A 111,144-nucleotide genomic window follows, 5' to 3' on the forward strand; every position below is an offset into this window, starting at 1 on the left:
TGTTTACTCGACTCATTCCGCAAATAACGAGCATAATGCAAACTAATTCATCCGACCTACTTATTACGCTATTATTAACAGTAGCAGGTCTGAGATATTAAGCTGCTACTACAGCATGATAACAATAGCGAAAGAGGGAATACCCCGTTTGCTAATTAGCATTTCTTTGAAAGTGAGAGCAGCATCTTGTAAAGTGAATTCCTATCCGTACTTTTCCACGGCTCATAAAGGCCATTGGTGCATTTTATTAGGAGTGAAGTTCAGAACCCACTTTAAAAAACGGGGCGTTACCGAAAAGCCTTACGAGTAAGAACTGCTACCCCAGAATGTCAAATGGATTACTTTTTAGAAGTTTTAAAAAAATACGCTGTGTTCAGCGGCCGCGCTCGCAGAAAAGAATACTGGATGTTTGTATTGTTTAACTTCCTTTTTTCCATTGTAGCAGGAATAGCCGATTACGTATTAACGGGCACTGGTAGTGGTGTCATATCTGGTCTGTACGCTCTTGCTGTCATAATTCCAGGCTTGGCTGTTGGAATTAGAAGACTTCATGATATAGGCAAAAGCGGCTGGTTCACTCTTATCATTTTTGTGCCGTTAGTTGGTGCCATCTGGCTCTTGGTATTAGCCTGCACCGAGGAAAATGCAGGTGATAATGAGTACGGACCGGACCCTAAAGCGCAATTTGCTTATTAGGTATTGTAGCGGCAGAAACGCATAAAAAGAGGCTGAATCCCCAGGAGCTTCAGCCGCTTTCAGTTTCAGAAGCTACTTCGCAACCCGAAACACCTTGTCGCTCTGGTAGCGGTAGCGCCCGGCGGGCAACTTGGTTAAGGTGCAGTCCCCGATTTTTGTATTGCCAATTTTCCTGACCGGACCGAGCACAAGCTCGCGGCCTCGCACTTTGAAACTGCGCTTACAGCCAGTGAACTGTTCGCCCGGCGCAATTTTGTAGCCATGCATCATCGCATAGCCTCCGAATGCTTCGTCTTCGGCGGCTAACAAGGCTCGAAATATCAGCATTGGGCTTGAGGAAACGTCGATTACGCTCACGTGGTCCCAGGCAGTGCCGCCACCCGAACCATACGATGCTGGGTGAAAACGCAGCACAAGTTCCGCGGCACCAAGCCCGTCCAAGTTGACTGTATCCAACTCGGTTCCGCCCGATTCCATGCCCCAGGTTATTTCCTCGTAGGGCAAGGCCAGGTCTATTTCCATCCAAGTGGAGTCGTGGGCGGCAACCTGGTAAAACAAGCGAGGTAGCTCGAGCCCATCTACCAGGCAAAATTGGCCAAAATGAGTGGTCGAATAAAAGTCTTTCCGCTTGTTCCAGTCGGCGTTGAGACTATCCCATTCGGCCCTACTCAACGGCCAGGTTGCCAACGTATCGGGACCGGTGCGGTCCGTTACCGCCAGCACCGATAGACTGGTTTTTTCGGGCAGCGCATTGGGTGCTGCTAGCTTCACTGGTGCAGCAGGAATAGCTTTTGTCGCCGGGCTATCGGCTGGCCGACTAGCCTTAGTTGCGGCCACGACTTCCTCTGTTGTGCGAGGTTTGTTGCGTTCGCAAGCCCACAGCGAAAGCAATACGGCCGCTCCCACAAGGAAGCGGCCGTATCGGGCAGTGTCAGGAAGCCACATGTTGCTTCTTAGCCATTACATGTGAATGGCGCGGTTCTCCGTAGCGGCCAAACAAGCTTCTTTCATGGCCTCGGCGTAGGTGGGGTGCGAGTGGCTCATGCGGGCCACGTCCTCGGCGGAGGCGCGGAACTCCATGGCCGTCACGGCTTCGGCGATGAGGTCGGCGATGCGCGGGCCAATCATGTGGACGCCCAGGATTTCGTCGGTGGTTTTGTCGGCCAGCACCTTCACGAAGCCGTCGGTGTCGCCGCTGGCGCGGGCCCGGCCGCTGGCTTTGAAGGGGAAGGAGCCCACTTTGTAGGCCTTGCCCTGCTCCTTAAGCTGCTCCTCGGTGTAGCCCACGCCGGCCACTTCGGGCCAGGTGTACACCACGCCGGGGATGAGCAGGTAGTTAATGTGCGGCTTCTGGCCCACGATGGTTTCGGCCACGAACACGCCTTCTTCCTCGGCCTTGTGAGCCAGCATGGCGCCCCGAATGACGTCGCCGATGGCGTAGATACCGGGCACGTTGGTTTGCATGTGCTCGTCGACCTTGATGCGGCCACGCTCCTCCATTTCCACGCCGGCGGCTTCCAGGTTGAGGCCGGCAGTGTAGGGTACGCGGCCCACGGCCACCAAGCAGTAGTCGCCTTCAAACTTCACCTCCTCGCCCTTGGCGTTGGTGGCGGTTACGGTCACGGTGTCGCCCTCGCGGGTGGCGCCGGTCACTTTGTGGCTCATGAAAAACTCGATGCCGATTTTGCCCAGCACGCGCTTCAGCTCCTTGCCCAGGCCGCGGTCCATAGTTGGGATGATGCTGTCCATGAACTCCACCACCGAGACTTTCGCGCCGAGGCGGGCGTAGATGGAGGCCATTTCGAGGCCAATTACGCCGCCGCCAATCACGACCATGTGCCGGGGCACTTCGCGGATGTTCAGGGCCTCGGTGCTGGTAATGATGCGCTCCTTGTCCTGGGCGATGAACGGCAGCACGGTGGGCTTGGAGCCAGTGGCGATGATGACGTTCTTGGTTTCAATCTGCTGGGCCTCGCCGCCCTCGGTGGGCGCGATGCTGAGGTGGGTTTTATCAACAAAAGAGCCCACGCCGGTGAGGACGTCGATTTTGTTTTTCTTCATCAGGTAGGCAATGCCGTCCACGTTGGCCTTCACCACGCCGGCCTTGCGGTCAATCATGCGGTTCATGTCCACCGTCAGGTTGTCGAGGCCGATGCCGTGGTCGGCAAACACCGAATGGGCGTTGTGGTAGTGCTCGGAAGAGTCGAGCAGGGCCTTGCTGGGAATGCAGCCTACGTTGAGACAGGTGCCGCCCAGGGTGGGGTATTTCTCGATGAGGGCAGTTTTAAGGCCCAGCTGAGCGCAGCGGATGGCCGCTACATAGCCGCCGGGGCCGGAGCCGATGACGGTAACGTCGTATTGATTCATGAGGAAGTATTCGATGATTGTACGCTCGTGCGAAGGTACGGCACAGCAGTGCGAGTGAGGCAGTTTTGAGAAGGCCTGGAGCAGTGGGTCCACTGGAATATAGGCGCTCCGTTCCAACTAATCGTTCGACTCATTTGGCTGCCGCCAGGGCTTGCAGGCGTTGCCGGGCGTTTGTGTTGCCCGGGTTCAGCTCCAGGGACCGGCGGTAGTGTTGGATGGCCGCGGGCGTGTCGTGGTTGTTTTCTTCGGCTTCGCCTAGGCTATCGAACAGGTTGGCGCTGCTGGGGTAGAGAGTGGTTCCCAGCTGGAAAATGGCCAAGGCGGCGGGCAAGTTATGCGCACTCATGAGTTGGTAGCCCCAGATATTAATCGTGCCCTCCGACAGCGAAAAGGAGGTATCCTGCTGCTGGATTTGGCGGTACACTTCCAGCGCATGGCCAAATCCGCGGGCGGCCAGGGCGACGGCAAAACCGGCATGGGTAGGCAGTGGCCCCGTCTGGGCGGGGGTGTGCTGCATACGGGCGGTGTGTAGAGGCACGCCGTTCTGTGCGGGCGGCCGCTCCAGGAAGGCCACCCCGGCCGCATCGCCTTTCAGGTACGCATTCAGAAACTCCAGCGTGTAGCGGCAGGTCCAGTGATACGCCGCTTCCACCTCGGCCCGCGAATACTCCACAAAATGCTCGGACGGAGCCACGCGCAGCAAGGCTGAGGAAAAATCGAAGTGCTCCATCGGATTCATCACCACCTGATATACATTGCTGTACTTCAGGGCATTCAATAAGCTGAAAGACGTTTCGATGCCTTCCCGGCTCAGCTCGCTCACCGTCTGCGCACGTTTCTGAATGTATAGCCAGGGCAGGGCTACCCGCGCTGGGTCAATCTGCCGGGTAAACTCCGGTTCCCGCGTGCCGTCGAAGCTAACCAGGGCCGTAATGCGCGAGTCCTGAGCCGCCGTGAAAACATTGACCATGCCGCCCCAGCTCCAGCCCACTGCCGCCACGTGGGCCAGGTCGGCCTGGGGCAGAGACTGGGCATAGGCGAGCAGAAACTGTAAGTCGCGCACCTGCGTGTCGATGCCTTCCCGGTCAGTGTTCATCAACGGCGTGCGCGTGCCCAGGCTGCGGCTTGCCAGCACCACGTAGCCGTGGCCGGCCAGGTACTCGCCTATGTCGGCCAGTTCGTGCGCCGTGCCGCCCCGCCCGGGAGCATAGATGACCACCGGGAATTTGCCGCTGCTGGCCGCGGCGTCGCGCACGGCCCACATGCGCTGCTCGAACACGGCCTGCGCCTGCTTCGCGCCGAGCGCGGCACCGGCCCGGCGGAGCTTAGCCGCCACAAACCCATCAATTTCGGCCGTGGAGCGCTCGAATACTTCGTCGGTTGCCTCGGTGCGTAGGTAGTCGGCGTAGCGCACGGGGGTGCCGGCCTTCGGGGCCGGGTACCACACGAGGGTTTGCAGGGGCCGGGCCCGCTCACCCACTGCAGGCAGCCCGCTTACCAGGTCAATTTTTTCCTTGTAGGTGCGGGAGTAGTCGTACTGCTTCACCACCCGAAAGCCGACGCCGTGAGGCCCGGGCTTGAGGCCGGCAAAGCCCGGGCCCGCGTATGCGGCCCCGGCGAAAATGCATAGGATGAAAAGTGCTGTTAAACGAAGCATTAAACAGGCAATAAGGAAAAGAAGGAAGCGCAGTGCGGCCTTCGCCCTGCAGCAGCAAATCTCACCCCTAATCCATCAATACTCCAATATAGTAGTTAAATGTGTCCACTTCCAGTGTTTCCCTGGTGGCCCCGGCCAGCTCCGGAATGGGCGCAAACCGTGCGGTGGGCGTGATGAACCGGTACTCGCCGCCCTTAAGCCGCACGCGCACAGGCATGTCGAACTTCTCCACTTCCGAAACCCAGCGGGCCAGGGTTTTGCCGTCCTCGAAACGGATTTCCAGGGTGGGAATGCTGGCGTGGCGCAGGTACTGGGCGAATACCTTGGTGAAGTCGCGGCCGCTTTCGCGGTTGATGTAGTCGATAACCTGCTGGCCGGTTACGGTTTGGTGGTAGAACGTGGAGGATAGGCCGCGCAGCACCTGGTGCCACTTGGCATCGTCGTTGAGGATGGTGCGCAGCATGTTGAGCATAGCGCTGCCCTTGTCGTACATATCGCCGGAGCCTTCCTTGTTCACGCCATAAGGCCCGATGATGGGCTCGTCGTTCGATATGTTGCGGCGCTGGCCGTGGATGTACTCCTGGCCGGCCGGCTTACCAAACTGAGTTTCCACAAACAAGGCTTCGGAGTAGGTGGTGAAACTTTCGTGCACCCACATGTCGGCAATATCCTTGGTGGTGATGTTGTTGCCAAACCACTCGTGCCCGCTTTCGTGGATGATAATGAAGTCCCACTTCGCACCCCAGCCGGTGTTGCTGCGGTCGCGGCCGAGGTAGCCGTTCTGGTATTTGTTGCCGTAGGCCACGGCGCTCTGGTGCTCCATGCCGAGGTGCGGAGCATCCACCAGCTTGTAGCCATCCTCGTAAAATGGGTACGGGCCAAACCAGCTTTCCATGCTTTTGAGCATAGGTTTCACGTTGGCCGCAAACTGGGTTTTGGCCTTGGCTACGTTCTCGGGCAGCACCCAATAATCGAGCGTGAGCGGGCCTTTTTCGCCGGCGTAGGAATCGGAGAAATGCCGGTAGTCGCCCACGTTCAGGGCCACGTCGTAGTTATTGATGGGGTTGCGCACGGCCCAGTCGAAGCGGGTGTAGCCGTCCTTGAGCTTGGTGGTTTTGCGCAGGCGGCCGTTGGAAACATCCTTCAGGCCGTTGGGCACCGAGATGCTGATGAGCATGCTGTCGACCTCATCGGCCTGCTGGTCTTTGGTGGGCCACCAGATGCTGGCGCCGGTGCCTTGGCAGGCCGTGGCAACCCAGGGCTTGCCGGCCGCATCCTGGGTGAAAACCACCCCGCCATCCCAGGGCGCCTTCTTGGCCACGATGGGGTTGCCGGAATACTGCACCGTGAACTCGTCGCGGCTGCCTTTGATAATGGTTTTGGGGAAGGTGACGAATACCGCGTTGGCCTCGCGGGTAAAAGGCACGTCCTGGCCTTTGTAGCGCACCTTCTCCACTTGCAGGTTGGCAAACAGGTCGAATTGCAGGCGCGTAAAATCCTGCGTTGCCGTAAAGCGGAAGAGGTTAGAGCCGCTGATGAAGCGCTTGGCCGGGTCCAGCCGCACGTCGAGGTGGTAGTAGTTGAGGTCGTAGCAGGTGCGCAGCGGGGTGGTGAGGCTGCCGCGGAGCGAGTCGGCGCGGGAGTAGGCGGCGGGTTTGGGCTGGAGCAGTTGGGCAGCGGCGGGGCGGGCAGTACCGGCCAGCAGGGCCAGCAGTAGCGCAGGGGTCAGGAGTTTCACAGGCGCAAAGATGGGTGCGCCGGGCATTGGCTGCGTTGGCGGGTGGCAAAACGACAACCGGCCGAAGCAAATGCCCCGGCCGGTCGCTCTGTATTAGTGCCTGCTGTAGAGACGCATATTTGCGTCTCGTTGTTGAACGAAGCCGGTTGTGCACGCAGCATCTACTCACCCATCGTCGTTCACCGACGAGACGCAAGTATGCGTCTCTACGCCCCTACCAACAGCTGCTCTTCGTGCTGGCTCAGGTCGAGGCCCTGCAATTCCTCTTCCTCCGAAACGCGCAGTGGAGTGATGAGGTCGGTGATTTTCAGGAGCGCAAAGGAGGCCACGAACACGAAGGCCGACACCACCACCAGCGACAGCAGGTGCTTCAGAAACAGCTCGGTGCCGCCGTAGGCCAGGCCATCGGTGGCGGCCGAGTTCACGGCCTTGCTGGCGAAGATGCCCGTCATAATCAGGCCCACCATGCCGCCGATGCCGTGGCACGGGAACACGTCGAGCGTGTCGTCGAGGCGCGATTTGGAGCGTAGGTGCGCGAAGAAGTTGCTGGTGATGCCGGCAATCACACCAATGAAGATGCTCACCGGCACCGTGACGTAGCCCGAAGCGGGCGTGACGGCCACCAGGCCCACCACCGCGCCAATGCAGAAGCCCAGCGCCGAGAGCTTCTTGCCCCGCGCCACATCAAACAGCACCCAGGCAATACCAGCGGCCGAAGCAGCCACGTTGGTGGTAGCAAAGGCGCTCACGGCAAGCGCATTGGCGGCCGTGGCCGAGCCGGCGTTGAAACCGAACCAGCCAAACCACAGCAACCCCGTGCCCAGCAGCACAAACGGAATGTTGGCCGGCGGCATCACTTCGGCGGTGCCGTGGGCTTTGCGCGGCTTCAGGTACAGGGCCGAAGCCAGCGCGGCCCAGCCGGCCGACATGTGCACGACGGTGCCGCCTGCAAAATCCAGCACGCCCAGCTTGAACAGGAAGCCCTCGGGGTGCCACACCCAGTGCGCCAGCGGCGCATACACCACCAGGCTGAACAGCACGATGAACAGGATGTACGACTTGAAGTTGATGCGCTCGGCGATGGAGCCCGTGATGAGGGCCGGCGTGATGATGGCAAACTTCATCTGAAAAAACGCAAACAGCATCAGCGGGATGGTGGGCGCCAGCGACCAGGGCTTGCCATCGAGCACGTTGCGGAAGAGGAAGAACGTGCGCGGGTCGCCGATGAAGCCGCCAATGGAGTCGCCAAATGCCAGCGAGAAACCCACTACTACCCACAGCAGGCTGATAATCCCCATGGCTACGAAGCTTTGCAGCATGGTCGAAATCACGTTTTTCGAGTTCACCATGCCGCCGTAGAAGAAGGCCAGGCCAGGCGTCATCAAGAGCACCAGAGCGGTGGCGCACAGCATCCAGGCGGTATCGCCGGAGTTGATGCCTTCGGTGACGATGGTGGCGGGCAGCGCCGGGCGCATGGCGGCCAGCAGGCCCAGCACCAGCAGCAGGATGAGGGGAATGTAGTTGGGTTTTTGCATAGCTTTTCAGAAGTTTAGAATGTGAATGAGTTAGGTGTTTTTTGCGGGGATGCGCTACCAATCGGCGGAGCGCGAAACCGGCTGCGAAGGCGGCAGAGGCACGGCCAGCATGGCCGTTTTCAGTTCCTCCGCCAGCGAGGCCACAGTTAGCCGAGTGTCGCGGCGGTGGGCTTCCCAGAGCTTCTGCCAGCCGGGGGCGGCGGTGTCTTCCAGGGGCTTGGTTTTGCCGGTGGGCTGCGGGCGGGCGCTGCGGTCGTCCTGGTAGTAGGCAAAGCTGAAGTCGGTGAACTGCGCGCGGTAGCGGCCATTTTTCACCTCCACCAGCAAGCGGTAGCGCACCTTGCCGTGCAGGCGCTTGGTCACGTAGCCGTGGTCGTACACGCCGAAAGCGTGGGCCGCCACCAGCCGGCCGGCAGCCGAGTCGGCTTCGGCCACTTCGTAGCCGCGCCGTTGCAGCCAGGCCCGGGCGTGGCTGTAGAGTAGCCCGGCCCGGAGCGAATCGGCCCGCACTACTTCGGCAAAGCCCACCCGACCCTGCTCGTCGAGCGGCAGCGCCTGCGCACCTGCCACGGAGGCAACCAGCAGCAGGCCAGCAAGCAGGAATAGCGCGAATGATGACATGGATTTGGGAGGAATGAAGGGGCGTAGGGTGAGGGGCTTGCCCCCGCCCATCATCAAAAGATTCAGGGGCAAGTCGTGCAACGGCGGGCGGGGGCAAGCCCCGCACCCTACCATTGACGCCTCTCGGCGATTCTTAATACTTATAGATGAAGGCCATGCCCAGCGTAGTTTGGTTTTTCACGCCCTGGCCCAGGGCATTCTCGTAGTAATGGCTGGAGGCAGCATCCACGCGCAGTTCGGGTTTCAGCAGCAGTTTGCCGGCGCCCAGGGTTATGGGGGCCGTCAGGGTGACGGACTGGTTGCGGGTTTGCAGGTAGCGAACTGCGTGCTGGTCTTCGAAGTACTCGTAGCGCAGGCCCAGCCCCACCACGTCGCAAAAAGCATAGTTGGTGTAGAGGGCCACGCCGCCCCAGTCGGGCGTGGTGCTGCCATATTTTTCTGAGCAGAACTCCGATTCGGCGCTCGACTCGGTGTTGAAGCTGTAGCGCCCGTAGGCGGCATTTAGGCCCAGGTAGAACTTGGGCGTAACCTGATAGTTGGTGGTCAGGTCGTAGAGCTGGCGAGTGTAGTTGCCGCAGCCATTGGGCAGCGTGCCACTGCTCACCAGCGAGTTCAGGTACGTATCGTCGCCCGAGCCGCCAATCCAGTTCAGGTACACCGTCCAGGTGGGCAGGGGCTTGCAGCTGAACTGGCCGATGAGCGACTTCTGCTTGTTGTCGTCGGTGAGGTTGTCCCAGTTGTTCACCACGCCCAGCATCAGCGACGTGCGGTCATTAAAGGCGTAGGCCGTTTTAAGGCCGATGTGGTAAAAAGGGCCGTTGTTGAACAGGTTCGACAGCGAGTAGTGGTAGTTCAGCGGCGCATCAATTACCTCGTAGCCGATGTGCGTGCCGAATTGCCCCACCGTGAAGCTGAGCTTGGGCGTGGCCCGGTACGTGAAATACACCTGCTTGATGGCGGCCGACGTGCCGTACAGCGCTGCCCCGTAGGGCGACTGCGGCCGGTAGGAATTGAACGCGCCGGCGGTGTTGCCAAAATTGCCCATCTCGGCATTGGGCCCGAAAGTGAGGTCGACCATCATATCGGTTTTGCGACTGGCGTAGCCCAGCTTCACCTGCACCAGGCCCAGGGCAAACTGGTCGGTGAGGCGGTCGAAAGCGCGGCCGGCCAGTTGGTCGACACCCAGCAGATTGCCCGACTTGGGCCGGTTGAGCGCCGTGAGGTAGTACGAGTCGAGGTAGCCCGAAATGGAAAGCTTCCCGGTATCGGTCGAATCAGTCTGGGCAAAGGCCAACGACACGGAGGACGTAAGCAGCAGCGAGAGTAGCGTTGTTTTCATGAGAACAGAAAAAAGTGAACGAAACAGCCCCGTTTTAGAGGAAAAATCTCCAAAGCATTTTACTACACAATCATTGCCTCTATTTTTAAGGCCAAAAATGAAATATTACCTAACTTAAGATTACATACCCATTAGTTTTAGAGGCCATTTTTTAATAATTATTCTATTTTATACCGTTACCCCCGTAAAAATAACAGCTATTATTTCGTTTTTGTTATTTCTCAAATCTAGTATCTCACAATACAAAGTCAGCTGTTTTCCTATGTTATCTTTATGTTACCTCGCCAAATCATCTAGCTGATATTGAGCGCGCAAACGTTGGCATAAACCTATTCGAAGCAGCTACGAAGTCGGACCAAAAAGCTTCTCCAGGCGGCGCGCACACGGTTTGCCTTGGGTAAGGCTGCGAAACAGCCCCCCAGTCAGCACAGGCAGGCGAAGGGCGGGCAGCATCTTTGTAATTCCGCAGGGTTCAACCAAGCCTTTTGCTGCTGAGAGCATCTCAGGCTCTGACAGCACCCGCGGCAACTTCTGTTTTAGACTTTCTTCTTCTCATGCCCGATTCTCATTCGGCCGCGCCTTCGCGGGGCGCCTTGCTTACCGCTTTCTTGCTCGTTTACCTCATCTGGGGCTCTACCTACCTGGTGATGAAGTTTGCCGTGGCCAGCATGCCGCCGCTGCTTATGGCTGGCACGCGCTACGGCCTGGCGGGGGGCCTGCTCTATGGGTTCATGCGTTGGCGCGGCGAACCCGCCCCTACCCTGCGCGGCTGGGGCTACGGAGCTTTTATTGGGGTGTGTTTGCTGGGCTTTGGCAATGGCGGCACCACGCTCGGCGTGATGTACCTGCCCAGCAGCATCACGGCGCTGCTGGTGGCTACGGTGCCCATGTTTCTGGCCGTGTTGGGGTGGCTGAGTGGCATTTCGGCTAGGCCTACGAAGTGGGTGGCGCTGGGCTTAACAGCTGGCATGGTGGGCATGTACCTGCTGGCGGCGCACCCGGCGGCAACGCCCGTGAAAGTGCCCGGCCACCAGAACCTGGGCATTTTCGTGGTGCTGCTGGCTTCGCTGGTGTGGTCCATCGGCTCGCTCTATGCCAAAAACCACCAACCGGCCGTGTCGCCCTTCACCTCGGGCGGCATGCAGATGCTGTGCGGCGGCGCGGCCATGCTGGTCGTGGGCCTGGTACGTGGCGAGGCCGACGGGTTCACGCTGGCGCAGGTAACCACCAAGTCGTGGCTGGCCTATGCGTACCTGGTCACGTTCGGGTCCATCGTGGCGTTCTCGGCCTACATCTGGCTGCTGCGGGTGGTGCAACCCGCGCTGGCCGGCACCTATGCCTTCGTGAACCCGGTGGTGGCCGTGTTATTGGGCTGGGGGTTTGCGGGCGAAGTGCTGAATCCGCAAATGCTGGGCGGGGCGGCCCTTATTGTGCTAGCGGTGGGCCTGGTGGTACTGGGCGGTAAAAAAATTGCACCAAAATAATAGTGCAACCGTTTGCTCTGACGTTGCGTATGGGCGTACCTTAGGTTCCCACTCCCACCAGCTCGCTATGTCAGACACCCCTACTCCACTGCCCGATATTGAGTCTGTGCGCGATGTGCAGGCTTTGGTAGATGCTTTCTACCACAAAGCCAACCACGACGAGCTGCTGGCTCCGGCCTTCCGGGCGGCGGCGCACGTGTACTGGCCCCGCCACCTCACCAGTTTCTACGAGTTCTGGTCGTTGGAGCTGCTGTCGGTCCGCCCCAACTCCACGCCCCGGCCGGTGCCTACGCACCTGGCGCTGCCGCGCACCACCTCGCACCACAACCGTTGGCTGCAACTCTTCGATGCGGCCGTAGAAGAGCGGTTTGCCGGCCGGTGCGCCGGCCGCGCCAAGTCGGTAGCCCGCCAGGTAGCCGCCGCCCTGGTCGAAGGCATGCCGCACTACCACCCGCTGCCGGTCGACTAACCGCCTGCACCACCTAACCCAGCAAGCCCCCAGGCCGCCCATTGAATACGGGCGCCCTGGGGGCTTGCTGTTACCGGTTGTTTTGGATGAGCGGCTACCGGCCCGGCTGAGCCCGCAACAACGCCGTGCCGCTGCTTAGCACCAGGGCATCTTCGCCCACTCCCACCGCCGCCACGGGCCAATTGGCCTGCTTACTGATGCCCACGCGCAGCGCGTAGCTGATGAACGTTGCTACCACGGCTCCTAGCCCGCCCACTACGGCACCGGTAGCACTGCTGCCAGCCCGCGACTTGTAAACGGCGGCGCCCACCAGCGCGCCCGACAGCAGCCGGCCCAGTAGTACCGGCGGCGCAATCCGGTCGGGGGTGCCGGGCAATTTATCCATCACCATTTCGCCGGCGGCAGCTAGCTTGAAGCCAGTTGCCACCAGGGGCTTTTGCAGCGCCCGCAACGGCGAGTTGAGCAACAGCCACGAAGGATTGCGCGAGAGGTAGTGGCTCAAATAGGCCGGAGCACTCATGCTGCGCATGCCGGCCAGGGTAGCAAAGCCGATGGCAGGCCAGAATTTGGCCGGACGGTTCTGGGGGCGGGGTTTCGATTTCAGTTTTTTCATGGAATACGGAAGAAAAAATAGTTAACGCAACCACGGAAACAGGGTTGACAAGTAACCCCTCGCTGGCGGCCCACGCCTACCTTTATAATGGCGCTGGCCCATTGTCGGGCGGTGCGCTCTCCCCTGCCAATGGCTGCTACCTCCGCGCCTTCCCAACCCAACCCATCGGCCCGCCGCGGCCTCCTCGACACTGGCCTTCGCCTCTTCGAAACCCAGGGATTTTCCACCGTTAGCCTTGCTGATATCGCTACCGCCGCCGGCCAGCCGCTGGCCGCAGTGTACCGCCACTTCGGCGCCAAAAGCGACTTCGTATTGGGCCTTTACCAGCGCATTCACGACGAGTTGGAGGCCCGTGTTTCCGACCTGCCCGTTGGCCCCTTAGCTCTCCGCTTTCAGGCCCTGGTATTGTGGAAGCTGGAGCTGCTGGCCCCGCACCAGCGCACGCTGCGCTCTCAAATGGCGGCGCTACTCGATGCCAACACGCCCACCGGCGTGCTCAGCCCCGAAACCGAAAGCATCCGGCTGCGCGGGCTGGCGCTGTTTGAAGTGGTCGTGCGCGGCGCTACCGATGGGCCAGCCAACACGCTGGCCATCGAGCTAGCGCACAGCCTGTATGCCGCGCACTGGGGCGTGCTGGGCCTGCGCCTCATCGACCGCTCCCCCGACGGCCAGGCCACCCGCGACCTGCTCGAAATGCTGAGCGCCGGCTTAGCGCTGGCCGCCCCGCAGCTCGATACCCTGCTGGGCCCGTTGCTGCTGGGGCAGGTGGGCGCGGCAGTCGGGCAGTTCATGCAGCTGAGCCCCGAAGTAGAATTCGACGTGGCCCGGCGCATTGCCAAGCTGGTACTGCTGCACCGCAAAACCCTGGGCCACGACTGCCGCGCCGCGCCCTGCGAGCAATGCCTGGCGCTGCACCTGCCCAAGCTCCACTACTTCATCAGCCAAGGCCTGCCGGTGCATTTCATTCTGCCGGCGTTTCCGGCCAAGTCGCCCAACCTGCACAAGGTGCTGGGCACGCTGCCCGATTTGGGCGAGGAAATTGCGCTGAATTTCCTGCAAAGCCTGTGCGACGACATCCGGCTGGTGTACGCGCCCGGTGCCCGCATCAGCATTTGTGCCGACGGCCGCGTGTTTGCCGATTTGGTGCAGGTGAGCGATGCCGACGTGTCGGCTTACAACGACGCGCTGAAGCAGCAACTGACAAAGCTGGGCACCCGCGATTTGGATATCGTTAACCTCGAAGACCTGCTCGCAACCGAGTCGTTCGACGCAGCCCGAGCCTGGATTACGGCCGAGTTTGCCGAGCCCCTGGCCGAGCTGCAGGCCCGCGTGCGCGACACCGACCACCACCGCGCCATGTTCAACGGCATCCACCGCTTCGTATCGGAAGACGGCATGGCGCTGGAACCCGAAAAAAGCAAGAGCCGCGTGAAGGAGGAAAGCAAGGCCGTAGCCTACGAAGTCATCCGCCGCAGCAATGCCTGGACGCGCCTGCTGGCCCGCGAGTTTCCGCACGCCCTGCGCCTGAGCATCCACCCCCAGCACCCGCACTCCGACAAAATTGGCCTGCGCATGACCCGCGCCGTCGACGACTGGCTCACGCCCTGGCACGGCGTGGTGCTGCTGCGCGACAACGACTACCTGCTGATGAAGCGCCAGCAAGCGGAGGAGTTGGGTGCTGAATTGGTGGAGGTTGATGGCCGGCCCAGCCATTTCGTGCTGGGGCCGAATTCTTAACCAATTAGGCGGGATTATTAACCGCTAAACACGACATGACCCTACAAATTTGCCCCATCTGCCAAGAGAAGGAGTTCATTTGGTACATGTCGGAGGATGAAGCGGGCCAAGAAACCACGATGTGGCGTTGCATGGCTTGCAACTACGGGGCACAGGAAGACGAACAGTTGGAAAGGCCATGCCAACACTGTAAGGATGGCATGGAATCGCAGCTAACCGACTTGCATCGTGTGTACTGGTGGTGCTACCGCTGCCACCGAACGACTAATATCTAGTTAATCAATCCCAACTAAAAAATCTACTTTCCTCTATGCCCGCCAACTACACCCTCGAACCCCAAACCCCGTTCGGCCTCATTGTGCGGGCCGGCAAGCCGGGCCACACCATTGCCGGTTTCGGGCGCGAGCAGATTGAAGACTGGGTTCGCGAACACCGCATCCTGATTTTCCGGGGCTTTGACTTGTTCGACAAGAATGCCTTTGCCCTGTACGCGCAGCAGCTGGGCGAGCCACTGCAGTGGCCGTTCGGAGCCATCAACGAGCTGAAAGTGAAGGCCGACGCCAAGAACTACCTCTATACCCCCAGCGCGGTGCCGCTGCACTGGGACGGCGCCTTCATCGGCAAAATTCCCTACCTGATTTTCTTCCAGTGCGTGCAGGCACCCCGCGCCGAGGACCGCGGCGGCACCACCTTCGCCGATACCGGCCGCGCCCTAGCCCGCGCCACCCCCGAGCAGCGCGCCCGCTGGCAGAAAACCACCCTGCGCTACCGCACCGAGAAAATCGTGCACTACGGCGGCACCCTCACCCAGCGCCTCACCCAACCGCACCCCGTTACGGGCGAGGCCACGCTACGCTTCGCCGAGCCCGTGCACGACCTCAACCCCGTGAGCGTGGAGGTGCTGGATGCCACCGAAACCGAGCAGGCCGACCTTATTCAGGAGCTGCAAACGGCGCTGTACGCCCCCGAAGTGTTCTACATTCACACCTGGCAGGACCATGACATTGTGCTGGCAGATAACCACGTGCTGCTGCACGGCCGCGATGCTTTCCTCAACCCCAACGAGCGCCACATTCAGCGCATCAACCTGCTGGCGCGGCCGGCGCAGCCGGGCCTGGCCCAGTTCCTAAAAAACAGCAAGACGCTACGCCGCACCGAGTTTCTGCTGGCTGAGATTCCGATTTTCGCCATTCCCATTCTGCTGAGCGCGGAGGACCTGCGCTTTCTGAAAACACCCGAGCTGTACGTGGGCCTGGCCGGCATCTACCTGCTGTTCAACTTCGGCGATATGGTGAATGCCTACGCCGACCGCAAGGTGGATGCCGTGTACAAGAGCCATTTATCGAACGCCATTTTCGAACTCGGCGATATGGGCGTGCGCTGGCAGATGCGGGCTTCGGTGGCCGGTACCGTGCTCATCAGCGCGTGGCTGCAGCGGCGTACGGGGCGCTGGCAGTTTGTGCCGCTTACGGTTATTGGGTGGGCGCTGGGGTTCCAGTATTCGTGGGGGCCCATTCATTTTAAGTCGCGCGGGCTGTGGCAGCTGCCAGCACTCTGGGCAGTGCTTTTCTTCGGACCGATGGCCTACACGGGCAGCCTCGTCACGCACTTCCCGCGCCGGCCGGTGCTCACGCTAGCCGCTGCCTACGGCCTGCTCCAGATGGCCGTGCTGCTGCTCAACAACGCCGAAGACTACACCGAGGACCAAGCGGCCGGCATCCGCACAATGGTAGTGGCCATGGGCCTGCACCGCAGCATGCGCGTGGCCCAGACGATGGTAGCTGGCGCGGGGCTCGTCACGGTCGGCAGCTTCCTGTATTTGTACCGGTCCGAGAAGCTGCCCAAAGCTGCCTACCTGGGCCTGCTGCCGCTGGCCGCTGCACTGGTCCACGTGGGCCGGGGCTACGAAACCATCAACCAAAAAATAGCCGACAAAGACGAAACCGCCGCCACCGCCGTGCTCAAGGAAAACGGCATGCTGGTACCGAAGTGGCTCAATGCCACGGCTTATACCAGCCTGGTAGCGGCAGGCGTGCTGTTTGCCGTGCGGGCGCTGCGAGCCCGCAAGCAGGCCCGTTGACTGAGGTTGAACGTCATGCAGAGCGCAGCGAAGCATCTCGCTTGTACCAGTAAATCAATCGATTGAATCAGTGGTGGCACGCGAGATGCTTCGCTGCGCTCTGCATGACGTCCTTTTTCACTTGAAGCCATGACCAATCCTATCGCCGCCCCAGAAACCTCCACCGAGCTCTACGATTGCGCCATCATCGGGGGCGGCGTGGCGGGGCTCACGCTGGCCTTGCAGCTGGCGCGAGCAGGGCGGCGCGTGGTGCTCTTCGAGAAGGAAACCTACCCGTTTCATCGGGTGTGCGGCGAGTACATCTCGATGGAAAACTACGACTTTCTGTGCCGCATTGGGGTGCCGTTAGCCGAGATGGATTTGCCCGTGATGACGCGCTTCACCGTGTCGTCGCCGACCGGGGAGGCGCTGCACCACAAGCTTGATATTGGCGGGCTGGGCCTCACCCGCTACGAGCTCGACCAACTGCTGGCCCGCCTCGCTGCCGAACACGGCGCCACCATCTGCCAGGGCACGCGGGTAACGGACGTGGCTTTTACTGATGAGCAGTTCACCATTAGCACGGCCGGCGGGGCCACTTACCGGGCGCGGCTCGCCTGCGGGGCCTGGGGCAAGCACGCCAACCTCGACAGCAAGCTGCACCGCCCCTTCCTGGAGCCCAGCCGCGAGGGCCGCCAGTTTGTGGCAGTGAAACGGCATTTGCAGCTCGATAATTTCCCGGCCGCCACGGTGGAGATGCACAATTTCCGCGACGGCTACTGCGGGCTTTCGCCCGTGCCGGGCGGCCTCACCAATTGCAGCTACATCAGCGACGTGCGCAACCTGCGCGCCCACGGCAACAGCGTGGCCGAGATGGAGCGCCAGGTGCTCATGCAAAACCCCTTGCTTCGCCCCTACCTGGAAGAAGCGCACCGCACCGGCGACTCGCCCATTGTGATTTCCCAAATCACCTTCCGCGAACGGTCTACCGTCGATGCCCATGTGCTGATGTTGGGCGATGCCGCCGGCACCATTGCCCCGCTGGCCGGCAACGGCATGAGCATGGGCATGAATGCCAGCTTCCTGCTGAATGGCCTGCTGCTGGAGTTTCTGGACGGCCGCATTTCCCGCGCCGAACTCGAGCAGCAATACACCCGTGCCTGGCGGCAGCTGCTGAGCTTCCGCATCACGGCGGGCCGGCTCATCCACCAGGTCTTTGGCCAGCCCTGGCTTACCACAGCCGGCGTGCGCGTGCTGAAACGCCTGCCGTTTATGACCGATTTCATCCTGAAGCTGACCCACGGGCAGCCTTATTAAGGCCAGCCGGCAGCTTAAGAAACGTTCCTTTCCGCCTCATTCGGAGAGCCGCTAAACCCATTGCTGCCGCTCCGTGGAGTAGATTGGCCTCCGTTTGTAGAAATACCTGAATAAAGTAATGCGTCGGGGCTTCAGTGGTCCCGCTGGTTCCACCATTTTCTCAGGTTCTGCAGCCTTTTTCTACTCTTAGTTGCAGTGTATGGACGGTTTTGGGGTTGCCTTTATCATCATAGTTGTGCTGGCTTTCCGATTTTGGGGGCTGCCCAAAAGACTGACCGACCTCCAAAAAGAACTAGCCCAGCGCCTCGCCGACCAGAAAAAGCTTCAGGAAGAACTACAACGCCTGCAAGCCCAGGTAAACCGGCTGACGGAAGCTACTGCCCGCCCCGCCGAGTTGCAGCCAGCGGCCCAGCCAGCAGCTCCGCCGGTAGTCACTCCGGTAGTAGCCCCCACTCCGCCTGTTTCCTCGCCATTGGTGCCGCCAGTGGTGCGGCCCGAACCGGTACTGCCGCAGCCGGTAGCTCCGACCCCAGCTCCGCTTACGCCACCTCCGGCCACCGCGCCCCCAGCCCCAAAACCGCTACCCGCACCAACACCCGAGCCTGCTCCGCTGCCGATTGCCGCTTCGGTAGCAGTGGAAAAGCCTGTTGTACCTCCTGCTGCGCCACCGCTGCAGATACCGTTAATACCAGCACCTATAGCTGCACCGATGCCTGCGCCCCGGCCGGTAGCGCTGCACATGCCGGGCCTGCTGCCGGTTGCTGCCGCCGTAGCCGTTACGCCACCCACCGTGGCAACGCCGCCTGCGGTGCCACCAATCGCTCCTCCCCCACCCGCGCCGCCGCGCCGGCCGCCGCCCCCGCCCGTACCCACCGGCCCAAGCTGGTGGGAGCGTGCTTCCACGGTGCTGCTCGAAAACTGGACCGGTATTCTTGGCGCCGTGGTGCTGGTAACGGGCGTGGGCTTTCTGGGCATTTACGCCGCGCTGCGCCTCGCCCCGCCGTTCCGGTTCTTGATGATATGCGCGTTTTCGGGCGCGCTGTTGGGCGTGCGGTTTGCGCTGCGCGGCAAGGCCTTTGCCCAGCAGCTCAATGGCTGGCTGCTGAGTAGCGCGGCGGCCATTTTCCTGTTTGCCTGCGTGGCATCCGTCAGCATTCCGGGCCTGCAGTGGGCCAGGTTTCCCTTCGACTACCTGTTGCTGCTGGCGGGCGTGAGCGCCAACTTGTGGCTGGCCTGGCGCGCGAGCCGCCAGGAAGTGGCCACGCTGCACGGCGTGCTGAGCTTGGTGGCGCTGGCCGTGCTGCCGTCCACGGGCCTCACGCTGGCCGCCGCGGCGGGCGTCACGGCCTTCAGCATTGCCATCACCTACCGACAGCAGTGGAAATACCAGCTGCTGCTAAGCATCGCCAGCTTCTTCGCATTTCACTTGTTCTGGCATCAGCAGCTGGCGGTAATTTCCAGCACGCTCCGACTTGTGGCGATGGGGCTAGTGCTGCTGGTGGGTGTGGCCGCCGCCGTGGTACAGTACCGCAGCGTTTACGCAAAGCGAACTTTTGAGCCGCTGCTTTTCACTGCGCACCTGCTGAACTGGACCTGTATGGGCATCAACCTGTACCTGTACAGCACGGGCTCCATCTGGAAAACCATCCCGCTGGCGCTGGGGTCGCTGCTCACCTTCTGGGCCGGGCGGCGGGCCAAGCAATTGGGCATTGGCTGGTTGTTCCAGACCGACACCATCATCGCGTTGATGCTGGCACTGGCCACGGCGTTTTCGCTGCAGGGCTGGCACGCGACCAACTCGGTTATCCTGCTCTTCATGCTGCTCGAAGCCCTGCTGGTGGCCCTGATAATGGCCCGGCAACGCGAGGCACTGGTGTACCGCGTGGCCCTGAGCGGAGCCTGTGTGGCCGGCGCAGGCCTGTTGCTACTGGCCACCAGCAAGCTCACGAACAGCTCACCTGCCACCCTCTACCGCGATGCCGTGGTGCTGGCCCTGGCCGGCTGGGCCGGACTGGCTTTCGTGCGGTTCATCTTCAATCAACCGCTGCTACTCAACGAAGTAGCTGAGCCAACCGGCCCGGGGCGCTACGGAATGGCTACGCCGGCCGGGTCGCACCGACGCCTGCTGGGTTGGTTTACCAGCGTGGCCGGCGCGCTGCAAGCCGGCGCCGGAGTGCTGCTGGCCCGGGTACTGTTTGCCTGGCAGGATGCGCCGGTTTGGCTGCTGCTGGCCGGGCTGCTCGTGCTGGCTGGCGGCGCGTTGGGCATGGCTGCCTGGCTGCGTACCACCAGCCGCACCCCGGAGTGGGTGCGGCAGCAGCAACTGCTGCTGGCCCAGGGTTTCGTTCTGGTGGCTGGTTTTGGCTTGCACGAGTTAGGCCTTACCTGGCTTGTGGTGCTCGGCCTGCTCTATGCCGAAAACCTGGCGGCAGCGCTGTTTTCAATTCGGCAGCGCGAGGCGCTGCTGCATCGGGTAGCCCTGGGGGGTGCGCTGCTAATGGGCGCCAGCCTGCTGCTGGTGGCCTCGGGCAAAGTCGAGAATGGCCTCCCAACCGAGCTTTACCGCGATGCGTTGGTGCTCACGCTGGCTGGCTGGGCTGGCATTGCATTCGTGCAACGGGCATTTGGGCAGCTTCGCCTGCAGCTGGCTGGCTCGCCAACTGTTCAGCATCCATTCCAGGCGTTCTCGCTTTCCGATACCACCTGGCTGAACGGTTTTGGGAGTTTGAGTGGACTGCTCCAGGTTGGCGCCGGCTTGCTGCTGGCGCGGGTGCTGTTTGCCTGGCAGGATGCGCCAGTGTGGCTGCTGCTTGGTGCACTGTTGGCGCTGGGCGGGGCGGCGCTGGGCCTGGCCGCCTGGCTCCGCCGCAGCAGCCCGCAGGTGCCGGCCTGGGTACGGCAACAGCAGCTGGTACTCGCGCAATTTTTCGCTGTACTCGCCGTGCTGGGTCTGCACGAAACCGGGCTGAGCTGGCCGGTGGTTTGGGGGCTTCTATACGCGGAGAACCTGGCAGTGGCCTTGTACACCGCCCGGCGGCGCGAACCCCTGCTGTACCATATCACGCTGGCGGGCGCCTACCTCACGGGCACAGTGCTGCTGCTGTTTGCTGGCAATGCCGTGGGCAACGGCCACCCGCCCGTGCTCTACCGCGATGCCGTAATACTGGCTCTGGCTGGCTGGGCCGGCATTCTTTTCACCCAGCTAGCTCACCGGCAATCCTTACGCCCTGCGCCCGACCAAGCCAGCAATCAGCCCAAAACCAGCGCCACAGAGCGCGACTTCCTGAGCGGTTTCGCCGGACTAGCGGGCGCACTACAGGCGGGCGCCGGGGTGTTGTTGGCGCGGGTGCTGTTTGCCTGGCAGGATGCGCCAGTTTGGCTGCTGCTTGCCGGGCTGCTCGTGCTGGCCGGAGTGGCGCTGGGTCTGGCCGCATGGGTGCGGATGCAAGGGATTTCTCCCAGCTGGGTTCGGCGGCAGCAACTGGTGCTGGGGCAGTTTTTCGTCATCTTGGCCATATTCGGCCTGCACGAACTCGGCCTGAGTTGGCCCGCCGTTTTCTTCATTCTTTACGCCGAAAACCTACTGGTAGCCCTGCTCCTGAACGGCCACGACGAGGACACGCTGCTCCATATTCAAACATACTTATTGGTGCTGCAAGCGGCTACGTTGCCGCTGCTGGTGCGCTACACGGCTCCCCACACGCTGGGCGTGTTGCCCCGCGCGGCCCTGCTTACCGCTGCGGCCCTACTCACGGTCGGCTATCAAATCCGGCAGCACTTCCTGCCTGCAGCCGACCGCGAATTAGCCGTTATCCAGCTCGGCGCGACCCTGCGCATTTCAGCCCTGGGCCTGGGTGCCGGTTGGTTGCTGCTGAGCGCGGGCGCACTGGTATACGACCAGTCGTGGGCGGCCTGGGTGATGGTGGTGCTATTGGGTGGCCTGCTGTTGCTGCGGCAGCGCATGTCGGCTCCCGGGTTGTGGGCCGGGCTGGTGCTGGCCGCCGTGGCCTACCTCGCATTGCAATGGGGCCACGTGCTCACGCCTCTGTCCGGGGTGAAATTCAGCTCTGGCCACGTGCTGCTGTACCTGCTCCCCACGCTGGCGGTGCCGGTGGTGGGCGTGCGGGCCTCGTGGTGGCCGGCAGCCGGGCGCTTTGTGCGCTGGCCGTGGCTGTATTTGCTGGCCCTACACCTGGTAATGGCCCTGGTGGCCGCCGTGCCGGGCGGACACGTGGCGTACTTATCGGTCGGCATGCTGCTGCTGGCAGGCCTGGCTTTTGGGAGCGCCCAACGGTGGCGCAACCTACTGCCCGACGAGGCTGCTGTACTGCGCGCCGGCCAGCCCGACCGCTTCCTGCTGCACATCGGCTACGTGTTGCTGGGCGGCGGCCTGGCCAACCACCTGGGGCTGCTGGCCCTAAATGAAACCTTCTTCGGCCAGCCCGCCGAGTACTTCACGGCAGCGCTGGTATTCGGTGTGGTGGCCGGCGTAGCCATTTCCCGCCCGCCGAGCACCGCGCCGGTCTACAACTCCTGGCGGCTGGTGCATCCGTGGTTGCTCGAAGCCGCGTTGTTCTTTGGCACCGCCACGCTGTGGCACAACCTTCGCACGCCCTGGCTGCCACTGGTGTGGGTATCGGCCGCGCTGGCCCTGGGTCAGGTTGCCGCTCAAATTCCTGTGCGCCTGGGGCGGCTGGGAGTTTACGGACGGCTGTATTATTGGCTGGCAGCCGGCACGGCCTGCGTAGCCAGCCTGCTCTACCTCGAACCCAGCCGCATCCTGAACCCCGAGTGGTGGGAAATCACTGTCGCCGTTTGCCTGCTTTTCGGTTACGTGTGGCAGGCGCTGGCGGGCCCTGCGTTGCCAGTTGCGGGCCTTTCGCCGGCCTGGGCAGCTCTGGCCCGGCCACGCCGAAGCTCACTCGAGGCCGGCATGCTCTACCCCGCGTTTCTGGCCTTGTCGCTGCTGTTCATCCAATCGTTCGACCGCTCGGTGCTCACCGTGCTGCTCATGCTCGAAGTAGTGGCCATTTTCAGCACCAGCCTGCTGCTGCGTCGGCAGGACCTACGCTACCTCTCCCTGGCCGGCATGCTGGCCTGTCTGGTGCGATTGGTTTTCTTCGACCTCAGCCGCAGCGGCACTGTTACGCGGGCCGTCGTGTTCATCTTCATGGGACTGCTGCTGCTGGGCATGAACGCCTTGTACGCCCGTTTCAAGGCGCGCTTCATGCCCGACGAGCCGACCGAGCCCGAGGTAGCAGCTGCCGACCAACTTTAAAAAAATGCAGATTTGTTTCTAACAAAAAAAGCCATTCCGCTAACGGAATGGCTTTTTTCATCATATATCAGCTCAGCTATACGCCGAACATCATGCGCGTCGGGTCTTCGAGCAACTCCTTCACCCGCACCAGGAACGACACCGATTCGCGGCCGTCGATGATGCGATGGTCGTAGCTCAGCGCCAGATACATCATGGGGCGAATCACCACCTGGCCGTTTTCGGCGATGGGGCGCTGGATGATGTTGTGCATCCCCAGAATAGCCGACTGCGGCGCGTTGATAATCGGCGTGCTGAGCATGGAGCCGAACACCCCGCCGTTGGTGATGGTGAACGTGCCGCCGGTCATCTGCTCGATGGTGAGCTTGTTGTCACGGGCCAGCCCGGCCAGCCGCACTACTTCCTTTTCAATGCCTTCGAAGCTTAGCTGCTCGGCGTTGCGAATCACGGGCACTACGAGGCCTTTCGGAGCCGACACAGCGATGCTGATATCGCAGAAATCGTTGAATACGATGTCCGTACCGTCAATCTGCGCGTTCACCGACGGCCACTCTTTCAGAGCAATGCACACGGCCTTAGTGAAGAAGGACATGAAGCCCAGGCCCACGCCATTCTTCTCTTTGAACTTGTCTTTGAACTTGTTGCGCAGGTCCATGATGGGCTGCATGTTCACCTCGTTGAAGGTGGTGAGCATGGCAGTCTCGTTCTTCACCGTTACGAGGCGGCGGGCCACCGTTTTGCGCAGGTTGCTCATGCGCTCGCGGCGTACCTCGCGGCTGCCACCGGCAGCCGGCGCAGCAGCTGGAGCCGAAGCAGCCGGAGCGGCAGCTGGCGCAGCAACTGGAGCCGGAGCGGCCGGCTTAGCCTGCGCATTCTGCGCGTCTTCTTTGGTGATGCGACCGTCGCGACCGGTGCCGGCTACGTCGGCAGCAGCAATGCCTTTTTCACCCAGAATCTTACCGGCAGCCGGCGAGGGCACACCCGTTGCATAAGTTGCCGCACCAGCAGCAGCCGGAGCCGAAGCCATTGCCGCAACCGGAGCTGCAGTAGCTGCTTGAGCAGGGGCCGCCGGGGCCGAAGCCGCAGCATTACCACCGCCCTCGATGCGGGCAATCACCGCGCCGATGCTGATGGTTTCGCCTTCCTTAACGGCGTGGCGCAGAGTGCCAGCCCCTTCGGCGGGCAGCTCAAACGTGGCTTTGTCCGATTCGAGTTCGGCAATCACCTCATCGCGGTTTACCTGTGCGCCGTCCTCTTTCAGCCACTTGGCCACCGTCACTTCCGTGATGGATTCGCCCACGGCGGGGATTTTCATTTCTACCGTGCCCCCGCCAGCGGCCGGAACTGCTGCAACCGCCGGTGCGGCACCACCTTCTGGCTTGCCGCCATAGCCGGCCTGGTCGCTGGCAGCAGGGTTGCCCTCGCCTTTGTTGATAGGGTCAGCAGCAGGAGCGGCAGCAGGAGCGCTGGCTGCGGGAGCAGCCGGAGCCGAAGCTGGCGCGGCACCAGCAGCGGCACCATCCAAGTCGGCGATTACGGTACCGATTCCGATGGTTTCGCCCTCGGCTACGCGGATTTTCAGTACGCCATCGGCCTCAGCGGGCAGCTCAAATGTGGCTTTGTCCGATTCGAGCTCGGCAATCACCTCGTCGCGCTTCACGGCCTCGCCGTCTTTCTTGAGCCACTTCGCAATGGTGACTTCGGTGATGGATTCGCCAACGGCGGGAATTTTGATTTCGAGAGGCATGAGAAGTTGAGAAAGAATTCGTCTAAGCGAGTAAATCAAATGAGGAAAGCCTGGGCCACTGGCCGCAATTTATTGCGAAACCCATTCGCCATTGCCAGCAAATCGGCGGCGGTATAACCGGGCGCATCATCGGTTTCATAACGTAGTTCAACGGCAAACTCATTCAGCGTAGCGGCATTGGCCAATTCCTGAGTAGTGAACTGTAAAATACCGTTTTGATGCAGCGGCCCCATCAAAACAATCAGATTATGAATGAAAGGAGCGGGCAGAGCCGACGCAATCAAGGCCGCCTTCAAGTATTTTTCGACTGCTTGTTGGCAGTGAAAACCTATCGTTTCATACAAATGGGGACTGCTCCGTACCAGCACGTCAACCGCTTCCATGTCGCGGTCGGCGGTCAGTAGCGACATTGCTACGCGCTTCTGTTGTGGTGTGCTAGGCTGCATACAATAATCGTCCCTGCTGTTCGGCAATAGTTTCTACCGACTGGAAAATGCCAGCGGCCCGCTCCATCTCCGCTGGGGTGCGAATAAGAATATCCATTGCCGGCAGCGGCGTCCCCCACAACAGCGACCAAATAGCAATTGCCCGCTCCGACCTTTTGGCCTCGGCCTGCTCCTTGATAATGAGCAAGTCCAAATCCGAGTCTTCCGTGGGCGTACCGTAGGCGTAGGAGCCGAACAGAATAATCCGGTCGGGCGCGTAGCCTTCCACAATGCGCTGCACCACGGCTTGAATTTGAGCTTCGGTTATCATTGGGTTTAAGCTATTGGCTGCTAGCTATTAGCTCCTGTTCTTGAACGAAGCTAACAGCTTGAAGAGCTAGTCCTGCTTTTTGGCAGCTTCGGCCACGGCTTTGATGTTGGCATCGGCTACGGCCTCCTTGGGCTTGTCGAAGGCGCGGGCCACCAGCTCTTTCTGCTCCTTTATGTGAATTTTGTTGTAGCCCGTAGCGGGCGAAGCCGAGGGTTTGCGGGCCACCACGTCCTCGAGCTCGCGGCGCATGTAGCGCAGCATGAAGTTCCAGTAGCCCATGTTCTCGGGCTCTTCCTGTACCCAGTACACCTTGGCTTTGGGGTATTTGGCCAGCTCGGCATCAAGCTGCTTTTTGGGGAAGGGGTGCAACTGCTCGAGGCGCACAATGGCCACGTCGGTGCGGTTGGAGGTGCGTTGCTCCTCCAGCAGGTCGTAGTACACCTTGCCCGAGCACAGCAGCACGCGCTTTACCTTCTTGGCTTCAGCAAAGTCGTCGCCCAGCACCTCGCGGAAATGGCCGTTGGTGAACTCCTCTACCGGCGAAATGCACAGCGGGTGGCGCAGCATCGACTTCGGCGACATCACCACCAGCGGCTTGCGGAAGCTCCAAGTGAGCTGACGACGCAGGGCATGGAAGAAGTTGGCCGGTGTGGTGATGTTGGCCACCACAATGTTGTTTTCAGCCGCCAGCTGCAGGAACCGCTCGGGGCGGGCGTTGGAGTGCTCGGGGCCCTGGCCTTCGTAGCCGTGGGGCAGCAGCATCACGAGGCCGTTCATGCGCTGCCACTTGCTTTCGGAGCTCACCACAAACTGGTCAATCATGGTCTGGGCACCGTTGGCGAAGTCGCCGAACTGCGCTTCCCACACCACCAGGGCCGTGGGGTTGGCCATGCCGTAGCCGAATTCGAAGCCCAGCACCGCGTACTCGCTCAGCAATGAGTTGAAGATGCTCAGCTGCTCGTTTTCGCCTTCAATGTGGTTCAGCGAGTTGTACGGCGCCGACGTTTCGGCATCGTGGAGCACGGCGTGGCGGTGCGAGAACGTGCCACGCTGCACGTCCTGGCCGCTTACGCGTACAATGTGGTTTTCGGTGAGGAGCGAACCGTAGGCCAGCAGCTCGCCGGCAGCCCAGTTCAGCACGCGGGTGCCGTCGTACTTCTTGGTCGAGTCGCGCATCCAGCCTTCGGGCATGCGCGACCAGGTACCAAAGTTCTCGTAGAACATGTTGCGGCGCTCCTTCAGCAGGTTATCAATCTGCTTAATGGGCTTGAAACCTTCTGGAATCGTGGTCAGGGACTTGGCTACCTTCTCCACAGTTTCGGCCGAAATGCCGGTTTCGGGCGACTGCTCAAAATCCTCCGGGGTGCTACGGCGCAGGCTGCGCCACTCGTTCTCGAGGGACTGGTATTTGTAAGGCAGCGGCTTCTGCTTCACCAAATCGAGGCGGGCCTGCAGGGTATCGCGGAATTCCTTGTCCATCTGGGCAGCCAGCTCGGCGTCCACATCGCCGCGGGTAACCAGCATGGCGTTGTACACCTCGCGCGGGTTCTGGTGCTTCGAGATAAGGTTGTAGAGCGTGGGCTGAGTGAATTTGGGCTCGTCCGACTCATTATGGCCGTGGCGGCGGTAGCACACCATGTCAATGAAGATGTCGGCGTGGAACTGCTGGCGGTATTCGGTGGCCAGCTGCACGGCGAATACCACGGCCTCGGGGTTGTCGCCGTTCACGTGCACCACCGGCGCATCAATGATTTTGGCCAAATCCGTCGAATAAATCGACGAGCGGGCGTCCTCAAAATCGGTGGTGAAGCCAACCTGGTTGTTAATCACAAAGTGGATGGTGCCGCCCGTTTTGTAGCCTTCCAACAACGACATTTGGGTTAGCTCATACCCAATACCCTGGCCGGCCAGCGCCGCATCGCCGTGGATGAGGATGGGCAGAATCTGGTGATAGTCGTTGCCGTATTGGTGTTCGATTTTCGCCCGCACGAAGCCCTGTACCACGGGATTCACTGCCTCCAAGTGCGAGGGGTTAGGCGCCAGCTTCAGGTTAACTTTTAGGCCGGTACTGGTTTCCACCTCCGAGCTGTAGCCCATGTGGTACTTCACGTCGCCGTCGCCCATAGTGAGGTCGGGCACGGCGGTTCCTTCGAACTCCGAGAAAATCTGCTCGTAGGTCTTGCCCATGATGTTGGCCAGCACGTTCAGACGGCCGCGGTGGGCCATGCCAATCATCACTTCCTTCACCCCCAGCTCGGCGCCTTTGCCAATAATGGCATCTAGAGCCGGGATAGTGGTTTCGCCGCCTTCGAGCGAGAAGCGCTTCTGTCCCAAGAATTTGGTGTGCAGGAAGTTCTCGAACACCACGGCTTCGTTCAGCTTCTTCAGAATGCGCTTTTTATACTCGGCACCCGGATTAAAGGCCAACGAGTCGCGCTCCACTTTCTCGCGGAACCAATCGAGCACCTGCGGGTCGCGGATGTACATGTATTCGAAGCCGATGGCTCCGGTATAAATCTTTTCCAGCGCACCCACAATGTCGCGCAGCGTGGCCTGCGTGCCCAGCCCCAGCACTTCGCCGTTCCTAAACACGGTATCGAGGTCGGCATCGCTCAGGCCGAAGTCGGGCAGGTCGAGGCGGGGCTTGCGGTCTTTGCGCTCGCGTACCGGGTTGGTGCGGGCCCGCAAGTGGCCCCGGCTTCGAAATGCTTGAATAAGGTTGCGCACAGCCGTTTCCTTATCGGAAGAAACTTCACCGCTGCTTAAGCTGGCCGGGGCATTATTGGTAGATGCCGCGGTGTTTAGTACCCCGTAATCGTCGGCCTGCGGCGCGCTTGAGCCAGCAGCAGCTTTAGGAGCAGCGGCGCCATTGGTAGCGGGCGCGGCATTGGCCGCCGGAGCCGCACCGGGCAACACGGAGGCGCCTTCGGGAAACTGCTGCGAGAAATCAAACCCTTCGAAAAACTTACGCCAGCCAAAATCCACCGATTCGGGGTTTTGGCGGTAGGCTTGGTATAGGGTTTCGATTGCCGCCGCATCGGCGTTGGCGATATAGGAATAGGCGTCCATTGGGAATTCAGCTTAAGTAAGGCGGCGTAAAGGTATTACGCCTAGCAATCAGGTAAAAACCTGTACCCGGTTACACGAATTAATCTGACAATCAACCTAATCAATTACCGGAAGTTGCCCCGTTGAGTAGGGTTGCTGCGTCAAGTTATCGAAAATAGTCAGTTTGACCAGCCATAATGTTACGGCCCGGTCATAAATCTGTTGGGTCTGCAGTGCCAAAACAATTGCATCGTAACGGGTGGTATAATATAAAGTTCTGCCTATATGATGGCTAACCCGCCTAGTAAGCGGGTTTTGGATTGGATAATTTATTTAGTTAAAACTAATCTGGGTAGCTATGCGTTAAGACCTTTCTGCCCAGCCTGAAACGGCCGGACAGTACCCATACCGCCGGGCTCAATGGCGCACGAACGAACGTTATTTTAATGAATAGTGCACGAATACTTATAGATATTGTTTTGGCCGCCGCCGCCCTGGCCGCGCCTTTGTTTAACACCGCTCCTGCGGCCCGGGTCAACACCAACATGACCCGCTTTTTTGCCCCCGCTGCGGCAGCACGCCACAAAAGCCGCCGCCCGAGCCGTGCCCCTCTGCTGGTAGTGCGTAGCCCCACTTTCACTGTAACCGCTACGGCCTACCAGGCTGTAGCAAACCAGACCGATGACGAGCCGTTTGTGACGGCCGACAATTCTAAAATCAAACCGCACTACGGGAGCAAAAAGCGCTGGATGGCCCTGTCGCGCGACTTGCTGAAACCCTGGGGCGGCCAGTTTAAATTCGGCGATAAAGTCCGCGTACGAGGCATCTCCCCCAAGCTTGACGGCGTGTACACCATTCATGATACCATGAACCGCCGCCATCGCCACTGCATGGATATCCTGACGCACGTGAGCGAGAAGTTCGATATTTTTCAGAAGGGCGTTAAGATTCAGAAGGTGGAAGAGCGGCCCACCTTGGCCAAGCTCTAAGCTTATCTATACCGGCATTACAAAAGCCCCGCGCCTCCTTTAGGAAGCGCGGGGCTTTTTCTTGCTGACTTTGGGCCACCTATTTCGGCAACGCCATCTTGAAGATGCGGAACGGGGCACGGGGCTGACCGACACCTTTGTTCCAGTTGGGCGTTTTGTGAATGGCGGAAGTGGCCACGTACAGCGTGCCGTCGGCAGTAAGGCTATAGGTATCGGGCCACTGCAGCCGGTCGTCCTGCACCAGGGTTTCTATTTTGCCGGCAGCAGTGCGGCGCATGAGGGCGCTGTTTTCGAAGGAAGTGAGGTACACGTTGTTGGCCGCGTCGATTTCGAGGCCGTCGGAGGCTGGAATTTCGCCGACGGTTTCGACCTGCTGGGCCAGCTGCGCGTCGGTGAGAGCGGCATCGCGCAGGGCGGCAGTTTTGATGCGGTAGAGCTTGTGGCCGGTGAGCGGGCAGTAATAGAGGTAGCTATTGTCGGTGCTCAGGGCAATGCCGTCGACGTTGAACTGGGCGGGCTTTCCCTGCAAATCAATCATCGGGTGGCCGGCCGCTTTAATGACAAGGCCTTTTTCCGCCTTCATCGAAGGGTGCGAAGCCAGTAAACGGCGCGATTTCAGGGTTTTCAAATCCGTCACAACCAGCGCGCCCAGGCCCGATTCGGTCATGTAGGCATAGTTATTCTGCAGGTCGATGCGGACGTCGTTGAGGTAGGACTTGCGCGGAGCCACGGCCTCTGGGAATGGAATGGTGAACAGAACCTGGCCGGTTTTGGGGTCGGTTTTCACCAGCTTGGGGCCACCGGGCACGGTAAATTTCAGGCCGGGTACGGCAGGGTCCAGAATCCAGAGCATGCCCTGCTTATCGGTCTGCACGGTCTGGGGGCAAATCCAGTGTTTGAGGGGCTCGCCTTTTACGGAGTCGTTCCACATGCACCAGCTGGCGTTGGGATAGGGCTTGAGCGTATTATTGGGGCCTACTTCGGCGATGGGATACGAGGGATTATAATTCCAGCGCGGAAAGCAGGCGAAGATTTTCCCACCCGGCTCTACAGCCACGCCCACCATTTGCGGGTCGGTGAATTCGGCCACCACCTGCAGGGGAGAATTGGCCGGGGCGGCGGGATTGGCAGCAGTGGCCGTCGAGTCGGCCGAAGCGGGAGCATTGGCCGAACCGGTATTGCTGGCGGGCGACGAGCAGCTGCCCAGCAACAGGCTGGAAGCTGCCAGAAGCGCGGCACTCCCAACGGCAAAAGGACAGGAAGAAAGCATGTTGTTTGGGAGAAAGGACAAAAAAACACCCCCGCCTTACTGGGCGGGGGTATTGCATACGGTCGAAACTACCGGGCGTTAACTCACAAACCGGAAAATCAGGGTTTTTGAATGCGTACCCTTATCTATTAGCAGCCGTATCCGGGGCCGATGAATTGGTGACCGGGGCAACCGTGTCGGCCACGGGAGCCGCGGGGCGGGGCTGAATGACCGGGGCTGGATTGGTGGGAGCCACGCGCACGGTCTCGGGAGCAACGGAGGTGGTGGGCAGCGGGGCTACCTGCGGGCCGGTTTCGATGGTGGTAGCCACCGAGTCGGCCGCCGTTTGGCTGGTGCTGGAAATATGCTCCGAAGCCGGACGGTTGAAATTCAGATAAGCTACTACGGCCAGAAACACCAGCACTCCGGCAATGGCCAGCACCAGACCCAGCGAGGAATTACGCTCGGCGGGCACAGCGGCTAGGTCGGTTTCTTCGTCATCGGGCAGCGCTTCTGTATTCACGTAGCTGGGACCTCCAACGGCTACTGGAAAATCGGCCGAAGCTTCGGACATGAACATGGGTTCAGCGACGGGCTCAAAAACCAGTGCATCTACTTCCACCACCTCCGGTGCAGGGGGCACGCTGCTGCTCAAGCTCGCATAGAACGGAGCAGGGGGCAATGGTTCAGGCGGCGTACTAGCCACGGGCGGAACGGCCGGAATCGTTGGATACGCAGCCACCTGGGCAGCGGGCGGAGTCGGAACCGCGGGTAGTGTAGCAGGAACAGGCGGGGCAGCCACAACAGGCCAAGCGGGAGCAGGAGGCAGAATGGGAGCAGCCGGAACAACGGGCGCAACCGGTGCAGCGGTAGGCTCAGCAGCAGCGCCGGCGGCGCCGGGCGTGAAGACCAGCCGCTGTTTCAGGGCGTCGAACTCGATGGGCGTGAGGGCGCCGGCATCGAGCATTTCCTTAAGCTGGCGCAGGGTTTCGAGAGGCGACGAGGGGTTTTCCATTGGGAACAATACGGCCGGGCGCGGGGCTAGTTTTTACGGTCGAGGGCAGAGAGGCGGTCGCGGCGGCGCTGCAGGCGCAGGCGGTTTTGCTCCAATACCGTATTGGTGCCAATAAGCGTAACCGAGTCGGCGCGCGACTGCGTTAGGTTTTCGGCGTTTTTCTTCTTCAGCTCCTCCATGCGTTTGAGGTTGGCGGTGGTATTGCTTTGCAGGTTCAGACGCTCCTTTTCGAGGCGCTCTTTTTCTTTTTCGGAAGCCTTCACTTTCTTCTCGCCTTCGGCCACCATGGTACGGTAGGCACTGAGGCGGGCGGCTCCGGCGTAGCTCTGCACCATGGTGCGCAGGGCGTTGTATTCGGTGGCGGTTTTGTCGGGCGAGAAGAAAGTGTTGTCGTCGAAGCCACCAAACACCGAAACCTCGGCCACCGAATCGGACGGGGCCGTGATGGTGGCGTAGAGGTCGACGAGCTTGCCCGAAATGCTGCTGGCGGGTATCTGACGGGCCGTCAGCACGTCGCTTTTCATAAAACCCAGCACGCCGCCGCTCTTAAACTTGACGTTGTAGCTGCTCTTCATCCAGGTCTGGAAAAAGTCGCGGACGTCGGAGGCGGTACCATCAACCTGCACCTTGAAGGCTGGGCGGGGGCTTTTATTGTAGCTCACGTCGCCGGGGCGCACGTCGTAGAGCTGGGCAGCAGCCGGGCGAGCAGCAAGCAGGCCTAGCAGCATTAGGCACAGGATATAAATTTTAGACATGGTAGCAGTTTCAAAAGACCAATAACTGGCCAAAAGTAAGGCCGGGGGAAGTCATTTGTGGTTACTAACCGCGGGGCATTTCGTGCGGGACCATTATTCCGGCGTATTTTTAACGGCCCAAATCTTTATACTTGAAGCAGCTTTCCGTTTTTGTCTTGTTGGCCGTATTCCTCTACAATATGGTAGGGGCCTACCCGGTTGCGCTGTGGCGGCAGCACGAGTTTAGGCGCGTGGCAGAAGCAAAGCGGCATACAGCCCTCCCCGACCGGGCGCTGGTGCGCGTGGCGGTAGCGCGACACGCCAAATCGGCGGATTTGGTGTGGCACGAGGCACAGGAGTTTTCGTACCGCGGGCAGTTGTTCGACGTGGTGCGGCAGCGTGCTGAAGCCGATTCCACCATCTACTTCTGCTGGCCCGACCAGGGCGAGGAACACCTGCTGGCCAGCCTGGCCGAGCACGTGCGCGAGTTCGCGCAGCCGGATGCCGGCACTCGTAAGTCGGCTAAAAAGGTGCTCGATTATCTAACCAAGCTTTATTTATTACCTGCTGCGGAAGGGTTGCCGGCCGCGTTTCTGCGCACAGCAGCTGACCGGCTTTACCCTGAATACACGGCCGTGCCGTGTTCCAGCCCCCCGAGTGCGCCCTTCGCGCCGCCACAGTTCCCGATGGCCGCATTTGCCTAGGTTGCTTATGGCTGGTCTGGCTGCTTGCCAGTAGCCCAACAACTGTTTTTCCGGGGCTTTTGCCGGTGTACCCCCGCGCCCTCCAGGTGTGGTTTGGGCGTGGCTGCTTTCGGGCTTCCCCTCTTCTTCTTATTGCTGATGCTCAGCCCTACCCTTTCGCTGCGAAAGGCTGGTTATTGGGCTTTCCAACCGTTTTTTTTCTGGATATGAAATCTTTCTATACCCGCCTGCTCCTGCTCGCGGCCATCGTCTTTTTGAGTGTGCCCGCCTGGGCGCAGTACACCGCTACCGGCACCGTGCTCGACCAGCAGAGCCGGCAGCCGCTGGTAGGAGCCGTGGTAATCGTGCCCGGCCAAACCACCTCGGTCGCGACTGATGCCGAAGGCCGTTTCTCGCTCAGTGCGCCCACCGAATTCCGCGCCGTGCGCGTGCAGCTGCTGGGCTACCGCCCGCAGGAAGTGGCCCTGAAAGCCGCCGGCACACCGCTGAGCATCAACCTGGAAGCTTCCAACACCGGCCTGAGCGAAGTGCAGGTGATTGGCTACGGCACGGGCACCGAGCGCAAGCTGCTGGAAACCCCGGCCGCGCTCAGCGTCGTGACCGAGCCGGATTTGCAGCGCAACAACACCCTTTTCCTTCAAAACGCCCTGAACCAGGTACCCGGCGTGCGCATGAACGTGCGCAGCGCGGCCTCGCAATCGAACCTGGTTATCCGGGGCATTGGCAGCACGTACGGGCGTTTCCCCATCCGGGGCATCAAGCTGTACCAGAACGGCATCCCGCTGTCGGAAGCCGATGGCACCACGTCGCTCGACGACCTCGACTACACCACGCTGGGACGCATTGAGGTGATTAAGGGGCCGGCTTCGACGATTTACGGGGCCACGCTGGGCGGCGTGGTGTCGTTTCAGACGCGCAAGGCCGCGCCCGGCACCACCCTGCAGCTGGGTACCACGGTGGGCGAGTACGGCCTGTTCCGCACGAACACCGGCATTGGCGTGGGCACCGACCAGGTGAACCTGCTGGTGAACTACGGCCACCAGGAAACCCGGGGCTTCCGCGACGCGCACAGCAACAGCCGCAAGGACTACGTGACGGTGGCCGGCGACTTCTACGTGAGCGATAAGCAGACGGTAAGCATTCTGGGCACCTACACCAACGTGCATGACAACTTCGCTGGCGAGCTCGACAGCACGGACTACGCCACGAATTACAGGAAAACGATACCCGCCTACATCAGCAAAGACGTGGGCGTGGATGCCGAGATTACCCGGCTGGGCCTGACGCATACGTACCGCTTCACGGGCAACTTCGCCAACACCACCAGCCTGTTCACCACCAATTCGTACACCCTGAACCCCACGGAGCCCAGCTTCGCGCACATTCAGCGCGGCAAGCGCGGCGTGCGTAGCGTGTTCACGTACGCGCCCACGCTGGGCAGCGTGCCGCTGCGCCTGGCGCTGGGCACCGAATACCTGGCCAACCAGGACAACAACAAGCGCTACACCATTTCGACGCTCGGCGTGGCCGGGGCCCTGGCCTCGGACCAGGAAGTGAAGTCGACGCAGACCAACACTTTCCTGCAGGCCGAAGCCAACGTGACGCCCCACACGACCCTAACGGCCGGCGTGAGCTACAACGTGGTGACTTACGACATCCAGGACCTGATTCCGAAAGTGGCCCCGGCCCAAAGCCTGACCGGCTACCGGCAGTTCAAGCCCACCTACACGCCGCGCGTGGCGGTGCTGCACTCCTTCAACGAGCAGGTGGCCGTGTTTGCGCAGTACAGCACGGGGTTTTCGCCCCCCGTGAGCAACCAGATTTCGCTGTCGACCGGCCCCATCAACCCCGACGTGAAACCCGAAACCAACGAAAACTTCGAAATTGGCTCGCGGGGGCACGTGCTGGGCAACCGGTTCGACTACGATGTGACGCTGTTTCGCATGCGCCTGAAAAATGGCCTCGTGTCGCAGACCAGCGGCGGCATAACCTCGTTCGTGAACTCGGGCGAGTCGCAGTACCAGGGCCTGGAGCTGGCGTTGTCGGGCAACCTGGTGCCTACTGAGGCCGCCGGCCAGCTGCGGCAGCTGCGCCCCTTCGTGCGCTACGCTTACACCGATGCCGAGTTCAAATCCTACCGGCTGGGGGCCAATGATTTCAGCAGCAAGCAGGTCACGGGCACATTCCACCACCTGTTCACGGGCGGCCTCGACGTGGATACCCGCGTCGGCGCCTACCTCAACCTGACGGCGCAGTACACCGACCGCACGCCAATGAGCGACAACAACGCCCGCTACGCGGCGGCCTACTGGCTGCTCAACAGCAAAATCGGGGTGCGCAACAAGCTGTTTGGCCACCTGGGCTACGATGTGTACGCCGGCCTCGACAACATCGCCGACGTGCGCTACGCGGCCCAGATAGCCCTGAACCAGGCCACGCCAGCCGGCAAGCCCACCTTCTACAACCCCGGCCTGCCGCGCAACTGGTACGCCGGCGCCAGCCTGAACTACACCTTTTAGAACGATTGTAGAGACGCGACCCATCGCGTCTCCGGGGCCGCGCCGCGCGGGTGTTGTTCAGTGTAAATCGTTCAACGCCAGGCGTTGTCCAGTGTGAATCGTTCAACGCCGAGACGCGATGGGTCGCGTCTCTACACCGTTCTATCAGACCACAATCCGATGAAGAAATTCCTTTATGCCACCGTGCTGCTGGCCGCCGTGGCTTGTAACCGCTTCAAAAACGAAGAAGCGGCCAGCACCCCGCCCGGCACCGAGCGCATTGTCTCGGTATCGAAGCAGCTGACGGAAATGATTTTCGCGCTGGGCGCGGAAAGCAAGCTTGTCGGGGTCGACTTGTCGAGCACGTTCCCGGCGGCGGCCAAGAAGCTGCCCACCGTGGGCTACCACCGTTTGCTTAATGCTGAGGGCATTGTTTCGCTGAAGCCCACCGTGGTGTACTCCGATGGCAACGTAGCCCCGGCGGCGGTGATGACGCAGCTGAGCGACGTGGGCATTCCCATCAAGGAATTTGCACCGAGCAAAACCATTCCCGAAACCTGCCAGCTGCTGCAGCAGCTCGGCGACCTGTTCGGCAAGCGCCCCCGGGCCGATTCGCTGGCTCACCAGCTAACGGCCGACATGCAGCTGGCCGCCACCAAAGCCGGGCAGTACCCCGCGCACCCGAAGGTGGTTATCATCCACTACGGCCTGCAAAAGAACATTTACCTGGCAATGGGCCAGCAGAGCACCGGCTCGCAGATGGTGGCCTGGGCCGGTGGGGTGAACTCGCTGAACGCCAGCGAGGGCATGAAGCCCATCAGCCCCGAGCTGATTGCCGAAGCCCAGCCCGACGTGATTCTGGCCACCGACTTCGGCTACGACCGGCAGGGCGGCCTGGAGAAGTTTAAGCAGCTGCCCGGCGTGGCCCTTACGCCCGCTGCCAAAAACAACCGCATCTACCGCGTCGAGGAGCACGACCTGGTGTACCTGGGCCCCCGCACTGGTCAGAACGTGCTGCACCTGCAGCAGCTGATTCATCAGAAGCCGTAATGGAATGTCGTCATACTAGAACGTCATGCAGAGCGCAGCGAAGCATCTCGCGGGCCACAGCTAATCTCAATCGATTGGTTTACTACTACAAGCGAGATGCTTCGCTGCGCTCTGCATGACGTTAACAAACTCACTTCGCCTTCGTGAAACCCTCTCCCCGCCGCGTACGCCTCTACTTCAGCATTCTAGCTGGGGCCTTGCTTGTGGCGCTGGTGCTCTCGGCGCGGCTGGGGGCGGTGGCGCTCACGTTTGCGGAAATAGGCCGTTTCCTCGGTGCCAGCCCCACTCCTACCGACCCAACGGCGGAGCTGCACCGGGCCGTGTTTTTCCAGATTCGGCTGCCGCGGGTGTTGCTGTGCGCGGCCGTGGGCGCGGCACTGGCCATGTCGGGCACGCTGATGCAGGCGCTGTTCCGCAACCCCATCGTAGAGCCGGGCCTGATTGGCACGTCGGCCGGGGCGGCGCTGGGCGCGGCGGTGATATTCGTGCTCGGCAACTCCCTGAGCTGGGCCAACGTGCCGATACTCGGGGCGCTGGTACTACCGGCCGCGGCCTTCGTGGGGGCGCTGGCGGCTACGGGGCTGGTGTACCGGCTATCGGCAACAGCGGGCCGGGGGCGCGTGCCGGTTACGTCGATGCTGCTGGCCGGCATCGCGGTGAATGCGCTGGCAGCCGGCGGCACGGGCTTCCTCTCCTACATTGCCCGCGACCCGCAGGCCCGCTCCATCACGTTCTGGAGCCTGGGCAGCTTTTCGAGTGCCGACTGGCCCTCGCTCTACCTTGTGGGCACGGTAACCACCGTGGGCGGGCTGCTAGCCCTGCGCTATGCCAACGCGCTGAACGCCCTGCAGCTGGGCGAAAACGAAGCCGAATACCTGGGCATTGACGTGCGCCGACTGCAAAACCGCGTGCTGCTGCTGAATACCCTGCTGGTGGCGGTGGCCACGGCCACGGTGGGCGTTATCGGGTTTGTGGGCCTGGTGGTACCCCACCTGCTGCGGCTGCTGCGCCTCACCGACAACCGCACGCTGCTGCTGGGCGCGGGCCTGCTCGGGGCGGTGCTGCTGGTAGTGTCCGACACGGTGGCGCGCACCATCATTGCGCCGGCCGAATTGCCGATTGGCGTGCTCACGGCGGTGGTGGGCGCGCCGGTGTTTCTGGGGCTGCTCTCGAAGCACCGCATTGCGGGCCTCAGTTAGCAGCGCTATTCGGAGTCATGCTGAGCGCAGTCGAAGCATCTTCACTGGAACACTAAATCTGATTAGTTGCGCGGTAGAGATGCTTCGACAAGCTCAGCATGACGTTCTGCTGCTTTTATTTCCTGAACAACTCACTCCCTGAACCGTGCTTCGTCTCGACCATGCTTCCTTCGCTGTTCAAGGCAAAACCCTGCTCCACGACGCCACGCTGGCTTGCCGTCCGGGCGAAGTAACGGTACTTCTTGGCCCCAACGGCGCGGGCAAAACCACACTGCTGCGCCTGCTGGCCGGCCTCTACGTGCCCACCGAGGGCCGCGTGCAGCTCGATGGGCAGGACCTGCACCACCTCAACCGCCTCACGCTGGCGCGGGCGCGGGCGGTGCTGTCGCAGGAAATTCACCTGGCGTTTCCGATGACGGTGGAAGACGTGGTGCTGATGGGCCGCTACCCGCACTACGGGCGCAGCACGCCGGCCCACGACCAGCGCATAGCCCAGCAGGCGCTGGCCACGCTGGGCCTAACGGCTTTTGCCGACCGCGACTACGCCACCCTGAGCGGTGGCGAGGCTCAGAAGGTGCAGATGGCGCGCGTGTTGGCCCAAATCTGGGAGCCGCCGACGGCGGGCAGCCGCGTGCTGCTGCTGGATGAGCCGGTGGCCAGTCTCGACATTCAGTACCAGCACCAGCTGCTGCAAGTGGCCCGGCTGCTGGCCCGCGAGCAGGCCATTGTCGTCACCATTCTGCACGACATCAACCTGGCCCTGGCCTACGCCGACCGACTGGTATTGCTGAAAAACGGACAGATACATTGCATTCTCGAACAGCCGTCTGCGCTGACGAATGAACTGCTGCGAGAAGTGTTTGAAGTGGATTTGCGGGTGATTACCAACCCGCTCACCCAGCAGCCGCTAGTGGTTTACGCCGGGCCGGCCGGGGAGACGGATTAGCTGGCTGTACGGGGTAGTGACGCATAATTGCGTCTCGTCGGCCACGCCATTAGTCAACCGTTCAAACGTTTTGTGCAGGCGTAAGTCATCAACGATGAGACGGAACTATGCGTTTCTACCCCGTTCAAACAACTTTTTAGCGCAGCTCCTGGCGGTCGAAGGCGGCCTGCAAATCGTCGCGCATGGCCTGGAAGCGGGCAATGGCGGCGGCCAGAAACTCGTCGTCGAGCAATTCGCGCACCTCGGCATCGGAGCCGGTGAGCAAGTCGAGTTCGGCCACCTTGTAGGTTTGTTCAAGGTTGCCTTGCTCCAACTTCAGCAGAAACTTGCCGTTCCAGGCCAGGAGCGTGATTTTGACGGCGGGATGGGGAATGTCGGCGACGTGGCGCATGAGGTAGGAAGGCCGGTTTGACAGCGGCGGCGAAGGTAATAAGACGGGTACTGGCACTGTGAGGCTTCAGCAAAATTAGGGCGTTGCTCAACCTAACGGCTTCCAGGCCGTAGATGTGCTTCCTGACGCCTATTAGCGCGGACAGGTGGCTGTCATCCCGCAAAAGAAGAGCTTCCTGCAATCGATTGGGGAAGCTTTTTTTTGCGCCATTCTTTGGGGTATCAGGGTTTGCGGGCCACCAGCTTCACCAGCCGCAGCTGCTGCTTCGTAAAATCAGCAGTGCCGATGGGCTCTTCGTAACGCACAATTTTCAGGCCTACGTCACCGTAGAGCTTTTTCAGCTCATCGGTTTTAAAGAACACGCGGTAGTCGCCGTCTACTACCTGTATTTTTTCGGTGGCATCCATGTGGAAGGCTTCAAGGACCACGATGCCGCCGGGTTTCAGGGCTTTTTGGACGCGGGCGGCGTAGTCGCGGCCACCGGCGTAGCTCAGCACGATGAGGTCCCACTTGTTGGTGCCCCAGTCGTATTTGGCCATGTCGGCCACCTCCGTGGTGAGGGATACGCCCAGGCTTTTGGCCCGGGTTTGGGCGTAGGCCAGGGCTTTTTCGGCCACGTCGACGCCCGTTACTTTCCAGCCCTGCTGGGCCAGGTAAATGGCGTTGCGGCCCTCGCCCATGTCGGCATCGAGGGCGGTGCCGGGCTTGAGGCCTTTCACGGTTTCGACTAGCAGGGTGTTGGGCTTTTCGTTGAGGGTGCGGGCCCGGGCCACCGAATCGGTCAGAATGTAGTTCCAGCGCACGCGGGTACGCTCGGCCAGCTGGCGCTTGTATTCGGCCTGCTGGGCGGCGGAGGGGTTGGCGGGCAGCACCGGCTCGGGGCCCAGGCCGGGAATGGGCGGCAGGCTGCGCTTGGCCGGTGCGGTCTGCTGAGCGTTGGTGACCAATACGAGCAGGAACAAACCGGCCGCCAGCAATAGCAAACGAGGGGCAATTGATTTCATAGCGGGCTCAGGGAAAGAATGTTTACTATAAACTTAGTCGATAAATAGCCTATTCCATATACTTTCCAACAGATGCCCCTTGCCAGCTATGCGGTGGCATTCCGTAATTTTCGCCCATGAACAAGCTCTTTCTTGGCGCGCTGGCGTTGCTCCCACTCGCGGCGGCCGCCCAAACTGCTCCCCCATCCGTCCTCACCCCCGAAAAGCTCTGGCAGTTGGGTCGCCTGGGCGAAATGGCCGTGTCGCCCGACGGTAAGACCGTGGCCTACACTGTGACCCGATACAGCCTGGCCGATAACAAGGGCAACGCCGACATCTGGACCGTGCCCGTGGCCGGTGGCACCCCTCGGAGACTTACCGACACGCCCAACTCGGAAAACACCCTGAACTGGCGGCCCGATGGCAAGCTGACGTTTATGTCGGGCGAAAGCGGCACCGACCAACTTTACGTGATGAGTGCCGACGGCACCGGCAAAGCCAAGCTCAGCGAATTCCCCGACCAGGGCCTGGCTAACCTGAAATATGCGCCCAAGGCAAACTTCATTCTCTACACCCAGGATGTGAAGTCGAGCCCCACTACGCTCGATATGTTCCCGGACTTGCCCAAGGCCGACGCCAAAATCATCGACGACCTCAACTACCGCCACTGGAACGTGTGGGACGACCACCTCGCCAGCCACGTCTTCTTTCAGGCGCTGAACGCCGACGGCAAGCCCGAAGGCTACGGCAAGGACCTGATGCCCGGCGAGAAGTTCGACTCACCCCTGATGCCCGACGGCGGCGCCGAGCAGCTGGCCTTTTCGCCCGACGGCTACCGCATTGCCTACACCAGCCGCAAGCTCACCGGCAAGGCTGAGGCCGAAAGCACGAACTCGGACATCTACCTCTACGACATCCACGACCAGAAAACCGTGAACCTGAGCGAGGGCCTGGGCGGCTACGACACCGAGCCCGGCTTCTCGCCCGACGGCCGGCAGGTAGCCTGGCTGAGCATGGCCACGCCCGGTTTCGAAAGCGACCGCAACGGCATCGTGGTGTACGATTTCGCCAGCAAGAAGCGCGTCGACATCACCAAAGGCTCGGAGCTGAGCGCGGCCAACGTACGCTGGAGCGCCGACGGCAAAACCATCTACTTCATGGCTGTTATTGCCGGCACCGAGCAACTATATTCACTGCCGAGCAAGGGCGGCAAAATCCGCCAGATTACCACCGGTGCGCAGAATTACAACGCCTTTGAGCTGGTGGGTAAGGACCAGGCCGTGGCCAACCGCACCACGCTGTCGGCCTTTGCCGACATCGTGCGGCTCGATTTGAAAACGGGCAAGGAAACGGCCCTTACCACCATCAACCAGCCGGAGCTGGCCGGCATCAAGCTGGGCAAGGTGGAAGACCGCCGCGTAACCACCACCGACAACAAGCAGATGCAGGTGTACGTGATTTACCCGCCCGATTTCGACCCGGCTAAAAAGTACCCCACGCTGCTCTATTGCCAGGGCGGGCCGCAGTCGCCCATCACCCAGAGCCAGAGCTACCGCTGGAATTTCCAGCTGATGGCGGCCAACGGCTACATCGTGGTGGCGCCCAACCGGCGCGGCCTGCCCGGCTTCGGCCGCGAGTGGAACGATGCCATTTCGGGCGACTGGGGCGGGCAAGCCATTCGCGACTACTTCTCGGCAATTGATGCCATCAGCAAGGAGCCGTTTGTGGACAAGGACCGCCGCGGCTGCGTGGGCGCCAGCTACGGCGGCTTCGCGGTGTACTACATCGCCGGCCACCACGAGGGCCGCTTCAAGACCTTTATTGCCCACGACGGCCTTTACAACCTCACCAGCTGGTACCCCAGCACCGAGGAAATATTCTTCGCCAAGCACGACATGGGCGGCGCGCCCTGGGATGTTACCCCGAGCAAATCCTACCAGGAATTCAACCCCCAGCTGTTCGCCAAAAACTGGGACACCCCCATCCTCGTCATCACCGGCGGCAAGGATTTTCGGGTGCCCGAGGGGCAGGCGATGGAGGCCTTCGGCACGGCGCAGCTGCGCGGCATTCCGAGTCGGTTTCTGTATTTGCCCAACGAAGGGCACTGGGTGCTGAAGCCGCAAAACGCCATCGTGTGGCAGCGCGTGTTTTTCGACTGGCTGGGCCGCACGCTGAAGCCCGACGGCGGCAAGGCGGCGAAATAGGGCGCTGGCTTGGTTGCAAAGTGCCCGGGCGGCGCCCCGGGCTGCGGGCCTGCTCCATTGCGCCTTGTCTTACTCTTCGGCAGCATTTCTACGTCGGGAAAGCTGTACCTTTCAGGAAGTCATTTTTCAGAAAAGGATAGAATTAGACTTTGCTATTATTTATTAGCCACCCCCGGGGTTTTGTGGGCGAACCTGCCTGCGGCGTCCAGCAGGCACTCCCTCGCTTTCCCTACCAACCGCAAAAATTTACCTGCCGGCCCATGGCAATTACTTTATGAAGGAAAGCGAAAAGCGTTACCGCCGGCTGATTGAAGCCAGCCAGGATTTGCTGGTGACTGTCGACGTGCAGGGCCACATCATTGATACCAACGAGGCCGCCGTGAAGCTGACCGGCGTGGACCGCGAGGCGCTGATGGGCTCGGATTTCTTCCGGTACTTCACGGAGCCGGCCGTGGTGCGGGCGATGTTTCAGGAGGTGATAGTGACCGGGGCGGTTACCAACGTGCCCTGCACGCTGCGCCACACCAACGGCACGCTCACGGAGGTGCTGTTTGAGGGCACGGTGAACAAGGACGACCACGGCCAGGCGCTGGGCGCGGTGCTGGTGGCCCGCGAAGTGGCCGAAAAGAACTGGGCCACCGAGCTGGGCATTGCCAACAAGGAGCTGGCCTTCCAGAATGACGAGAAGGAAAAGCGGGCCGACGAGCTCAGCATCGCCAACGAAGAGCTGGCTTTCCAGAACGACGAAAAGGAGAAGCGCGCCGCCGAGCTCAGCATTGCCAACGAGGAATTGGCCTACCAGAACGACGAGAAAGGCAAGCGCGCCGCCGAGCTGGGTATTGCCAACGAGGAGCTGGCCTACCAGAACGACGAGAAGGAAAAGCGGGCCGCCGAGCTCAGCATTGCCAACAAGGAGCTGGCGTTTCAGAATGATGAAAAAGAGAAGCGGGCGCAGGAATTAGGCGTCGCCAACAAGGAGCTGGCTTTCCAGAATGATGAGAAGGAAAAGCGGGCCCAGGAACTCAGTGTAGCAAATAAGGAGCTGGCTTTTCAAAACGATGAAAAAGAAAAGCGGGCGCAGGAGCTGAGCGTGGCCAACAAGGAGCTGGCTTTCCAGAATGATGAGAAGGAAAAGCGGGCCGCCGAGTTGGGTATTGCCAACGAAGAGCTGGCGTTTCAGAACAACGAGAAGGAAAAGCGGGCGCAGGAACTGAGCGTGGCCAATGAAGAGCTGGCCTACCAGAACGACGAGAAGGAAAAGCGCGCCGCCGAACTCAGCATTGCGAATACCGAGCTGGCCTTCCAGAACGACGAGAAGGAGAAGCGCGCGCAGGAGCTAAGCGTGGCCAACGAGGAGCTGGCGTTTCAGAACGATGAAAAGGAAAAGCGCGCCGCTGAACTGAGCATCGCCAACGAGGAGCTGGCTTTTCAGAACAATGAAAAGGAAAAGCGCGCCGCCGAGCTGAGCGTGGCCAACACCGAGCTGGCTTTCCAGAACGATGAAAAAGAAAAGCGGGCGCAGGAGCTGAGCGTGGCCAACGAGGAACTGGCCTACCAAAACGACGAAAAGGAAAAGCGCGCCGCCGAGCTCAGCATTGCGAATGCCGAGCTGGCCTTCCAAAACGATGAAAAAGAGAAGCGGGCGGCCGAGCTCAGCGTGGCCAATACCGAGTTGGCGTTTCAAAACGACGAGAAGGAGAAGCGGGCGCAGGAGCTGAGCGTGGCCAACATCGAGCTGGCCTTTCAGAACGACGAGAAGGAAAAGCGGGCGGCCGAGCTGGTGATTGCCAACAAGGAGCTGGCGTTCCAAAACGACGAGAAGGTGAAGCGCGCGGCCGAGCTGCGCATTGCCAACTATGCCCGCAGCCTGATTGAGGCCAGCCGCGACCCGCTGGTGACCATCAGCCCCGAAGGCAAGATTACGGACATGAACATGGCCACGGAGTACATCACCGGCATCGAGCGCGAGCAGCTGCTGGGCTCCGAGTTCTTCACGTATTTCACCGAGCCGCAGATGGCCCGCGAGGTGTACCAGGAGGTGTTTGCCAAGGGCACCGTGGCCGACTCGCCCCTGACGCTGCGCCACAAGGACGGCAAGCTGACCGACGTGCTGTTCAACGGCTCGGTGTACAAGAACGACGAAGGGCACGTGCTGGGCGTGGTGATTGTGGCCCGCGACGTAACCGACCAGAAACGCATTGCGACGGAGCTGACCGAGGCCAAAATCGCGGCCGAGCGCGCCACCGAGCTGGCCGAGGAAGCCCAGGCCAAAGCCGAAAGCGCCACCGAGATTGCCGAGGACGCCGTGAAGGCCAAGCAGCAGTTTTTGAGCAACATGAGCCACGAAATTCGCACGCCCATGAATGCCATCATCGGCTTCACGAAGGTGGTGCTGAAAACGGAGCTCACCGACAAGCAGCGCGAATACCTAACGGCCATCAAGCTGAGCGGCGACACGCTGATTGTGCTCATCAACGACATTCTGGACCTGGCCAAAGTGGACGCCGGCCGCATGACGTTCGAGCAGATTCCGTTCAAGCTCTCGGCCTCGGTGTCGGCGATGGTGCACTTGTTCGAAACCAAAATCCAGGAGAAAAACCTGGAGCTGGTGATGGAGTACGACGACCGGATTCCGGAAGTGCTGGTGGGCGACCCCGTGCGCCTGCACCAGATTATCCTGAACCTGGTGAGCAACGCGGTGAAATTCACCAGCGAAGGCAGCATCACGGTGGGCGTGCGCCTGCTGGTGCAGGACGCGGAAAAAGTCATTCTGGAGTTTGCCATCACCGACACCGGCATCGGCATCGAGCAATCGAAGCTGGGCACGGTGTTCGACAATTTCCAGCAGGCTACCAGCGGCACCAGCCGCCTGTACGGCGGCACCGGCCTGGGCCTGGCCATCGTGAAAAACCTGGTGGAGCCGCAGGGCGGTACCATCAACGTGCGAAGCCGGGTGGGCGCGGGCTCCACGTTCAGCTTCATCCTGAGCTTCAACAAAACCCTGGAAAAGGCCGACGCTGAAACCAACCTGAGCGTAGACCTCGAAACCGGTTTCCAGGACGTGAAAATTCTGGTGGTCGAAGACATTGCCCTCAACCAGCTGCTGATGAAGACGCTGCTGGAGGACTTCGGCTTTGCGATGGAAGTGGCCGGCAACGGCCAGATTGCCATCGAAAAGCTGGCCACCACGTCCTACGACATTGTGCTCATGGACCTGCAGATGCCGGTGATGAACGGGTTCGAAGCCACCGAGCACATCCGCAACGTGTTGAAGCTTACGGTGCCCATCATCGCCCTCACGGCCGACGTGACGACCGTGGACGTGGAGAAGTGCAAGGCCGTGGGCATGAACGACTACATCTCGAAGCCCATCGACGACAAGCTGCTCTACAGCAAAATCATCAAGTACCTGAAAAGCTCGGGCTACGAGAAGGAAGCCGTTGCGGAGGAAGCCGAAGCCCTGCCGACGGGCCCGGTTACCTGCGTCAACTTCGATTACCTGCGCCGCATCACCAAGAGCGACGCGCGCATGGCCGAGATGATTTACTTGTACCTGCAGGAGATTCCGCCGCTGGTGCAAACCATGAAAAAGGCCATTGAGGAAAACGCTTGGCCGGCCCTGAAACTGGCCACGCATTCCATCATTCCCACGTTCGCCACCATGGGCATCAACCCAGCGTTCGAGGGCAATGCCAAAGACCTGCAAGCCCTGGCCGGCATCCTCATCGCCGATGATTCCAGCGCCGAAGTCACCGCCGATAACCTGACCGAGGTGCGCCGCCTGTTCGAAAAAATTGAAACCGTGTGCGAGCTGGCCGCCGTCGAGCTGGAGGAGAAGCTGCAACGCCTGTCGCAAACGCTGCAACAGCCAGGAGCAAAAGGCTAGAAAATACACCAGACGGTCAGGTAGCAACTGGTCATGCAGAGCGCAGCGAAGCATCTCGCGTGTGGTAGTGACTCAATCGTTGTTGATTAGTGGCAGCACGCGAGATGCTTCGCTGCGCTCTGCATGACCGGCTGTGCTCGGCCTGGACCGGCTACCCAACAGCCGGTTTGGCCAGCACTTCGGTCACTTTGCCAATGTCGGCGCTCACTTTTTGCAGAAACGTAAGCTGCTCCAGCAGCGACCTATCGTTGGCAGCAGCGGGTGGGGCAGCGGCCTCGGCGGGCAGAAGCTCTACGTTGGGCGCCTCGGCCTGCGGGGCCATGCGGCTCAGGCTTTTGCCCAGGGCGGCCACCGCGCTGGTGAGAGCGCGGCGGCTTTCGGGCGTGAAGGGCGGCACGGCAGGCGCGGCCTCGCGCAGGGTGCCGGTGAGCGCGGCGATGTTGGAGGACAGAATGTGGTTCAGCACCACGAATTCGTGGGTTTTCTCGGGGTGATGCTGCTTGCTCCTGGGCTCGGTGAGCATGCGCTGGAAGGCGGCCGCCAGGTTGGCGCCGCTCACATACACGTTTTTGCGCAACAGCCGGTACTCGTGCGGCGGCAGGGGCCGCCCGGCCAGGCGGTTGGCCAGTTGGCGCAGGTAGGCCAGGTTGGCGCGCAGGGCGGCGGCCATGTAGTCGGTCAGCTGCTCCGATTCCCAGTTCGGAAACAGCAGCCAGCCGGCCCCCAAGGCAATGCCGCAGCCCACCAGCGTATCCAGAATACGCTCCTGGGCCACGCCCAGAAAGCTCAGCCCCAAAAACCGAAACATGAGGAGCAAATAGGCCGTGAGGAACACCACCGTGACCAGGTATTTGGTGCGCTGGAAGCTGTAGGCCACCACCATGAACCCCACGAGAATAACGAACCGGGCCTCCATCCAGGGCACGGCCCAGAGCACGGCCCCGCCCAGCACGCCCCCAGCCAGCGTGCCGAGGATGCGCTCGGTGTTGCGCTGCCGCGTGAGGCTGAAGCCGGGCTTGAGCATGATGGTAACGGTCATCAGAATCCAGTAGTTGTGCTGGCCGTGCCACAGGGTCTCGGCCACAATAAAGGCCACCAGGCAGGCCACCGTCATGCGCACGGCGTGGCGGAACACGGCCGAGCGCATGGTCAGGTTCTGGGCGAAAGTGCGCGCCTCGATTTCCTGGTGGGCCACGAAGCGGCCGTGCTCGGCAGCACGGCTGGCAGCAGGCTCGGCCGCGGTCAGGGCCTCGTCGAAGTAGCGGCGGATGTTGCCCACGCGCCGGATAATGTCGCGCAGATTCACCAGAATTTTCTTGAGCACTAGGGCGTGGCTGCCCAGCCCGGCTTCGGCATCCAGGGTGCCGATGCGGGCTTGCAGGCGCTCCCACTCGGCGGTGAGCCGGGGCCCGCTACCTTGGTAAGCGTGGTTGGCCTGAATGGCCACGCCGAGGTGGTCGAGCTCGGTGGCCACGTGCCGGATGAGGCGGGCCACGTCGGCGAGCACGCCGGTACTGGCAAATTCTTCGCGCACCGCCGAGTAGTCGTAGTAGCCCATGGTGATGCGCTCGTACAAATCGACGGTTTCGACGAAGGTGAGCACCAGGCGGCGGCCAGTGCTGGTGGTTTCGTTCACAATCTGGCGGGTGCGGAACAGGAAGTCGCGGGCAGCTTCCTGCTTCTCGTTCACCACCACCTGCTGGGCCACCAGCTGGCGGTAGTCGTCGTCGAGGTCGGTGCGGGGCTCGTAAAAGCGGGCTTTCAGCGCCAGAAAGCGGGCCAGGGCATGAATGCACTCGCCCAGCGCCTGCTGGGCCGGGCGGTAGGGTCGCACCTGGTAGGCCACCAGCGCGAGGCCCGCATACCAGAGGCCGCCCAGCACCAGCAGCCCCACGTGCAGCGGGGCCTCGGCCAGCGTGGGCGGGTGGGCCAGCAGCAGCACCGCATTCAGCAGGCCGGCGGTGCCCACGGCCCCGGCCCGGGCGCCCCACACTAGCAGCATGGTCAGCCCAAAGCTGAGCACGCCGATTTCGAGGGCCAGTGTCCAAACGCTGAGGGCGGCCACGCTGGTGAGCAGGGCCGTGAGGGCCAACACCGCCAGCGCGGCCAGCATGCCATTGCGCCGGTGGGCAGCCGGGCCGGGCGTGTCGGTCACGCTCATGCACACAGCCCCGGTCGAGATGGTGAGGCCCTCGGCAAAGTGCCCCGCTTGCCCCAGCAGCACCGCCGGCAGCAGAATCGACACCGTGATGCGCACGCCATCGGTGAAATTCTGGCCGGAGAAAAAGTAGCGAAGCTGGCGGGAGTGCTGGTTCATACAACAGGAATGGGAAACAGCTTTGTTAACGCACACACCCAGCTTTAGGGTTGGGCCGGGCGGCTACAGGGCCACCGGGCCGGCGGGCCGCTCCTCGTCGTAGGCCACCGAGTCCTGGTCGTCGTACACCGCCGTTTCCAGGTCGCCCACGCAATTCTCCAGCTGGGCTACTTCTTCTTCCTTCGCCGCCAGCTGCCGCTTCAGCGTGGCTATGTCGCGGGCCTGCTGCTGCTGGGTGGCTTCGAGCTGCGCAAGGCGGGCCTGGCCGGGCTGGCAGGCGGGCAGCGCGAGGGCTAAGGCCAACAAGCATAAGCTGCCGATGAGGCAGGGCAGATTGGGCCTCTGGGTTTTCATACTCCCAAAACTACGCACGTCCTACAGTCACGCAATGCCAGCGCTTGGGGTTATCGGCAGCAAAGCGAAGCTGCTGAGGGCTGCTGCGTCACCGTCGGCATACGCAAACACCTCCAAAAAGTCCAGCCGCCCATTTTTGATAAAAAGAACACTGCCCGCACCGTGCGACAGTTCGGGTGCCTCCACATCACTGCCGCCAAAAAACTGCTCCTCCGAAATGATTATGGGACTATCCGCCGGGACCGTGAGCGTGGTAAAAAAGCCGCAGCCACTGTATTCCCGCAGCGTTACCCGGCACTGACTGATTTGCGCAGTCAACGCCGGATTTTGATAGAACTCGGCGATATTCCGCAGCAACGCCGCTTCCATCGCATCGGGCAACGTATCGGTGGGGCCGGGCACTGATGCACGCATGGCAATGGGCTTTGTCAGGTGGTTTGGTTGCCCTTCACTACGGCCAGCAGCCAGTCCTCGCCGGCGCGGCCGAGGCGGTAAGCGCGCCGCCGGCCCGCCGGCACCAGTTCCACCAGCCCCGATTCGTGCAATTCGCGCCAGGCGCGGGTGAGACTGGCCGGGGCCAGGCCCAGCGCCTCCACCAAAAAAGCATCGGTACTGTACTGCTCCGGCACGGCCAGAAACCGGTGGCAGATGATGGCCAGCGTGCGCTGGCGGCGTGGGTCGCGTTGGCCCAGGCGCTGGCGCAAGGCCCCGCGCAGGCGCTCCTGCACGCTGGCCGCATCGAGGCGCAGCGGCTCGGGCACGCGGGGCTCGTCGCGGGTGAGCACGCGATGCTCGAAAGCGGCCAGCGCCGCAGCTTCGGAAGAACTATCGGGACTCATATCGGGCAGGAATAGGGCGCACGGGTGCGTCGTGGAGTTTCCACAACGGCCACGCTAGAGCGGTTTCGTGGTCAGTGTACAGGTTGAACGATGTAGGGGCGGGGTCGTACCCGGCAGGGCTTGCCCCCGCCCGTCGTTGAACGAAACCGGTCAACGGGCGTCAACGTCCGGGCGGGGGCAAGCCCCGCCCCTACATCCACTGACTCCGAAACGGCTCTAGTTACGCCGCGGCGCAAGGTATTCAATTCCTTGATATCAATCATCACACTCCCGATATAACTCATCGCGGTGCTGACATCAATCATAGCACAAACAACACCACTCTTTGCTCATCCAATACCACGCATTATTTTCACGAACCAAATCAGTGCATCGAAACCATCAGTCATTGCTACGCTGGTACCAATCATTGCTATCGCAGCCCAAATCATCGCATCAATAGCGTCAATCATAGCATGCTCAACAGCAAGCATTGTATTGCCAATACCAATCACCCCCTGGGCAACCAGCATTGGCGCGCCTGGCCAACGGTGCGGTTGCTTTGGAAACTGGTTCCAAACAACCATTGATGCGGGCGGCAACCCCTAAGCCGGCGCCAGGCCGCTGTTGGCGGGCCCGTTCAGCAGCTCGCCCAGCGCCGTGAAGCGCGAACCGTGACAGGGGCAATCCCAGCTTTTTTCGAGGTTGTTCCAGTGCACCACGCAGCCCAGGTGCGGGCAAATGGCCGAACACTCGTGCGTGGCCCCCTGGCTGTCTTTGTACACCGCCACTTTGCTGAGGCCACGGCGCAACACGGCGCCCTCGCCGGCGGCAATCTCGTCGGTGGTCTTCACGTCGCCGCCCGTCAGCAGTTCGACGTATTCAAGGGCTACGTTCACGTTCTCCCGGATGAACTCCTGGGCACTTTCGCGCTTCAGGGTGATGCGGCGGGGGTCGTATAGCTCGGTCCAGGGGTTGGGGCGGCCCTGCACGAGGTCGGCAATCAGCTGCGCGCCCAGCGTGCTGTGGGTCATGCCGTGGCCCGAGTCGCCGGTGATGATGAACACGTTGTCGGAATCGAGCGGGTTGCGGCCGGCAAAGGCCAGCCCGTCCTGCGGCTCCATTACCTGCCCCGACCAGCGGTACTCGAAGTCGCGCACCGCCGGGAAGCGGGTGCGGGTCCACTCTTCCAGGCAGCGCAGGCGGGCTTCGGGGTGGTCGTCCTGGCCGGTCTTGTGGTCTTCGCCGCCCACAATCAGCAGGTCGTAATCGGTCTGGCCACCGCGCGGCCCGGCGGGCACTTCCTGCAGGCGCACGTAGTGGTAAGGGTCGGCCGTGTCCCAGTACAGGGCCTTTGTGATGCTGCCCTTGGGCACGCGGGCGGCCACCACGTAGGTGCGATAAGCCGCCTGCTTGGTGTGCATCACCACCCGGTCGTTGAAAGGAGTGTTGGTAGCTACTACTATGGCTTTGGTCGCCGTGGCAACATGGCCCGCTGCCGTAACCACCCGGGACTCTGAGCCGCCGTGTACTTCCTCAACGTGGGTGTGAGTGCAGATGCGGCCGCCCTGCCGCACGATGGCGGCGGCCAGGCCAGCGAGGTATTTCAGGATGTGAAACTGCCCTTGCTGGGGCCAGCGCAGGCATTCGCCGGGTTCGAAGCCGGTGGTGCCGGCTTCCGACAGGTGCTCTACCTGCGTAAGGCCGGCCCGGTGCGCGGCAGCCAGCTCGTCGCTCAGCTCCTGGCTTTTGCCGTTTTTGGGCAGAAACAGGTAGCCGTCGAGCCGGGTGAAGTCGCAGTCGATTTTCTCTTTGGCCACGATGCCTTCGATGGTGGCGATGGCGACCGTGTGGCTGTCGGCGGCCAGGCGCGCACCTTGCTGCCCAAACAGGTTTTCGAGGGTGGTGTACCGGTCGTCCAGGGCATTGGAGAGGTGGGCCGTGGTGCGGCCTGACTCGCCGCTGGCAACCTCGCCGTCTTCCAACACCAGCGCTTTCACCCCCTCGCGGCCCAGCAAGTAGGCGGTGGTGAGGCCAGCAATACCTGCGCCCACAATTACCACATCGGCGGTTGTATGCTCGCTAAGCGGGGCGAACGTGGGCAGAGCGGGCGCGGTACCAAACCAGGAAGTAGCCGTGAGACCTGAAGTGCGGGCGGGGTTGGGAAGGTGCGTAGGCATAGGAGCGGAAGTTGAGTGCGTGCTCTCCACCTACGCCCGGCCGAGCTTTTCCGTTAGGTCGAGCTTATTTCCGCAGTGGCGGCCGCGGCCGGTCATCTCTGCTCCTTTAAAGCGGTTTCGTGGTCAGTATACATGCTAAACGATGTAGGGGCGGGGCTTGCCCCCGCCCGTCGTTGAACGGAACCGGTCAACGGGCCTCAACGTCCGGGCGGGGGCAAGCCCTGCCGGGTACGACCCCGCCCCTACATCCACTAACTCCGAAACTGCTCTAGTACAGCACATCCTTCACGGCCTTCACCTTGGGCGGCAGCTCGGTTTCCTGCAGCAGCTCGCGGATATCGATTTCGATATTGCGGCAGATGGACGACATGGGCACGTCGTAGATGTCGTTTTCGAAGGGGTTTTCGCTGGTGTGGCCCACTACCTCAATCACGTTGAACACCCACGACACCAGCGCTGAAAACGGCACCATCAGCCACACGTGGTACTGGCCCAGGGCCGCGCGGCTGTCGAACTCCTCCACCAGCCCCAGCGGCAGAATAGCGGCAAACACCCACACGAACACGAAGCTGAAAAACGCAAACTGCCGCGGAAACGGCGTGTTTTTGATGCGCTCGCAGCCGCCCTGCGCGTTCAGCAGGTCCTGAATCGTCTGCATCATGGCCACCTGCCGAAACTCGCTGAGCAAGCCGCGCTGCTCCAGCTCGCGCAGCTCCACGCTCTGGCGGCGCAGCAGGTGGGTAGGCGGGTTGCTGAGCGACTTGGCCTCGGCCGCTTCGGCCGAAGGAAGAAAAGGGGCCACCTCGGTATCCCAGAGCTCGGCGGTTTGGCGGCGCAGGTGCAGGCGCAGGGCGTTGCACCAGGCTATCTGGCGGTAGAGCAGGCGGCGGTGGATGTCGGTCAGTTCGGCGGGGCTGGGTCCGGCCACGCCCGCCGGCTGCACAAAGTCAAACGTACGAATAGCCCATACCCGGCTCACGTTCACAATGCTGCCCCACAGCTGCCGGCCCTCCCAGAACCGGTCGTAGGAGCCGTTGCTCTTGAAGCCGATGTAGAACGCTACCGCCGTACCCAGCAGCGCCACCGGCTGCCACGGAATATCGAGCACATGCACGTTGAGCGGCCCGTAGAGCATGCACACAAACGTGTTGTAAAGAAAGAAAACGAGGAGGCTGCGGCGCGTGAGTTGCCACACCACGCTTAAGCGCAGGTTTTTGCGAACGTACATAAGTGCCCTAAACCTGCTGCAGCGCCGGGGAGTTACGCCAAAGCCATTAAAATGACGTTAATAACGCAACCTGCCCTAGCCTTTCAGAGCAGCAATGCACTTGAGCTCGATGGCAATGGGCGTGGGCAGGCAATTGATTTCGAGGGTGGTGCGGCAGGGCTGCGCCGTGGCGAAGTACTCGGCGTAGAGGCGGTTGTAAGTAGGGAAGTCATCCTTCATGTTGGTGAGAAAGACGGTTACATCCACCAAATCGTCCCAGTCGGCCCCGGCTTCTTCCAGGATGTAGCGCACGTTCTGGAACACGGCCCGGCACTGGCTTTCGAAGTCGTAGCGCACCACGCCGCCGTCGGCATCGAGCTCCACACCGGGAATGGCAGGCTGGCCACGCTGGCGCGGCCCCACCCCCGATAGAAACAGGAGGTTGCCGACGCGGCGGGTGTACGGGTAGGCTCCCACGGGTTCGGGAGCGCGGCTTTCGGTGGTCATGCGGTTGGTGGAAGTTGGCGGAAAATGAAGTATTCAGCGTCAAATAACGTCATCCTGACGAGAGAGGAAACTACCGCCGTGGTGAGCTGACGTTATTTGCAAAGCGGCGCGGCACTATTTTGGGTAGGCCGGGCTTGTTTTAGTTTAGTACGTCATGCAGAGCGCAGCGAAGCATCTCGCATGGCACCAGTAATCCAATTGTTGAAAAAATTAGTGGCTGCTGGCAAGATGCTTCGCTGCGCTCTGCATGACGTTCTTCTGCCGGATTTTCTTCTTACCACAGCACTTCTCAAAACCCTTCTACGCATGAAATCCTCGTCCCTCCTGCTGCTCAGCGGCCTTAGTTTATTCAGCATCAGCTTTTCGGCGCAAGCCCAGAAACGCAAAATGCCGCCCAAGCCCTCGGCAACGGAGGTGTACGACTCGGTGGGCCAGCCTGCCGTGCCGCTGGGCGGCACCGAGAAATACGCCCAATTCCTGGCCGACCACCAGAAGTACCCCGCCGCCGCCATGCAGCGCGGGGCCCAGGGTACCGTGAAGGTGAGCTTTGTGATAGAGAAAACCGGTACTGTGAACGAGGTGAAGGTGGAAAGCCCAGTCGCGCCCGAACTCGATGCCGAGGCCATTCGCCTCATCAAAAGCGGCCCGCATTGGACGCCCGCCAAAAACCACGGCCTGGTAGTGCGCCAGCGCGTGGTGGTGCCCGTGTCGTTTGTGATGTCGCCGGGTTCGACGGTGGTGCGCTCGGGCAAGGACCAGCCCATCACCACGTCAGCGGCCGACATTGCCGCCTCGGCCAACCCCAACCGTCCCGCCGTGGTGGCCCCCGACCGTCCCACTCAACCCGTGGGCGGCAACCAGGTCTTTTTCGACTGGGTTGAGAAAAACCAGAAATACCCACTCCTGGCCCGTCAGCGTAAGATTCAGGGCAAGGTCATCATGGAATTCGTGGTGCAGGCCGATGGCAGCCTGACCGATGCGCGCATCGTGAAGCGCCTGGGCTCGGGCCTCGATGAAGAAGCCCTGCGCCTCATCAAGACCGCCCCGAAATGGGAGCCGGCCATGTTTCAGGGCAAGCCGATAAAGCAAAAGATGGTTTTGCCGGTTCTGTTCCAGTTGTAGCTTTTACCCGCTAAAAATCCCCTCCCAGCTAAGAGGGGATTTTTTACTCCCTTTCTGCCCCGCCCATGCTTTCCGCCTGCTCCCTTTCTGCTGCTGTGAAACCCGCCATTGCCACTGGCCCCCCTGCCCAAATCTGGCCCCACCAGGTACGGTACCGCGAGGGCGCCCAAGCACTGGCGCAGGACTTGTTTGATGCCCTCGATGAAGAACTGAAGCCGTTTGTGCTGCTGCTGGCCTTGCCCGTCGATGATAGCCTACCCGCCCGCTGCCTCGAACCCGAAGACTGCGGCCTGCCCGCCGACGCGTTTTCTGACGTGGTGGCCCGGGGCCGCGTGCGCCAGCTCACCACGCCCTGGCCCTTTCCCGACCGCGACGACGTGACGGCCGCCAGTATCCGGCGCAAGCACCAGGGCATCGGCATTCGCGACACCGTGCAGGAGACCCTCGATGCCCTTGATGAGCAGGGATATTACCAGCACTTTACCGGCTGGCCAGTAGAAATAAACGGCTACTTCGTGACGACGGTGCTGCGCCTGCTGCGTAAGCCGCTGCGGGCCTACCCCTCGTTGCAGCCCGCCCGCTACTACACCGATGGCAAGCCGCTGGCGCCGTCGCTGCTGCTGGCGGCCATGTACCGCTTCAACGAGGAAGGCGTGAAGGCCCTGAGTGAGCCCGAGCCGGGGGCCAGCATTTTTGTGCGGCCCCGCGAAAGCGAAGAGCTGCTGCGCGCCGCCGGCAAAACCTTCCTCGACACGCCCGCCCAAGCGCTGGGCCTCGACCCGGCCACCACCAAGCTGTTTGCCACCTGCAACACCATCAGCAGCCTGCGCTACGAAGGAGCCGAGGGCGTGGGCAAGCTGCTGCTGGCCCGGCGCGGCCACCCCAACATCGAGGAGGTTTTCGCCCTCACCTGCCCGACCGAGCTCACGGACTACCGCGCCGTGCGCAAGCTGCTGGAGATGGCCACGCCCGACGTGCACCTGCTCTCAGATGGCGAGAATGTGTACGCCCTGGGCCGCCAGGTGGGCCACTACGATGCCGTCCGCGAAGATTTGTTCGTCATCAACTTCGTTACGCACTACGCCTGGGAGCTGCAGCACGCCACCCACGTGCTCATGCGCTCGCACTACGGCCTGCCCGGGCTGCCGCGCCCGCGCCTCAGCCGCACCACGTTCCGCAAGGCCCTCAAGCGCACCTTCGCCCTCACCGACGCGCCCAAAGTCGAGCGCCTCTGGGACGTGGTGCTCGAAGCCAGCCGCCAGAAGCACGGCACGCTCCTCGTCATCACCACCGAGGCGCTGGCCGAAGCCGACCGGCTCAAGCTGCAGTGCACCCTCATCGAGCCCGTACCGCTCACGCCGCTCATCACCCGCCTCGTCACCAGCATCGACGGGGCCGTGCTGCTCGACCCCGAAGGCTTTTGCTACTCCATTGGCGTCATTCTGGATGGCCGCGCCTCGGGCCGGGGCGATGGCACCCGCGGTGCCCGCTACAACTCGGCCCTACGCTACATCGAAAGCTCGGCCTACCCCTGCCTGGCCGTAGTCGTAAGCGAAGACGGCATGGTTGACGTGCTGACTTCGGTGCGGGAATAAGCGACGTGAGAAGTAAGCCGCCGAGGCTGAATTTTAGGTAGGGCATTCCGGATTTTCTACACGTCATTTGAGAAAATAACCTACTCCAAACCTCGCGCCTTATGCTGCCTCCGCGCTTCCTCTTGCTGCTGGCCTGCGGGCTGCTGCTTACGGCACCCAGCCCGGCCCAAACTCGCTACCCTACGCCGGTAGAAGGCGATTTTACGCTCCCGCGGTTTCAATTTGCTAGCGGCGAAACCCTTCCCGCGCTCAACGTGCACTACACCACGGTGGGGCAGCCCCGCAAGGACGGCAAGGGCCGTATCAACAACGCGGTGGTCATCATGCACGGCACCACGGGCGCGGGCGCCAATTTCCTGGGCGAGCAGTTTGCCGGCCACTTGTTCGGGCCCGGTCAGCTGCTGGACGCAGCCAAATATTACATCATCCTGCCCGATGCCATCGGCCACGGCAAGTCCAGCAGGCCAAGCAACGGCCTGCGCATGCAGTTTCCGAAGTACACCTACGACGACATGGTGACGGCCAACCACCGCCTGCTCACCGAAAAGCTTGGCGTGGCCCACGCCCGCCTGGTGATGGGCACCTCCATGGGCGGCATGGAAACGTGGGTGTGGGGCTACCGATACCCCGATTTCATGGATGCCCTGATGCCGCTGGCCAGCCTGCCTGTGGAAATAGCGGGCCGCAACCGGATGCTGCGCAAAATGGCCATCGACCTGATTGAGATGGACCCTGAGTGGAAAGGCGGCGCCTACACCACCGAACCAAAAACCGGCCTTACCGGCGCCATTTCCTCGCTCATCTTCATGACCAGCAGCCCCAAGCAGATGCAAAAGGCCGCCCCCACCCGCGAGCTGGCCGAAGCCGCACTGGCCAAAACCGAAGCCCGCTTCTTTGGCTCGCTCGATGCCAATGACATGATTTACCAGTTCGATGCTTCGCGTGACTACAACCCCGCGCCGCACCTGGCGGCCATCAAAGCCCCGCTGTTTGCTATCAACTCAGCCGACGACCAGGTGAACCCGCCTGAACTCGGCATTCTGGAAACCGAAATCAAAAAGGTGAACAAGGGCCGCTACATCCTGCTGCCCATCACCGACCTCACCACCGGCCACGGCACCCATTCCAACCCCGCCATTTGGGGCCAGTACCTGCAGGAGCTACTATCCTTGTCGGAGAAATCCAAACTTTAACTATCGGCGCTAGCCAAACCCGCACCGCTCCTGTGCTGAGGCTATTTGCCGGCCGCGGGCAAGGCGGGAAAGCGGGCTGGCGCTTTGCGGTGGTGCGTAGCCTGCTCGTAGGCAAAGGCGTACTTTATGAGGGTCGGTTCGTCGAAGGAGCGGCCGAGAAACTGCAGGCCCGCCGGCAGGTTATCGTAGGTGAAGCCCATGGGCACGGTGAAGGCTGGCTGGCCGGTATGCGGGGCAATGAGTTGGCTGTTGTCGCCCTTGTAGCCCTTAAAATCACCGATTTTGGCGGGCGGGTTGTTCCAGGTGGGGTACACCAGGGCACCCACGCGGTAGCGGTCCATCACGGCCGTTACGGCGTTGCGGAAGGCGATGCGGCGTGGGTCGGTATACGCTTCGCCGCAGCCGGCCGCGTCGGAGCCGGGCGCCTGGCCGTGGGCCAATTCATCCTGTAGGTTCTCTTTGATATAGGCCGAATATTTGCCCGAAGCCAACACCTGGTCGATGTTCTTCACGGGCGCATCCGGGCCCAGCGCGGCCAGGTAGGCATTCACATCGTGCTTAAACACCGAGCACCACTGGTTTTGGCTCACCGTGGTAAAATCGGGCACTTCCACGTCTATTACCTCGGCGCCGGCTTTGCGGAGGTCGGCCACTGCCTGCTCAAACAATGCCTTTACCTGCGGGTCGGGCTTGCGCTCGCTCAGGGTGCGCAATACGCCAATTCGGGCGCCCTGCAGGCCTTTTTTGTTCAGAAACTGGCGGTAGCCGCCGGCCGGAATTTTGCCCGCGCCGTAGGCGGTGAGTGGGTCGGCGGGGTCGGGGCCAGTGGCCAGCGCATCCAGCACGCGGGTGGCATCGGCCACGGAGCGGGTCATGGGGCCGCCGGTGTCGTTGCGTAAATAAAGCGGCGTGATGCCAGCCCGGCTCAGCAGCCCCAGCGTGGGCCGGAAGCCCACCAGCGCATTGTGCGACGACGGCCCGCGAATGGAATTGCCCGTGTCGGTGCCCAGGCCCACGGTACCCAGGCTGGCGGCCACGGCCGCGGCCGTACCTCCGCTGGAGCCCGCCGGTACGTGGTCGAGGTTGTAGGGATTGCGCGTTTCGCCAGCGATGGAACTGATGGTGACCATGGGGCTGAACGCCCATTCGGCCATGTTCGACTTGGCCAGCACAATGGCGCCGGCGGCTTTAAGGGCCTTCACCATGGTGGCATCGGTGCGCGGCACCGAGCCTTTGAGTGCCAGCGAGCCGGCCGTGGTTTGCAGGCCGGCCGTGTTGTAATTGTCTTTCACAATTACGGGGATGCAGTGCAGCGACCGCATCTGGCCCGTGCGGCGGTACTCGGCATCCAATTCCCGGGCCGTTGTCAGCGCTTCGGGGTTGCTGACGATGATGGCATTAAGCCGCGTGGGCTGGTCGTAGGCCGCAATGCGCGCTTGGTAGGCCGTCACCACCTGCTCGCAGTTGCAGTCGCCCCGTTTCAGCGCGGCCTGGATGTCGTCAATCGAAGCTTCAGCTACTTCAAAATGCCGGGCCGTGGCGGTGCTTTGGTCGTGGCGGGCGCGGTTGCAGCCGCTGCCCAGCAGCCCGCTGACAAGCAGTAAAATCAGGAAACGGAACGGAATAAACTGGCGCATACGGCACGGCACGGGAAGTGATGGGCCGAATGTAAACCGTATTTTCTCCGCCAGCCACTACCAGAGCGGTAGTTCAAGCGGCTACTTCTTGGCCCGAAACGACCACGTGAGTTTGAACACGGCTACCACGTCGCCAGCTTCGTCGAGGCCAGTGCTGGTGCATACCACCGTGCGGCCTTCGCCAGTAGCACGGCTCTCGGCCACGGCTTGAGCAATGAGGGCGCCGTCGGGGCAGGTGAAGGTGATGAGGCCCACGGCTTTCTTGGTGAAGTCGCCCTGAATGCCGGTTACCAGCATCGAAACCGGGCCACCAGTCTGCACATGCATCATGGCCTGAATGCCGCTAGCCAACTCAGCCGCCATGGCCAAACAGGCGAAGTAGAGGCTGCGAAACGGGTTTTGCGTGAGGTATTTGTAGCGAATGGTAACCGCGGCCAGCTCCGGCGTGAGCTGCGTGAGGCGCAGGCCGGCCAGCCAGGCCATGGGGAGCTTTTGCAGCATAAAGAGCCGCAGCTTCATCGGGTTCAGCACCTGGCGGCGGAAGGCGGCGGCTTGTGGGGTGTCGGCAGTGGTTGGGCTCATGAAGCGAAGATAGGAATTGTTAGGCTTGCCTAACTCTTCTTATCCAGCACCAACACTACCTTATTCCAGTTAGCAGCGGCATTTACCACGGCGCGGAAGGCCTCGAAATCCGACTTGGGCCAGCGCAGCTGGCGGTAGTTCTCGGCCACGGTTACGGTGATGGTCTGGCCATTCTGCACGTACGACGAGCGGAAGTCAAAATCGGGCTTGGCGGCATCAGCGCCGGCTTTCACATCCACGTTCAGGTCCTGGAGGTTGCGTACCGAGTAGCCGGCCGGCACATCGAAACGAATGGTACGCAAGAAGCTGTGGTTGTTGTCGTTTTCCACGTCGAACTGCCGCTCCTCCTTCTGGTAGAGCTCGGTTTGGGGGCCCAGCAGCGTGCCGATTTTGAACAGGTAGCGCGGCCCGGCTTTGTCGAGCAGTGCGGACGACTCCATCTGGCCTTCCACAATGAAAGGCTTGTCGAGCGGGCTGATGTCACGTTCTACGTTGCGCACTTCCAGCTTCTGGAAGTTGGTGGCATCGGGCACCACGGACTTTTGCATGCCCTGCAGTAGCTCGGTGCGCTTGGCTTCCGGAATCATCGACCAGAAAGGCTGAATTTCGGCCGCCGGGTAGCCGGCCAGCGTCTGGCGCAACCGGATGGTGCTATTGCTCAAGTCGGACGCGAAGGTCACGGTGGCATCAATGTCCTGCGAGCTCTTGTCGGCGCCAAGGGCCGGAATGTCCTTCACCTTGCCCACGGCCGACTCGGTATTGCCCAGCTTAATGCCTTTGATGAACAAGCCGGTACCGCCCGTCCAGTCGGCTGGCAGCATGCCGTAGCGGTAGTCGGGCCGGCCGGGGGCCATGTACAGCCCGGTTGCCGGAAAGTAGAAGGCAAAGTGGTCAAGGTAGTTCCAGGTATCGAAGGTGCCGTCGAACGGTACGGCTTCGCGGCTGCTGGTTACCACTACCTCAAACTCAATTTCCATGGCGCGATACAGCGCGGCCAGCAGGTGGCTGAAGCCAGCCTCCGGGGCGTTGTGGGTGGCCACCACCTGCTCGAGGTTGCCGCTCGCGCCTTCTTCGAGGTTGAAATTCAGCTTCACGTAGTTTTCGGCGGCCCGAATGCGCTCGGCCAGCGGTAGCACGCGCACGGGCACGGTGGTTAGCTTGCTGGCGGTAAGCACCTTGGTCACAGCCTTGGCTTCGTCCTTGGTCAGGTTGTGCACGCTGCGGTACACAAACTGGCTGGCATCGGCCCAGGTAAACTGGCGCACCTGGCCCTTGTTGGCCATGTAGGCCAGCTTGTACTCGACGCGCATGCGCTGGGCTTTCACGTTGGCAAAGGCCTCGTTGCGCAGGCCAGCCACGTTGTCGAGGTGCAGGCGCAGGGCGCGGCGGTCGGCCATAGTGGTGTCGGGCGTCATGGCCGGGCCGTGGTACACGCGGGCCTCGAAGGTGAGGGCCTGGGGCGAAATCAGCTCAAACGTGACGTCGTGGGCCGGCGTGTCGCTCTGCAGCACCTCGCTGCCGAAGTGGTTCACGTTGCGCTCGCGGGTGTAGAAGTATTCGATTTCGGAGCCCTTCTCCACGCCATCCACGGCAAACACGCGGAAGCCGCGGCCGCCCTCCTGGTCCTTCAGCTCCTTCATGTCGGTGGCCTTCACTTCTCGCACCTCGCCGCGCGGGCTGATGGTGCGCGCCTTGATGTCGACCGGCACGCCCGACGCCAGCACCGGCACCACAATCTTGTTGTAGTTCTCGATGCCGTCCGAGGTGTTCACCCGCACAATGCGGTGCTCGGTGGCAAACAGGCGCACGTCCTTGCTGGTTTTATCGAAGTAATATTCCAGGCTGGTGAAATCGCGCAACAGCACGGCCGGCAGTTGGGCCTCGGCCGCCGAAACGGGCAGGCGCTGGTGGCGCTTGGTGTCCCAGTTGTAGCCGACGTGCACGAGGTCGGGCGGCAGGGTTTGGGCCGACAGGGAAATGGTTGTCAGCAGAAAAACGGCGAGGAAAGGAAGGCGCATGAGTGGGTGTGGGTAGTTGGAAGAGAAGCTAACGACGAAAGAACGTCATGCTGAGCGCAGCCGAATCATCTCGCGTGTGGTAGCATTCCTTGTAACCAACGATTGAATTAGTGATGGCACGCGAGATGCTTCGGCTGCGCTCAGCATGACGTTCTGAAAAGCGCCATGAGAAACCCTATATTTTCTTTTTCTTCAGAATCACCACCTCGCGGTAGGCGCTGCCGAGCTTGTTCACTACCGCGTTCCAGTTGCCGAATTGCTTGGGCTGGAGCAGCAGGTAGTTCACGTACACCTCACGGTCCTGAATGATTTTGTTGCCCTGCCGCTCGTAGCTCACCTTAAAGCCGAGGGCGTCGCCCTGGGCCTGCACGGTGGGCGGCAGGTAGCTTACCTCGTAGCCGGCCGGCACCACCAGTTCGGTGCGGGTGTGGTCGGTGTGGGCAAACTCGTTGTAGCGGGGCAGCTTGCGGGTAGTCGAGTCGATGCGGTCGGTGGCGTAGGGCCGCTCCAGGCTCAGGTTGATGTATACCTCGTCGTCGACCTGCTGCACGTAGTCCTGCAGGCGGTAGTCGTAGCTGATGTTCAGCGGCTGGTCGCGGGCGTCGAGGTTGGCAATGCTGTACTTGTCGACGAAGAACTTGTTGTTGCCGCGCTCCAGCAGCGCCTTGATGTACTTGGGCTCGTCGGTGCGGTCCAGGCCATCGAGGCCGTAGCTCTGGTTCACTTTGGAGTAGCCAGCTATGCTGAGCTTGCCCGAGCCGCGCAGCATGGTGCCTTCCAGCGTCAGCACCGAAGCATCATCGACTCCGCTGCGGCCCTTGTCCATGGCCGGAATATCCACCACGCGGCTGTTTTTGGGGTCGAGGCCCAACAAGCCTTCCTTGCCCTGAATCATGGCCGAAGGCATGCCGTAGGGCGTGTGCTTGCTGGTGGCATCGAGGAACACATACTTGCCGGGCGTGGGTTCGTAGGTGGCAATCATGTGGTTATCAACGCCGGGTGTGGCCAGCTCGCCGTACTTGTAGGGCAGGTCGCGGGTGCCCACCCAGGTCAGGTAAGCGGTTTTCACGCCAGCCAGGTGCAGCATCTCGTTGGTGAGGTTGGCCATGTCTTTGCAGTCGCCGTAGCGGCGCGCATACACCAAGCCGGCATCGTGCGGAATGAAGCCGCGCAGGCCCTGCTCGAAGGCGATATACTTCACGTTGTCCTGTACCCAGTAGTATACGCGGCGCACTTTTTCCTCTTCGGTCGTGGCCCCGGCCACCAGCGAATCGACGCGGTGCTGCAGGCCCGGGCTGGGCTGCCGGTCGATGCGGCGCACGAAGTCGGCATACATGTCGTACAGCTCCGGCACGCCCGACAACAGCTTGCGGGCCTGGCCGTTCACGGACGCTTCCTGCACGAAAAACACAATGTGCGGCAGGTAGTAGCTCGACTCCGGGCTGTTCTCTTCGCGGGGCGGGCTGGGCAGGTTGTCGGCCGTCCAGCGGTACACCACCTGGTTGCCTTTCTCCTCGCGGGTGTACTTGATGGGCGTGTTTTCGGCATGGAAAGTCTTGTAGCCAATCACCACGCCCTTGGGCGCTGTGATGGTCAGCTCGGCGTGGCGCACGGGCACGTAGGAACCCACAAAAAACGGCATCACAAACCGGGCATCCACGTGGCGCACGGTGTAATCGGTTTCGGTGCGCGCCCCCGGCGACACCGCTGGAAACGAGAATGATGTCGACCGGGTATCATCAAAAAACACTCCCGACTGAATCTCAAACTTGTCTTTAAAATCGGTCACCTTCACGGTTTTGAACTTCTCGCCGTTGGGTATCAGCGTGCGGGCCTCCAGCTTTTGCAGCCGGTTGAAGTGCGAGCTGTACACCCGGTCGTTGGCGTACATGGCCGACTGCTCGGCCAGGTGCAGCATGTCGGCGTGGTGCCGATTGATGACCTGCACCGAGTCGTTGCGGACTTCCACGGTCAGGTCCTGGCGCATTTCCAGGTACACGGCTTTTTCGCCCGGATACTGCTGTCGCATCTGCGTCAGGAGCTGGCTAGCAGGGGCCTGGGCGTGGGCTGCCACCGCAGCCACAAGCAGCACGGGGAATAGTAAAGATAATTTACTCATGGAATAATGAACGAGTATAGCGTAACCGACTTAAAGTTAGGGGATAGTAGGGGCATTTGGTGCTAGCGAAGGAGTCTGGTCAACACTGCAGCAATGGGCGACAATTCAGTCAGCCGTCATGCCTCGGCTGCGCTCGGCATGACGGCCGACTTGACCAACCTCCTTGCAACGCTTTGCCTGCTACTTATTGTACACCATCAGGTTCCAGTATACGTTGGTGTGCTGGGGCTTGCCGGCGGCATCGAAGGTGGTGCTGGGGCCCCGGCGCTCGCCGCTGCGGTACGTTTCTTCACGCTCCAATGTGCCGTCGGGGCGGTAGTAGCGGCAGCGGCCGTTGAGCTCACCGTGCAAGTAGTTTTCCTGTTCCATGGGCTTGCCGTTGGGGTAAAAGCTTTCGAGCAAGCCCGTTCGGAGTCCCTTGGCGAAAGTGGTACGGCGAAACACCGCGCCCGACGAGTAGTAGTAAGTAGCCGTGCCGGCCGCCTGGTTGTGGTCAAAGGTTTCGGCCACAGCGGGCTTGCCATTGGCAAAATTCAGGCTGATGGTGCCGGTTTGGTTGGGCAGGGTTTGAGCGGCGCTGCCGTCGGCCGGGGCGCGGTAGGTAACCAGCGCGCCGTGCTCGTACTGCTTCTCGGTCAGCAATTCGCCGGCGGGGTTGAAGCGCCGCACCCGGCCGTGGCGCAGGCCGCCTTCGTACTGTTCCACAAACTCCACCTGGCCGTTGGGGAAGTACGAGGTCCACTCCCCTTCCTGGTTGCCGTTGTGGTAGCTCCCCTTCTGGCGCATTTGGCCGTTGGGGTGGTACATGGCCCACTCGCCGGTGTAGTCGCCGTTGCGGAACTGGCCCACGCGGTCGGGCTTGCCATTGGCGAACGTGGAGCGGAAGGCGCCGTTGCGGCGGCCGCCGAGTTGCTCGGCAGTGGTTTCCACGCTGCCATCGGGGCGGTACCAAGTGGCCAGGCCGCTGTTGTCGTAGCAGCCCAGGCCACTGCGGAAATAGGGCTTGCCGCTCGGGTAAGGCATCACATAGTCCTTGCTATCGGGCTTGATGGCAATATTGGCCAGGGCCTGCCCGGTCGAGTCGTAGGTGGTGACGTGGCGCAGCTTGCCGAACTCGAACAGGCGCTCCTGGGTGGGCTTGCCGCCGGGCTCGTAGCTACGGCTTGGGCCGTTGAAATCCCCTTTGAAATACTCGTACTCCTCGCTCAGGCGGCCATCGGAATAAAAATCCTTCCACTGGCCGTGGCGCTGGCCGGCCAAGTAGTAGCCCTGCAGCGAAGGCTGCCCGTCGAGGCTGAACTGTTCGAAAAGCCCGTCTTCGCGGCCTTCGGCATCGAAGCGGGTGCGGCGTTGTAGCTGGCCGCCGTGGTAGTACAGCTCGGCAATGCCGGTTTTGGTGCCTTTGTCGTCGAAGTGGGCCAATTCGCGCCGGCCGCCGTCAGTGTAAAACCACTGCCACTCGCCCACTAGCTCGCCGTTGAGGAAGGTGCCGGTGGCGTTTTTGTGGCCGTCGGCGTCGGGCAGTTGCACGGCCACGCGGCCCTTGCGGGTGTCCTGGTCGAGCACGGGCTGGTTCTGGCGGTTGTAATAGCGCAGGTGCACGGTACGGCCGTGGGCGTACTCGGTGTCGCAGTAGAGGTGGCCGGTTTCGTCGTAATCGTGGTAGGTGCCGTGCAGCTTGCCGGCTTCGTCGAAGCTCTTTTCCACGCTTGGCTTGCCATTGGGGTGATACTCTTTCCAGGCACCCATTTGCTTGCCGTGGGCATAACGGCCTTCCTGGCTCAGCTGGCCGTTGTCGTGGTATTCCTGGTAGAGGCCGTCGAGCTGGTCGTGGTCGTGGGTGCCTTTGCGCTCCAGCACCTTGCCGAGGTAGTACGAGGTGAAGGACCCTTGCTTCGCGCCCTGCACCATGGTGGTGGTGTATTCGGGGCTGCCGTCCTGGTAAAAGCCTTCTTCCAGCCCGTCTACTTTGTCGGCGTGGGTGGTGGTGCGCAGGTGCAGCTGCCCGTTGTCGTAGTAGGTAGCGTACGGCCCGTCGAGGTCGCCGCCCTTAAACGTGCGGCTGCCGGTGCGTGCCCCGCACTCGTTGTACACCGTGAGCACGCCCTCCACCTTGCCGGCGCGGTACGTGCTTTCGTACGACGGCTGGCCGTTGGGGTGAAACTCGCGGGTGAGGCCCTCGCGTTCGCCCTTGTCGTTGTAGTGGTACACCTGCTCCAGGGTGCCATCGGGGCGGAAGGCTTTCCACTCGCCCACGCGCTGGCCGGCGGCGTTGTACTGTCCGTGCCCGTCCACGTAGCCCGCAGCTGCATCAATCGAAATCCAGTCGCCACTCCCCTTAAATTCCCCGGCCGCATCGACCACGCCCGGCCCGAGGCCCACGAGCGAGTTCTTGCTGAACCAGCCCGTCACCCGTGGCGCACTCGGCTGGCCCACAATGCGCTGCTTAGTGCGCAGCTCCGACAGCGCCTCTACCACCACGCGCATCATGGCGTCAATCTTCGACTTGTTGCCCTTCACCCACTGGGCCGCGCGCTTGTCGTCGGCCGATTCCAGGATGCTGTAGGTGAAGGCCGTGAGGTGGTCGTTCTGGCGCAGGGCGGCTACCATTGGCCCGTACGTTTTCACCCAAAAGTCGTCGGCTGGCCCATCCAGCGGGAATTTCTCCGCCAGCAGCTGGGTCTGCTTCACCACCGAAGCCGGGAATTTCACCTTCGACACATAGCCTGCCTGCAGCGCCACCTTGCCTTCGATGAGCTGGTCGAGCTCGGCAAAAGCCTCGTTGGGCACAATGGGCTTGATGCGTTCCTTGTCGTCGACCACGGGTGCCCCTTCGGAAAGGGTTTCGGCAGCTACCAGTACATCGTGAGCCGTCTGGCCCGGGTTGGATAGCACCAGATACGTAAGCCAGCCCAACAGCGCCCGCGAGGTGTGGCCCTGCTCGGCGGCCAGCACGGCCAATAAGCGGTGCGAGTTGGGATGCGTTGGCACCAGCTCGATGCTGCGCTGGAAGCTGGCAATGGCCTCGGCCGGATGGTTGTTTTGAAACTGCACCACGCCCAGGTTGTACACCAAGTTTTGGTTGTAAGGAAACAGCTTAATGCCAGCAGCATAGGTAGCCAGGGCATCATCAATCTGCTTCAGCGATTCCTGGGCGGTGGCCAGGGTGTTGTAGCTCTGGGGCTCGAAGGGTTGCAGGGCCAACGAACGGCGGGCGGCGGCTACCGCTTCAGCGTGTTTACCGGCGGCTTCCAGCGTCATGGCCAGCTCGCTCTGGGCGGTGGCATACGACGAATCGCCGGCTGTGACGGCCTGATACTTAGCAATGGCCCCGGGGTAGTCCTCTTTGTCGTGCAGGGCCACGCCCTCTTTTACCAGCTGGCCGGGCCGGGGCCAGACAATGGGAGCTTGCTGGCTCCAGCCCAGGCGCGGGCCAGCCAGCAGCAGTGCCAGCGCGGCACTACGAATCGCAATCGACATAAATGAAAGTCAGGATGGCAGAGCAGGCTACTTCCCGGCTTCGGGCCGGAGGAATGGCGCCCACGTTACCACAATAATAAGCAGCCGAAATGATTGGTTTCGCCTGCTCTCGCGTTTTCTCGGCCAATGGCTACTTTTTCCGTTTCGGCGCAGCGGCGGGGCGGGGGGCTGGCCTCGGCGCCGGCCGCACTACCAGCTCCTGGTAGCCAAACGTGTTATCGGGTTCGCGCCCAAATTCCAATTGTGGCAGCGCACCCAGCACAATTTCAGCGGTGGTATACACCCGGCAGCCATCAAGCAAATGCCCACCAATAGTACGCCCGGTGCTATCCGATATTGCCAGGTGCAGGTGCGAGCCGTTGGTGGAGAGCGTGCCCACCAGCGACACAATCTCGAAGTGCCCTTTGTACACCGTGGGTCCTTCCTGATTGGCCAGCCGCAGCGTGGCTACCGTGAGGCTGCCCACGCAGGTAAGCATGGTGCCAGCGGCAATGTGGTTGGCCTGGGTGAAGGCCAGGAGTTGCTGACGCAGGTCATCGCCGGGGCGCAGGCGCAGGGCGTAGGTTTTGAGAGTAGATGCAGGAATAGCAGGCACAGAGGCTGGGGTTTGGGCCAGCGCTGGACCGGCGAGCAGAAACAAGAAAAGAACGAGACGAAACGACATTGCTCAAAGGACGTCATGCTGAGCGTAGCCGAAGCATGACCGTTTGGTAATATCGTTCGTAGTCCAGGCGCTACTTGCTGAACCGCACCGTGCCGTAGCGCACTTTGATGTTGACGTTGCCCGCCCGCTGGGCCGGCAGCACGGCTCCAAACACCCCCAGCACGTCGCTGGTCTGAGGACCGTTTTCCTGCGAGAGCACGCGTACAAAGTTTTTATCCACCAGCAATTGGCCCTGTTCGGTACTCACGTCGAAGCGGAAGGCGGGTGCGTCGGCAAATCCCAGGCGAATGGTGCTGAAGCCGCCGTCGAGGTTTATTTGGCGGAAGTTGGCGCCCATGTCGCGCACCACGAAATCGGGGCAGTAGCGCACGGCCATATCCAGGCCCTCACTTAGCTTGTCGATGGTGAAGCGGGAGTAGCCCGACGAGCCCCGCAGGTTGCGCACGCTGCCCAGCGCTACGTCGCCGTACTTGCTGTGCACCGTCAGGTCCTGCACCGTACCGATGTCAACGTCGGAATAGTTGTTGCGCAGGTCCACCGTTGTGCCCTCATCGAGGCGCAGTTGGGCGTAGCTGGCATCAATGCTGGCGCGGCCAGCGAAGGCAATGCGGCAGTCGCCGTTGCCAATGCGAATGAGGTTGCGCGGGCCTTCGAGGCGGGCGGTGCGCAGGGTGCCGTATTCAACCGCCAACTCGGTGTTGCCGCGCAGGTCGTTGTTGAGCGTCACGTCGCCGAAACTGTCGTAGATGCGCAAGGCCGTGGTACGAGGCAGCCACACGGTATAATTCACCTGGTAGCGGCAACCACCGGCCCGGCCGCGCAGGGCAGGACCAAACTGCGTGCTTACGGCCACGCCGCCGGTACGGGCATCGTAGTCGAGCCATTGCACACCCAGCGCTTCCAGCACTTGCTTGGCGCCGGCATCGGTTTCGGCGCGGGCCACCAGTTCAGCTTCTACTTTGATTTCCGCTTTACTCCAAGTGTTTACCTGCACGCGGCCGTAGCGGGTGTCGAGCGAAAAGGCCCGCCCCTGCTTCGGCACCGCAAACGAACGGCTGAGGCGTCGGCGCTGCTCCACTTGCAACTGAGCAGCCGTTTCGGGGCCGTCGGGCTGGTCGGCAGCGGGGTTTTGTGGTCCCTCCTGCTGGCAAGCCGGTTGTTGCCCAGCGGGTTGTTGCTCGCCCGCTTCGGTACTTCCGAACAGGGCTTCGGCGGCACGTTTAGCCTCGGGCGTCAGTGCATGTCTGGCCACGCACGGTCCCGCGGCTGTCCAGCGGCCCGCCGGTACGGCATCGGCTATTGTTTGCGCCTGAGCAGCAGGCTGAACCAGCAGTCCAACCAACAAACCCAGCAGCCCGAGTCCGCGCGCACCCCGAAAAACCGTTAGCTGGCTCATTCGGAGCGGCGGCTATCGGCCAGTACATACGCCCCGGCGTTGGGGTCGGCCTCAGTGGGCGTGTTGCTTAGGTTCAGCTGGCGGTCGAGAATGTCGAGACGCACCTGCAGGTTACGGTTCATGGCCGTGAGCACGGCATCAGGCTGCGGGTGCTGCAGCAACTGCATTTTCAGCACGCGGTAGCTCGAATCGAGCGATGCCAGCTCGTGCTGCCAGTCGGCATTCATGGCCACCATGCCCGGGCCGCTAAGCTGGCTTAACTCCGTTTGGCGGCGGGCGAGTTGGTTGGTGTAGTAGGCTTCCATGCCACGCACGGCGCGCACCAGCTGGCTGTCGGCCCCGGTGGTATGCTCAGCGGCGGTGAGGGAAGTAGGGTTGCCACCCTGATACAAGGCCGCATCGGGTTCAGTATCTACGCTTCCCAGCTTAGCCGCGGGCGCAGCCACAACGGCTACTTCAGCGCCCACCGAGCGGGATTTCCAGGCTTCGCTGGCTCCGGCCGCAAACACCAGCAGGGCCAGTGCCGCCGCCACGCCGTAGCGCTGAAACCAGTTGGCGTGGCCAACTGCCGCAGTTGCTATCGAAGCAGCCGGCGCAGCCCACTCCTCAGCAGCCACTACCGGAGCCGCAGTTGCTGCCAGGGGTTCGTCGCTCAGGCGCATGGCGGGCGCAACAGGGCTTAGCTGCTGCTCCAGCGCGGCCCACAGGTCCGGGCGTGGCTCGTGGGTGTCGAAATCGGCGCGGTGCCGCTCGACGAAATTTTCAAGAGAAGTATTAGTTGGGGTATCCATGAATGAGTAGCAGACGCACGGTTCGTCCAAGTTCAAGGCGGGCCACGGGGCTATACGAAAACCGCGGCCGGGCGAAACAGGATGAAGGGTAATGAAACGATTAAGTAATGATTATAAGGGATAAACGTTAGCTCAGGCCACGCTGGGCGGCCAATTCGCGCAACCGAACCCGAGCCCGGCTGTACTGTGATTTAGAAGTTGATTCGGAGATGCCCATGATGCCGGCGATTTCGAGGTGGTCGTAGCCTTCGAGCAAATACAGGCTGAGCACCACGCGGTAGCCGTCGGGCAGTTCCTGAATGCAGCGGCGCAGCACGTCGGCCCGGTAGTGCGTATCGGCCTCATCCTCGGGCGAGTGGGTGGCGGCTTCGGCGGGCTCGTCGTGGTGCTGCTCGCCCAGCGGCACCAGCGCCAGCCGCCGCTGCCGCAGGCAATTGATGCTTTTGTTCACCACAATCCGCTTCAGCCACGCCCCAAACGAGGAATCGCCTTTGTAGCCGCTTAGTTCACGAAAAGCGCTTAGGAACGACTCCTGCAGCACATCTTCGGCCTCAGCGTAGTCGCCGGTGATGCGTAGGGCCGCGTTGAACATTGCCTTGGAGTAGCGCCGGTAAATCTCGGCCTGGGCCTGGCGGTCGTTGAGGCGGCAGCGCTCCACCAAAGGAGCGTTGATATCGACGTAGGCGGAAATGGACAGAGCTTCCATGCAGAAAACGAGGTCTTGAGTGTGCTTAAGCAACCCATAGACCACACGGCAGGTTCAGGGGTTGCACGGCAAATTACGCGGCAAAAGCACGGCGGCCAAACCTATGGCAATGTGGCCAGTTTCATATTCATAAAATAAAATTTTGGCATTTCGCTTTTTCGTCGGTTACATTTGCCCCAGCAACCCTCGTTTGGGACGCTATCCATTTTTATACAGAGGCGCGGAGAGACAGGCTCGACGAAACGCCGGCAACCCCCACCAGTTGGAACGGTGCCAAGTCCTGACATATAAAAACTGCCGTGAGCACATCCACCAATCTCCGCCTGCAACCCACCACCCTCGCTGCTTCGCGCCGAATGTGTTGTTGCATGTGCTGTTCCCTGGCCGCTATGCCGGGGAAGATTGCTGGTTGTTGAACTAGGGCTTCTCTTCCGGCGGCTGTTGCGACGGCTACCCCGCTACCCCCTCTTGTGGTGATTGATTCATTGCGCGACGCATAGCGGGTTTTTGCGGCCTCTACGGCCCATTGTTGGTTTTTTCTGCGGAGAAAAACTCCCTTCCCATCATGGCATTACCCCTTGAAAGCCAGGTTGCTGACCTGCGCCGCTACCTTCCCGAATGCTCGGCACCGGAAACCCTGGCCCTGCTGGCCGACCACTTCCCCGGCCGCGTCTCGTTTTCTACCTCCTTTGGCCTCGAAGACCAGATTCTCACCCATTTCATCTTCGAAAACGACCTACCCATCCGGGTGTTTACGCTCGACACGGGCCGCAATTTTCAGGAAACTTATTCTACCTGGAACAAGACCTTGCTGCGCTATGAAAAGCCCATCGAAGTATTCGCGCCCGACGGCGCAGCCATTGAGGAGCTGACCCGCCAAAAGGGCCCCAACAGCTTCTACGAGAGCATAGCGAACCGCAAGGAGTGCTGCAACATCCGCAAGGTGGAGCCCCTTTCCCGCGCCTTGGCTGGCCAGCAGGTGTGGGTGACGGGCATCCGCGCCGAGCAGTCGCAAAACCGCCAAACCATGCACCCAGCTGAGTGGGATGCCGGCCACGAGCTCATCAAAGTACACCCGCTCTTCGGCTGGACCTGGGCCGAGTGCGAGGCCTTCGCCCAGGCCAACGGCATTCCGGTTAATCCACTGCACAATAAAGGCTTCGTGAGCATCGGCTGTGCGCCCTGCACCCGCGCCATTGCGCCGGGCGAGGATTTCCGCGCCGGCCGCTGGTGGTGGGAAGACGCTGCCGCCAAGGAGTGCGGCCTGCATGCCACTGCCGCCCACCAGGGCCTCGACCCGGTGGTAGAGCGAATGCCAGGCTAGGCCCATCCTCGGGCGCTAGCGGCTGGGCCGCTGGCGCTACTTCCTACCCCAAGGGCACCTCTCGCGGGCCTTATCCCACCCATAATCTTCCTGCTTTTCACATTCGCCCGATTTTTTCGGGCCTAGACTTCCTGTGCCAATGCCAACCGCTGCTTATCCCGATTACCTCGACCGTTTAGAAGCTGAAGCTATTCATATCCTGCGCGAAGTAGCCGGACAGTTCGAGCGGCCCGCACTTTTGTTCTCGGGCGGTAAAGACTCGATTGCCCTGACGCGGTTGGCCGAAAAAGCCTTTCGGCCGGGTAAGTTTCCCTTCCCACTGGTGCACGTCGACACCGGCCACAACTTCGAGGAAATCATCAACTACCGCGACGAGCTGGCGGCCCATTTGGGCGAGAAGCTAATTGTGCGCAAGGTGGAAGACACCATCCGGGAGCGCGGCCTGCACGAGCCGGGTGGCAAATACCCCAGCCGCAACCCGCTCCAGACCTACACCCTGCTCGATGTGATTGAGGAATTCGAGTTTGACGCCTGCATCGGCGGGGCGCGGCGCGACGAGGAGAAGGCCCGGGCCAAGGAGCGCATCTTTTCAGTGCGCGACGATTTTGGCCAATGGGACCCCAAGCGCCAGCGGCCGGAGCTGTGGAACATCTACAACGGCCGCATCCAGAAGGGTGAAAACGTGCGCGTATTCCCCATTTCCAACTGGACTGAGCTGGACGTGTGGAACTACATCAAGCGCGAAAACATCAAGCTGCCCGAGATTTATTTCTCGCACGAGCGCCAGTGCGTGGTGCTGCCCAGCGGCCAGCTCCTCGGCTTCAGCGAGCACCTGAACCTCGACGAAACCGACGAAATCGTGAACCGGCGCGTGCGCTTCCGCACCGTGGGCGACTCCACCTGCACGGCCGCCGTGGAAAGCGACGCCGTTTCGGTGAATGACATCATTGAGGACCTGCTGCTGGCCAAAGTGAGCGAGCGCGGCGCCACCCGGCTCGACGACAACCTCTCGGAAACGGGGATGGAGGACCGCAAGCGCAACGGCTATTTCTAAAAATTAAATGTGGGGAAATGTGGGAATGTGAAAGATGTGAAAATGAGTCGGCACATGCCGCCAGCCATTCGCACTCCCTCCTGAATTAGCCATTTTTCACATTTCCACATCGTTCACATCTAGCATATTAAAAAAAATGGACCTTCTCCGATTCATCACCTGCGGCAGCGTCGACGACGGCAAAAGCACGCTCATCGGCCGCCTGCTTTACGACAGCGACTCAGTATCGCTCGACGTGCTGGCCACGCTGGAAAAGCGCCGCGCCACCACCGGCGGCGACGTCGATTTGGCCCTGCTCACCGACGGCCTCAAAGCCGAGCGTGAACAAGGCATCACCATTGATGTAGCGCACAAATACTTCACCACGCCGCGCCGCAAGTTCATCATCACCGACGCACCGGGCCACGTGCAGTACACCCGCAACATGGTGACCGGCGCGAGCAACGCCGACCTGGCCATTGTGCTGGTAGATGCCCGCCAGGGCGTGATTGAGCAAACCAGGCGGCACACGCTGCTGGCTTCGCTGCTGGGCATTCAGCACTTTGTGCTGGCCGTGAATAAGATGGATTTGGTGGGCCACGAGGAAGTGATTTTCCAGAACATAGTGGCCGATTATGCGGCCATTGCCGAGCAGCTGAAGCTGCCGAACGTGGTAGCCATCCCGCTTAGCGCCCTCAATGGTGACAACGTGGTGCGCCGCTCCGATTTCCTGCCTTGGTACCACGGCCCCAGCCTGCTGGAGCACCTCGAAAGTGTGCCGGCCGCCATTGATGCCAACCCGAATGAGCCGCGCTTTCAGGTGCAGTATGTGATTCGGCCGCAGACCGAGGAGTTACCCGACTACCGGGGCTACGCCGGCCGCATCCAGAGCGGCACTTATCGCCCGGGCGACCGGGTGCGCATCTGGCCCTCGGGCCTGGAAACAGTGATTGAAGCAGTTGAAGTGAACCAGCAGGAAGTGGCGGCTGCCAGTGCCCCGCAAGGCGTGGTGCTGCGCCTGCGCGACGACATGGACGTGAGCCGAGGCGATACCATTGTACCCACCACCGCCCACCCGGCCGTGGTGCGCGAACTCGAAGCCACGCTGTGCTGGATGGACGAGCGGCCGCTGCGCGCCGGCCGAAAGCTGCTGGTGCAGCACCACTCCGCCACGGTGAAGGCCGCCGTGACCACCATTCTGCAAAAGACCAATATCGAAACCTTCGAAAGTCAGGGTACCGACGAGGCTCGGCTCAACGATATCGTGCGGGTGCGCTTGAAAACCGCCCTGCCACTGGTGGTGGATGAGTATCGGCAAAACCGGGTCACCGGCGCTTTTATCCTGGTCGATGAGCAGACCGGGGCTACCCTGGCCGCCGGCCTCATTGCCGCTACCGACCCGGAATATTTCACCCAGGAAGTACCCACCGAGGCCGCGTTTTCCATTTAAAACACCTTGGCAACGCCCGTCCTGCAGGGCGTAGCGAAGCATCTCGCGTGCCGCCACTAATCCTGACGATTCGATTGCTACCACAAGCGCGATGCTTCGTTGCGCTCTGCATGACGACCAACATAGAAAACTAAAAATGGCTGATTCTTCTCTTTTCCTGCCTCGCCTGACGGTTGTCGGCGCCGGGCCTGGCGACCCGGACTTACTGACGCTGAAAGGCGCAAAAGCCCTGGCGGCAGCCGATGCGGTGCTGTACGATGCCCTGGCTAACGATGCCCTGCTGGCCCACGTCCGGCCCGGCGTGCCGCTGATTTTTGTGGGCAAGCGCAGCGGTTTCAAGGCCTATACCCAGGAAGGCATCAACGAGCTGATTGTGCAGCAGGCGTACCGCCACGGCCACGTGGTGCGGCTAAAGGGCGGCGACCCGTTTGTGTTTGGCCGCGGCCGCGAGGAAATGCTGTACGCCGAAGCTAACGGGCTGGCCACCGACTACGTGCCGGGCATTAGCAGCGCGGTAGCGGCGGCGGGCAGCGTGGGCATTCCGGCCACGCACCGGGGCTTGAGCGAAGGCTTCCGGGTACTAACGGCTACGACAGCAGACGAGCAGCTTTCGACCGCCTTGCTCGAAGCCGCCCAGACGCCCACCGTCACCACCATTATTCTGATGGGCATGAGCCGGCTGGCAGAAATCGCGGCGCTTTTTGCCCGCTACGGCGGGGCCGAAGTGCCAGCGGCCATCATCCAGAACGGTACGCTGCCGACAGCACGCGCGGTGGCCGGCACGGTGGCCGACATCGCCGGGCGGGCCAGTGCGGCCGGGCTCGGTGCGCCGGCCGTGATTGTGCTGGGCGAAGTGGTGCGGCTGATGAAGCAGCCTGCCGCGACAGCAGCTAATGTAGCCACTGAGATACTACCGGAACTGCTGGCTTACGCAAAAGTGGCTTAGCCCACTGGCTGAGCTTCTCGCCTCCCTCCTACCTGTATTCTGAAGTTGATTATGCCCACGCTCCCTATTCTTCCGCCTGCGCTTGATGAAGCGCAGCTCCAGCATCTTACAGCTAACCTGTCGGCCAACCAGCTGCTGTGGCTGAGCGGCTATTTCTACGGCCAGGCCACGGGCGGCACGCAAGCCGCTACGGCCCCTGCGGCAGCACCGGAAGCTGGCATCAGCCCCACCGCCCAAAAGCTGACCATTCTGTACGGCTCACACACCGGCAATGGCAAGAAAATAGCGCAACAAGCGGCCGAAGCGGCCAAGCAGCGCGGCCTTAGCGCCGAGGTGCGCGACATGAACGACTACTCGACCCGACAGTTGGCCCAGGAGCAGAATCTGCTCGTTATTGTGAGCACGCACGGCGAAGGCGAGCCGCCCATCTCGGCTGAGGAACTGCACCAGTTCATTGGCAGCGGCCGCGCGCCGAAGCTGCCGAAGCTGCGCTTTGCCGTGCTCGCGCTGGGCGATTCCAGCTACCTGCACTTCTGCCAGACAGGCAAGGATTTTGACCAGCGCCTGAGCGAGCTGGGCGGTACCCGTTTGCTCGACCGCGTGGATACGGATGTGGATTATCAAAGCGCGGCCAGCGAGTGGATTGCGGCGGTGCTGGAAAAAATAGCCGGAGATGCCACTGGCAAAACCGAGGCTTCGGTTACTTCCGGTACTTCAGCTGCCGCTGTTTCGCCGCAAGCTGCGGACACAACCGTTCCTGCCTTCACCCGCGACAACCCCTGGCCGGCGCGGGTGCTAGAAAGCATCCAGCTAAACGGGCGGGGCTCGACGAAGGAAACGTACCACCTAGAACTGGATTTGGCCGGTTCGGGCCTGCGCTTTGCCCCCGGCGATGCCCTGGCCGTGCGCCCCCGCAACCACGACCCGCTGGTGGAGGAAGTACTCCGCGCCGCCCGGCTTTCCGACTCGGCCCCGGTGCAAGTGGGCGCAGAAAACCTGCCGCTGGCCGCCGCGCTGGCCAGCCGGCGCGAGCTTACCGTGCTCACCCGCGACGTGCTGGAACGCTACGCGGCCCTGGCCCCGCACGCCGAACTGCATGGGCTGTTGGCCGACACCACGCGCCTGCAGCCCTACCTCTACGGCCGCGACGTGGCCGATTTGCTCACTGATTTTCCCACTGACCAACTCACGGCTCAGTTGCTGGCCGACACGCTGCGCCCGCTGCCCAGCCGCGCCTACTCTATCGCCAGCAGCCTGCTGGCCCACCCCGATGAGGTGCACCTCACCGTGGGCGCCGTGCGCTACGAAGCCCACGGCCGCCGCAAGCACGGCGTGTGCTCGTCCTTTTTGGCCGACCGCGTGGCGGTGGGCGACGAGGCCCGCGTGTTTGTGGAGCACAACGAGTATTTCAAGCTGCCGCAAAACCAGAGTACCGACATCATCATGATTGGGGCGGGCACCGGCATCGCGCCGTTCCGCGCCTTCGTGGAGGAACGAGTGGAGCTGGGGGCTTCTGGCCGCAACTGGCTGCTGTTTGGCAACCCGCACTTCACCACCGACTTTCTGTACCAGGCCGAGTGGCAGCAGCACCTCAAGCGCGGTGGGCTGGCTAAGCTCGACGTGGCCTTCTCGCGTGACCAGGCCGAGAAAATCTACGTGCAGGACCAACTGCTGGAGAATAGCCGCGACGTATTCGGCTGGCTCGAAAACGGCGCGCAATTCTACGTGTGTGGCGATAAAAACCGCCTGGGTGGAGCGGTGCAAACAGCGCTGACCCAAGTGGTGCAGAAGGAAGCTGGGCTGTCGGCTGATGACGCGGCGACTTATGTGAAGAACCTACGCAAGCAGCGCCGCTACCTGGAGGACGTGTACTAACAGCAGGCCGGCTACTTCCATGAAACTCCTCTCCGTCCTGCTCCTGCTGCTGCCCGTGCTGGCCCCGGCTCAAACCGCCCACCAACAGGCGTACTGGCTGCGGCTGATGGTACGCACCCGCCTGGCCCCGCGCCTTACCCTGCACAGCGAGTTTGATGAGCGGCGTTTCGTTTTCCCCGACCAGCAGTGGCAGTTCATTACCCACCAGCACCTGCACTACCGCGCCTCGCCGGTGTGGGACGCAGCACTGGGCGGCACACTCTCCTGGCAGCCGCAAAAGGGCATCAGCGTGCCCGAGCGGCGTGTTTTTGAAGAAGTCACCGCCACCCTGCCGCTGCCCGGCCGGCTGCGCTTGGTGTCCCGCCTGCGGGTAGAGCAGCGCTGGCTGGGCCAGCTGGCCGGCTCCGACCTCGCCGACACCTGGCAGTACCGGCTGCGCTACCGGGGCCGCCTGCAGCTCGATTATCAGCTGAATGCTACCTGGAAATTCCGCGCCTCCGATGAGCTGCTGCTGCACCCCGACAGCTTCGACCAGAACCGGCTGTATGCCGGGGCCGAGCGACAGCTGGGCGCGGGCTTCGCCGCCGAGCTGGGCTACCTCCACATCTGGCAGCAGCGCCCGGCTGGGGCGGGCTACTACGCCCGCGATGTGCTGCGCCTCACCCTTTATAAAGACCTGTCGGCGCTGGCCGCGCGGTAAAGAGCGCCGCACCAGTCGTGCGGCCTCCTTCATTCTAAATATTTTGTTCCCATGTCCGATACCCTAGCCCCGCAAAAACTCTCCGAAGTCGAGCACGTAAAAATTGCCAGCCGCTACCTGCGCGGCACCATCGTCGAGAGCCTCGGCAACCGCCTCACCGGCGCGCTGAACCACGACGATACCCACCTCATCAAGTTCCACGGCTCGTACCAGCAAACCGACCGCGACCTCGATTCCGAGCGCAAGCGCCAGAAGCTGGAGCCGCTGTTTTCCTTCATGATTCGGGTGCGGGTGCCGGGCGGCGTAGCCACCGCGCCGCAGTGGCAGCGCATGGACGCCCTGGCCGACGCCTACGGCAACGGCACCCTCAAGCTCACCACCCGCCAGACCTTTCAGCTGCACGGCGTGCTGAAGCGTGACCTGCGCCCCACCATCCAGGGCTTCAACGACGCGCTGCTGGACAGCATTGCCGGCTGCGGCGACGTGAACCGCAACGTGATGTGCAATGTGAACCCCCACGAATCGCAGGTACACGCCGAGGTGCAGGCCGTAGCCATCGAAATTAGCGCCCACCTCACGCCGCGCACCACGGCTTACCACGAAATCTGGCTCGATGGCGAACGGCAAAACACCACCGAAGCGCCGGATGATGCCGAACCGATTTACGGCAAAACTTACCTGCCGCGCAAGTTCAAAATTGCCCTCGCCCTGCCGCCCTACAACGATTCCGACATCTTCTCGAACGATATTGGCCTCATCGCCATCGAAGAAAAAGGCGTGCTGCGGGGCTTCAACGTGGCCGTGGGCGGCGGCCTGGGCATGACGTTCGGCTTGCCCGAAACCTACCCGCGCTTGGCCGACCTCATCGGCTTCGTTCCCACCAACAACGCGGTGGACGTGTGCGAGCAAATCGTGTCCATCCAGCGCGACTGGGGCAACCGCGAAAACCGCAAGCTCTCGCGCTTGAAATACACCATCGACCGCGTGGGCCTGCCCGCCTTCGTGGCCGAGCTGCACCAGCGCCTGGGCCACGCGCTGGCCGAAATGCGCCCCTACCAGTTCCACAGCTCCAGCGACGCCTTCGGCTGGACCATTGCCTCCAACGGCCTGGCGCACCTCGCGCTTTTTGTGGAGGGCGGCCGCGTGCTCGACCGGCCCGGCTACCGCCTCAAGTCGGCGCTGCGCGAAATCAGCGCCTTCCACAGCGGAGAATTCCGCCTCACCGGCAACCAGAACCTGATTCTGGCCAACATTGAGCCCAGCCACCGCGTCCGCATCCAAGCCATCCTCGAAGCCCACGGCGCGGCGCCCAAGGCCGAGCAGCTTACCGGCCTGCGCCGCAATGCGCTGGCCTGCGTGGCCCTGCCCACCTGCTCGCAGGCTTTTGCCGAAGCCGAGCGGTACCTGCCCCAATTGCTCGATAAGCTCGATGCCGTTATCCGTGCCTACGGCCTGGCCGAGGCGGGTATTTTGATTCGGATGACGGGCTGCCCCAATGGCTGCGCCCGGCCGTACCTGGGCGAAATTGCCCTGGTGGGCAAAGCCCCCGGCCGCTACAACCTCTACCTCGGAGCCAACCACGCCGGCGAGCGCCTCAACAAGCTCTACCGCGAGATGCTGGACGAGGACGGCATCCTGCGCGAGCTCTCGCCCCTGCTGGCTGCTTACGCTGCCAAGCGCCAGCCCGGCGAAGGTTTTGGCGACTTCGTGGTACGCACCGGCGTGGTGAAGGCCACCACCCACGGGCTGGACTTTCATGCTTAAACAGCGGTAATCGCCTGTCATCCTCAATGCAGTGAAGGACCTTATCACGCTCGCGTCGCTTGCGATACGACAACGTTCAAACGTGATAAGGTCCTTCGCAAGCTCAGGATGACAGACGCCTGACAACTGACAACGAGCAACTAACAACTACTTTTTGTATCTTACTGCTACGTTCTGAGCTATGCCAACAAACAACCCAACCCCGGCGACTCCGGCAGTGGCAACGCTGCCGCCGGAGTCGGCCCCGGCGGCCAACAACCTGTTCCCCATCTTCCTAAAGCTGGACACCATGCGTGTGCTGCTGGTGGGCGGCGGCAACGTGGGCTTGGAAAAGCTGGGCGCCATCCTGCGCAATAGCCCCGAAACTGCCGTAACCGTGGTGGCCCCGCTCCTGCTGCCCGAGCTGCGCGAGCTGGCCGCCCGCCACCCCCGTGTGCAGCTGCACCAGCGCCCGTACCAGGACTCCGACCTCGACAACGCCGACATCCTCTTTCTGGCCACCGACGACGTGGAACTGCACCGCTACATCGGCACGGCCGCCGCGGCCCGCCACCTGCTCACCAACGTAGCCGACACGCCGGCGCTCTGCGACTTTTACCTCTCGTCGGTACTGCAGAAAGGCGATTTGAAAATTGCCATCTCCACCAACGGCAAGTCGCCCACCGTGGGCAAGCGCCTGCGCGAAGTGCTGGCCGAAGTACTGCCCGCCGAGCTGGCCTCCGTGCTGGGCCAGATGACCATCATCCGGAGCCGCCTGCAGGGCGATTTTGCCGAGAAAGTAAAGTCGCTGAACGCCGTAACGGCCGAGCTGGCCAACGGCCCGGCCTACGAAACGCCCGCCACCGTGTACTGGCGACGCGTGGCGACGGCCGCGCTGTTCACCTTCGCGGTTTTCATCCTACTCAACATCATCTCCTACTACTTCACTCCGGCGCAGGTGTGGGAGCTGGCGCGCTCGTCGGGTACGTTCTACACCTTTGTCGCCGTGGGCTTCGTGGCCCAGATGGTGGACGGTGTGTTGGGCATGGGCTACGGCGTGGTGTCGGCCATTAGCCTGATGTCGCTGGGCCTGAGCCCGGTTTCCGTCAGTGCCAGCATTCACACAGCCGAGGTGTTTGCCAGCGGCGCCTCGGGCTACAACCACTACCGCTTCGGCAACGTGAACAAGCGGCTGTTTCGGGTGCTGCTGCTGCCGGGCATCGCGGGTTCTGTCAGCGGCGCGCTGCTGTTGGCCCACTACGGCGAAACGTACGCCAGCTACGTCAAGCCAGTTCTGGCCGTGTACCTGCTATTCCTGGGCCTGCGCATCATCAGCAAAGCTTTCCAGAATGTGGCCCGCCAGCGCAAAAAGGTGAAGAATGCCGGCTGGCTGGCCGGGGCTGGTGGCTTTCTCGACTCCTTTGGCGGGGGCGGCTGGGGGCCACTGGTTACCAGCACGCTCATTGCCAATGGGCGCACGCCGCAGTACGTCATCGGCACCGTGAGCCTGGTCGAATTCTTCGTGACATTTGCCAGCGCCTTCACGTTTTTCACCATCCTGGGTATTTCGCACTGGCAAATTGTGCTGGGCCTGATTGTGGGCGGCGTGGCCGCCGCACCCATTGCCGCCCGGCTGGCTGGCCGCCTGCCCACCCGCTGGATGTTTGTGGGCGTGGGCCTGATGGTGATTGTGTGGAGCCTGTGGGCGCTGCGCAAGCTGCTGTAGCAGCAACGGGTTTCGGCTTCTACCTTTGACGCTTTCGCACCTCCAATTTCTTTCCATGCGGCAGCGTTTTTTACCCCTTCTGTTCCTCGTCCCCCTGCTGGGATGCAGCAAGTCCGATTCCAACCCTGAAATTTTCTTCGGGGATGGCGAGGGCATTTCATATCGTACTTCAAACAACATGAGCATCGGCCCACAAGACCCTACCGACTGGACCTCAGATGCTACTTGGAGCGAGCGAGAGCGCAACCTATTCCCTGAACTCAGCTTCGACCTGAATGGGCCCCAACAACCGGCAGTCATTGCGTATACCTCTGCCTATTCCAATCCCGCGCAGGTTAGCACTGCCAACTGGGTGCTGCAAACGACACGTAATTCCAGTGGTGGGGCCGCCAACTACACCACTCGTGCAGTCATCGTTAACCGTAAGTACGAGGTTATAACGAAGCTTGGCCCCAACGACTTCACTTTGGGCCAGCAATATTCGCTGGATTACGCCCGAATCGGAATGCAGCCGAACGAGCTTTACCGGCTCTACTATGTGGTGTACACTACCAGCGGCCTCATCTACAAAGGCCACGGCGATATTCGATACAGTCGCTAATTCAGTGATACCATAATGCAAAGAGGCCCCGCCGAATACCATCGGTGGGGCTTCTTTTTCGTTTCCGGCGAAAGCTAAAGCCTGCGCTACACGTCGAACTTAATACCCTGCGCCAGCGGCAGCTCGGTGCTGTAGTTGATGGTATTGGTCTGGCGGCGCATGTACACTTTCCAGGCGTCGGAGCCGGATTCACGGCCACCGCCGGTTTCCTTCTCGCCGCCAAATGCGCCGCCGATTTCGGCTCCGCTCGTGCCGATGTTCACGTTGGCAATGCCGCAGTCCGAGCCGCTGGCCGAGAGGAAGGCTTCGGCCTCGCGCATGTTCAGCGTGAAGATGGATGACGACAAGCCCTGCCGCACGTCGTTTTGCAGCTCGATGGCCTTTTCCACATCGCCGCTGTACTTGATGAGGTAGAGGATGGGCGCGAACGTTTCCTCCTGCACCGTGTGGTAGTGGTTTTCCACTTCCACCAAGGCCGGAGTCACGTAGTGGCCGCCGTCCAGTTCGGGACGGCTCAGCACCTCGCCGCCGCTCAGCAGTTTGCCGCCTTCGGCCTGCACCGCTACCAGGGCGTTTTCGAACATTTTCACCGCGTCGGCATCAATCAGCGGGCCGACCAGCGTGCCTTCCTGCAGAGGATGGCCAATGGGCAGCTTGGGATAGATGGCCAGCAAGCGGCTTTTCACGTCCTCAAACATGCTTTCTTCGATGATGACGCGGCGCGTGCTGGTGCAGCGCTGCCCGGCCGTGCCCACCGCCCCGAACACGATGGCCGGGATGGCAATTTTGAGGTCGGCGTTTTTGGTTACGATGATGGCATTGTTGCCGCCCAGCTCCAGCAAAGCGCGGCCCAGGCGCGCACCCACTACTTCGCCCACCTTGCGCCCCATGCGGGTGCTGCCGGTAGCCGATACCAGCGGAATGCGCTTATCAGCCGCCATCGCGGCCCCAATTTTCGCATCGCCGATAATCACGCTGAACACGCCTTCGGCAATATCGTTTTCGGCCAGCACGTCTTTGATGATGTGCTGCACGGCCACGGCCGTGAGGGGCGTTTTCTCCGAAGGCTTCCAGATGCTCACGTCGCCGCACACGGCGGCCAGCATGGCGTTCCAGCTCCACACGGCCACCGGGAAGTTGAAGGCCGAGATGATGCCCACAATGCCCAGCGGCTGGTACTGGTCGTACATGCGGTGCGCCGGGCGCTCCGAGTGCATGGTGAAGCCGTGCAGCTGCCGGCTCAACCCCACGGCGAAGTCGCAGATGTCAATCATCTCCTGCACTTCGCCCAAGCCTTCCTGGAGGATTTTGCCCATCTCGGCGCTCACCAGCTTGCCCAGGAGTTCCTTGAATTCGCGCAGCTTGTTGCCAATCTGGCGCACGATTTCGCCGCGCTTGGGAGCGGGAACCAAGCGCCAGGTTTTGTAAGCTTCTTCGGCGGCTTTTACCACCGTTTCGTAGTCGTCGGCAGTAGCAAAGGCTACGCTGGCAATGCGGCGGCCATCGGCAGGCGCGTTGATAATGCGGCGGTCAGTGTTTTGAGCGCCGCCCCAGGTGCGGCCGGTGCTGTAGGCGGCGTTATCGGCCTGCACGCCCAACTGGCGGAGTACGTCCTGAATGCCGTGGGGGTCGTGGTGAGGATGCTCGACGGTAACGTCGACCAAGGTAGCTTCTTCGAGGGCCTGCTTCATAGGGGGTATTGGGGTGGGATGTTCCTTCTGCAAAGCTACGGGGCAGCGCGTAGTTGGCCGCCCATCGCCCCCAACGAACCCCAACGCCAGCGCTACACTTTGCGGCCCGACGACTCGTGTGCCAAATGCTGCAGGTTGTTGAACACGTCGAGGCTGTCGCGCTGCAAGCCACGCACCTCCTCGTCGCTCATCTGCCGTATTTTGGTCTGAAAGTCTTTGTAATACACCACAAACACGGCCAGCTCGGGCATCAGGCTCTCGTAGGGCACCATGTTCTCCAGCACACTATCGAAGAAGTACGGGCTGTGCGTGGTCACAAAAAACTGGTTGCTTTCGTGCGCTACCATGCGTTCGGCCAGCCGCATGATGTAGCCCGGGTACGAGTGCGACTCGGGCTCTTCCAGCAAAATCACCGACTCGCGGCTCGAATCCATGGCGGCCATATGGAAGCCAAAGCGCCGCAGCGTGTCGCCCGACCCCGAGTACGGATAAGCCACCGTCAGGCCTTCTACGTCTTTCATTACCTCCAGGCGGCGGGAGTCAGCCCGCACGCGCAGCTGCTGGCGCTGCTCGCTGAAAAGGGCCTTAAATTCGTGGCGCAGGGCCGTATTAGCTTCCAGCACCTGCACCAGGTTCTGGCCGTGGGGCGGCCACAGGGCAGTATCGGCATAACTGCGGTCAACCCGACCCGAGCTTTTAAAACGGAAAGGCTTCACGGCCCGGGGCTGCCAGTCGCAAGCCGAAGCCAAGCCCGGCGCACCGCTGGATAACTCGCGCAAACGGCCGCGCTGCCCAAATTCCAGGTAGCGATACTCCGGGTCGGGCAGCTCGCCCAGCACTTCGAAGTGCTGCTGCAGGCGGCTTAGCAGCGTAGCATCGTCTGCAGCGCGGTTTTTCGGCCGATGCTCCAGCGGCGGCAGGCCCAGCTGCACGCGTAGCATGTGGTAGGCCGACTGGCTGAACACGCCGTAGTGGAAGCCTTTGGCGTGCCTCTGCCCTTTGGACTGACGCGCCAGCAGACACACGTCCTGGTCCGACTCGATGCGCACCGGGTTGGCCAGGTTGCTGTCGTGAAAGAGGTGCGCCAGTTCATCGTACCGGATAAAGCTGCGCATAAACTTGCTTTTGCTTTCGAACGGCAACGCCCCCAGCAAACTCATTGCTTCCAACAACGTCGATTTACCCACATTGGGCTCCCCAATAATAAGGTTGACTCGCCGCGGGTGTAGCACCGCGTGGCGAATAGACTTGAAATTTTGGATGACCAGCGTATTGATGACGTTTTCCATGCTCGAATTTGAACAGTGCGCCCAGCTTGGGGGCGTATAACTGCGACCGGAAGAAAGGTCCCGGCGTGGGATTGCATGTACGGCAAACAACAACTAATGGCGGTTAAAATCACACCTGATTTATCGCATTTTTTCTTCCATCAAAGCTGATAATCAGTGTTATATTAAATAAAACATATATTTCAAACAACTCTCAAATAGCATTTTTTCCACTGTTCATCGCCGCTCTCGAATTGAGATTAAGTGCCTAGTGCAATTGCATTATTATCAAAAAAGCCGCTACCCATCGGCAGCGGCTTTTTAGTCGGCACGCAGTGCAACTTTATAACTATTCCTGTCCGATAGGATAATAGGCTTTGCGACCGTCAGGGTACACACCCTCTACCAGCGCACCCGAATTATTGCGAGCCTGGTCGAGGTAATTTTTAACGTCCGAAGGCTTGGTTACCACGTTTTTATCAATGCGCGTGATAATGAAACCATCAGCCATACCCGTCTCGCGGAAGTTGCTGCCCTTGATGCCCGAGATTTTAGCACCGCCTTCCAGGCCCAGCTTGGCCAGGTCGCGGGTCGGCACGGCGGCAATGGTCGCGCCTTCGTACTTGATAGCGGCAGCCGTGGCATCTTCGCGCACCACGCCGGTGGTACCAGTGGCATTGCGCAATACTGCCTCGGTTGTAACGGCCGAACTACCGCGCAGGTAACTTACTTTAATTTTGTCGCCAGGGCGAAAACGAGCCACCTGCTCCTGCAACTGCGAGGAGGTATTTACTGCCACGCCGTTGATTTGGGTGATGATATCGCCCGTTTTCAGGCCGGCAGCCGCGCCAGCGCTTCCCGCCGTCAGGCCTTGTACATACACGCCGTTCAGCGTGTTCAGCTTCTTCTCCGACGCCAGCTTGGCATCCACTTCCTGAATCTGCACGCCGAGCAGGGCGCGCTGCACCACCTTATATTTCAGCAGGTCGTCAACCACTTTGCTAGCCAGCGAGCTGGGAATGGCGAACGAGTAGCCCTCGTAGCTGCCCGTGTGCGAGGCAATGGCCGAGTTGATGCCGATGAGGTCGCCATTGAGGTTCACGAGCGCACCGCCCGAGTTACCGGGGTTCACCACGGCGTCGGTCTGGATAAACGACTCGATGCCCATGTTATCCTTGCGGCGCAGGATGTCGATGTTGCGGCCCTTGGCGGAAATAATACCGGCTGTCACGGTCGAGTTCAGGTTGAAGGGGTTGCCCACGGCAAGCACCCATTGGCCCACTTTCACGTCATCGGAGTTGCCGTACTTCACGAAGGGCAGGTTGTCGGCCTTCACTTTCAGCACGGCCAGGTCGGTGTTGGGGTCGGCCCCCACCAGCTCAGCGTCGAACTTGCGTTTATCGTCGAGCACCACCTCGATTTTCGAGGCTTTGTCGATGACGTGGTTGTTGGTTACGATGTAGCCGTTGGCAGCGATAATCACGCCCGAGCCCGAACCCTGACCGCCACCCTGGGGTTGCTGGCCATGGAACTGGTCGAGCTGGTCGCCAAAGAACTGGCGCAGGAAGGGGTCCATCTGCTGCTGGCGCTGGTCGACGGGAGCGGCAGCGTATTCGGTCATTACGTGCACCACAGCCGGGGTTACGGCGGCGGCGGCGGCCACAAAGTTCAAGCCTTCGGGCACGGTGTAAGGCGTGCTCCGCATCTCAGAAGTGTAACGCACCTGGGGGTTGGCGGCTACAGCCTGCGGCGCCACAATAGCGGGCTCCAGCAGCTTGTACCCCCCCACGGCCACGCCGCCGCCCAAAATGGCAGAACCGAGCAGGCCGAGCATCATTTGTTTTGCTTGCATGGGTAAGGGAAAATGGAAAAAAGTGAATGAGGAATTGATAATTCTAATTTAGAAGCTGCTTGATGAACGCCGCATGATGCGCCGGGCTAGTTTGGCCCCACAACGATGCAAGGATTCATTTTAGCGCCTCCGGGTTGCTTTTAACCGAAAACAGGCCACTCGAGCGTCTGAAAGGCAATTTTAATCTACAACAAGGACCTCTGCAAAAAAGGCACCCCTGGGGTGCCTTTTTTTTTACAGTAACCCCGCTGGATTAGCGGATTTCAATGTGTTGCTTGGTCACTTTCTCGGTATCGAAAGGCAGCGTTACGCGCAGAATGCCTTCGGTCAGCTCGGCCCCAATGGCTTTCACGTTCACCGTATCGGGCAAGCGGAAGCTGCGGCTGAAGGTACCGTAGTTGGTTTCGGTACGGCGAAACTTGGGCGCAGCCGGAGCTTCGGGCGATACGACAGAAGGAGTGTTTTCACCACTTTCGGGAGCCTCCTCAGTAGCTGTAGCAGCGGCTTCTTTTACGGCATCGGCCGGGTTGGGGCGGCTGCCCGAAACCACCAGCTCGCCATCGAGGAATTCGATGTTGACGGCTGCTTTTTTCACGCCGGGCATGGCCAAGTGCAGCTCAAATCCGGTAGCGGTTTCGAGTATGTCAGTCGAAGGCACGAAGGCCGGCGTGGGCTGGGTGTTGGAGGCCTGCGGCTCACGCAGCATATCGGCTAGCATGGCGCTCAAGGCGCGGCTGGGGCTGAGGGAAGGGCGGGTGTTATACAGCAGAGTAGCCATGGTAGTGTTAGAATTTGAAAAGAGTGAAAGGATAGTCGCCGCGGCGACACAACTGCTTTCCTTAAATTCTATACCAATCGTTTTGTCTACTCTATAACAAAGACAAAAAGTCTGTTTTTGAAGTTAATGTATTTATCTAAATCCGCTGCCGATTCAAAAATCATCCTTCACATTATTCAAACAGACAAAAATACATTTTATTCAACCTGCTAATTTGTCATAAATGGTGTGACAGTTTGTTGTTAGTGCTGCGTGGGCAATTGTTGACGGGTAGTAGCATCCTGCCCATTAAGGAAAGTAAAGCGCAGGTCGAGCCCCACTACAGGCGCGACCGAATTGACGCGGCCTGCCGGGATGGTGACGTTGCCCAGAGCATCGGTTTGGGCCAGGCCGAAGCTGTACTGCGTCTGGTAGGCAACCCAGAGCGTGAAATCGAACGCCGGACTGAGGCGCACCCCCACTTCGCCCCGTAAGCTGGTGAACTGAACGGTGCGCTCGTCCACATCGGGGTTGTCGTCGGCGGAGAAGGCGCGCAAGTGGGTGGCGGCTTCATAGCTCAGGCGCGGGCGCAGGGCTACGGTGCTGCCGAGAACAACGGTCTTTTCGAGGTCGGCACGCAGGCGGGCATGAGTCGAGCCTTTGGCCCCCGTCTGGCCCGGGAACAGGTGCTCCAGGCTCAGGCGTTGGCCGAAGGTGAGTGGCCCCACCGGGCTGCGGTGGCGCAGCAGCACCTCGGGCAACAGCGCATAGGTTTTGTTGAATGAGAAGTAGGGCAGCGTAGCCCCAATGCTCCAGTGCTCACTCAGGAAATGCTCGTAGCCCACGCTCAGCCGGCGCTGGTCGAAGCCCAGGAAGCGAGAAGAGTTTGCAAAGCCGTTGTTGTCGGTGTTCTGCTGGCCGCGGGCCGAAACAAGCAGGTAATCGGAGCCATCGAGGGCTACTTCGGCCTGCACTTCGGGCCACAGCTGCACGCCGAACACAGTGCGGCGGGTTTGGGCAGCAGCGGGGCGGGCCAGCAGCATGGCACCTAGCAGAACCAGAGGTAATAGACGATTCATAGCAATAGTAGGGTGGAGCCTTTGCTCCGCCGCACGCGGGCATCGGAACGGACAGAAGCGGAGCAACGCAGCGGAAGCGCTTAAAGTTTAGGCGGGTGATACAAGCCTCGCAGGGCCAGGTAGGTGGCGTGGGCGAGTGGCGGAGCGAAGGCTCCGCCCTACTTCAGCTCCTCTATGGCCAGCCAAGCCATTAGGCCGGGACCGGTGGTGAGGGCTTGCTCGTCGATATCGAACGTGGGCGTGTGCACCGACGATGCAAACCGCCCATCGGCATGCCGCGTGCCGAGGCGGTAGAAGCACGAGGGCGCCGCCTGCGAGAAGTAGGCGAAGTCCTCAGCCGCCATCCACTGGTCGAGCTCCACTACGTTTTCAGGGCCGAGATATTGTTCGGCGGCGGCGCGCACGCGCGCTGTCAGGGCCGGCTCGTTCTCCAGGTACGGGTAGCCTACCCGGATTTCGAGCTCGCACACCGCGCCCATGCTTTCGGCCAAGCCTTCGCACAGCTTGCGCAGGTGCTGGTGGGCCTCGGCGCGCCACTCCTCGTTGAGGGTACGGAAGGTGCCTTCGATGTAGACCTCGTTGGGAATGACGTTGGTGGCGCCGTTGGCGATGACCTTGCCGAAGCTCAGCACCGAAGGCAGCTTGGGGTTGGCGCGGCGGCTCACAATCTGCTGGGCCGCCACGATGATATGAGCGGCTACCAGCACGGGGTCGAGGTTCATTTCGGGCATGGCCCCGTGGCCGCCCTTGCCTTTGATGGTCAGGTAAAGCTCGTCGGTACTGGCCATGTAGCGGCCGGGGCGCAGGCCAATTTTGCCGGCCGGCAGGTGCGGGAATACGTGTTGCCCGAGCACGTGGCCCACGGCTGGGTTCTGCAGCACGCCTTCCTTAATCATCAGCGAAGCACCGCCGGGCAGGCGCTCCTCGCCGGGCTGAAACATCAGCTTCACATTACCCTTGAACTCGCCTTTGAGCTCGGTGAGGATGCGGGCCGCGCCCAGCAGAGAGGCAGTGTGCACGTCGTGGCCGCAGGCGTGCATCACGCCCGGGTTGGTCGACTTGTAGGGAATGTCGCTGGCCTCCGTAATGGGCAGCGCGTCCATGTCGGCCCGCAGGGCAATAGTTGGGCCGCCCGGTTGGCCTTCGATGAGGGCTACCACGCCGGTGTTGGCCAGCGGCTGGGGTTTCAGGCCGAGCTTTTCAAGCTCTTTGGTGACAAAGGCAGCCGTGTTCACCTCCTCAAACGAGAGTTCGGGGTGGGCGTGCAGGTGGCGGCGCACGGCTACGGTATCGGCGGCGTATTGGGCAGCGAGGGCCTGAATGCGGGGGATGAGGTCGGGCATGGGTGGAGGCGGTATTGGACGTAGGTAGGCAGGAAATGAGGCAACACGACGTTTGTCATCCTGAGCATTCTGTGATTGAAGCAGAGACGAAGGACCTTATAGCCGCTGAACAACTTGCAGTAATAACAACCGACGCAAACGTAATAAGGTCCTTCGCAAGCTCAGGATGACAGGCAGCCTATCTATCTGCTGCCCTCCCCCCTACGGGTTCTTGTTCAGCAGTACCTGCGTGGCTTCCAGCTCCAACTTGGGCGTGGTACCGCGCAGACGGGTCATGGCGCGGGCTGCGTCGAGCCTGGTGAGGTAGTCGCCGATATAGAGGCGATACACCGGGGATTTGAACGTGATGTAGTCCGTTTCATCGGGGTAGCGGCCGATGATGGTACGCCGAATGGCCATTACCTGGTCGCGCTCCAAGCCTAGGTACACCAGCAGGCGGTAGCCCTGGGCGTATTTCACGTTCTGGTTGGTGTAGGCCTGGTCGCGCAGGCGCTGCTCTACTTGCGGGTTTACGTGATTGGTGGGCGGCACCGCAGTTCTGACGGCGGGCGCGGCGGCCACCGGCACCACCTTGGGCGCGGCAAAAACCGGACGGTACTTCGTCACGTCTTCGGCCGGCATGGGGGCGGTGGCCACGGGCTTCTTCGTGGTGTCGGCTGACGCGCTGGCGCGGGGGGCCTGCGCAGCCGTGCCGGCGCACGCGGCCAGGGCCAGCAGCGGAGTAGCAAGCAACATCTTAAGCAGCATTCGATTCATCAGATTCAGCAAGCAGGGCGATGCTATTGGACGAGCCGAGGCGGTCGGCCCCGGCAGCCACCAGTGCCTCGGCAGCGGCGCGGGTGCGGATGCCCCCGGCGGCCTTGATGCGCATGGTTTCGGGCAGCACGCGGCGCAGCAGCTCAATGTCGGCTACCGACGCGCCCCGGCTGGCAAAGCCCGTGGAAGTTTTCACGAAGTCGGCCTCGCCGGCCACGCACAAGCCGGCGGCCAGTTCAATCTCCACTTCCGAGAGCAGGGCCGTTTCGATGATGACCTTGAGCAGGGCCTGGTGCACGTGGCAGAGGTCGGCCAGGTCCAGAATCTCGTCCTGGATAGCGGCCGCCTTACCCGATTTCAGCGCCGAGATATTGATGACCATGTCCAGCTCGGTAGCCCCATCGTACAGGGCCACCTCGGCTTCCTTGAACTTGGCAGCCGAGGTGGCATAGCCCAGCGGAAACCCGATAACCGTGCAGATGCCCACGGCCGTGCCGGCCAGCTTGCCCGCGGCCAGGGCCACGTAGCAGGGCGGCACGCACACAGTGGCAAAGCCGTGCGCGGCCGCTTCGTCACAAAGCTGAATGATTTGCGCCTCCGTGCAATCGGGGCGCAGCAAGGTGTGGTCTATTCGGGCAGCGAAGGTCATGGGGCAAAGATAGGGCGCGCAATGGGCGGGGGCTGCGCCCGCCCGGCGGGCGGGGCTGAACCATTCGCGCCGCGAACCGCTTGCGCGGAAATCGGAACCTGCCCCATCGGGCCGTATCTTCCCTCTCCGCCGTTTCTTTATTATTACCTATGAACAACATTTTCTCGGATGTCTTTGCGCTCAGCTACGAGTCCGCGCCCAACCTGCTGGTGGGGCACTGGCTGCGCAACGTGGCCGACCGCAGCCTGCTGCCCCCGCAGGAAGAACTGCTAACGGCCGCACTGCACCACAACCGCTGCCGGTTTTGGCTGCTGGAGATGCGTCGCCAAGCCGCCTTTTCGCCGCTGCTGTTGGAGTGGCTGGGGGCCCTGCTGGCCCAGCAGGTAGTGTCGGTACTTGGCTCGCCAGTGTTCATCGCCTGCGTAGCCGACGAAAACCACCGCACCGAAATCGAGAGCATCAGCACCGGAACCCTGCTGCGCCAGCAGGCTGAACACGAGTTTTATCCCTATTTCTTCCAGGACGAAGCCGCCGCCCGCATCTGGCTGGCCGAAAGCCAGGACCACGCGCACCGTCCGCCCCGGCGCTAGGCAGAGTGGTCGCTACCCTGGCCGCGCATGCCGAAGCCAAAAAACCGCAATTGCAGCTCGAAAAGCTCTACGAGCCGCGCAACGCCGTGGTGGCCGAAGCCCTGCCCCTGGTGCAGCTAGCCTCCAAAACCCGGCAAGGCAACCTAGGTAAAGCCTGCCGTTTGCACTCCTAAAAAAAGGCCTTTTGCGTATGCAACGGGTCTTTTTGATTTCACGGCACCTTTGCCTGGCGTCAAAAGCGCTGGCCCTTACGAAGTCGTGCGGGCCCGTACTTTTGAACAAATCCTGCTCCTCATGGAAAACGACATCAAGTTTCTGCGCATCCAGAATTTCAAGTCCATCAAGGATGTCACGCTGCACCCCAGCCGCGTGAACCTAATTATCGGCGAACCCAACGTCGGCAAATCGAACCTGCTGGAAGCATTGACGCTGTTAGGAGCAGGATTATTAGAGCGTAATGAAAAATTTTTAGATGATGTAATTCGGTATGAAACAGTCTCAAATCTGTTTTATGATAATTACACTGGTCAGCCTATAATCGTTGAGTCTTCAAACGCGCTAGCAGTTATTAAGACATCAAGCTTACAAAGCTCTGGCTATCATTTCATTAGTGCTTCTAAAGAAGTTTTAAATGCCTACAAGCAACAAAGGAAATTGCAGCATGAAGCGTATATGCCAGAATTAAATCTAATCGAGGAAACAGATTGGGAAATTCTAGATATTATGACTGGTGATGGGCCACTAGTGGAAGCAGTCTTAGGTGAAACAAGAAGCAGAAGTCGAAAGCAAGCCTATCTTTTTAAATATCGACTGCAGGAAGATGGGACATCATCCCAACTTGGTTTATGCGCTATTCCACCACAAGCTCTTCCTAGACCATATAAGTATTTACCTAAACAGCCACATGATTCCATATACCGCGACAATTTTTTAGAGCCCCCTTTCGGCCACAATCTATCCAATATAGTCCAACGCAATCCAGCACTGCGAAAGGAGATAGGGTTACTTTTTAAGCACTACGGTTTGAGTCTTGTGCTACGTGTGAGCGAGCGGAAATTTGAAATTCAAAAGCAGGTAGACGATTTAGTGTATAATTATCCTTATTCACTTATTGCCGATACGCTGCAACGCATCATCTTCTACCTGGCCGCCATCGAAAGCAATGACGATGCGGTTCTGCTGTTCGAGGAGCCCGAGGCCCACTCCTTTCCGGTGTACGTGTCGAAGTTGGGCCGGCGCATCGTGGAGAGCCGCAACAATCAGTTCTTCATCGACACGCACAGCCCCTACCTCATTACCGAGATACTGGAAACGATGCTCACCGACGACGCACAGGCCGGCGAGCTGGCCATGTTCGCGGCCTACTACGAAGACCACCAAACCAAGGTGCACCAGCTCAGCGACGAGGAAATCCGTAGCATCCGTGCCGATGGCATCGACGTGTTCTACAACATGAAGCGGTTCACAACCGGCGCGGCCCACAATGCCTGAAAACGTCCTGTTCGTGCCCGAGTGCCACGTCGACACCGCCCTCACCCGCACCCTGCTCGCCGACCGCCTTACGTTCATCAACCACCAGCACGGCATTTCCAAAGTAGCCAACGTGCTGCGCCAGCAAGCCGAATCAGGCCACGTGCGCTTCGTGGTGGGCATGGTGGACAAAGACAAGAAGTTCGCCGATGTGAAGTATCTGCAGCCATTCGCTGCCTCGCGGCCCGTAGCGGTTCGCCCCGGCCCCGATTGCCGCTACGCCATCCATCAGCACCCGACGCATTCCAACCATTACCTCATCGTAATGGAACCGGCCTGCGACACCTGGATTTTCGAAGCTGCCCACGCCGCCGGGCTAGCCCCTGCCCACTTCGGCTTGCCTTCCGCTCTGCCGGCTTTCATCGACGTGATGAAAGCCGAAGACGCTGAAGACAACCCGCAGTTAATTCGCTTGTTGCAAGCCATCAGGCAAGCCCAACCCGCCGCCTACCGCGAGCTAGCCGAGTTCGTAGCCGACGTGATGGACCAGAACAGCAAGCTCTGGCGGTAACTGCACAAAAAAGGCGGCCTTCCCAATGGAAGGCCGCCTTTTCAGTCTCAGGCATACGGTGAACTAGTCCACCAGCACGGCGCGGCCGTCGGCCACGTCCTGCTCGACCGACTTGTACTTCACGTCGCGTACGATGCGGCCGTCCATGTACTGCACGCTCACCTTGTCATTGCGGTTGGCCACTTTCTGGCTGCGCACGGGGGTTTGCTTTACAGCAGCCTGCGGGAGGTCCTGGGGGCCCATGTCTTCGGGGCCAGCGCCGAGCGAGTGCAGCATGTCTTCGTGCTCCACGGTGAGCTGGGGGGCGTGCTCTTCGTCTTCGAGGTAGTAGTCGGGCTCGTCGTTGGTGCCCACCATGCTGGTGTTCACCGGTACGTCGGCATGGAAGAGGAAGGTCGTGGTTTCCTCGTTCACCTTGCCAATCATGCGCTTGAACAGCTCGAAGCTTTCGAACTTGTACACCAGCAGCGGGTCCTTCTGCTCGTACACCGCGTTTTGCACTACCTGTTTCAGGTCGTCCATCTGGCGCAGGTGTTGGGTCCAGGCCGTGTCAATTACTGACAGCACCACTACTTTCTCCATCTGGCGCAGAATGTCGTGGCCGCCGGTGGCCTGGGCGCGGCGCAGGTTGGCAATGGCCTGCACCTGCTTTTTGCCATCGGTGAAGGGCACGGCAATGTTCTCGTAGGGCGCGCTCTGGCTCAGCAGGTCGTTGATGAGGGGCATCGCGTTGCTGGCGATGTGCTCGTTCTTGCTTTGGAAGTAGCCCAGGGCCTCGTCGTACAGCTTTTGGGTTAGAGCCGGCAGTTGCATGCTGGTCAGTTCCTGCGCCGTTATGTAGGTATCGTAACCGAAGACCTTGATGATGTTCAGCTTGAAATCTTCGAAGTCGCCCGTGATTTTGTGGCCGGCCGCGATTTCCTCGCTCACGTCATACACCATGTTCAGGATGTCGACTTCCATGCGGTCGCCGTGCAGGGCGTTGCGGCGGCGCTTGTAGACCACTTCGCGCTGGGCATTCATCACGTCGTCGTACTCCAGCAGGCGCTTGCGGGTACCGAAGTTGTTTTCCTCCACCTTCTTCTGGGCGCGCTCAATGGAGTTGGTAATCATGGAGTGCTGAATCACTTCGCCCTCTTCCATGCCCATGCGGTCCATCAGCTTCGCAATCCGGTCCGAGCCGAACAGGCGCATCAGGTTATCCTCCAGGCTCACGAAGAACTGTGAGGTGCCCGGGTCGCCCTGGCGGCCGGCACGGCCCCGCAGCTGGCGGTCGACGCGGCGGCTTTCGTGGCGCTCGGTGCCGATGATGGCCAGACCACCCGAACCTTTCGAAGTTTCGCGCAGCTTGATGTCGGTACCACGACCGGCCATGTTGGTGGCGATGGTTACGGTGCCGGGGTAACCGGCGGCGGCCACAATCTCAGCCTCGCGCTGGTTCTGCTTGGCGTTCAGCACCTGGTGCGGAATGCCCCGCAGCTTCAGCATGCGCGACATCAGCTCCGAAATCTCCACCGACGTGGTACCTACCAGTACCGGGCGACCGGCTTCCACCAGCTTCTGGATTTCGAGGGCCACGGCGTTGTATTTCTCACGCACCGTCTTGTACACCTGGTCATCCGAGTCCTGGCGCTGAATGCCGCGGTTGGTGGGAATCACCACCACGTCGAGCTTGTAGATTTCCCAGAACTCGCCGGCTTCGGTTTCGGCCGTGCCGGTCATGCCGCACAGCTTGTGGTACATGCGGAAGTAGTTCTGCAGCGTCACGGTAGCGTAGGTCTGCGTGGCGTCTTCCACACGCACGTTTTCCTTGGCCTCAATAGCCTGGTGCAGGCCATCGGAATAGCGGCGGCCTTCCATCACGCGGCCGGTTTGCTCGTCCACAATTTTCACCTTGCCGTCGTCGGTCAGGATGTACTGGTCGTCCTTCTCAAACAGCGTGTAGGCCTTCAGCAGCTGGTTCACGGTGTGTACCCGCTCGCTTTTCTCGTTGTAGTCGCTCATCAGCTTGTCTTTTTGCTGGAGCTTCTCTTCGGCCGAGAGTGCCACGTTTTTCTCGATGTCGGCGATGGCCATGCCGATGTCGGGCATGATGAACAGCTTGGGGTCCTCGCCCTGCGCCGTAATCAGGTCAATGCCTTTTTCGGTCAGCTCAATTTGGTTGTTCTTCTCGTCAATGGTGAAGAACAGCGGCTCATCAGCCTTGGGCATCTGGCGCGAGTTGTCGGCCAGGTAATGGTTTTCAGTGGCTTGCAGCACCGCCCGAATACCGGGCTCCGAGAGGAACTTGATGAGCGGCTTGCTCTTGGGCAGGCCGCGGTGGGCTCGGAACAGCATCAGGCCGCCTTCACCGTTCTTGTCGCCTTCCTCAACACCAGTTTTGCCTTCGGCGATGAGCTTGCGGGCCTGCACGAGGTAGTTCTGCACCACCTTCTTCTGCTCATCCACCAAGCGCTGGATGCGCGGCTTGAGCTGATAGAACTCGTGCACGTCGCCGCGCGGCACCGGGCCAGAGATGATGAGCGGCGTCCGCGCATCGTCAATCAGCACGGAGTCTACTTCGTCGACCATGGCGAAGTGGTGCTTGCGCTGCACCAGCTCCTCAGGGTCACGCGCCATGTTGTCGCGCAGGTAGTCGAAGCCAAATTCGTTGTTGGTACCGTAGGTGATGTCGGCCTGATAAGCGGCACGACGCTCCGGCGTGTTGGGCTGGTGCTTGTCGATGCAGTCCACAGTGATGCCGTGGAATTCGAACAGCGGCGCGTTCCATTCGGAGTCACGCTTGGCCAGGTAGTCGTTCACCGTTACCAGGTGCACCCCCCGTTTGGACAAGGCATTCAGGAACGAGGGCAGGGTCGAAACCAGCGTCTTGCCTTCGCCAGTAGCCATCTCAGCGATTTTGCCCTGGTGCAACACCGCGCCGCCCATCAGCTGCACGTCGTAGTGCACCATGTCCCACACGATTTCGGCACCGGCCGCCAGCCACTTGTTGGCCCAGATGGCCTGGTCACCCACAATCTGGCAGTTGGGGTGCGTGGTGGCGTACTCACGGTCGCGGGCGTTGGCGGTCACCACCAGCTGGCCGTTTTCCTTGTAGCGGCGGGCGGTGTCCTTCACAATGGCGAAGGCGGCAGGCAACACTTCCAGCAGCACGGCTTCGAGGTCTTTGTTGCGCTGCTTTTCCAGCGCGTCAATCTGCTCGAACAGTCCCTCTTTGGCGGCTACATCCAGTTGGGGTTGCGATTCAATTTGCTGGTGCAGCCCGGCAATCTGCCCGTCGAGGCCAGCAAGACGCTCGGCAATGCGGGCACGCACCACGTCGGTCTGGGCACGCAGCTGGTCATCGGTCAAGCCGGCCAGTTTGGCATATTCGGCATTAATCAACGCCACGTAGGGCGTGATTTCCTTTAAATCACGCTCCGACTTGGAGCCGAATATTTTGGCGACGGTCTTGCCTAGGAAGTCAAACATCAGGTAGTTTTTATAGCGAAATGCGTTTGCGCGCACCCCAAATTTACGGAGCGTTCTGCTAAAACCATCCCAAAACGAAAAGCCCCGCCAAATTGGCGGGGCTCGTAGCAACGTAGCGCGCAGCCTTTGCTGCCTACGCGAGCGCAGCGAGCAAGCAGAACCGCGCCATTGCCCATGCTCGCTGCGCTCGCATACGCAGCGCGCTACTTTTACTCCGGCTGCGGCGAGCGGCTCACCAGCTTCTCCACCAGGGCGGTGCTGCCCGAAATGGCTGGGCGAGCGGGCTTAGCGGCATTTTCCTTCTCCGTCAACTTCTTATAGAGCGTGAGGGCCTGGGCTACCACCTGGTCCATGTTGTAATACTTGTAGGTAGCGAGGCGGCCTACGAAATGCACATTGGGCGTTTCGTCGGCCAGCTTCTTATACTTGTTGTACAGCTCGGCGTTTTCGGCCATTGGGATGGGGTAGTACGGGTCGCCTTCAGCCTGCGGGTACTCGTACACGATGGCCGTTTTGGGGTGGTCCTGGCCGGTGAGGGCCTTGAACTCGGTGATGCGCGTGTAGGGGTGCTCGTTGGGGTAGTTCACTACGGGTGCGGCGAGGTGCTTCTCCTTGTTCAGCGTTTCGTGCTTGAACTCCAGCGAGCGATAGGGTAGCTTGCCAAACTTGAAGTCGAAATACTCGTCCACGGGGCCCGTGAAAATCATTTCCTTGAAGGGAATGAAGTCCATAATTTCATGGTAGTCCGTGTTTAGCATCACTTTGATGTTCGGGTGGTTGAGCATGTTCTCAAACATCCGGGTGTAGCCGTGCAGCGGCATGGCCTGGTAGGTATCGGTGAAGTACCGGTCGTCGCGGTTGGTACGGGTAGGCACCCGCGAAGTCACCGACTTGTCGAGCTGCGACGGGTCGAGACCCCACTGCTTGTTGGTGTAGTTCTTGAAGAACTTATTGTAAAGCTCACGGCCTACTTTGCTTACCACCACGTCTTCCGACGTCTTAATAACGTCCACATGCTCAGCAACTGAGGCAAAGAACTCATCCAGTTCGAAGCTCGTCAGGTTCAAGCCATAAAGCTTGTTAATGGTGTCGAGGTTAATGGGCATGGGCACGTGCTGCCCGTCGACCGAAGCTAGTACGCGGTGCTCGTAGGGGCGCCAGTCGGTGAAGTTGCCGAGGTAGTCGAACACATCCTTCGAATTGGTGTGAAAGATATGCGGACCATACTTGTGCACCAGAATGCCGTCCTCGTTATAATGGTCGTAGGCATTGCCAGCGATGTGGCTGCGCTTGTCAACGATGAGAACTTTTTTGTTGCTGCGGGTAGCCAGCCGTTCGGCGAGCACGCTGCCGGCAAAACCGGCCCCAACGATGAGATAGTCGAACATGGTGTGTAGGGTATGGGAGTGAGTGGGGAAGGGAGTAATTATCTAATACCTGGCTTGATGAAGCACTGACTAGGTTTTCAGCAGCTTGTAAGGCCATTGCGGCTATTTGCCTGCTGAAAAACATTCAGCTTCGGGTAATTGGTGGCAGCGTTACTTCCGACACCTTCGTGGCCATTCGCGGCTCATGGGCCCCGGTGGTGGTGGCGGCGTCGGGTGTTTTGGCCGAGAGGCGGGCCTGCATCAGGTCCACCATCTGCTGCCAGGTCTGGTCCCAGGAAATGGTCGCCAGGTAATCGTCGGTGCGTTGGCGCCAGTCGGCGTCGGCACGCTGGGTCAGTGCATTTTTGATGGCCTTGCCGAAGTCGGCCGCGTTATCGGCAATCTGTACCAGGTTAAGGTCGCCGTAGGGCCGTACCACGTCGCGGATAGGCGTACTAACCACCGGGTTACCCGCGGCGAGGTACTCCGGGGTTTTGGTGGGCGAGATGAACTTGGTGCTTTCGTTATCTGCAAACAGGAGCGTCGCCACATCCCAACCCTTTAGGTAGGCGGGCAGTTCCTTATAATCTTTGCCGCCGAGGTAATGCACGTTGGCTGTACGGGGCAAAATGGCGGGGTCAATCTTCACCACCGGTCCAATGATGACAAATTGCCACTCCGGATGGTTCTGCGCCAACTGCCGCAGCAGTTCAATGTCGAGGCGCTCATCGACTACTCCGAAGAAGCCGACGCGTGGGTGCGGAATGCTGGTCTGGTCGGCGGGCTCGGCCATGGGGCCGCGGGCCTGGCCAAAGTGCGCTTTGTCGATGCTGCTCGGGAACGGATGTGCATCGGGGTGCTGCTCGCGCTTGGATTCATAGAGCGTGTGACCGCCGGTGAACACGAGGTCGGCTTTGGCGAAAAGCTCCTGCTCGCGTTTTTTGAGCTCGGGTGGGGCAAACTTGAACGCGGCCAACTCGTCCATGCAGTCATACACGGTGAGTTTGGGCGTAAACTGACGCGACTTGCCGAGGGCCATTGGCGTGTAATACCAGAACAGGTAGTTGGTTACGCCCTGCTCGCTGAAGTAATGGCTCAGCACTTCGAACTGGGCCTGGTCGGCGGCATCTTCGTCGGCGCGCAGGCGCTGGGGCAAGTGCACGACCACCACTTTCACCCCATTGTCGCGGTCTTTAATCTCAACGTGTGGCTCGATGAGGTTGTCGCTGTGATAAAAAGCATCTTCGACGTAAAATACCCGGCCTTGTTGGGCGAAGCGCGACAGGAGATGCTGTGGGCGCTGCCACACAAAATCCCAGTGCAGATGCGCGAAGCATACCAGGTCGGGCAGAGAATACGTAAACGTTGTTTCGGCGCCTGATGCGCTGGGCCGGACAGCGTTGGCAGAAGGGCGTGGGAACGCTTCCACCGTCGAAGAAGGGGGCATGAAGAGTAGCAGGAAAAGGGGTTTCGTGCCACACCGGAGGAACTCGTTGACCTACTCGGCTGGGGCGCTTGCTACCCTATACGCAACCCTTCGGCCAAAGGATATAGACCAGCTTACATTGCTAAGTATTCACCTAGTCTTACCTTTACCACAGGTATATAAGGCTACGCAGATTCTCCTATAATTGTCGAAGCCTGCAGCAGACATTGCCATTCTACGGCATCGACCCAGCCATCCGCGGTGCGTAACCAGCCATGCCGGATGCCCACGCGTCGGAAACCAGCGGCACGAAACAACTTCAAACTCGCTGCGTTATCGGCGCCTACGGTCGCGTAAATCTGGTACAGGCGCAGCACGCTGCGAGCGTACTCTTTTAGTAGTTCCAACGCCTGCCGAGCATAGCCGTGGCGGCGCTCACTGGCCAGAATAATGATGCCTACCCCCGCCCGCTGGTGCAGCGGGTCGTAATCGAACAGGTCGACGATGCCAATGGCCGGGCTGCCAATATCAGTAGTAATTACCAGCCGTAGCTGGCGCACTACGTAGAAATCCGCACTGGCATGCTCCAGGTATTCGCGCAGCGTGTGGCGCGATACCGGCGCGAGCGTGTCAGATACCCCCCAGATGTCGGGGTCGTTTTCGAGGGCGAAAAGAAATTCGAGGTCTTCGGGTTCGAGGGCGCGCAGGTTCATGGTTGAATAAAGGTATCGCGCGCCGGCAGCATCCGGAGGACGCTGGGCAAAAACAGGCGTTTTCTGCGCTGCTGCTGCATTTCCGGCAGGCACAGCATGGCAGCAAAAGTGGTAGCCACAAAAAATAAGTTATGCACAATCAAACATTGCACAACCATAACCCGTTTACCTTTGCGAAACTCTATGGCTACCTCCCCCACCCCACCCGCCAAAAACTCGCTGCTTAGGCTGGAGAACCAGCTGTGCTTCCCGTTTTATGCGGTATCGCGACTGCTCACCAAAGCTTATCAGCCGCTGTTGCAGGCGCTCGACCTCACGTATCCACAGTACCTCGTGTTTCTGCTGTTGTGGGAGCACGAGCAGCTGACGGTGAAGGAGCTGGGCGAAAAGCTGCTGCTCGATTCGGGCACGCTCACGCCGCTGCTCAAACGCATGGAGCAGAAGCAGTGGCTGAGCCGACGCCGCGACCCGCGCGACGAACGGTCGGTCATCATCGCACTGCTGCCGGCCGGTCGGGCCCTCGAAGCTCAGGCCGAAAAGATTCCGTTGCAGATGCTTGATAAAATGCAGATGTCGGAAGCCGAAATACTGGCTCTGCGCACTCACCTCACCCATTTACTTACCCAGCTGGCTTAGCAGCCAGCGCTTTACTTTTTTTCTTATTCCGATGAAAATCGAAAAAATCTTCACTGCTCAGGCCCTGGCCAAAGGCGGCCGCGACGGCCACGTTACTACCAACAACAACGTGCTCAGCATCGACCTGAGCACGCCCAAGGAGATGGGCGGCCCCGGCAAAGCCGGCGCGACCAACCCCGAGCAGCTGTTTGCCGCTGGCTATGCGGCCTGCTTCGAAGGCGCGCTGGGTGTAGCCGCCCGCCAGGCCAACGTGCGCCTGGAAAACGTGACTGTGGAAGCCTTCATCGGCTTCGGTAAGGCTGAGGACGGCGGCTACGGTATCTCGGCCGACCTGCACGTAAACCTGCCCGGCTTCGAGCAAAAGCAGGCCGAAGAGCTGGTGGAAGCGGCTCACGGCATTTGCCCCTACTCGCGTGCCACCAAAGGCAACATCGAAGTAAGCCTTACCACTACGACTAACGCTTAAGCGTAGTAATCTCCCAGTCTATCTAATTCTGACAAGGCCTCGGTCTACGCCGGGGCCTTGCTGTTTTCGGCAATTATTGTCACTCATCTGTTAACTCTCTCCCATGAAAATTGCCATGATTCTGACTTCGCACGACCAGCTCGGCGACACCGGCCACAAAACTGGTTTCTGGCTCGAAGAATTCGCTGCTCCTTACTATGCGTTCGTTGATGCCGGCGCCGACATTACCCTCGCTTCGCCCAAAGGCGGCCAGCCACCCCTCGACCCCAAAAGCGACGAGACCGGCGCCCAGACCGCAGCCACGGAGCGCTTTAAGCAAGACCCCGCCGCTCAAAAAGCCCTAGCTAATACGGTAACGCTCGACACCATCAAGGCCGAGAATTTTGATGCCGTGTTCTACCCCGGTGGCCACGGCCCGCTGTGGGATTTAGCCGAAGACGCCAAGTCAATTGCCCTCATCGAAAGCACCTACGCCGCCGGCAAGCCGCTAGCGCTGGTGTGCCACGCTCCCGGCGTGCTACGCCGCGTGAAGGCTGCCAACGGCGAGCCCCTGGTACGCGGCAAGGCAGTTGCCGGCTTCACAAATACTGAAGAAGAAGCGGTGCAACTGACCAACGTGGTGCCCTTCCTGGTAGAAGACATGTTGAAGGAAAACGGCGGCAACTATTCGAAAGGTGCCGACTGGCAGCCCTACGTTGTAACCGCCGGCAACCTGATTACGGGCCAGAACCCGGCCTCTTCGGAGCCCGCAGCCCAAGCGCTGCTGAAGATGCTGGCGAAGTAAGCGCAGCTTAACTCACGCACAAAAAAGCCTCCCGTTGTTGCGGGAGGCTTTTTCTGCTTTTATAGACATTTGTAAAACTACACCTCTCCGCCAAATACGCGCGTAGCCGGGCCACTCAGCCACACGTTGGCAAAGCCGCCATCGGGCTGCTGCTCGAAGCTCACTTCCAACTCGCCGCCCATGGTTTGCAACCGTACCGGCGATACCGCACCGCGCTGCGAGGCAGCCAGGGCTACGGCCGTGACGCCAGTGCCACAGCTCAGGGTTTCATTTTCGACGCCACGCTCGTAGGTGCGCACGGGCCAGGCATGGGCGGGGTCGGCGGGTACTTCGACGAAGTTGACGTTGGTGCCGACGGGGTCGTAGGCTTGGTCGTAGCGAATGTCGTGGCCGGCGCCGTACACGTCGAATTCGGCCAGCTTGTGGCCTTCTTCGGGGTCGAGGAAGTGAATATGGTGGGGCGAGCCGGTGTGCAGAAACACGTCGTCCTCCCCTATTTCGGCTTCAATCGGGGCATTCACGTCAATCATGCGCAGGCGCACGGTGCCGTCGGGTTCCACGCGGGCGTCGTGGGGGCCATCGACGGCCAGAAAACGGGTTTCGGAGTTGATGAGGCCGAGGTGTTTGGCGAAGGCCACGGTGCAGCGGCCGCCGTTGCCGCACATGGAGCTGGGGCGCCCGTCGGCGTTGAAGTACACCATTTCGAAATCGAAATCGGGCTTGTTGCGCAGCAGAATCAGGCCATCGGCCCCGATGCCGAACCGACGGTCGCAGAGGCGGGCGATAAGCGGCTGGTCAGTTTCGTCGAAAGCGCGGGCCCGGTCGTCAATCATCACGAAGTCGTTGCCGGTGCCCTGATATTTGTGGAATTGCATGTATTGATAACTAATAATTTTCTGGTTAGGCAAACGTGCTGCAAAGAAACCGGCTGGCGGACTTATCGTTCCTCGTGGCCCTGCTCGGCCAGGTTGCCGCAGCGTATCCAGTTCTCCCAGCGCTTGCGTTTGGGGGCAATTTTGCCGCGCAGGTACTTCTCCATAATAAGTGAGGCCAGTGGGGCTGCTGAGAGGCCGCCGAAACCGCCGTTTTCGATGTACACCGCCACCACAATTTTCGGGTTGGTTGCCGGCGCAAAACCGGCAAAGGTGGCGTGGTCGTCGCCCTCGTCGTTCTGCACGGTGCCGGTTTTGCCAGCTACCTCAATGCCTATATCAGCCAGGGAGGCCAGCTCGGCAGTGCCACCGGGGCGCATGGCCGCCACCATGCCCGGAATCAACTCGGCGAAATGTACGCTGTCGACCAGCGTGTGGTGCTTCTGACGGAAGCGGGCCAGCGGCGCGTCGGAGTCGCCCACGGCCCGCACAAAATGCGGCGCAATAAACCAGCCCCGGTTGGCAATGGTGGCCAGCACGTTGGCCGTTTGCAGCCCAGTCAGGTTGATTTCGCCCTGCCCGATGCTGAGCGAATAGATGGTGCGGTAGTTCCAGCGGCGGGCGCCGTAGTGGCGGTCGTAGTAGGCCGGGGTGGGAATAAACCCGGGGTTTTCGCGGGGCATATCAACCCCCAGCAGCGTATCGAGGCCGAAGGATTTGACGTGGCGCGTCCAGGCGGCCAGGTTTTGGTGGCGCACGCGCACGGTATCGACGGGCTGGGCCAGCGAGTCGGGCACGTTGTCGACTACCGCCCGCAGCACGCGGTAGAAGTACGGGTTGCAGCTGTATTTGAACGCCTGCGTGAGGTTGTGGGCATTGGGGTGCTCGTGCACGCAGTTGATGAGCGACTGGTCGCAGCGGAACCCGGTTTTGGCCGTGATGGCCCCCAGCTGCAACGCCACAGCCGCATTCACCAGCTTGAACACCGAGCCCGGCGGGTTGGCCAGCAGCGCCGGGCGGTTCAGCAGCGGCATGTCGGGGTTGAGGAGCAGCGCCCGCCGCTCGCCCCCACGCCCCAAGGCAGTAAGGGTAGCCGGGGCAAACGTGGGGGCCGAAACGTAGCAGAGAATTTCGCCGGTAGCCGGCTCCAGCGCGACAATGTAGCCGCGGCGCTCGGCCAGTATGCGCTCGGCGTAGGCCTGCAGGTCGGCATCGAGGCTCAGGTGCAGGTCCTGGCCGGGCTGGAAGGCAGTATCGGCAGCCCAGGTGCCGTGGGCATGGCCCAGCGCATCGCGCAGCGGGTGGTAGGCGCCGCGCCGGCCTGCCAGCAAGGCATTATAGTAGCTTTCGATACCGCCGTTGCGGAGCCGAAAAAAGCGGCCCCGGGCCAACTGCTGCGCCTGTGTCAGAAACGGCTGCGCGTTGCTATAAGCATAGCCCAGCACCGGTGCAGCCACGGGCCGGCGGTAGTTGCGGGCCGTGTATTCGCGTACCACCAAGGCGGGCCATGCGCGCTGATGCCGGCGCAGGGTATCGGCTTCAGAAACGGTCAGCTCCAGCTGCAGGGGCAACTGGCGGCGCTGCAGGTCGCGGCTGCGGAACTCGAAGGCACTATCGGGCCAGCCCAGCAGGCGGTTAAGACGGGCCGAATCGAGCCACTTGCGACGCGGCAGCACCAGCAGGTAGTGGCGACCGGTGTACACCAGCAGCGAATCGTGGCGGTCGAATACCTGCCCGCGGTGCGGCCACTTTACTTCGCGGTGCTCCGTGTAAGTATCAGGAGCCAGCACGGCGCGTAATGGCGCGTTGGGCGTGCGCAGCCACCACAGCCCAAGCGCTAGCACGGCGAACAAGACGACCGAAACCCAAACTAACTTCTTGCGAGTGGCAGGCAGCATCCGGTAAAGCTAGCGGTTAGGCACCGCGTGGGCCGGGCTTCTTCGATGAACCGGGTTAGCGGCCGCTTGAAGTGGGCAGATTAACGGGGTATGGCCAACGGCAACCTCAGCTACTACTAAGCGAGCAGCTTGCGCAGCAGCACAATCTGGCCCGCGTGGTAGAGGTAGTGCTGAGCTACTCCGTGCAGCATCTGGTAAGCGGTGTAGCTGTTGCCCTGCGGCGGCTCGAAGGTGGCCCCGATAACGCGGTCCAGCTCGTTTTCGGGTAAGGTTTCAACAAACGCTAGAAGCTGCTGCTGGGCCTTGTGTAGCGCGGCTAAAGCCGCCTGCCAGTCGGTTTCGGCGAGGTTGTTGGGCAGGGCGGGCCAGTCTTCGGCAGCGCCGGGTTGCAAGGGCTTGTTGCCGGCCAAGCGACGCCGCACAATGGCGGTCCAGCTCGCAACGTGCAGCACAATCTCCCAGATGCTGTGGGCATTTTTAATGGGATACTGGGCGGCCTGAGCAGCAGTTACCCCTTCCAGATTGGTCAGCAGCGAAGGACCGCACCACGGTTCACCGTCGAACGCATGGCGGAGCTGGTCGAGCAGGCGAGGGATTTCAGGCATGTGGAAAGTGGGGAGGCTATAGGAGAAGCAAAACAGCAATACGATATCGAGCCCCGAAAGGCTTGAGCCAGCATCTCGGCCCAAATGCCACGCCCTGCCGGGTAAGACCCTACCGGGCACGGCCCCTACCTTTGCAGCCTGCTTATGTACGACTTCCTCACCACCTCCCCCTGGCCCGACTACGAGCTGATTGATTCCGGCAACTTCCAGAAGCTCGAACGTTTCGGCAAGTACGTGCTGGCCCGGCCCGAGCCGCAGGCCATCTGGGACCCGCACCTGCCGCTTACAGAATGGGAACGCGCCGATGCCGCTTTTGCCCGCGCCCCCGGTTCCACCGAGAAAGGCCAGTGGCGCCTCAAGCCCGACATGCCCGAGCAATGGCTCATCGACTACCAGCGACCCGACGGCCTGAAGCTAAAATTCCGCCTTGGTCTCTCGTCGTTCAAGCACGTGGGGCTGTTTCCGGAGCAGGACCCCAACTGGCAGTTCATCTACAACCAAACGCGGAAGCGCCGCGCCAAGCTGCCGCGCGTGCTCAACCTGTTTGCCTACACCGGCGCCGCCACGCTGGCTGCCCGCGCCGCCGGCGCCGACGTCACGCACCTCGACTCAGTGAAGCAGGTGAACTTCTGGGCCCGCGACAACATGGAAGCCAGCCAGCTCGACGGGGTGCGCTGGCTCGTAGAAGATGCCATGAAGTACGTGCGGCGCGAAGTGAAGCGCGGCAGCAAGTACCAGGGCCTCATCCTCGACCCACCCGCCTACGGCCGCGGCCCTAACGGCGAAAAGTGGCAGCTCGAAGACGAGTTGAACGAGATGCTCAAGCTCAGCCAGCAATTGCTCGACCCCGAGGACCATTTCTTCGTGGTAAACCTGTATTCGCTGGGTTTCTCGGCCCTTATTCTGGATAACCTGACCACCGCCATTTTCCCTGGTGAGAAGGCGGTGCGCGAGTTGGGCGAGATTTACCTGCACGATGCGGGCCAGCGCAAGCTACCCCTGGGCACGTTCTGCCGGTTTGCTACGTAGCGTGGGCCCAGCCTCAGGCCGGCTTGTTTAGCCACTGCTGGAATATGAGCGCACCCACTGCGTAAGCCAGCACATCGACGGGGTCGGCTACGGCCGTAGCTGACCAAAGAGGTAGCACGCCTTCGAACCAGAGGACTACAATGCCCCAGGCCGCCAGCACCCACGTGCCCGGCAGCATAGCCCGCCGGTCGTATACCAATTGGTGCGCGGCCAGGGCCAGGCTGAGAATAATAGGCAGGCACAGCACGTCGCTCAGGTAGGAAGTGAGCCAGGCCGGCAACGACCAGTGCAGCCAGCGTTTATTGAGTTGGTAGCTCCCATATATCAGGGCGCAACCCAGAAACAACGGGTGGCGGAGCACGGCCGGCGCCCGCATGTTAGGCCGCGATAGCCGTCACCAGCCAGACAATGAACCCCAAGATGGCGATAAACAACAACTGCCCACCGCGCACGATGGTCTTGAAAAACCACACGATGCCGCCATCTTCGGGATTGATTTGTATGAGCTCGATACCTCCTCGCAGGTGCTCCGTGGCTGCCTGCTGCTGGTCTTCGGCGTGAGTGCGCGGGTCCAGGAACTCACCACAGTGCTCGCAACGGTCGGCACCTTGCTGTTGCCATTGCGACCACTGCTGGCAAGAAGGGCACTTCTTTGTAGAAACCAGATTTTTATCAGCCATAGCTCGTACTTGCGCCCAAAGTTACGTAGGAAGCCGACGAACAATAGTGCTTCTTCGATATAAACCCGCTTGCCTTCCCGGGCCTTTGCTACGCCACCCCTCAATGCATCAAATCACCAGCCACCAGCGCCGCGTTGCCCTTATCGACATGGGTACTAACACCTTCCACCTGCTCATCGTGGAAATGCCCACCGTGCCCGGCGAAAAGCCAGTGCCCCTGCTGCGCACTAAAGCTGGCGTGCGCCTGGGCGAAGGCGGCATTAGCCAAGGCATCATCGCGCCCGAAGCCTATGCCCGCGCGCTGCACACACTGGCCGGTTTCAAGGAAGAAATTGAGCTGCACGAAGCCCAGGAAGTGCGCGCCACCGCCACCAGCGCCATGCGCGTGACGAAAAACGGCCCCGACCTGGTGCGCGACATTTTCGAGCAAACCGGCATTCAGGTCAACGTCATTCCCGGCGACCGCGAGGCCGAACTCATTTGCGAAGGCGTGCGCCAGGCCGTGGATTTGGGCGAGGAAGCCCAGCTGATTATGGACATCGGCGGCGGCTCGGTCGAGTTCATCGTTGCCAACCAGCGCACCATTTTCTGGAAGCAGAGCTTTGAAATAGGCGCGCAGCGCCTGCTCGACAAGTTCTTCCCCGACCCCAGCGGCGTATTTCCTGCCGAAGCGGTGGAAGCCGAGCAGCGCTACCTCAGCACGGTGCTGGAGCCGCTTATCGAAGCCGTGCAGCGCTACCGGCCCGTCAGCCTCGTGGGGGCTTCGGGCAGCTTCGACAGCCTTGCCGACATGCAAATTGGGAACTTGCGCACTGAAAGTGAGTTGCCTCCCTGCACCGAGCTGGCGCTGGAATCCTTCCAAACCAGCTACCGCCACCTGCTCAGCGGCAACCACGAGCAGCGCAAAGCCCTGCCCGGCATTCTGCCCATGCGCGCCAATATGCTGGTAGTGGCGGCCGTGCTGATTGACTTTGTACTGGGCATTGCCGAAATCACGCGCATCCGCACCTCGGCTTACGCGCTCAAAGAAGGACTATTGGCCGAAATGCTGGCCGTATAAAACGTCATGCAGAGCGCAGCGAAGCATCTCGCTTGTGGCAGTAACTCAATCATGAAAGCGTCAATAAGTAGTGGCACGCGAGATGCTTCGCTGCGCTCTGCATGACGTGCAGCTAAACCACCAATGCCGACTTTTTCCTATACCCAGCTTTTCACCTTCACCGAAAGAGTTTTCCGCCGCATCGGCTGCCCCGAAGCCGATGCTACGCTGGCCACCGAAACCCTGCTCTCGGCCGACCTGCGCGGCATCGACTCGCACGGTGTGGCCCGCCTCATGGGCTACGTGCGCCTCTGGGAGGCTGGCCGCATCAACGCGACGCCCCGCGTGGGCATCACCTACGAAACGCCCAGCACCGCGGTGGTGGATGGCGACGGTGGCCTGGGCTTGGTGGTGGGTCCCAAAGCCATGCGCATTGCTATCGAAAAGGCCCAGCAGGTGGGTTCCGGTTGGGTTTCGGTGAAAAACTCCAATCACTTCGGCATTGCGGGCTACCATGCCATGCTGCCCCTGGCCCACGACATGATTGGCATCGCCATGACCAACGCCTCGCCGCTCGTGGCCCCTACCTATTCGCTTGACCGCCTGCTCGGCACCAACCCCATCGCCGTGGCCGTGCCCGCTGGCGAGCAACCCGATTTCGTGGCTGATATGGCCACCACTACTGCCGCCAATGGCAAGCTCGAAATTGCCCAGCGCAAAGGCACGCCCCTGCCCGAAGGCTGGGCTCAAACCGCCGACGGCCAACCCAGCACCGACGCCAATGCTGTAAAAAACGGCGGCGCGCTGCTACCGCTCGGTGGCGCAACCGGCTCGCACAAGGGTTATGCTTTGGGGAGCATCGTCGACATCTTTTCGGCGGTGCTGTCTGGTGCGAACTACGGGCCGTGGGTGCCGCCCTTCGTGGCTTTCCTCCAACCTTCGGCCAACCCGGTGGGTCAGGGCCTGGGCCATTTTTTCGGGGCTATGCGCGTCGATGCCTTCCGGCCCGCCGATGAATTCAAAGCCCACATGGATAACTGGATTGCAACTTTCCGCAGCGCGCAGGCCGTGGAAGGCAAAAAGGTCCTTATCCCCGGCGACCCGGAGCGGGAAATGGCTGCCCACCGGCTGCTGGATGGCATCCCGTTGCTTGATGCCGTGGTGAAGGACTTGGAAGGCGTGGGCGCGAAATTTGGGGTGAAGCTGTAGCGCGGCCTTACTCCAAACAAGCCAACTCGGCCCGCAGCTCGGCCATCGTCACGGGCCGGTACTCGAGGCCACCATACAGCAGGGCTGTGGCTTTCACATCGCGGATAGCCAGGTAGGTGATGCCGTTTTCGCGCCGCAGGGCCACCAGCGTTACCGGCTCGGCATACGGTACGCCGCTGAACACAACCTTGTCGGGGGCGTAAGCGGCACCGTTCATCACGCCGCGTATGGCCTTGAAAACCAGCTTCACAATGGCATCGGTCGGGCCGGGGTTCACGCCTACGGTCAGCCGCTTGCTGGCACTCGTAAACCGGTCGCAGTTTATCCAGTCCAGCTGCTGGGCGCTGAATTCCTCGTACACCCCCGCCTCGCTGATTTTGGCCTTCGAGGTATCCGTGAACTGCCCGCGGATGCGCACCAACTCTACCGCGGCCGCGGCCCGTAGCTGCCGCCAGTTTGCCGCAGATAAGTAGGTCGGATGAATTAGTTTTCACTAAAGGGGGAGAATTGAATGCGGAGTTGTTTGCCGA

The 111,144-nt window shown here is 61.1% G+C and carries 90 protein-coding genes and 1 riboswitch; of the genes, 37 read left to right on the plus strand and 53 right to left on the minus strand.

The window, feature by feature from the left end; translation table 11 throughout:
• The first annotated feature begins 333 nt into the window (after nt 1–333).
• Nucleotides 334–696, plus strand: coding sequence for a DUF805 domain-containing protein (locus ABD837_RS19320; protein WP_345057811.1), 363 nt, complete (start codon nt 334–336; stop codon nt 694–696).
• Between the two features lie 72 nt (nt 697–768).
• Here ABD837_RS19320 and ABD837_RS19325 read toward each other — a convergent pair whose 3' ends face one another.
• The 7 genes from ABD837_RS19325 to ABD837_RS19355 all read right to left on the minus strand — a co-directional run bounded on the left by ABD837_RS19325 (nt 769) and on the right by ABD837_RS19355 (nt 9,953).
• Nucleotides 769–1,641 (minus strand): hypothetical protein, encoded by an 873-nt coding sequence (locus tag ABD837_RS19325; protein WP_345057814.1) that lies wholly within the window; start codon nt 1,639–1,641, stop codon nt 769–771.
• A 15-nt stretch (nt 1,642–1,656) separates the two neighbouring features.
• Nucleotides 1,657–3,063, minus strand: a complete 1,407-nt coding sequence (gene lpdA / locus ABD837_RS19330; RefSeq protein ID WP_345057816.1) for a dihydrolipoyl dehydrogenase — start codon at nt 3,061–3,063, stop codon at nt 1,657–1,659.
• 130 nt (nt 3,064–3,193) lie between these two features.
• A complete protein-coding gene (locus ABD837_RS19335) occupies nt 3,194–4,720 on the minus strand; it encodes a dienelactone hydrolase family protein (protein WP_345057818.1) in 1,527 nt (508 codons plus the stop codon).
• 67 nt (nt 4,721–4,787) lie between these two features.
• A complete protein-coding gene (locus tag ABD837_RS19340) occupies nt 4,788–6,458 on the minus strand; it encodes a M1 family metallopeptidase (RefSeq protein WP_345057820.1) in 1,671 nt (556 codons plus the stop codon).
• Between the two features lie 206 nt (nt 6,459–6,664).
• Entirely contained in the window at nt 6,665–7,993 is a 1,329-nt protein-coding gene (locus ABD837_RS19345; protein ID WP_345057823.1) for an ammonium transporter, read from the minus strand.
• Between the two features lie 54 nt (nt 7,994–8,047).
• Nucleotides 8,048–8,614 carry a DUF4468 domain-containing protein gene (locus ABD837_RS19350; RefSeq protein ID WP_345057826.1) on the minus strand — a complete coding sequence of 189 codons (567 nt, stop codon included), beginning with the start codon at nt 8,612–8,614 and terminating at the stop codon, nt 8,048–8,050.
• 133 nt (nt 8,615–8,747) lie between these two features.
• Nucleotides 8,748–9,953, minus strand: coding sequence for an outer membrane beta-barrel protein (locus ABD837_RS19355; protein WP_345057828.1), 1,206 nt, complete (start codon nt 9,951–9,953; stop codon nt 8,748–8,750).
• A 554-nt stretch (nt 9,954–10,507) separates the two neighbouring features.
• Between ABD837_RS19355 and ABD837_RS19360 the strand changes: the two genes are divergently transcribed.
• Both ABD837_RS19360 and ABD837_RS19365 read left to right on the plus strand, forming a co-directional pair.
• Nucleotides 10,508–11,437: an EamA family transporter gene (locus ABD837_RS19360; RefSeq protein ID WP_345057831.1), complete on the plus strand. Its 930-nt coding sequence runs from the start codon at nt 10,508–10,510 to the stop codon at nt 11,435–11,437.
• A gap of 67 nt (nt 11,438–11,504) precedes the next feature.
• Nucleotides 11,505–11,906, plus strand: coding sequence for a group III truncated hemoglobin (locus ABD837_RS19365; RefSeq protein WP_345057834.1), 402 nt, complete (start codon nt 11,505–11,507; stop codon nt 11,904–11,906).
• A 94-nt stretch (nt 11,907–12,000) separates the two neighbouring features.
• Here ABD837_RS19365 and ABD837_RS19370 read toward each other — a convergent pair whose 3' ends face one another.
• A complete protein-coding gene (locus ABD837_RS19370) occupies nt 12,001–12,519 on the minus strand; it encodes a DUF4126 family protein (RefSeq protein ID WP_345057836.1) in 519 nt (172 codons plus the stop codon).
• A gap of 129 nt (nt 12,520–12,648) precedes the next feature.
• Here ABD837_RS19370 and ABD837_RS19375 point away from each other — a divergent pair, with 129 nt between their 5' ends.
• From ABD837_RS19375 to ABD837_RS19390, 4 genes are all read left to right on the plus strand, one after another.
• Nucleotides 12,649–14,256, plus strand: a complete 1,608-nt coding sequence (locus ABD837_RS19375; RefSeq protein ID WP_345057838.1) for an L-tyrosine/L-tryptophan isonitrile synthase family protein — start codon at nt 12,649–12,651, stop codon at nt 14,254–14,256.
• Between the two features lie 310 nt (nt 14,257–14,566).
• Nucleotides 14,567–16,336: a TauD/TfdA family dioxygenase gene (locus ABD837_RS19380; protein ID WP_345057841.1), complete on the plus strand. Its 1,770-nt coding sequence runs from the start codon at nt 14,567–14,569 to the stop codon at nt 16,334–16,336.
• Between the two features lie 129 nt (nt 16,337–16,465).
• Nucleotides 16,466–17,632: an NAD(P)/FAD-dependent oxidoreductase gene (locus tag ABD837_RS19385; RefSeq protein WP_345057844.1), complete on the plus strand. Its 1,167-nt coding sequence runs from the start codon at nt 16,466–16,468 to the stop codon at nt 17,630–17,632.
• A gap of 199 nt (nt 17,633–17,831) precedes the next feature.
• Entirely contained in the window at nt 17,832–22,910 is a 5,079-nt protein-coding gene (locus ABD837_RS19390; RefSeq protein WP_345057846.1) for a hypothetical protein, read from the plus strand.
• A 76-nt stretch (nt 22,911–22,986) separates the two neighbouring features.
• Here ABD837_RS19390 and odhB read toward each other — a convergent pair whose 3' ends face one another.
• The 4 genes from odhB to ABD837_RS19410 form a co-directional block, all read right to left on the minus strand.
• Nucleotides 22,987–24,657 carry a 2-oxoglutarate dehydrogenase complex dihydrolipoyllysine-residue succinyltransferase gene (odhB, locus tag ABD837_RS19395; RefSeq protein ID WP_345057849.1) on the minus strand — a complete coding sequence of 557 codons (1,671 nt, stop codon included), beginning with the start codon at nt 24,655–24,657 and terminating at the stop codon, nt 22,987–22,989.
• Nucleotides 24,658–24,692: 35 nt separating this feature from the next.
• Nucleotides 24,693–25,067: a HEPN domain-containing protein gene (locus ABD837_RS19400; protein ID WP_345057851.1), complete on the minus strand. Its 375-nt coding sequence runs from the start codon at nt 25,065–25,067 to the stop codon at nt 24,693–24,695.
• A gap of 25 nt (nt 25,068–25,092) precedes the next feature.
• A complete protein-coding gene (locus ABD837_RS19405; protein WP_345057854.1) occupies nt 25,093–25,413 on the minus strand; it encodes a nucleotidyltransferase domain-containing protein in 321 nt (106 codons plus the stop codon).
• Between the two features lie 66 nt (nt 25,414–25,479).
• Nucleotides 25,480–28,482, minus strand: coding sequence for a 2-oxoglutarate dehydrogenase E1 component (locus ABD837_RS19410; RefSeq protein WP_345057857.1), 3,003 nt, complete (start codon nt 28,480–28,482; stop codon nt 25,480–25,482).
• Nucleotides 28,483–28,940: 458 nt separating this feature from the next.
• Here ABD837_RS19410 and ABD837_RS19415 point away from each other — a divergent pair, with 458 nt between their 5' ends.
• On the plus strand, nt 28,941–29,450 hold the full coding sequence (locus ABD837_RS19415) for an RlpA-like double-psi beta-barrel domain-containing protein (protein ID WP_345057860.1): 510 nt from the start codon (nt 28,941–28,943) through the stop codon (nt 29,448–29,450).
• A 79-nt stretch (nt 29,451–29,529) separates the two neighbouring features.
• Here ABD837_RS19415 and ABD837_RS19420 read toward each other — a convergent pair whose 3' ends face one another.
• The 3 genes from ABD837_RS19420 to ABD837_RS19430 form a co-directional block, all read right to left on the minus strand.
• Complete coding sequence (locus tag ABD837_RS19420; protein WP_345057863.1) at nt 29,530–30,720, minus strand: L-dopachrome tautomerase-related protein; 1,191 nt, start codon at nt 30,718–30,720, stop codon at nt 29,530–29,532.
• Between the two features lie 121 nt (nt 30,721–30,841).
• The gene (locus tag ABD837_RS19425) at nt 30,842–31,714 is read right to left on the minus strand and encodes an SHOCT domain-containing protein (RefSeq protein WP_345057865.1); all 873 of its coding nucleotides are present in this window, start codon (nt 31,712–31,714) and stop codon (nt 30,842–30,844) included.
• 26 nt (nt 31,715–31,740) lie between these two features.
• Nucleotides 31,741–32,469 carry a hypothetical protein gene (locus tag ABD837_RS19430; RefSeq protein ID WP_345057868.1) on the minus strand — a complete coding sequence of 243 codons (729 nt, stop codon included), beginning with the start codon at nt 32,467–32,469 and terminating at the stop codon, nt 31,741–31,743.
• Nucleotides 32,470–32,600: 131 nt separating this feature from the next.
• Between ABD837_RS19430 and ABD837_RS19435 the strand changes: the two genes are divergently transcribed.
• From ABD837_RS19435 to ABD837_RS19455, 5 genes are all read left to right on the plus strand, one after another.
• Nucleotides 32,601–33,152 (plus strand): hypothetical protein, encoded by a 552-nt coding sequence (locus tag ABD837_RS19435; RefSeq protein WP_345057871.1) that lies wholly within the window; start codon nt 32,601–32,603, stop codon nt 33,150–33,152.
• Nucleotides 33,153–33,358: 206 nt separating this feature from the next.
• A complete protein-coding gene (locus ABD837_RS19440; RefSeq protein WP_345057874.1) occupies nt 33,359–35,671 on the plus strand; it encodes a TonB-dependent receptor domain-containing protein in 2,313 nt (770 codons plus the stop codon).
• A 159-nt stretch (nt 35,672–35,830) separates the two neighbouring features.
• Complete coding sequence (locus ABD837_RS19445; protein WP_345057877.1) at nt 35,831–36,700, plus strand: heme/hemin ABC transporter substrate-binding protein; 870 nt, start codon at nt 35,831–35,833, stop codon at nt 36,698–36,700.
• Between the two features lie 143 nt (nt 36,701–36,843).
• Nucleotides 36,844–37,899, plus strand: a complete 1,056-nt coding sequence (locus ABD837_RS19450) for a FecCD family ABC transporter permease (protein WP_345057880.1) — start codon at nt 36,844–36,846, stop codon at nt 37,897–37,899.
• Between the two features lie 145 nt (nt 37,900–38,044).
• Nucleotides 38,045–38,845, plus strand: a complete 801-nt coding sequence (locus ABD837_RS19455; RefSeq protein ID WP_345057882.1) for a heme ABC transporter ATP-binding protein — start codon at nt 38,045–38,047, stop codon at nt 38,843–38,845.
• A gap of 136 nt (nt 38,846–38,981) precedes the next feature.
• Here ABD837_RS19455 and ABD837_RS19460 read toward each other — a convergent pair whose 3' ends face one another.
• Nucleotides 38,982–39,236, minus strand: coding sequence for a hypothetical protein (locus ABD837_RS19460; protein WP_345057885.1), 255 nt, complete (start codon nt 39,234–39,236; stop codon nt 38,982–38,984).
• 221 nt (nt 39,237–39,457) lie between these two features.
• On the minus strand, nt 39,458–40,240 hold the full coding sequence (locus ABD837_RS19465) for a class I SAM-dependent methyltransferase (protein WP_345057888.1): 783 nt from the start codon (nt 40,238–40,240) through the stop codon (nt 39,458–39,460).
• Between the two features lie 116 nt (nt 40,241–40,356).
• Between ABD837_RS19465 and ABD837_RS19470 the strand changes: the two genes are divergently transcribed.
• Together ABD837_RS19470 and ABD837_RS19475 are read left to right on the plus strand one after the other, a co-directional pair.
• Nucleotides 40,357–42,423, plus strand: a complete 2,067-nt coding sequence (locus ABD837_RS19470; protein WP_345057890.1) for a S9 family peptidase — start codon at nt 40,357–40,359, stop codon at nt 42,421–42,423.
• 274 nt (nt 42,424–42,697) lie between these two features.
• Complete coding sequence (locus tag ABD837_RS19475) at nt 42,698–46,309, plus strand: PAS domain S-box protein (RefSeq protein WP_345057891.1); 3,612 nt, start codon at nt 42,698–42,700, stop codon at nt 46,307–46,309.
• Between the two features lie 151 nt (nt 46,310–46,460).
• Here the strand turns inward: ABD837_RS19475 and ABD837_RS19480 are convergent, their stop codons facing one another.
• The 8 genes from ABD837_RS19480 to ABD837_RS19515 all read right to left on the minus strand — a co-directional run bounded on the left by ABD837_RS19480 (nt 46,461) and on the right by ABD837_RS19515 (nt 53,692).
• Nucleotides 46,461–48,626 (minus strand): FUSC family membrane protein, encoded by a 2,166-nt coding sequence (locus tag ABD837_RS19480; RefSeq protein WP_345057893.1) that lies wholly within the window; start codon nt 48,624–48,626, stop codon nt 46,461–46,463.
• Nucleotides 48,627–48,689: 63 nt separating this feature from the next.
• The gene (locus tag ABD837_RS19485; RefSeq protein ID WP_345057896.1) at nt 48,690–48,980 is read right to left on the minus strand and encodes a hypothetical protein; all 291 of its coding nucleotides are present in this window, start codon (nt 48,978–48,980) and stop codon (nt 48,690–48,692) included.
• Between the two features lie 27 nt (nt 48,981–49,007).
• The gene (locus ABD837_RS19490) at nt 49,008–49,382 is read right to left on the minus strand and encodes a hypothetical protein (protein WP_345057899.1); all 375 of its coding nucleotides are present in this window, start codon (nt 49,380–49,382) and stop codon (nt 49,008–49,010) included.
• Between the two features lie 26 nt (nt 49,383–49,408).
• Entirely contained in the window at nt 49,409–49,819 is a 411-nt protein-coding gene (locus tag ABD837_RS19495) for a hypothetical protein (protein ID WP_345057901.1), read from the minus strand.
• 329 nt (nt 49,820–50,148) lie between these two features.
• Nucleotides 50,149–50,385, minus strand: coding sequence for a hypothetical protein (locus ABD837_RS19500; protein ID WP_345057903.1), 237 nt, complete (start codon nt 50,383–50,385; stop codon nt 50,149–50,151).
• 18 nt (nt 50,386–50,403) lie between these two features.
• Nucleotides 50,404–51,978: an FAD-dependent oxidoreductase gene (locus ABD837_RS19505; protein ID WP_345057905.1), complete on the minus strand. Its 1,575-nt coding sequence runs from the start codon at nt 51,976–51,978 to the stop codon at nt 50,404–50,406.
• 268 nt (nt 51,979–52,246) lie between these two features.
• Nucleotides 52,247–53,206, minus strand: coding sequence for a bestrophin family protein (locus tag ABD837_RS19510; protein ID WP_345057908.1), 960 nt, complete (start codon nt 53,204–53,206; stop codon nt 52,247–52,249).
• Between the two features lie 75 nt (nt 53,207–53,281).
• On the minus strand, nt 53,282–53,692 hold the full coding sequence (locus ABD837_RS19515) for a RidA family protein (protein ID WP_345057911.1): 411 nt from the start codon (nt 53,690–53,692) through the stop codon (nt 53,282–53,284).
• Nucleotides 53,693–53,998: 306 nt separating this feature from the next.
• Between ABD837_RS19515 and ABD837_RS19520 the strand changes: the two genes are divergently transcribed.
• The 3 genes from ABD837_RS19520 to ABD837_RS19530 all read left to right on the plus strand — a co-directional run bounded on the left by ABD837_RS19520 (nt 53,999) and on the right by ABD837_RS19530 (nt 57,602).
• Complete coding sequence (locus ABD837_RS19520) at nt 53,999–54,814, plus strand: energy transducer TonB (protein WP_345057913.1); 816 nt, start codon at nt 53,999–54,001, stop codon at nt 54,812–54,814.
• A 65-nt stretch (nt 54,815–54,879) separates the two neighbouring features.
• On the plus strand, nt 54,880–56,409 hold the full coding sequence (locus ABD837_RS19525) for a DNA integrity scanning protein DisA nucleotide-binding domain protein (RefSeq protein ID WP_345057915.1): 1,530 nt from the start codon (nt 54,880–54,882) through the stop codon (nt 56,407–56,409).
• Nucleotides 56,410–56,510: 101 nt separating this feature from the next.
• Complete coding sequence (locus tag ABD837_RS19530; RefSeq protein ID WP_345057918.1) at nt 56,511–57,602, plus strand: alpha/beta fold hydrolase; 1,092 nt, start codon at nt 56,511–56,513, stop codon at nt 57,600–57,602.
• A gap of 41 nt (nt 57,603–57,643) precedes the next feature.
• On the opposite strand, the gene ABD837_RS19535 is transcribed toward ABD837_RS19530, so the two are convergent.
• The 9 genes from ABD837_RS19535 to ABD837_RS19575 all read right to left on the minus strand — a co-directional run bounded on the left by ABD837_RS19535 (nt 57,644) and on the right by ABD837_RS19575 (nt 70,995).
• On the minus strand, nt 57,644–59,239 hold the full coding sequence (locus ABD837_RS19535) for an amidase family protein (protein WP_345057921.1): 1,596 nt from the start codon (nt 59,237–59,239) through the stop codon (nt 57,644–57,646).
• Nucleotides 59,240–59,320: 81 nt separating this feature from the next.
• The gene (locus tag ABD837_RS19540; RefSeq protein ID WP_345057924.1) at nt 59,321–59,821 is read right to left on the minus strand and encodes a DUF4442 domain-containing protein; all 501 of its coding nucleotides are present in this window, start codon (nt 59,819–59,821) and stop codon (nt 59,321–59,323) included.
• 29 nt (nt 59,822–59,850) lie between these two features.
• The gene (locus tag ABD837_RS19545; RefSeq protein ID WP_345057927.1) at nt 59,851–61,839 is read right to left on the minus strand and encodes a DUF3857 domain-containing protein; all 1,989 of its coding nucleotides are present in this window, start codon (nt 61,837–61,839) and stop codon (nt 59,851–59,853) included.
• A 175-nt stretch (nt 61,840–62,014) separates the two neighbouring features.
• A complete protein-coding gene (locus ABD837_RS19550; protein ID WP_345057930.1) occupies nt 62,015–63,958 on the minus strand; it encodes a DUF3857 domain-containing protein in 1,944 nt (647 codons plus the stop codon).
• Nucleotides 63,959–64,138: 180 nt separating this feature from the next.
• Nucleotides 64,139–67,438, minus strand: a complete 3,300-nt coding sequence (locus ABD837_RS19555) for a tetratricopeptide repeat protein (RefSeq protein WP_345057933.1) — start codon at nt 67,436–67,438, stop codon at nt 64,139–64,141.
• A 130-nt stretch (nt 67,439–67,568) separates the two neighbouring features.
• Nucleotides 67,569–68,033 (minus strand): PPC domain-containing DNA-binding protein, encoded by a 465-nt coding sequence (locus ABD837_RS19560; protein WP_345057936.1) that lies wholly within the window; start codon nt 68,031–68,033, stop codon nt 67,569–67,571.
• 139 nt (nt 68,034–68,172) lie between these two features.
• Nucleotides 68,173–69,498 (minus strand): hypothetical protein, encoded by a 1,326-nt coding sequence (locus ABD837_RS19565; protein WP_345057939.1) that lies wholly within the window; start codon nt 69,496–69,498, stop codon nt 68,173–68,175.
• Nucleotides 69,495–70,289, minus strand: a complete 795-nt coding sequence (locus tag ABD837_RS19570) for a hypothetical protein (protein ID WP_345057942.1) — start codon at nt 70,287–70,289, stop codon at nt 69,495–69,497. Before ABD837_RS19570 ends, ABD837_RS19565 begins: the two co-directional genes overlap by 4 nt.
• Nucleotides 70,290–70,416: 127 nt before the next feature.
• Nucleotides 70,417–70,995 carry an RNA polymerase sigma factor gene (locus ABD837_RS19575; RefSeq protein ID WP_345057944.1) on the minus strand — a complete coding sequence of 193 codons (579 nt, stop codon included), beginning with the start codon at nt 70,993–70,995 and terminating at the stop codon, nt 70,417–70,419.
• 205 nt (nt 70,996–71,200) lie between these two features.
• Nucleotides 71,201–71,289, plus strand: a riboswitch (SAM riboswitch).
• A 271-nt stretch (nt 71,290–71,560) separates the two neighbouring features.
• Here ABD837_RS19575 and ABD837_RS19580 point away from each other — a divergent pair.
• From ABD837_RS19580 to ABD837_RS19620, 9 genes are all read left to right on the plus strand, one after another.
• Nucleotides 71,561–72,319 (plus strand): phosphoadenylyl-sulfate reductase, encoded by a 759-nt coding sequence (locus tag ABD837_RS19580; RefSeq protein WP_345057947.1) that lies wholly within the window; start codon nt 71,561–71,563, stop codon nt 72,317–72,319.
• A 139-nt stretch (nt 72,320–72,458) separates the two neighbouring features.
• Nucleotides 72,459–73,373 carry a sulfate adenylyltransferase subunit CysD gene (cysD, locus tag ABD837_RS19585; protein ID WP_345057949.1) on the plus strand — a complete coding sequence of 305 codons (915 nt, stop codon included), beginning with the start codon at nt 72,459–72,461 and terminating at the stop codon, nt 73,371–73,373.
• A 136-nt stretch (nt 73,374–73,509) separates the two neighbouring features.
• Entirely contained in the window at nt 73,510–74,802 is a 1,293-nt protein-coding gene (locus ABD837_RS19590; protein ID WP_345057952.1) for a sulfate adenylyltransferase subunit 1, read from the plus strand.
• Nucleotides 74,803–74,938: 136 nt separating this feature from the next.
• A complete protein-coding gene (cobA, locus tag ABD837_RS19595) occupies nt 74,939–75,748 on the plus strand; it encodes a uroporphyrinogen-III C-methyltransferase (protein ID WP_345057955.1) in 810 nt (269 codons plus the stop codon).
• Nucleotides 75,749–75,799: 51 nt separating this feature from the next.
• Nucleotides 75,800–77,623 carry an assimilatory sulfite reductase (NADPH) flavoprotein subunit gene (locus tag ABD837_RS19600; RefSeq protein WP_345057958.1) on the plus strand — a complete coding sequence of 608 codons (1,824 nt, stop codon included), beginning with the start codon at nt 75,800–75,802 and terminating at the stop codon, nt 77,621–77,623.
• Between the two features lie 19 nt (nt 77,624–77,642).
• Entirely contained in the window at nt 77,643–78,323 is a 681-nt protein-coding gene (locus ABD837_RS19605; RefSeq protein ID WP_345057961.1) for a DUF2490 domain-containing protein, read from the plus strand.
• Between the two features lie 51 nt (nt 78,324–78,374).
• The gene (locus ABD837_RS19610) at nt 78,375–80,087 is read left to right on the plus strand and encodes an NADPH-dependent assimilatory sulfite reductase hemoprotein subunit (RefSeq protein WP_345057963.1); all 1,713 of its coding nucleotides are present in this window, start codon (nt 78,375–78,377) and stop codon (nt 80,085–80,087) included.
• Between the two features lie 181 nt (nt 80,088–80,268).
• On the plus strand, nt 80,269–81,792 hold the full coding sequence (locus ABD837_RS19615; protein ID WP_345057965.1) for a TSUP family transporter: 1,524 nt from the start codon (nt 80,269–80,271) through the stop codon (nt 81,790–81,792).
• A gap of 55 nt (nt 81,793–81,847) precedes the next feature.
• Complete coding sequence (locus ABD837_RS19620) at nt 81,848–82,393, plus strand: hypothetical protein (protein WP_345057968.1); 546 nt, start codon at nt 81,848–81,850, stop codon at nt 82,391–82,393.
• 86 nt (nt 82,394–82,479) lie between these two features.
• On the opposite strand, the gene amaB is transcribed toward ABD837_RS19620, so the two are convergent.
• From amaB to deoC, 8 genes are all read right to left on the minus strand, one after another.
• Nucleotides 82,480–84,084, minus strand: a complete 1,605-nt coding sequence (gene amaB, locus ABD837_RS19625; RefSeq protein WP_345057971.1) for an L-piperidine-6-carboxylate dehydrogenase — start codon at nt 84,082–84,084, stop codon at nt 82,480–82,482.
• A 92-nt stretch (nt 84,085–84,176) separates the two neighbouring features.
• Complete coding sequence (locus ABD837_RS19630) at nt 84,177–85,373, minus strand: AAA family ATPase (RefSeq protein WP_345057973.1); 1,197 nt, start codon at nt 85,371–85,373, stop codon at nt 84,177–84,179.
• 328 nt (nt 85,374–85,701) lie between these two features.
• Nucleotides 85,702–87,204 carry a S1C family serine protease gene (locus ABD837_RS19635; RefSeq protein WP_345057975.1) on the minus strand — a complete coding sequence of 501 codons (1,503 nt, stop codon included), beginning with the start codon at nt 87,202–87,204 and terminating at the stop codon, nt 85,702–85,704.
• A gap of 253 nt (nt 87,205–87,457) precedes the next feature.
• Nucleotides 87,458–87,982, minus strand: a complete 525-nt coding sequence (locus tag ABD837_RS19640; protein WP_345057978.1) for an Hsp20/alpha crystallin family protein — start codon at nt 87,980–87,982, stop codon at nt 87,458–87,460.
• A gap of 242 nt (nt 87,983–88,224) precedes the next feature.
• Entirely contained in the window at nt 88,225–89,040 is an 816-nt protein-coding gene (locus tag ABD837_RS19645; RefSeq protein ID WP_345057980.1) for a hypothetical protein, read from the minus strand.
• 158 nt (nt 89,041–89,198) lie between these two features.
• Nucleotides 89,199–90,383 carry a M20 metallopeptidase family protein gene (locus tag ABD837_RS19650; RefSeq protein ID WP_345057983.1) on the minus strand — a complete coding sequence of 395 codons (1,185 nt, stop codon included), beginning with the start codon at nt 90,381–90,383 and terminating at the stop codon, nt 89,199–89,201.
• A 201-nt stretch (nt 90,384–90,584) separates the two neighbouring features.
• Entirely contained in the window at nt 90,585–91,139 is a 555-nt protein-coding gene (locus tag ABD837_RS19655) for a hypothetical protein (RefSeq protein ID WP_345057986.1), read from the minus strand.
• Nucleotides 91,120–91,788 (minus strand): deoxyribose-phosphate aldolase, encoded by a 669-nt coding sequence (deoC, locus tag ABD837_RS19660; RefSeq protein WP_345057989.1) that lies wholly within the window; start codon nt 91,786–91,788, stop codon nt 91,120–91,122. The genes ABD837_RS19655 and deoC overlap by 20 nt, the downstream gene beginning before the upstream one ends.
• A gap of 149 nt (nt 91,789–91,937) precedes the next feature.
• On the opposite strand from deoC, the gene ABD837_RS19665 reads away from it, so the two are divergent.
• The 4 genes from ABD837_RS19665 (at nt 91,938) to ABD837_RS19680 (ending at nt 94,419) form a co-directional block, all read left to right on the plus strand.
• A complete protein-coding gene (locus ABD837_RS19665; protein ID WP_345057992.1) occupies nt 91,938–92,378 on the plus strand; it encodes a hypothetical protein in 441 nt (146 codons plus the stop codon).
• 5 nt (nt 92,379–92,383) lie between these two features.
• Complete coding sequence (locus ABD837_RS19670) at nt 92,384–92,551, plus strand: hypothetical protein (RefSeq protein WP_345057995.1); 168 nt, start codon at nt 92,384–92,386, stop codon at nt 92,549–92,551.
• A gap of 121 nt (nt 92,552–92,672) precedes the next feature.
• Entirely contained in the window at nt 92,673–93,869 is a 1,197-nt protein-coding gene (locus ABD837_RS19675; protein WP_345057998.1) for an AAA family ATPase, read from the plus strand.
• Nucleotides 93,862–94,419, plus strand: a complete 558-nt coding sequence (locus ABD837_RS19680; RefSeq protein WP_345058001.1) for a hypothetical protein — start codon at nt 93,862–93,864, stop codon at nt 94,417–94,419. The genes ABD837_RS19675 and ABD837_RS19680 overlap by 8 nt, the downstream gene beginning before the upstream one ends.
• Before the next feature lie 63 nt (nt 94,420–94,482).
• Here ABD837_RS19680 and secA read toward each other — a convergent pair whose 3' ends face one another.
• From secA to ABD837_RS19705, 5 genes are all read right to left on the minus strand, one after another.
• Complete coding sequence (secA, locus tag ABD837_RS19685; protein ID WP_345058003.1) at nt 94,483–97,890, minus strand: preprotein translocase subunit SecA; 3,408 nt, start codon at nt 97,888–97,890, stop codon at nt 94,483–94,485.
• Between the two features lie 209 nt (nt 97,891–98,099).
• Nucleotides 98,100–99,278, minus strand: a complete 1,179-nt coding sequence (glf, locus tag ABD837_RS19690; RefSeq protein WP_345058006.1) for a UDP-galactopyranose mutase — start codon at nt 99,276–99,278, stop codon at nt 98,100–98,102.
• Between the two features lie 124 nt (nt 99,279–99,402).
• Nucleotides 99,403–100,704: a glycosyltransferase family 1 protein gene (locus tag ABD837_RS19695; RefSeq protein WP_345058008.1), complete on the minus strand. Its 1,302-nt coding sequence runs from the start codon at nt 100,702–100,704 to the stop codon at nt 99,403–99,405.
• A gap of 164 nt (nt 100,705–100,868) precedes the next feature.
• Nucleotides 100,869–101,396, minus strand: coding sequence for a GNAT family N-acetyltransferase (locus ABD837_RS19700; RefSeq protein ID WP_345058010.1), 528 nt, complete (start codon nt 101,394–101,396; stop codon nt 100,869–100,871).
• On the minus strand, nt 101,393–101,515 hold the full coding sequence (locus ABD837_RS19705; protein WP_345058013.1) for a hypothetical protein: 123 nt from the start codon (nt 101,513–101,515) through the stop codon (nt 101,393–101,395). Before ABD837_RS19705 ends, ABD837_RS19700 begins: the two co-directional genes overlap by 4 nt.
• Before the next feature lie 64 nt (nt 101,516–101,579).
• On the opposite strand from ABD837_RS19705, the gene ABD837_RS19710 reads away from it, so the two are divergent.
• The 3 genes from ABD837_RS19710 (at nt 101,580) to ABD837_RS19720 (ending at nt 103,282) form a co-directional block, all read left to right on the plus strand.
• Complete coding sequence (locus ABD837_RS19710; protein WP_345058016.1) at nt 101,580–102,032, plus strand: MarR family winged helix-turn-helix transcriptional regulator; 453 nt, start codon at nt 101,580–101,582, stop codon at nt 102,030–102,032.
• Between the two features lie 31 nt (nt 102,033–102,063).
• A complete protein-coding gene (locus tag ABD837_RS19715; protein ID WP_345058019.1) occupies nt 102,064–102,498 on the plus strand; it encodes an organic hydroperoxide resistance protein in 435 nt (144 codons plus the stop codon).
• 103 nt (nt 102,499–102,601) lie between these two features.
• A complete protein-coding gene (locus ABD837_RS19720; RefSeq protein WP_345058022.1) occupies nt 102,602–103,282 on the plus strand; it encodes a type 1 glutamine amidotransferase domain-containing protein in 681 nt (226 codons plus the stop codon).
• Between the two features lie 77 nt (nt 103,283–103,359).
• Here the strand turns inward: ABD837_RS19720 and dapF are convergent, their stop codons facing one another.
• The 3 genes from dapF to ABD837_RS19735 form a co-directional block, all read right to left on the minus strand.
• Nucleotides 103,360–104,157, minus strand: a complete 798-nt coding sequence (dapF, locus tag ABD837_RS19725; protein ID WP_345058025.1) for a diaminopimelate epimerase — start codon at nt 104,155–104,157, stop codon at nt 103,360–103,362.
• Between the two features lie 62 nt (nt 104,158–104,219).
• Complete coding sequence (locus ABD837_RS19730; protein WP_345058028.1) at nt 104,220–106,052, minus strand: peptidoglycan D,D-transpeptidase FtsI family protein; 1,833 nt, start codon at nt 106,050–106,052, stop codon at nt 104,220–104,222.
• A 116-nt stretch (nt 106,053–106,168) separates the two neighbouring features.
• Nucleotides 106,169–106,657 carry a DinB family protein gene (locus ABD837_RS19735; protein ID WP_345058031.1) on the minus strand — a complete coding sequence of 163 codons (489 nt, stop codon included), beginning with the start codon at nt 106,655–106,657 and terminating at the stop codon, nt 106,169–106,171.
• Between the two features lie 144 nt (nt 106,658–106,801).
• Between ABD837_RS19735 and ABD837_RS19740 the strand changes: the two genes are divergently transcribed.
• Nucleotides 106,802–107,686, plus strand: coding sequence for a class I SAM-dependent methyltransferase (locus ABD837_RS19740; protein WP_345058034.1), 885 nt, complete (start codon nt 106,802–106,804; stop codon nt 107,684–107,686).
• Between the two features lie 13 nt (nt 107,687–107,699).
• Here the strand turns inward: ABD837_RS19740 and ABD837_RS19745 are convergent, their stop codons facing one another.
• Together ABD837_RS19745 and ABD837_RS19750 are read right to left on the minus strand one after the other, a co-directional pair.
• Complete coding sequence (locus tag ABD837_RS19745; RefSeq protein WP_345058037.1) at nt 107,700–108,062, minus strand: hypothetical protein; 363 nt, start codon at nt 108,060–108,062, stop codon at nt 107,700–107,702.
• A 1-nt stretch (nt 108,063) separates the two neighbouring features.
• A complete protein-coding gene (locus tag ABD837_RS19750) occupies nt 108,064–108,366 on the minus strand; it encodes a hypothetical protein (protein WP_345058039.1) in 303 nt (100 codons plus the stop codon).
• Between the two features lie 103 nt (nt 108,367–108,469).
• Between ABD837_RS19750 and ABD837_RS19755 the strand changes: the two genes are divergently transcribed.
• Together ABD837_RS19755 and ABD837_RS19760 are read left to right on the plus strand one after the other, a co-directional pair.
• A complete protein-coding gene (locus ABD837_RS19755; RefSeq protein WP_345058042.1) occupies nt 108,470–109,426 on the plus strand; it encodes a Ppx/GppA phosphatase family protein in 957 nt (318 codons plus the stop codon).
• A gap of 123 nt (nt 109,427–109,549) precedes the next feature.
• Nucleotides 109,550–110,614: an Ldh family oxidoreductase gene (locus ABD837_RS19760; RefSeq protein WP_345058045.1), complete on the plus strand. Its 1,065-nt coding sequence runs from the start codon at nt 109,550–109,552 to the stop codon at nt 110,612–110,614.
• 7 nt (nt 110,615–110,621) lie between these two features.
• Here ABD837_RS19760 and ABD837_RS19765 read toward each other — a convergent pair whose 3' ends face one another.
• Complete coding sequence (locus ABD837_RS19765; RefSeq protein ID WP_345058047.1) at nt 110,622–111,035, minus strand: hypothetical protein; 414 nt, start codon at nt 111,033–111,035, stop codon at nt 110,622–110,624.
• Nucleotides 111,036–111,144 lie beyond the last annotated feature (109 nt).

The organism is Hymenobacter glaciei, assembly GCF_039539585.1.
Classification (GTDB): Bacteria; Bacteroidota; Bacteroidia; order Cytophagales; family Hymenobacteraceae; genus Hymenobacter; species Hymenobacter glaciei.

Coding starts and splice junctions, on each gene's coding strand:
- ABD837_RS19680 (WP_345058001.1), top strand. CDS start 93,862: ATGCCTGAAAACGTCCTGTTCGTGCCCGAGTGCCACGTCGACACCGCC.
- glf (WP_345058006.1), bottom strand. CDS start 99,278: ATGTTCGACTATCTCATCGTTGGGGCCGGTTTTGCCGGCAGCGTGCTC.
- ABD837_RS19460 (WP_345057885.1), bottom strand. CDS start 39,236: ATGCGCCACGTCGCCGACATTCCCCATCCCGCCGTCAAAATCACGCTC.
- ABD837_RS19355 (WP_345057828.1), bottom strand. CDS start 9,953: ATGAAAACAACGCTACTCTCGCTGCTGCTTACGTCCTCCGTGTCGTTG.
- ABD837_RS19325 (WP_345057814.1), bottom strand. CDS start 1,641: ATGTGGCTTCCTGACACTGCCCGATACGGCCGCTTCCTTGTGGGAGCG.
- ABD837_RS19715 (WP_345058019.1), top strand. CDS start 102,064: ATGAAAATCGAAAAAATCTTCACTGCTCAGGCCCTGGCCAAAGGCGGC.
- ABD837_RS19510 (WP_345057908.1), bottom strand. CDS start 53,206: ATGTACGTTCGCAAAAACCTGCGCTTAAGCGTGGTGTGGCAACTCACG.
- ABD837_RS19695 (WP_345058008.1), bottom strand. CDS start 100,704: ATGCCCCCTTCTTCGACGGTGGAAGCGTTCCCACGCCCTTCTGCCAAC.
- ABD837_RS19635 (WP_345057975.1), bottom strand. CDS start 87,204: ATGCAAGCAAAACAAATGATGCTCGGCCTGCTCGGTTCTGCCATTTTG.
- ABD837_RS19740 (WP_345058034.1), top strand. CDS start 106,802: ATGTACGACTTCCTCACCACCTCCCCCTGGCCCGACTACGAGCTGATT.
- ABD837_RS19465 (WP_345057888.1), bottom strand. CDS start 40,240: ATGAAATCAATTGCCCCTCGTTTGCTATTGCTGGCGGCCGGTTTGTTC.
- ABD837_RS19750 (WP_345058039.1), bottom strand. CDS start 108,366: ATGGCTGATAAAAATCTGGTTTCTACAAAGAAGTGCCCTTCTTGCCAG.
- ABD837_RS19480 (WP_345057893.1), bottom strand. CDS start 48,626: ATGAACCAGCACTCCCGCCAGCTTCGCTACTTTTTCTCCGGCCAGAAT.
- ABD837_RS19630 (WP_345057973.1), bottom strand. CDS start 85,373: ATGGAAAACGTCATCAATACGCTGGTCATCCAAAATTTCAAGTCTATT.
- ABD837_RS19420 (WP_345057863.1), bottom strand. CDS start 30,720: ATGCTTTCTTCCTGTCCTTTTGCCGTTGGGAGTGCCGCGCTTCTGGCA.
- ABD837_RS19350 (WP_345057826.1), bottom strand. CDS start 8,614: ATGTCATCATTCGCGCTATTCCTGCTTGCTGGCCTGCTGCTGGTTGCC.
- ABD837_RS19470 (WP_345057890.1), top strand. CDS start 40,357: ATGAACAAGCTCTTTCTTGGCGCGCTGGCGTTGCTCCCACTCGCGGCG.
- ABD837_RS19665 (WP_345057992.1), top strand. CDS start 91,938: ATGAACAACATTTTCTCGGATGTCTTTGCGCTCAGCTACGAGTCCGCG.
- ABD837_RS19475 (WP_345057891.1), top strand. CDS start 42,698: ATGAAGGAAAGCGAAAAGCGTTACCGCCGGCTGATTGAAGCCAGCCAG.
- ABD837_RS19615 (WP_345057965.1), top strand. CDS start 80,269: ATGCCAACAAACAACCCAACCCCGGCGACTCCGGCAGTGGCAACGCTG.
- ABD837_RS19720 (WP_345058022.1), top strand. CDS start 102,602: ATGAAAATTGCCATGATTCTGACTTCGCACGACCAGCTCGGCGACACC.
- ABD837_RS19580 (WP_345057947.1), top strand. CDS start 71,561: ATGGCATTACCCCTTGAAAGCCAGGTTGCTGACCTGCGCCGCTACCTT.
- ABD837_RS19375 (WP_345057838.1), top strand. CDS start 12,649: ATGGCTGCTACCTCCGCGCCTTCCCAACCCAACCCATCGGCCCGCCGC.
- deoC (WP_345057989.1), bottom strand. CDS start 91,788: ATGACCTTCGCTGCCCGAATAGACCACACCTTGCTGCGCCCCGATTGC.
- ABD837_RS19405 (WP_345057854.1), bottom strand. CDS start 25,413: ATGATAACCGAAGCTCAAATTCAAGCCGTGGTGCAGCGCATTGTGGAA.
- ABD837_RS19535 (WP_345057921.1), bottom strand. CDS start 59,239: ATGCGCCAGTTTATTCCGTTCCGTTTCCTGATTTTACTGCTTGTCAGC.
- ABD837_RS19545 (WP_345057927.1), bottom strand. CDS start 61,839: ATGCGCCTTCCTTTCCTCGCCGTTTTTCTGCTGACAACCATTTCCCTG.
- cobA (WP_345057955.1), top strand. CDS start 74,939: ATGGCTGATTCTTCTCTTTTCCTGCCTCGCCTGACGGTTGTCGGCGCC.
- ABD837_RS19445 (WP_345057877.1), top strand. CDS start 35,831: ATGAAGAAATTCCTTTATGCCACCGTGCTGCTGGCCGCCGTGGCTTGT.
- ABD837_RS19600 (WP_345057958.1), top strand. CDS start 75,800: ATGCCCACGCTCCCTATTCTTCCGCCTGCGCTTGATGAAGCGCAGCTC.
- ABD837_RS19730 (WP_345058028.1), bottom strand. CDS start 106,052: ATGCTGCCTGCCACTCGCAAGAAGTTAGTTTGGGTTTCGGTCGTCTTG.
- ABD837_RS19370 (WP_345057836.1), bottom strand. CDS start 12,519: ATGAAAAAACTGAAATCGAAACCCCGCCCCCAGAACCGTCCGGCCAAA.
- ABD837_RS19745 (WP_345058037.1), bottom strand. CDS start 108,062: ATGCGGGCGCCGGCCGTGCTCCGCCACCCGTTGTTTCTGGGTTGCGCC.
- ABD837_RS19620 (WP_345057968.1), top strand. CDS start 81,848: ATGCGGCAGCGTTTTTTACCCCTTCTGTTCCTCGTCCCCCTGCTGGGA.
- ABD837_RS19335 (WP_345057818.1), bottom strand. CDS start 4,720: ATGCTTCGTTTAACAGCACTTTTCATCCTATGCATTTTCGCCGGGGCC.
- ABD837_RS19390 (WP_345057846.1), top strand. CDS start 17,832: ATGGACGGTTTTGGGGTTGCCTTTATCATCATAGTTGTGCTGGCTTTC.
- ABD837_RS19485 (WP_345057896.1), bottom strand. CDS start 48,980: ATGAAAACCCAGAGGCCCAATCTGCCCTGCCTCATCGGCAGCTTATGC.
- ABD837_RS19645 (WP_345057980.1), bottom strand. CDS start 89,040: ATGAATCGTCTATTACCTCTGGTTCTGCTAGGTGCCATGCTGCTGGCC.
- ABD837_RS19345 (WP_345057823.1), bottom strand. CDS start 7,993: ATGCAAAAACCCAACTACATTCCCCTCATCCTGCTGCTGGTGCTGGGC.
- ABD837_RS19640 (WP_345057978.1), bottom strand. CDS start 87,982: ATGGCTACTCTGCTGTATAACACCCGCCCTTCCCTCAGCCCCAGCCGC.
- ABD837_RS19400 (WP_345057851.1), bottom strand. CDS start 25,067: ATGTCGCTACTGACCGCCGACCGCGACATGGAAGCGGTTGACGTGCTG.
- cysD (WP_345057949.1), top strand. CDS start 72,459: ATGCCAACCGCTGCTTATCCCGATTACCTCGACCGTTTAGAAGCTGAA.
- ABD837_RS19590 (WP_345057952.1), top strand. CDS start 73,510: ATGGACCTTCTCCGATTCATCACCTGCGGCAGCGTCGACGACGGCAAA.
- ABD837_RS19570 (WP_345057942.1), bottom strand. CDS start 70,289: ATGGATACCCCAACTAATACTTCTCTTGAAAATTTCGTCGAGCGGCAC.
- ABD837_RS19700 (WP_345058010.1), bottom strand. CDS start 101,396: ATGAACCTGCGCGCCCTCGAACCCGAAGACCTCGAATTTCTTTTCGCC.
- ABD837_RS19735 (WP_345058031.1), bottom strand. CDS start 106,657: ATGCCTGAAATCCCTCGCCTGCTCGACCAGCTCCGCCATGCGTTCGAC.
- secA (WP_345058003.1), bottom strand. CDS start 97,890: ATGTTTGACTTCCTAGGCAAGACCGTCGCCAAAATATTCGGCTCCAAG.
- ABD837_RS19410 (WP_345057857.1), bottom strand. CDS start 28,482: ATGGACGCCTATTCCTATATCGCCAACGCCGATGCGGCGGCAATCGAA.
- ABD837_RS19430 (WP_345057868.1), bottom strand. CDS start 32,469: ATGTCTAAAATTTATATCCTGTGCCTAATGCTGCTAGGCCTGCTTGCT.
- ABD837_RS19565 (WP_345057939.1), bottom strand. CDS start 69,498: ATGAGCCAGCTAACGGTTTTTCGGGGTGCGCGCGGACTCGGGCTGCTG.
- ABD837_RS19425 (WP_345057865.1), bottom strand. CDS start 31,714: ATGGAAAACCCCTCGTCGCCTCTCGAAACCCTGCGCCAGCTTAAGGAA.
- ABD837_RS19540 (WP_345057924.1), bottom strand. CDS start 59,821: ATGAGCCCAACCACTGCCGACACCCCACAAGCCGCCGCCTTCCGCCGC.
- ABD837_RS19555 (WP_345057933.1), bottom strand. CDS start 67,438: ATGTCGATTGCGATTCGTAGTGCCGCGCTGGCACTGCTGCTGGCTGGC.
- ABD837_RS19515 (WP_345057911.1), bottom strand. CDS start 53,692: ATGACCACCGAAAGCCGCGCTCCCGAACCCGTGGGAGCCTACCCGTAC.
- ABD837_RS19495 (WP_345057901.1), bottom strand. CDS start 49,819: ATGAGTCCCGATAGTTCTTCCGAAGCTGCGGCGCTGGCCGCTTTCGAG.
- dapF (WP_345058025.1), bottom strand. CDS start 104,157: ATGCAATTCCACAAATATCAGGGCACCGGCAACGACTTCGTGATGATT.
- ABD837_RS19605 (WP_345057961.1), top strand. CDS start 77,643: ATGAAACTCCTCTCCGTCCTGCTCCTGCTGCTGCCCGTGCTGGCCCCG.
- ABD837_RS19610 (WP_345057963.1), top strand. CDS start 78,375: ATGTCCGATACCCTAGCCCCGCAAAAACTCTCCGAAGTCGAGCACGTA.
- ABD837_RS19525 (WP_345057915.1), top strand. CDS start 54,880: ATGCTTTCCGCCTGCTCCCTTTCTGCTGCTGTGAAACCCGCCATTGCC.
- ABD837_RS19520 (WP_345057913.1), top strand. CDS start 53,999: ATGAAATCCTCGTCCCTCCTGCTGCTCAGCGGCCTTAGTTTATTCAGC.
- odhB (WP_345057849.1), bottom strand. CDS start 24,657: ATGCCTCTCGAAATCAAAATTCCCGCCGTTGGCGAATCCATCACCGAA.
- ABD837_RS19500 (WP_345057903.1), bottom strand. CDS start 50,385: ATGGTTGTTTGGAACCAGTTTCCAAAGCAACCGCACCGTTGGCCAGGC.
- ABD837_RS19675 (WP_345057998.1), top strand. CDS start 92,673: ATGGAAAACGACATCAAGTTTCTGCGCATCCAGAATTTCAAGTCCATC.
- ABD837_RS19760 (WP_345058045.1), top strand. CDS start 109,550: ATGCCGACTTTTTCCTATACCCAGCTTTTCACCTTCACCGAAAGAGTT.
- ABD837_RS19710 (WP_345058016.1), top strand. CDS start 101,580: ATGGCTACCTCCCCCACCCCACCCGCCAAAAACTCGCTGCTTAGGCTG.
- amaB (WP_345057971.1), bottom strand. CDS start 84,084: ATGAAGCAGGCCCTCGAAGAAGCTACCTTGGTCGACGTTACCGTCGAG.
- ABD837_RS19550 (WP_345057930.1), bottom strand. CDS start 63,958: ATGAGTAAATTATCTTTACTATTCCCCGTGCTGCTTGTGGCTGCGGTG.
- ABD837_RS19755 (WP_345058042.1), top strand. CDS start 108,470: ATGCATCAAATCACCAGCCACCAGCGCCGCGTTGCCCTTATCGACATG.
- ABD837_RS19505 (WP_345057905.1), bottom strand. CDS start 51,978: ATGCCTACGCACCTTCCCAACCCCGCCCGCACTTCAGGTCTCACGGCT.
- ABD837_RS19320 (WP_345057811.1), top strand. CDS start 334: ATGGATTACTTTTTAGAAGTTTTAAAAAAATACGCTGTGTTCAGCGGC.
- ABD837_RS19385 (WP_345057844.1), top strand. CDS start 16,466: ATGACCAATCCTATCGCCGCCCCAGAAACCTCCACCGAGCTCTACGAT.
- lpdA (WP_345057816.1), bottom strand. CDS start 3,063: ATGAATCAATACGACGTTACCGTCATCGGCTCCGGCCCCGGCGGCTAT.
- ABD837_RS19650 (WP_345057983.1), bottom strand. CDS start 90,383: ATGCCCGACCTCATCCCCCGCATTCAGGCCCTCGCTGCCCAATACGCC.
- ABD837_RS19530 (WP_345057918.1), top strand. CDS start 56,511: ATGCTGCCTCCGCGCTTCCTCTTGCTGCTGGCCTGCGGGCTGCTGCTT.
- ABD837_RS19360 (WP_345057831.1), top strand. CDS start 10,508: ATGCCCGATTCTCATTCGGCCGCGCCTTCGCGGGGCGCCTTGCTTACC.
- ABD837_RS19655 (WP_345057986.1), bottom strand. CDS start 91,139: ATGAATCGAATGCTGCTTAAGATGTTGCTTGCTACTCCGCTGCTGGCC.
- ABD837_RS19365 (WP_345057834.1), top strand. CDS start 11,505: ATGTCAGACACCCCTACTCCACTGCCCGATATTGAGTCTGTGCGCGAT.
- ABD837_RS19380 (WP_345057841.1), top strand. CDS start 14,567: ATGCCCGCCAACTACACCCTCGAACCCCAAACCCCGTTCGGCCTCATT.
- ABD837_RS19440 (WP_345057874.1), top strand. CDS start 33,359: ATGAAATCTTTCTATACCCGCCTGCTCCTGCTCGCGGCCATCGTCTTT.
- ABD837_RS19575 (WP_345057944.1), bottom strand. CDS start 70,995: ATGGAAGCTCTGTCCATTTCCGCCTACGTCGATATCAACGCTCCTTTG.